This window comes from Maritalea sp. S77 (genome assembly GCF_049801075.1).
GTDB lineage: Bacteria > Pseudomonadota > Alphaproteobacteria > Rhizobiales > Devosiaceae > Maritalea.
This window is the reverse complement of the sequence record NZ_JBNAGG010000001.1, coordinates 857,605-972,142: the sequence shown is the minus strand read 5'-3', so window position 1 is coordinate 972,142 and position 114,538 is coordinate 857,605. Positions and strand designations below refer to the sequence as shown.

Below are 114,538 nucleotides of genomic sequence, written 5' to 3'. Positions count from 1 at the left end.
TCCAATGGCAATCGGTTCTGTGCTGTCCTGGCAGTTGGCGCGCTCGGGCAATCTACGCTGGGCGCTTGTTCTGCAACTCTTGGCGCTGACGGGCATGGGCGTATGCGTCACCCTGATAAATGTACAATCCGGTGTGATTGGCCTAACCATCGGCGCGATCTCAGCGCTCTACGGCTATTTGCTCGGCGACACGAAATCCAGCAAAACTGTTTTCGCGATTGCAGCTGGTGGCGCAATTGTTCAGGCCACAATGATGTTGGCGCAATCTAATTTCGTACCCACAGCGGCAGCGATGATTGATCTTTCAATCTTCTATGTGTTGATCCCGCTTAGTTTTGTTGCTGTGTCTCTGGCTCAGTTGCGTCAGGCCTATTACACCCATTCGAAAGCGCAAATGCGCGCATTCAAGCACCTTATTGAAAGTGTGCAGGATGCGGTGGCACGTTATTCCGTAAATGGCGACTTGGCCTATCTTTCCCACACAGCGGAGAGCTTTTTTGGCTGCAAGCGTTATGAATTGGCGGGCAATGGATTTGTTGAACGTATCCATATTCTTGATCGTCCAATCTATCTGAAGGCGCTGGATGAAGCGCGTATGCGGGGTGTGCCGCGTTCCGTTGAAATGCGGATGCAATGCGTGCGCAACGACCAATATAGCTTTATCTGGGTTGAAGCGTCCTTGTCTCCCGTACAGGAAACCGACCCAGAATCCGGTGGACACGAAGTGATTGCGATCCTTCGCGACATCACGCAGCGTAAAGATCAAGAAGTGATCACCCAAAAAGCGCACCAAGCGGCGGAGCAAGCAAACCAATCTAAATCACGCTTCTTAGCCACGATTGGACATGAATTGCGCACGCCATTGAACGCTGTGGTTGGATTCTCCGACATGATGCTGAACGATATTGGCGGCGAGCTGACAAAGGACCATCAGGAATATGTGTCTTTGATCCGCCAGAGCGGTACGCACTTGCTGGATACGGTGAACATGCTGCTGGACATGTCTAAGCTAGAGGCGGGCAAGTTTGAACTGCAAGCCAGCTCACTGGAACCCGCATCATTGATCGAGCCATGCTTTGCTATTGTCGCGGGCGCGGCACAGGCGAAGAACATTACACTGGCCGCCGAAAAGGGTGCAATGCTGCCGACGATGGTTGCAGATGAGCGGGCATGCCGCCAGATTTTGATCAATCTGTTGACGAACGCGATCAAGTTCAGCCCAGAAGGGGCAACAGTGACGCTACGTATGCGTCCAAAAGGAACACGCATTGAGTTTAGCGTTGTGGATCAAGGCATTGGGATTGCCCAAGCCGATATCGAACGGATTGGTGAACCATTCTTCCAAGCCAACAATGGATTGGCGCGGGAATATGAGGGGACGGGCTTAGGCCTATCAATCGTGCAGGGCTTAACCGCTTTGCATGGTGGAGAATTTAAGATCAAATCAACCCTTAACAAGGGCACGACCATGATCGTTTTGCTGCCGTTGGATGGCGACAAGTCAGTCGATATCGTGGGCAGCAATGTGGAAGAACTCAGCGACTTGCAGTTCAAAATTGAGGCAGAACGGGCTGCCAAAGATGATGAACAGAAAAAAGCCGCAAAAGTAAGCTAAGGGGACCGGGGATATGAGTGCATATAGCGTTGGACATTCAGGAGACGAACGAGATATTCAAGGGATCACCATGCAGATTTTGAATGGCGCTTGGACCTTTGTGCGCGCGCATCCAACAAATACAATTTGCACAATTTTGCTTACGGTTGGCATTGGTGTTGCCGGCTGGAATGCCCTTTATGGCCAGCAAAACATTCATCCTGCGCCGTTTTGGGGACAGACCGAAACGCAATCGCAATCCCGCACTGCTGACACTGCGACACCACCGGCAACCGTGCCACCTGCGCCTGTTCAGCGCTCAGTGCAGACACAACCAGTTCCTGCAACCGACAATGCACCAACAAGTTCGATTTCCACATCAAGTGCGCCGCAAACAGCGATTCCTGCTGAAGTGACTGGCAACCCAACGACATTCCACATTCAAAAGAACTTGGCAACGCTTGGGATATTCAAAGAGAAAGTGGACGGCTATTACGGTCCGAAAACGGCGACAGCCATTCGCGCGTTCGAAGCTCAATATGGTTTGGAATCAACCGGTGCGGTGAGCGAAGAATTGCTAACGAAGCTGGAAAACACCGTAAGGAGTGGCCAGACGGCAGCGCCAGCGCAAACTAGCAATGCAGATCCTTTGGCACAGATCGCCATGAGCGCAGCTGACGATTCTACAGCGAGCGCACCGCAATCGTTCTCGCGCGATTATGTGATCAAAATTCAAAAAGGGCTATATTCCCTTGGTTTCTTGCAAGGCGCTATCGACGGGGTGCCAGGCGCACAGACTGAACGCGCCATTCGCCAATTTGAAGTGTTCAACAATTACCGCGAGACCGGCGAAATCACACCCGAGCTATACGACATGTTGCTCGCGGCGAATGCCAGCTTCGAATAGATGAAACGCTTACGCGCCGATCTTTGGGTGGCCGCCTTTGTGCGCCTGCACACCCAACGCGGCAATATGTGTGTGATCCGCCAACGTGGCGACGAGATTGCAGGACAAATCTGGATTGAGATTGATCATCTCGACGGGAGCAGCAGCCTCTACGTGCCTGCCATGCAGCTAGATTCTGACGGGCAGGAGCGGGCGTTTGAGGCGCGTTTCGACCATTCTAACCACCAAGATGTGAATGCCCGCATTCAGCAGGAACAAGAATTCGATCCGGATTTCTGGGTGGTCAGTCTCGAAACGCGCGATACAGATATTGGACTGAATATCGTCGGGGCTTGACGCTACTGTGCTTTGCGCAGCTTGCTGACTGCATTTGCAGCACGATCCAACACATCAGAACTTTGCGCCCGCTGCTTAGCCGCAGAAGCAGCAACCAAAGTACGAATGCTTTGGCGACCTGCAGGCATATGTTCTGTTTGTTTGTCCAAAGTGCTTAGCTCAACATCGCCCCGCCATAGCGACAAGATAAACACCATTGCTTCTGGCTTGAGGTGCTGGAACAAATGCGCATATTGCTTAAGGTCTTTGGAGTTATCGCGATCGCGCGAGCTCGCATGGATAAGCACCTTAAGTCCATCCTGTGCGCTGCACCCGAAAGCGCGCAACACCACGAACAATGCGGCACCGCTCACATCGTGGGCAATCTCACCACATTTCAATTCATCTAGCCCGGTCACCTGCGTCAACAAGCGTGTGACTTTTGGACGGAGGTTCTTGGACAGCAATTTCATCATGGCTTGCGTAAATTCGCTAGTGGCCACGGAGATATGTTCAAAGGTGCGGTGCATTTGTGTTTTAGGGATTTGACGCCCTTCAAATGCAGCCAACACTTTAATGCGGTCAGCCTCTTTCAAATCAAAGAAGGCGTGCAGCAAATAGGCTTTGTCGAACTCTGGCCGAGCGGCGAGGGACCATGCCACTTTTTGATCCATACCCGCGGCCTTTGCAATGGCGCGGAGGTATGGGCCCTTAAACTCAATAGAGGGGTTTGCAGCCAAGGCGCGATAGACCTTGCGGCTGTTGATCGGAAATAGAGTTGCCACCAATTTGTTGCTGAGGTTCGGCCGCGCCGCAATCTTTGCAATCTGATCCGCATCATTGCGATCAATGATCGACAGCAAAATGTCGTCAGATACATATTCGGCCTCGGCAAGGAACTGATCTACGTCTTCGCCAATATTCTCCATGATCAAATGTTTAAGCTTTGGCGAGAGGTGCGGCGCGTTTGTCAGCTTCAACGCAGCCCGGGTGCGGGCTTCCGATTCGGCGGATGGAAATAGTCGTTCGGCTAAAGCTTCGAATTGCTGCAGCTCTGCATAATCGGGTTTGGGGCGTTGCGCAAAAGCGTCGCAAGCGGCCACCAGCAGGGTGTTCGCGCGTTCGATGCCGCCATTCTCGATTAACAATTTAAACGTTTCGTAGGGTTGAAAGCCGATCATTTCTTGCCTGATTTTACCAAAGTGGGTCAAAACAAATCACTTCCCCACTTTTTTCATTAATTCGTTAGCAGACTATTAACCTTGACGATTTCTTAATCATTTTTGCACAAAGATTAACACGTTCGCATTTCCGATTGTGAGTATCGAGAGCTTTATGACGACATAGACACAGATTTTTTGATGAGGCCCCCCATGGGGAAAGTATTATTTTTTCAACCACAGCGCCGCATTTCGCGGAACCATAAGATGAATATGGACGCTGAAAATATCGTGATTTTTCCGGGTGTACGTTATGAACGAGCCAACAGCGCAAGTGAAAAGAAACGCCGGAAAACCAAAGTGCGCAAGCCGCACTAGAATCACAGCGCTGCTGACTTTGTTGGTGCCGCTTGTTGCACTGAGCGCGTGCGCGCGACCAGTAGGCGACTTCGGACGCGCTGACGATAGTGTTATTCATGATGAGATTTTACCGCGGGTGGGTGCCATGGCAGCCAGCGAACGCGGCGAGGCTGTTTCTCGGTTTATACTGACCGACGAAGAAGAATTAATGCGCAACCGCGTATGGCGATTCCTCATTGCGCCACATGCCAGCGACTGGATGTTTGATGCTGCAGTGGAACGCCAACGTACACGCATAACAGAACCAACCGATCTGAGCTTCACGACCGATCGTTACTACAATCATTTGCGGTTGGACGAATATCGCTCAACCAACACGCGCTATGTGACCATCGCAGAGGATGCACGTACGGATTTGAAAACTATTCCAGGCACCTTCCTTTCGATTTGCGAAGTGATGGAAATTGAACGTCGCCGCAATGTTGCGCTGGAAGGGCTGTACCCCAACAATGATGCTGTGCGCAAACATGTGAAGGCGCGAGAGATTGAAAATGCCAATGTAATCGGATGGTTCACCCGCGCACTGGATTATCGTTATAAAAGCTATGACGTGGCGCTGAACCGCCTTTTGGTGGAAACGCCTCATCAGGAGGCTGGCCTATCGAACGTGGCACTTAATCGTCTTGCGGTGTTTGTTGATCGCGCCAAACGGGGTGAGTTCTGTGATCCGTTTACGGATCAAACCTATCGGGCGCACCAAGAATTGTCTGTGCTGAAATCTCGTTACGAGAATATGGACTATGACGTGCCTGAGGAAGCGGTAATTCTTAAATAGTTGTGTCGCGAGTGCAGCTGATCTGCTCCAACGCATCATTAAATCGTTCACGCAATGCATCATGCTCGGGCCAAAGCCGAACAATGGCCGTGAGTTGGTTGCTTGGTGCATTCACGATCAAGAAGCCCTGACCAATATCCAACCCTTCTTCTGCAAGCAATCGAGATTGGGCGGGATTAAAGACGCCGATCTTAATCTCGTCGCCGCTGCCAGCGCGGCTGGTGGTGGAGTAAATCACGCGGCCGTCCCGCGCAGCAACGGCAATCGACCAGAAGCTATGAGGCAGCTTGCCATCAATGAAAACAGGGCCACGGGCAAGATCAAATTGGCAAATGCCATAATTAAGCGCCGGGTCCAATTGCAAAGCGCGCGTTAACTCGCTGTCCTGATGGTCTAGCGCAACAAAAGCTTGGTCGGGCGCTATGCCTTGCAACCGGGACCAAGCATCGCGTTCCGCGAAGGTGGGTACCAATAGAATAACGCTGAGATGGATGATCCCACCCAAGATTAAACCTGCCAGAATCCAAAGAGCTATCCGCGCCATTAGCAAGCCTCCAATCTCAATTGGGGCAGGGCGATTTCTTCCGACCCCAAAGTTGTGAAGGCATTTGTGTCATAAAGCGTGAGCAACAGCTCGAGCCGATCTAGCCCGTCAGTATTCACCCAATTGCCGGGTTGTGCGTTTGGCGTGATCGACAATTGAAGGCTGCCATCGGCTTCAAATTGCATTTGGCTGCTTTCAACATGCCCAAACACTTGATGAGTTGAAAGATCGCGCACCTGCACGGTCCAAAGTGTATGGTTGGGCATGTCGCCGGATAACACATAGCTGCATTCGCCAGTGAGCCTAGCGCCTGTGGCATCCTTTCTGGCCGAGAAGCGCACGCCTTCACCCTTGCCTAAGGGCAACATCCCTTCACGCGCCAAATGCGCGCGGGCATAAGGATCAATTTGCGCTGTGCCCAATTCTGGCCAACCAGACCAGACGCCATAATGAGTGGCAGTCAGTTCACGCCCTTCTTCAAGGCTATAATAGCTGAGGCCGAATCCCACGCCTAAGGCGGTGATCACCAAAAGAAACGGATAAAAGATTTGCTTCACAGGTCGGTAGCTCCCCTGTCAACGTCAATTGCTGCATGGCGCTGACTATCCGGGTCATTATCGGCCTCGATTGAGGTGTGGAGCTGATTAAACAGACGTTGAAGATCGCGAAGTTTTTCACCAGCACGTGGCGTGAGCGATGGTGGGCGCTGAAGCACGGGTTCTCCATCTTCACCCACACCGCCATTCGCCAAAGCTGGATCTTCAATGCGGGTAAAGTCTGCGCCGGGCAGTTCTTTAATATCAACGTTCGAATGGGCATAGGCCATAAATTTTTGCCATGTTTGGGCAGGGAGACGGCCGCCTGTCAAATTGTTGGTGCGGCTATAATTGTCATTGCCATACCAAACAGCTGCAACATAGTTGCCGGTATAGCCGCAGAACCAAGCATCCCGATAAGATTGCGTCGTGCCCGTTTTACCAGATGCTGGTGTGCCGGGCACTTCTGCGCGACGGCCTGTACCTGCGGTCACAACAGACCGCAACATCTCATTCATGCCGATGACTGTCTTTTCGCTGAGCACGCGCTCTGGCGCTGGCAATTCACGCGCATCATACACCGTTTCGCCGCGTAATGTGGTGATACGGCTAATACCGTAAGCTTTGGCGCGATAGCCACCATTGGCAAACACTGCATAAGATGATGCCATATCAATCACACTGGTGGAGATAACGCCAAGAGGAAGCGAACGCGTGACGGGAAAGTCATTTTCGATACCCATCTTATGCGCCAGCTCAGCGATCGGACCGCGCCCCGTGGATTGCGACAAGCGCACAGGCACGGTGTTAATGGAACGGCGCAGCGCGTTTTTCAACGTGACGCGTCCGGAATAGGACCGCCCATAATTTCGTGGGCACCAATCGCCAATGCAAATTGGCGCGTCAGCGATAACCGTATCGGGCGAAAAGCGACCAGATTCCAAGGCCGTTGCATAAACGAATGGTTTGAAAGATGAGCCAGGTTGACGCTCAGGGTTGGTGGCACGGTTAAACTGGCTTTTGCCGTAATCTGTGCCGCCAACCATGGCCCGCACCGCGCCGTTTGGTTCAAGCACCACCATGGCGCCTTCACTTACGCGATAGGCTTGACCTTCTTCGCGTAGGATTGAATTTACACTGTCTTCCGCATGGCTTTGCAAAACCGGATCAACTGTGGTGCGCACGATAAAACTGACTGAATTCCGCTCGTTCGCAACAAGCTTTTTCACATCCTCAAACGCCCAATCCAAGAAATAGTTGGGGGAGTTGATCTCATTTGTGCGTTCGACTGGTGTAGCTGGGGCGCGGCGGGCAGCGGTGACTTGTCCCTCGGTCAAAAAACCAGCCTGCACCATATTGGTCAGCACTTCATTGGCGCGCCCGCGTGCGGCGGCCAAATCGACGTGTGGCGCATATTTGGTGGGTGCCTTAAACAGACCTGCCAGCATGGACGCCTCGGCAAGTGAAATATCTTGCACCTTTTTGCCAAAATAATATTCGGACGCCGCGGCGACGCCAAAATTGCCGCCGCCCATATAGGCGCGGTCAAAATAGAGCTTAAGGATTTGATCTTTGGTGTAGTGGGTTTCCAGCCACAGCGCCAAAAACGCCTCTTTGATCTTACGTTCAAACGTACGCTCAGAGCTCAAAAACAGGTTTTTGGCCAATTGCTGCGTGATCGAAGAACCACCCTCAACAACTGAATTTGCACGCACATTGGTGATCATGGCCCGGGTGATGCCCATCAGATCGATGCCGAAATGATCGTAGAAGCGGCGATCTTCTGTGGCGAGCGCAGCTTGGATCAAATAAGAGGGCAAGGTTTCCAATGGCACGGAGTCGTCAGTTCTAATGCCCCGCCGCCCAATTTCATTGCCGTAGCGATCTAAAAAGGTAACCGAATAGTCTTCCGCCTGATTGAATTCACCGCTGGCTGTGGCGTAAAAGGACGGTAGGGCCAATGCCGTCATCAAGACGAGGCCCATGGCGAAAAAGGAGAGTCCATCCGAGACCAGCTCAACCACCAAGCGTCGAAACCCGGTGACTTTAAACTTGGCCATAATGTCGCTAAAGGTCTGGTAGCCACGACCGAGCGATTGGAAAAAATCATACAAAGATGAATCCAGCCAAGCGTCAAACCGAATGAACTGCGACGCTTTTTTGCGCTTGGTCTTTGTATAGAACGGATCTTGCACCGATTCACCACTTAGTAAAATTGCTGCTTTAGGCACATAAAAGTGCTAAGCACCCATATAACATATGTTGTTCTATTTATGAGCAAAAACACAGGCGAAGTACAATGAATTTTTGGGAAGAAAAGACCCTGGACGAGATGAATAACCAGGAGTGGGAAGCCCTGTGTGACGGCTGTGCGCGCTGCTGTTTGATCAAATTGGAAGATGAGGACACCGGGCAAATCGTGACCTCTGATGTGCATTGCAAATTGATGAACACAAATGATTGCAGCTGCACCCAATATATGGAGCGCCAGAAATTGGTGCCCGATTGCATCAAGCTGACACCGCAAAATGTGCGTGAGATCAAATGGATGCCAGTGACATGCGCCTATCGCCGTTTGCTGGAAGGCAAGGGGCTTGCTTGGTGGCATCCGCTAATCTCTGGCACCCGCGAAACCGTGCACCAAGCAGGGATTTCAGTGAAAGATCGAGCGGTGAATGAAGAGCATGTGTCCGAAGATGAATGGGAAGACCACATTGTTGGTTGGCCAGAATTTGACCCAACTGAGGAACCAGATAGCGGTCTATAACGTATATACTTAAAGCCATATGGGGAGCTGACGACCATGCTAAGATCATTTGGAGATGAAATTTGGACCGTCGATGGCCCCCAGATAAAGGCCGCGGCTGGATTTCACTACCCCACGCGCATGATCATCATTCGCTTGACGGATCAAAGCCTTTTCGTTTGGTCGCCCATTAAGTTGACACCTGAGTTGCGCGAAGCGGTGAACGGCATTGGGGAGGTGCGCTATCTAGTTGCGCCGAACAGCCTGCATCACACATATTTGCAGGATTGGCACCATGCTTATCCACTCGCAAAGATTTATGCCGCGCCCGATCTGTTGGCAAAGCGAAAAGATATCCGATTTGATGGCGTGTTGGCTGATACACCAAACCCTGAATGGGCAGAGCAGATCGATCAAGTGGTGATGGAAGGAAATGCGATTACCAAGGAAGTGGTGTTTTACCATGCCAAAAGCCGCACGGTGATTTTCACGGATCTGCTACAACAAATGCCACCTGATTTTTATCGCGGTTGGCGCAGAATTGTGGCGAAGCTTGATTTGATGACCGACGATCAACCCCAAGTGCCCCGCAAATTTCGGCTGGCATTCACCAAGAAAGAACCTGCACGACAGGCCCTCATGAAAATACAATCTTGGCCCGCGGAACGGGTGTTGATGGCCCATGGCACACCAGTGGAACAGGACGGAAAGGCCTTTATTGCGAAAGCTTTTGCGTGGTTAAAATGAGAAAAAATGCAGCAAATAGGAAAATAGTCCTTGACTATGTGACGCTCATTTGGTAGTGTCTAGATATGGTCGAAGAAGTGCGGCCAAGAAGGCTGATACGGCCGACTATAATTGATGAGACTTTACACCCGCCCCGCAAAGGCGGGTTTTTTATTGGGAAATTGCATTGAAATTGAGCGAAGCGGAATGGGGGGAGGTCAAAGAGGCCTATGAAACAAGCGATATGCGGGTTGTTGAGATTTGTGCCTCTTATGATGTGTCCCCCGCAACCCTTTATGCCTATGCGCGTCGCCATAATTGGCTAAAGCGCAATCAAAAGAAGTCCCGACCTAAAGGTCAGGATTTTCGGGCCCGCCTCGCCACACTGCTGGACATGAAGCTGAATGCGTTGGAAGCAGATTTGCCCCATGTAAAGGCGACCGACCTCACCGCCATCGCCAACTTGCTCAAACTGTTCGACAAAGCGAATGAGAAACCAGGTGCAAATGAGGCTGAACCTCACATTCGTGCTGACCAGGTTGCCGCCATGCGCAGACGCATTATGACCCGGATCGACGCCCTGCGCGACAATGCAAAATAAGGATATTGTTGCCGCACTCAGCGATGCGGAAGTGCAGGCGCTTTATCATGATTGGCGATTTTGGGCGCGGCCCGACCAGTTGGCGCCGAAAGGGAACTGGCTGACCTGGCTGATGCTGGGCGGGCGCGGCGCGGGCAAAACCCGGGCCGGCGCCGAATGGGTGCGCGAAAAAGCACTGGGCCTCAACCAAAAAGCGGCGAGCCCGATTGCGCTTGTGGGCGAAGATATGGCCGATGCACGTGCCGTGATGATTGAAGGCGTTTCTGGCTTGCTGGCCATTCATCCCGCCAATCAGCGGCCCGCTTTTCATAAGTCGCGCGGCGAGCTGGAATGGCAGAACGGGGCGGTGGCGAAACTGTTTTCGGCACACGATCCGGACGCCTTGCGCGGGCCACAATTTGCGGCAGCCTGGTCCGATGAATTTTGCAAATGGCCTGACCCGCAAACCTGTTGGGACATGCTTCAATTCGCGCTACGTTTGGGAGATGCGCCACAACAAATGGTGACCACGACACCGCGGCCCCTCCCGGCGCTGAAAAAGCTGATGCAGGACAAGAATTGCGTCGTAACCCGCACCAGCACCAGCGACAATGCGGCCAATTTGGCCCCGAATTTCTTTTCGACCGTCACGGCCCACTATGCGGGGACGCGGCTCGGTCGGCAGGAACTAGATGGCGAAGTGCTGGAAGCGGCGGAAGGCGCTTTATGGCAACACGCACAATTTGACGAACTGCGGGCAGAGAGCCCATCGCAATTTGATCGCGTGGTCATCGCCATCGACCCGCCGGTAACAAGCCATAAGCACTCTGATCAGTGCGGCATTGTGGTGGCCGGGCAGTTGGGCGAGATAACCTATGTACTGGCCGATTTATCATTTCAGCCCGCACCGGCGCTGCAATGGGCCCGAAAGGTGATCCACGCCTTTGACCAGTTCGATGCTGATCTGGTGGTGGCGGAAACCAATCAGGGTGGCGATTTGGTGGGGCTGAACCTCAAACAATTGGTGCCCAACCTGCCGATCAAGCAAGTACGGGCGCACCGGGGCAAATATGCCCGCGCGGAACCTGTCGCCATGCTTTATGAGCGCGGCCTGGTGCGCCATGTTGGCGATCTGCGGCATTTAGAAGATGAAATGTGCGCCTTTGCGCCTGACCAAGCGGGGCAGGGTTCGCCCGACCGGATGGATGCTTTGGTTTGGGCCATCACAGAGCTGGCTTTGGGCACAGACGCCCGCCCGCGCATTCGCAATTTTTAGAATCTAACGGAGACACTCAATGGCTTTATGGTTCGACCGCTTGCGCGGCCGAGGGCACAGTGCTGCGCCGGAACAAAAGGCACAGGGCACTGGCTTTATTACGCTGATGCGGCAGCAATCGGCCAAATGGTCAGGCAGAAATTTTGCCGCTCATGCCAAGCTCGGCATGATGGCCAACCCGATTGCCCATCGCGCCGTGCGCCTGATTGCAGAAAGCGTGTCGCGAGTCCCACTTGAAGTGGTCCAACGCGGCAAGAAGCTGGCCGATCATCCTGCATTGGCATTGCTAAAGCGTCCGAATGACGAGACAAGCTGGCCAGACTTTGTGGAAGAATTGACCACCTATCTGCTGTTGGCAGGCAGCGCCTATGTGGAGATGGTGCGGGTGGACGATCACGCACAAATCTTCGTGTTGCGGCCCGATAGGGTGACCCCACTAATCGGTAAAGATGGCTGGGTGGATGGTTATCTCTATGAAGTTGACGGCCATAAGCGCAAGATTAAGTTGGAGGGCTCGCAAGGGCGCACCGTGCTGCATGTGAAGCAGCTGCATCCGCTAAGTGATCATGGCGGCTTACCGCCAGCCGCGGCGGCAATGCAGGCGATTGAAACCCACAACACGGCTTGCGATTGGCATAAGGCGTTGCTGGACAATGCGGCGCGGCCGTCTGGGGCGCTGGTTTACAACGCGCAGAACGGTAATTTGAGCGATGAGCAATTTGCGCGGCTCAAAAGTGAGTTGGCAGATGGCTTTCAGGGCGCAGCGAATGCAGGGCGCCCGATGGTGCTGGAAGGCGGGCTGGACTGGAAGTCCATCGGCTATTCGCCCCGCGATATGGATTTTCTGGCCGCGAAAGACAGCGCCGCGCGTGACATCGCGACGGCATTCGGCGTGCCAGCCATGATGCTGTGCCTGCCTGGTGACAATACCCACGCCAATTACCGCGAGGCCAACCGGGCCTTCTGGCGGCAAACCATTATCCCCTTGCTGACGCGGCTGAGCGCGGCGTTGGGGCCTTGGCTGAGCGAACACTTCCAAGAACCATTTGAGATCATGCCGGACTTCGACTCGGTCGAGGCCATTGCCAATGAGCGTATGGCCCGCTGGACACAGATTGACGGACTGAACGCGCTGACCGACCGGGAAAAGCGCGAACTGATGGGCTTTCGCCCACAAAAACATGAAGGGGAGGACAATGAGTGAACTCACAACAACCATCATTGAACGTGGTGATCTGGCGCATTTAGCGCTTTTTTTATGGGCAAGCGGTGCCTCGACATTGCTGGTGTGGAACATGCGGCAACTGGCTGATGCCCACCGGCGGTTCAACATGTTTGTGCAGGAAATCGCAGCCCTGAATCGACTTTTCAGAAACGGGAGCTAAACATGCATCTTTTAAAGACATTTTTTAATTCATTGCGTAGCCAGCGCATCCATGGCGAAGAGGCGCAACAGATTTTCCGCCAGTTTGCCCAAACGTTGATGGTGATCAAATCGCGTCGCCAATCGCCCCGCTTGCGCAAGGTGGCGAGCCATTGAGCGCCAGCATTTTGATTGATGGCAATGGCCGATTTGAAGGCTATGCCAGCCTGTTTGGCAAAATCGATCAGGGCGGCGATGTGGTGATGCCGGGTGCATTTGCAAATAGCTTGAAAAAGCGACCCGCCAGCCAAATTCGCATGTTGTTTCAGCACGACTCTAAAGAGCCCATTGGGCGCTGGCTGGAAGTGCGCGAAACCGAAATCGGCCTAAAAGTACGTGGCGAACTTACCGCCACGGTACCGCGCTCTGATGCGCTGGCCGCACTGATTGAGCATGGCAGTCTGGACGGTCTCTCCATCGGATTTCGCACAATCAAAGCGGCACGATCCCAAGCGGCAAAGCCACGTCGATTGCTGGAAGTTGACCTTTGGGAGATTTCAATCGTGACCTTTCCCATGTTGGCCAGTGCCCGCATCCAGCCTCCAAAACTTGCGCGGCAATTGCGCCGGGCTAGTCAACTTTTTGCCTCCAATATCTAAAGGATGATCAATGAAGAACAATTCCATCCCGGAACTTGAAATCAAAGCCCATACGGGCGGCGCAGATGATGGATCTGTGGGCGCCATGTTCGATGAATTTATGGGCGCATTTGAAGAGTTCAAATCAACGAATGACCAGCGGTTGAACGCGCTGGAAAAGCAACGCGAAGATGTGTTGCTTGACCAAAAGCTCGACCGTTTGAATGCGGCAATGGATGGCCAGAAGCAGGCCATGGATCGCATGGTTGCGAAAAATTTGCGTCCAGCATTGGGGCAAAAGCATATGCCGCTGGAACTTGATGGCGAATATAAAGATGCCTTTGCCGCCTATGTACGCAAGGGCGAAGAAAAATCGCTTTCCATTGGGTCTAACCCAGATGGCGGTTATTTGGTGCCGGACGAGACCGATAGCGAAATCACACGCCGCCTAACGGCTATTTCGCCAATCCGTGCCATTGCAAGCGTGCGGCAAGTCTCTTCAGCGGTTTACAAGAAGCCGGTTTCTATTACCGGGCCAGCAGTTGGCTGGGTGGGCGAGAGCGATGCGCGGCCAGAAACCAACAGCCAGACTTTGGCTGAAATCGAGTTTCCGACCACTGAACTTTATGCGATGCCTGCTGCAACGGTGAGCTTTCTGGACGACGCAGCAGTGGATGTGGAGCGCTGGATCGCGGACGAGGTGGAAACGGCTTTCGCTGAGCAAGAAACGACCGCCTTTATCATTGGTGACGGCGTGAAAAAGCCCACGGGCTTTTTGTCGGCTCCACAAGTTGCTGAAAGTGGCTGGAGCTGGGGAAACCTCGGCTACAATGTGACGGGCGTTTCGGGCGATTTGCCTGCGGCCAACGAAAGCGATGTGTTGATTGATCTGGTCTACACATTGAAGGCTGGCTATCGCCAAAATGCGAGCTGGTTGATGAACCGCACCACCCAAGCTGCCCTGCGCAAGTTGAAAGATGCGGATGGCAATTATATGTGGCAACCCGCCACACAGCCTGGTGGCAACGCCAACTTTATGGGCTTCAATCTGGTGGAAGCCGAAGACATGCCGGACATTGCGGCAGATTCCACACCGATTGCTTTTGGTGATTTCCGACGCGGCTATCTGATTGTCGACCGACAAGGCGTAAACGTGATCCGCGATCCATATTCCGCCAAGCCTTACGTGCTGTTCTACACCACAAAACGTGTCGGCGGCGGCGTGCATGATTTTGATGCCATCAAGCTGCTGAAGTTCGGCACAGTGTAATCGACGCCTGATCTCTCCCTCCTAAACTGGCCGATCTTCGGATCGGCCTTTTTTATTCTCAACAGAAAGGGCGACATGACCTCCATTTTAGTTGCAGGCCCTGTGGTAGAGCCGCTTAGCTTGGCTGAAACAAAAGCCTATTTGCGGCTAGACCATGCCGATGATGATGCGCTGATTGCAACGCTAATTGCGGCGGCGCGGAGCCACATTGAAAGCGTGACCCGCAAGGCAATGATCACCCAGCAATGGAAGTGGGTGAGTGATGTTTGGCCCGATAAAGGTATCTGCCTACCGATAGGTCCGTTTCAAGCATTGGTAAGCATCAATTTGTTTGATGCCGAAGGTGCTGAGACGAGCTGGCCCTTAGCTGAAGTGACCCAAGATAAGCATAGCGGAAAGTGCACGATATTTCTGGCGCCAACCAGCACTTCAGTGCCGCGCTTGCGCGACTATGATGCGGTCGAAATCACCTATCGAACGGGCTTTGGCGATGTGGCCAGCGACGTGCCAGAAGATCTGCGCCTCGCCATGTTGCGGCTGATCGGCCATTGGTATGAGCATCGAGAAGCAGTTGTGACAGCAGGCAGTGGTGCGGTGATCCCCACCCAATTCGACCAGTTGATCGGCAAATATTGCGAGGTGCGCCTATGAGTGCTTTGCGCAAACAGCCGAGCCTAGCCAGCTTGCGCAACCTAGTGAACCTGTGGCGCATCATTGAAACAGATGATGGGGCAGGCGGCAATGATTTTACCTTGAACAGCCTCGGGCAAAGCTGGGCGCGGGTTGAGGTGAAATCAAACATATTTGGCAGCGGTGCGGGCCATTCTCAAACAGAACGTTTCGAATTTACCCTGCGTTATGACCCGCAACTCGCCAAAGGCGATTTAATTGAGTGGCAAGGGGCGCATTATCAGATTGAACTGATGGAAAATCTCAATATGCGCAATGCCTATCTGCTGTGCACGGCAAAGCATATTGAGATGGAGGGCGCGCAATATGGCTGATTTCGCCCTTGAATTGCAAACCGAGTTGGTGACGTTGCTGGCCAATGATCCAACACTGATCAGCTTGATCGGCACTGGAAAAATTATTGATGCCCCGCGACGAGGGCAGCGACCGCCTTTCATCACCATCAAAAATCACGAGTTTGCGCCGCGAGATGCAATTGCGACTTCGCTATTTGATCATGAAGTGGAGTTGGAGTTCTGGCACGCCAGAAGCGCTCGACAGCTTGGCTTTCAGGTGGCTGAGCAGGTGGTGGACCTGTTTTCAAATCATAATTTTGGCACCAGCTTTCGCACGGTGCGTCAAAACCATCGTCACACCAAAACGAGCATCGAACCGCGCACCGGTTGGGCGAAAACCCTGATCGGCCTGCGCATCACTTTAGAGCCAATAAGCTAGACATAAGAGGATCCAAATGGGCGCACAAAGCGGCAAGGACATGTTGCTGAAACTGGATGAAATCGGCAGTGGCAGCTTTATTACGGTGGCGGGCATACGCTCGCGACAATTGGCATTTAATGCCCAATCCATCGACACGACAGACAGCCAATCTGCAGGCCAATGGCGGGAATTGTTGCAAGGCGGCGGGGTGAAAACCGCAAGCCTTTCAGGCAGTGGCATTTTCAAAGATGCGCAAAGTGACGCGCGAATCCGCGAACTGTTTTTCGCAGGGCAGGTGCGTGACTGGCAGGTTGTGATCCCAGACTTCGGCACCATCGAGGGCAAGTTTCAAATCACGGCGTTGGAGTTTGCCGCCAACCACAATGGCGAAGTGACTTTCGACGTGGCGCTGGAAAGTGCCGGCGAAATTTCATTTACGGTGCTCTAATGGCCAATCCACGACGCGGCGAAATTGAGCTGGTCATTGATGGGAAGCCACACACATTATGCCTGACACTCGGGGCATTGGCTGAGCTAGAAGCGAAATTGCAGCTCGATGATTTGAACGGGCTAGGGAAGCGTTTCGAAGCCGGGCACATCAGTGCAAGAGATATCATTGTCATCCTCGGTGCGGGGCTGCGTGGTGCGGGCCATGCCATTAGCGATCAGGATTTGGAATCCGCGCAGATTGCAGGAGGTGCGCTTGGTGCGGCCAAAGCGGTGGCGCAATTGTTGCACTTAACTTTTGCGGCGCCGCTGGACCAATAATTGATGGTCAAATCGCCTTTTCCTTGGGCCGAGTTGGCGCAGATTGGGTTTGGAGAATTGCGGCTTTCCCCCAAAGCCTTTTGGGCCTCCAGCCCCCGCGAACTGACGCTGGCGATGCAGGCAAAACAAAAGATGTTTGGCCATGCAGCGCCGCTGGAGCGGCAAAGAATGGCCGAACTGATGGCTGATTTTCCAGATGGAGACAAATATGAACCTTGAAGAGCTTCAACAGCTACCTGAGACTGGTGCGCTGGCGGAGATTGAGGCGGAACTGGGCCGCATTGATGATCTGGCCAAAAGCGTCGGCACCACTATCACCAATGCGTTCACCAATGCCTTGGTCAACGGCAAATCGCTCAAAAATATGTTGGGCGATATCGCCAAAGCCTTCGCCCAGATTGCAGTGAAAGCCGCGCTGCAACCGCTGGGCAATATGATCAGTGGATTTGTTGGCGATCTGTTTCAAGGCACCAACAGTGCAATCCCTACCATCCAACCCTTTGCAAAAGGTGGAGTGCTGAACGCGCCGACCTATTTCCCCATGCAAAGCGGCTTGGGGTTGGCGGGCGAAGCAGGGCCAGAAGCCATTTTGCCCTTGAAGCGAAATAGCCGCGGGCAATTGGGCGTGGCCAGCGGCGCGGGGCAAGCACCTATTATGATTTCCATGACGGTAAACGCCAATGATGCGAACAGCTTTGCGCAAGCGGAAGCCGAGATTTCTGCTGGGTTGCTGAGCGCCATCAAACGAGGGCAAAGGGCAAGCTAATGGCATTTCACCACATACGTTTTCCGATCAATATTGCCATGGGCGCGCGGGGTGGGCCGCAATGGTCGACCGACATTGTGTCGCTTGTGTCTGGTGCTGAAGAACGCAACACGCGATGGGCGCAGTCGCGGCGCAAATATAATGCCGGATATGGCGTGAAAAGCTCGGCAGATATGCGCCAGATCCTCAGCTTTTTCGAGGAGCGGCGCGGCCGCTTTCACGGTTTTTTGTTTCGTGATCCGTTGGATCATAGCTCCAACCAAGAGAGCATCACGCCCTATGATCAGGATTTGGGATTTGGTGATGGCAACCAGACTGACATTCAACTGATCAAACATTATGGCAGTGCGTTTGACCCCTATGCACGGCAGATCAAAAAGCCCATTGCCGACAGTGTGCGCGTGGCGGTGAATGGCAGCGAACTGACGGCAGGTGCAGATTTCACGGTGGACGAAACTACCGGCATCCTTAGCTTTGCTAGCGCCCCAACATCTGGCGCCAACCTAACGGCAGGTTTTGAATTTGATGTGCCCGTGCGGTTCGACACGGACCATCTGGATGTTGAGCTGTCTAGCTTCGATGCCGGGTTGATCCCTTCCATTCCTTTGATTGAGATTTTGACGTGAGACAATTTTCACCTGCTTTTGACGCCCATCTGAAAAGTGGAGCTACGAGCCTCTGCAATTGCTGGTTGCTGACCTTGCGCAACGAGCAGCAATTGGGCTTTACCGACCATGACCAGCAGATCGCGTTCGATGGTCAAGTATTTGAGCCCAAAGCGGGGTTTCAACCTAGTGCCATGACCGACAAGCGCAACGAAGCGGTGGATACTGCGGAAGTGCTGGGTTTTGTTGACGAGGAACGTCTGACCGAGAAAATACTGCGGGCAGGGCTGCTGGCCAATGCCCAGGTCGATTGGTGGTGGGTGAACTGGCGCAAGCCAGACGAACGCCATTTGATGCGGCGCGACTATATTGGTGAAATCAAGCAGGTGGACAATCGGTTTGAGGCTGAACTTCGCTCGCATCATGCCAAGCTGAACCAAAAGCGCGGGCGCATCTATCAACGCCATTGCGATGCGCAATTTGGTGATGGGCGTTGTGGCATGGATGCCGATGGTGCGAGCTTTTCCAGCACGGTGACTGTGGCTGCCATCGCCGGAGACGGCACGATGACAGTGACAGGTCTGGAAGCGCGCGTGGCGGGATGGGCCGGCAAAGGCACCTTGCACTGGCAAAGTGGGGCCTACAAAAATGATCACTTGAACATTGCGCAGCATCAGCGCACGGCGGGTGTTGATCTTCTCACGCTGTCCAATTTCAAAACTGAGTTGATTGAAGTGGGCGATACAGCGCGGGTAATTGTTGGCTGCGACAAGCAATTTGCGACCTGCCGTGACAAGTTCAACAACAGTGTTAATTTTCAAGGCTTTCCGCATATTCCCGGCGATGATTTTGTGCTGCGCTATCCGCGCGCGGGCGACGATTTAAGTGGCGGAGTGCTGTTCAAATGATTGAAGCTGGACAAGTGGTTGCTGCCGCAAAAGAGTGGTTGGGTACGCCCTATTTGCATCAAGCTGCAAAGAAGAAACTGGGCTGCGATTGCCTTGGTTTGATTTTGGGGGTGGGCCACGAACTGAGTGTCGATTTGCCCGACAAGGTGCCGCCCTATTCAGCCAGTTGGCGCGATCCTAATGCGGGCACCTTATTGCAGTATCAAGCCGATCACTACTTGCGGCGACAAAACAACAGATCGCCACTTCCGGGTGATATTTTATTGTTTCGTATGCGACGCGATCTGCCCGCCAAACATTGCGCCATCCTGATCGCAAACGACCAGATGATCCATGCGCAAGAAGGCGTGGGCACGATCCAGTTGGCCTTTGATGCGCCGTGGCAGCGGCGCTTGGCGGCACACTACACATTCCCGAATTGAGGAAATTTCTTTGGCAACTCTATTACTTTCAGTTGGCGGGCAGGCCCTTGGTGCCACGCTAGGCGGACCTGTGGGCGCGACCATCGGCCGGGCGCTTGGCGCCATGGCGGGTAGCGCCATTGATAACCAGCTTTTCGGCGGAGAGGCGCCCACGCCAAAAGGGGCGGTACGCCTGCTTGGATCGCAAGAAGGAACAGCTATCTCAAGGCTTTATGGTTGGTCACGCCTGTCTGGAAACATCATCTGGGCCACAGAATTGGAGCGCCGCACCACGGCAAGCAGTGGGGCAAAATCGACCTCGAGCCAAGATGATGACAGCACAATTGTGGTCAGTCTGGCGGTGGCATTTTGTAAAGGTGAGGTGGCCCACTTGGGGCGCATTTGGGCCGATGGTCAATTGCTCGACACGCGTAACCTGACTTATCGGTTTCACCAAGGCAGTTCAGACCAAACGCCAGACAGCCTTATTGCCGCAATGCAGGGGAGTGGCAATTGCCCAGCCTATCGCGGGCTTTGCTATATTGTTTTTGAAAATCTGGATATTGGCCAGTTTGGTAATCGCATACCGCAGATTTCGGTTGAACTGTGCCGCCCCGTTGGGGATTTAGAGCAAAACCTGCGCGCGGTTTGCGTCATCCCCGGATCAACCGAATTTGGCTATGACCCTTCACCGCGCGTACGCTTGCTCGGTTATGGCGAAACCAAAACAGAAAATGCGCACCATGTGGTGGGTCGATCTGATTGGGACGTATCCATCGATGAACTCACTGCGTTATGCCCAAACTTGAAACATGTCGCGCTGGTGGTGAGTTGGTTTGGTGATGATTTGCACTGTGGCCAGTGCGAGATTGCCCCGCGCGTCATCGATCATGAACGACAACTGAAAAATGTTGAATGGCAGGTTGCGGGGCTTGATCGCAATGCTGCGCAGATCACCAGCGCAAACAATGGCGCACCGGCCTATGGTGGCACCCCGTCTGATCAATCCATCGTCGATGCCATACAAGACCTTCACGCCAGAGGGATAAAGGTGACGCTTTATCCACTTATGATGATGGATGTTCCGACGAACAATAGTCTGCCAAACCCTTATGGCGGCAATAGCCAACCAGCCTATCCATGGCGCGGTCGGGTGACGGTGCATCCGGCTATTGGACAACCATCGAGCGCGGACAAGACTGCAGCCGCCGCTAGCCAAGTGACGCAATTTATGGGCGCTTGCCAACCGAATGATTTCGGTGTGAGCAGCGGCCAAGCCAAATATAGCGGCCCGAATGAATGGCGCTATCGCCGTTATATTATGCATTACGCAAATCTGGCCCGTGCAGCGGGCGGCGTGGACGCCATGATCATCGGGTCTGAAATGCCGGGCATGAGTTTTGTGCGCGATGGTGCGCAAAATTTCCCCTATGTGCAGGCCTTGAAGCAATTGGCGGCGGATGTGCGTCAGATTGTGGGTGCAACTTGCAAACTGACCTATGCGGCGGATTGGAGCGAATATCATGGCTACCAGCCTGCTGATGAGCCGGGTGGCAAATATTTTCACCTTGATCCGCTTTGGGCAGACCCGGAAATTGATGCAGTGGGCATCGATAATTACATGCCGCTCAGTGATTGGCGTGCGGACGGTGACCATGCTGATCAAGTTTTAGCGCGGCATGAAAAAGATACAAACTATCTGGCCAAAAATATTTATGCAGGTGAGGGGTATGACTGGTATTACGCCTCAGCGGAAGATCGCGACGCTCAAATCCGCACGCCAATTGGAGACGGCGCAGCGGGCGAAGCTTGGGTTTGGCGATTTAAAGACCTGAAGGCTTGGTGGGGCAACGCACACCATGATCGTCCCAACGGTGTGAGAAGCGCCACCCCTACGGCCTGGGTGCCAGAATCAAAACCCCTTTGGCTGACAGAAATTGGCTGTGGCGCGGTACATTTGGGCGGCAATCAGCCCAATGCCTTTTCTGATCCTAAAAGCGTTGAACACAAAGAACCTTACTTTTCCGATGGGTCGCCCGACTCTGCGATGCAACGTCAGTTTTTACGGGCGCATCATAAGACCTGGCGTGAAGATGCCGCGGCCAATCCTGTGTCCAGCCAATATGGCGCGCCTATGCTGGATGCCGATCGCATTTATATCTGGGCATGGGATGCGCGGCCATTTCCAGCCTTTCCACTGCTGACCGATGAATGGTCTGATGGATCAGCCTATTTCACCGGCCATTGGCTGAATGGACGTTTGGGCGGGGCCACGATCGACGAACTTGCGCAGGCAATCGCCACAGAGGCTGGCATTGCGCTGAACGTGGCAGAAAGTTCAAAGCTGTTTATTGAAGGACAATTGACGGGTGGCAGCGCAAGCGTGCGGGACGAGCTGGCAGGACTGTTGGCCTGCGAGGACCTCTATATTGATGATGTCGCAGGGCAATTGACGCTCACAGCGCCAAGCATACATAAGCCGTTACAAATCGAAGCCGACAATCTGGCCTTCAATCAAAACGAAGCGCTCAACATCAAATATCCTGATGCGGAAGATGGTGTGCGGCGATTGGATCTCAAATTTTTGGAAAGGTTGGCAGATTACGGCACGGCGACCGCATTTTATGATCACCAAAAACAGAGCGGCGAACGGGCGTTTTTGAACTGGCCCTCAACGCTGGACCCGACTACAGCAACACAAATTGCGTCCGCGCAATGGCGCAATGGCCAGACAGCTAAAGCGCAATATCAGTTTGAGCTGCCGCCATCTTTGGCGACGTTCACCATTGGGGATGCCCTTGAAATCTTGGGGAAAACGGAGCCCGCAATTGTTGAAATGAGCCAATTGGCGCATAGCCAGAAGATGTCCTTGCGATTGCCACAGGAACCGAATGGCAGCGGTGGCGCCGAGACGTCAACGCGAACCGGAAAAACGTTAGAGCCAGCGCAGAGCGCACCGCTGATTGTGCTGGCGCAATTGCCGAACGAGGCCGCGGATGAACTAAACACCCAAGTGTTCGCCGCTGCTTTTGCCAAGCCTTGGCCCGGAAATATCCGCCTGACAGATAATCAAGGGCAGGGCATCGTGGAAATCGACAAGCCCAATCCGCTTGGTATCGTGCAAGAGGATTTTGCACCTGCGGATCGAGTTGATGTGTGGGATCACACGCAAAACCTGTTGGTTCGTATGTTGGAAGGCCATCTCAGTTCAGCTACGCTATTGGCCGTGATGCAGGGCATGAATCGCCTTTGGCTCGAAAAAACGGATGGCAGTTGGGAACAGGTTGGATTCGTATCCGCTGAATTGATTGCCCCGAAAACCTACCGATTATCACAATTGCTGCGGGGCTTAGGTAAAACACAGTTTGCCGGGGAGCAGGCTTGCGTTGCTGGGGCACGAGCGCTATTGCCTGGTGAGGGCAGTGCTCTTGCGATCTCGAGCGAGAAAGTAGGGGCGGACCTCGGTCTTTATGCCTATGCCGGGGCAGCGAGCGCTGAAGCGATCAGTCTGAACGTAACTCCAAGCACGACTCCATTGTTGCCGCTCGCGCCAGTCCACCTTAAAGCCACGCGCAAAGCAATTTCCGGCGACATCCAAATTGAATGGGTGCGGTGTACGCGCGTGGGAGGCGATATGTGGCGGGGGCAAGATGTGCCCTTGGACACTGACAATCTCAAGTTTGAGCTCCACATCGGCGCAGGTGAAACCACACTGCATTCAATCGAAATTTCCCAGACCAGCTTTGTTTACACGACCAGTGCCCAAAACAGTGACTTTGGCGCTTTGGCAGACAATGTCTGGTTTGAAGTTAAACAAATCAGCGCCATCTGGGGCGCTGGCCATCCAAAAAGGATCGATTTTAGTGACTAATACTGCACAGCTGGGCCTGCCACTAATCCAGCCGGATCAGGCCCTGAAACACATCACCCACAACGAAGCACTGCTGGGGCTAGATGTCCTTTGCCAAATTCAGCTCGAGAGCATTGGCAGCAATGCCCCACCAGACCCGGCAGTGAGCGGCAAAGCCTACGCGGTGGGTGGTACGCCGAGCGACGAGTGGAGTGGGCAAGCAGATAGACTTGCCGTTTATACCGATGGGGGATGGCGCTTTTACACGCCGCAAGAAGGATGGTTAGCGTGGAATATGGCCGAGAGCCTCCTTTATATCTTCATTGCAGGCGCCTGGGACGCTTTTTTTGATCAAGTAACGCAGCTACAAAATCTGCAGCAATTGGGGCTCGGCGCAGCAGCGGATGGCTACAATAAAATTCTCGCCAAAACGCCTTCCAGCCTCTTTTCAGCTGAATATCCTGCAGATGGTGGCTCTGGCGATACGCGGCTTTCGCTGAACAAAGCGACAAGCGGCCACGCCGCCATTTTGGGGTGGCAGGATAACTGGTCGGCCCGCGCTGAGATGGGGTTGCTAAACGATGATGATATTGCGTTGCGCGTGTCGGAAGACGGCAGCACTTGGCGAGAAGTTTTGGTCGGTGACCGAACGAGTGGAAAGCTAGCTTTGCCCAATGGTGTGTCAGGTGAAGTGCCCGGGGTGGCGCAGAAAGTCTCTATTCTGCCCGACAGCGGACGTTTCGCGGCGGAAAAGACCGGAACTGTCACCAGCTTTGTCGCACCAAGCTATTTGAAGAATGAGAATGGCTCCACCTTCGCCAGCCATGGAAAATTTCACTATGATAGCAGCACCTATGGTGGGGCTGGGACAGTGCTGGATAGTGACGTTCAAGCATTGGCTGATTTGCTGCGCGAAAGTTGGGCTGCGCGCTACCACCCTGAATTTTGGGTGGCCAAATGCATTGCCGCATCGAGTGGCTATTATGAAAATACGCAAAGCGGCAGCGCCAAATATCGGCAATTTGCCTATGATGGTCTTTTCGGCACGCGCCAATCGGCTTCGCTCTATGTGAAGGCGACAAGTGGCACTTGGCTTGTTTCAGCAAGCGAATGTGATGTGCAAATTGATGGGGTAGCCGTGGCTGATTATCAAACGCTTACGGCAGCTGACGGGTGGGTGCATATCGGCACACAATTCGCTGCTGCATCACGCACAGCTAAGCATCAATTTGTCGATTTGCTTCCGTTCTATGCAAACACAGGCAACGAGTTGCTGTTTGCGTTGCCGGCCATTTTCAACGACCGCATACAGGTTAATCCACTAGAAGGATTTATCCCTTCCATCTTTTCCATTTCATAGGGCCATTCATGAACAGTTTTCAAGCTGCGCTCGTGCACATCTTTGCGCAGGAGGGTGGATATGTCGACCATCCCCACGATCCGGGCGGCGCAACAAAATATGGAATTACGCGCGCCACCCTGGCGCGATTTCGCAACATAAAACCCGCAGCAAGGCTGCCGAAATCCGCCGTGCGTCGATTGCGCAAGTCAGAGGCGGCGCAAATTTATCATCAATATTATTGGTCCCCAATTTGGGCCACGAAATTGCCCGCCGGCATCGCGTTTTGTCTTTTCGATTTCGCGGTCAATTCCGGACCTAGCCGTGCATTGAAAACGCTGCAAAGCATTGTGCAAGCGCCTCAAGATGGGCGAATGGGTCCAGTCACGATGGCTGCGACGACCACCTTTATAAATACTCGCACCGAGGTCGACCTCATAAAACAATTAAGTGCGGCCCGGTTGCGGTTTTTGAAACGTCTTAGGCACTATCCAATCTTTGCCCGAGGTTGGCGGCGGCGCGTTGCTGAGACAGAAATACGGGCGCGCAAAATCGCGCGATCAAACTTACACTCTTCAAAGCAGATAAGGAACAAGATGATTAGCTTACAAGGATATAAGACCTATATTACCGCAGCCCTCATGTTGCTGATTGGATTGGCGCAACTGTCGGGCATAGAAGTGCCTGCATTTGATGGTACCAACACTGGTCAACTTATTATGGAAGCCTTTGCTATCATCTTCTTGCGTAAGGGGCTGAAGGAAACGGCCTTTGGATAGACGCGTACAAGGCGTTCATTTTGTGTTCAGCTTATGGCTGCTAGAAATGGTGCCATGACAAAAAAACGCATCTTCAATCGCTGCGCAACGGTCATTTTTATGGCCGTCGCACTGATATCCATCCCGACTGCCCATGCGCAAAATGCTGGCTGTACGGTTGACCGCATGGTCATCAACCTAGCTGTGCAAAAGGGTGAGATTCAATCATTTGTGCAAATCAAAAATCAGATTAAACTGAAACCCGGAGATCGGGTTTTGCGTGCCGAACTATGTGTGCGGCCAGCAGGACCTTTATATGCACTGACAATAGTGAATGATAATGGTGTTGAACGTCGCCTGAATGTGGACGCGGTCAACGGTAAAGTCATTCGATAATTTGAGGTCAAGATTATGCGCGTTTTGGTGGTTGAGGATGATCCGGATCTAAATCAACAATTATGTGAAGCTTTGGAAGAAGCTGGATATGTAGTTGATAAGGCTTTCGATGGCGAAGAGGGTCACTTTCTGGGCGATACCGAGCCTTATGACGCTGTTGTTTTGGATATTGGCCTTCCCATCAAAGATGGCATTTCCATATTAGAGGACTGGCGGCGCGAAGGCCGCGCGATGCCCGTTTTATTGCTCACCGCCCGAGACCGCTGGAGCGATAAAGTGCAAGGCATTGATGCTGGTGCCGACGATTATGTGGCCAAGCCGTTCCATATGGAAGAAGTGCTAGCAAGATTGCGCGCGCTGGTTCGGCGTGCTGCAGGACATGCGTCCAACGCGATTGAAATTGGCCCATTGCGCCTAGATATCGGCGCCAGCAAAGTCACGCTTGACGGTTCCTCCATAAAGCTCACCTCCCACGAATATCGATTGCTCTCCTATATGATGCATCACAATGGCAAGGTGATCTCACGAACCGAGTTGACCGAGCATTTGTACGATCAAGATTTCGATCGGGACTCCAACACGATTGAGGTTTTTGTCGGCAGGTTGCGCAAAAAGCTGCCTGACGGTTTGATCGAAACCGTCCGCGGTTTGGGATATAAACTGTCGGCGGAATGACCAAAAAACTCTCCATCTTTACGCGTATTTTTGTGGCAACAGCGATTTGCCTTGTGATTGGCCTTGGGGCGACCGCATGGGCGCTCTCAATGGTCTATTCGCGTGCGCTGGAGAGAAATATCGACAATGTGATCGAAAGCCAGTCGGACCAATTGATCGGGTCAATTCTCGATGAGGATGAACCTGAGGATTGGTCGTTCCAGAATATTGATCCACGTTATCAAGAGCTTGGCAGTGGATGGTATTGGCAAATTACCGATGCAGAAGGAGCACCGCTAACAACCTCGCCATCAACCTTCGGCGTCAACCTGCCGACATTGGCAATTCCCTTTGATGACCAAAACAGGCGACGAGCAGATGTGCGCGATGCTGATGGGATTCTACAACGCGTTTCTGAGCGTAAGCTTTTCACCCAAAACGGAAATTATCGCGTGCTGGTCACCGCAAATTGGGATGAGCTGAATGCGGATGTCTCCTTATTTCGAAATCAAACAATCCTCGCATTGAGCGCTGTCGGCATTGTGCTGGCGCTTTTGGCTGCCTTTGTGGCGCGGTTCTCTCTTGGACCGTTGAAAGAACTGCGGGATGAGATTGGCCGCGTGAAGAATGCAAAGTCTGAAAAGATTGAGGGTGATTATCCGTCTGAAATGTCTCCGGTAAAAGATGAAATCAACGCCCTTTTATCGACCAACAAAGAGATTGTGAGGCAAGCCCAAAACCATGTGGGGAATTTGGCGCACGGATTGAAAACGCCTCTTGCGGTGCTACGCAATGAAGCGCGTGCGAAAGAGCAGATTGAAAGTGGAATGTTGCGCACACAACTGCAGCGAATGGAAGATATCGTTCAGCGTTACCTGCAACGAGCTCAAATGGCCGCAAGATCCCAAATTCAAACAAATTATACGTCACTTGAGCCAGCTTTGAAGAGGCTCTTGGGGGCTATGCGCAAAATCCATCATCCGGTGGAATATCATTGGGAAGGGACTCCCAATGGTAAAGACATCAGCGTTCGGATGGATCCCGGTGATCTCGATGAAGTATTGGGCAATGTTTTGGACAATGCCGGGAAGTGGGCAAGTGGAAATGTGACCATTTTGACCAGCATCACAGGCGACCAACTCGAAATTGTGGTGCAGGATGATGGCGATGGTGTGCCGCAACAAAAATTACAAAAGATCGCACAACGTGGCCATCGCCTCGACGAAAATATGCACGGAAGCGGGCTTGGTCTTGATATTGTAAAAGAACTTGTTCAATTAAGTGCAGGACAGGTGAATTTTGAATGCCCCAAGGATTCGGGGCTGGCAGTTTGTATAAAACTGCCTTGTCGTGTTGAATAAAGAGCCAAATTTGGCCGCAATTGGAAGGCAAAGGTGAGGGCTATGGAAAATCAAGCAAAGAATATCGCGAAGCTCGCAATCATTTTAGGTGCAACCGCTATGGTTGCAGGTTGTGCACGCTTGGATATTGGCACAAGTCGCACCACCTATTCGAACACGGCTTCGGCTAGCGCCAGCGCACCAGTCACCACGCCAACCGTTAGCGCAACGCCAAGTGACGAGTTTCAGTCTGGTCAAATCTTGGCTTTCATCAAGCCTGAGGCTGCTTCACTGCTGAGCGCCAAGGAAACCAGTGAAGCGGCGAGCGCCCAATATTACGCGTTGCAGTTTGGCCGTGTAGGCGCATTCCGCACCTGGCAGGGCGATAGCGAGGCAAAAGGTGAAGTGACCGTTGGTCCCTACATCAAAGTAAATGGGCGAGATTGTCGCGAATTTACTCACACAGTCATTCTTAGTGGCAAGCGATATGTTTCGACGGGAACGGCCTGTCGGGCGGCCAATGGCGAATGGAAAGTCGAAACGGTCTAACACGCTGGTAGAAATCGTTTATTTACTAAAATCATCTAAGATCATGATGTTTTGATAGTAAAGTTGCGTTTAAATGCCAATTGCCACATCTCATCGATTTTCCTCAGGTGGCCTTGACCATGCTGGTTCGGGGTTTGCCCCTTTGAATCCGCTTGATGGCGATGTAACAAGCGACAGTGTTGCTAAGTACGGCGTATTAGGTGCCGTCTATGACTTGCTCGCGCCAGTAATGATGCGGTCATCGCCGCTCATATACGGCACTGCAATCGAAAAGAAGCACTTGGAACGATTCTGGGTGTGGCTTGAGCGCGATGGCGCCCCAAAACTCGTTGAGGGGTTGAAAGCCTCGGTAAATGAAAAGCCCAAAAAGATCGAACAACTTGTCGCGGCCGCCTTCGCGCAATTGGCCGAACCGTTGGAAAGCCAGTTCAATGCCGCACAAAACAGTGCAGAAATTCAGCGCCGGATGACCATCCAGTTGGGTGGATTTGACGTTTATGAAGCATTTCCCCTGATCCTGATCGCAATCAAGCATTACAATAAGCTGCAGGCGGCCAAAGAGTTGGCTGCCCACGTAAAGAAATATGAGTCAGAAGAAGAGTTTTCTGAGCTTGTAGAAGCAATTGATTTGCCCACTGGTCCAATGCAGAAGCTTTGGTGCACGGCACTTGTCTACAACATGGATTGGCCTGGAAAGTTCATGATGGGCGTGCTCGACCATTGCTATGGTGAGACCGAGCAAACGGTGCGCAAATCAGGCTATGGCCCATATGGCGACGCGATGGTGGTCAACTTGCAGCAGCTTGTTGATATCATTGAAGAACAAGCGGGCGTCTTCAGCGATATAGATCTGATGTGCCGCGCGATTGATCGTTTTCACCGCATTGCGCGGGTAATGCATTATTATCTGGATCTCGGCAAATCCAGCCAATGGAACCATTGCATTGAGGTCGTTACCGGCCGCGTTTCCAGGGTGCTGGAAAAGCGAATTTCAGAAGTGGTGCCGAACGTGACCAAAGTTTTGCGCACGCCTCATCAACAGGCCCAAACGCTGTTCACCACAGATCAGGTTCTTCAAGCCTACAACAGTGTGTATTTGCTGGATGCAGCCCGCAACGCCAAAGAGTCACTTGCAGTCAACACCGCAGTTGAACGCACATGGAGCGAGTTAGGTAAGTCTTTAGAAATTCTACTAGAGCGCGCGCTAGAGGATCAAAAATCCGCACCATTTGCGGACAGTTTGGCGATTGCCAAGGTAGAAATTGCCATCAAGCTTTGCTCAATACGATTTGGCGCCGATTACGCGCAGATCATGTCAAAGAATAAAGAAAATATTGAGCGCCGGAAGCTGGGAGCAACAATTGAGCCAAAAGGCGAAGAACACTAAGCTAAATCGCCAATGCGTGCTGGTGAGAATAGTCCATTCCGTCGCTCAACCGAAATGTTAAGCCCCGTGCTTGTTTGATCGCGGTCGCAAAAGGCGATGATCTTGTCATCTAGAATTTGTGTGATGACCCCGAGTGGCTTTTCCGCACCTTCTTGCCCAGCAACAAATAGCATTTGCCCGACACGCAGCCGTTCATCGTTGTGCGAGACGATTTCAATTTCATGTCCATTCTCAATGACATTTTTAAAGTGTTTCGGCGCGTCAAAGCTCAACAAGTCTAACTCTTTTGCATCCTCAAAATACCCGTTGGCAAAATATTGCCGCAACGTTTGATCTGTTACGGGCAGCGCGCGCAAGAAATAATTGGTCGCTTCAGGATAGTTGTAAAACGCTGCGTTGCGCCTTTGCAGCGGCGTGGGCAATTGGTGCCGATACGCAGCGGAGCTTTCATAGACTTGAGAGTTATGCACCTGCGATGCGCCATCGATCAGCCCACGCTTGCCCAAAATAGACATCGCTTCGTCGACACTTGTGAGGCAGTCCGTTTGTGAACTATAGCCAGCCGCCGTGCCAACAATTGCAACATGGGCAGGCCCAACGTTCGGCAATATGCGGCCCGTTCGCGAATCCAATTGCGATTGTCCACCCGCTTTGACCCATAGATAATTATCCGGCTGCGGCGGGTAGCCAACGAGTAAAGCCTCGCTTTCAATTTGAAACTGCTGGTGCTGCGCCTCAAAATGAGTAGGAGCAAAATGGCATTGAATCTTGGTTGGCAGGGCAGCTAGCGATTGCAAATGCACGGCGGAACCCATCTTCACGCCCACCGCCTTTGCAAACTCGATGTGACGAGAGTTTGGCCCCGTGCGTCCATCATAGGCCGCAAGAAGTTCAAGCCCAGCTTCCTTCAAGTGCATGGCGAGCCGATAAGCGCCATTTTCCACTGTGTAAAGCAAATTTTGATTATAGCGGACCAAGCCATATGCCCAAAGGTCATGAAATGCATCTTTGCTATCTAACACCCGGTGGGGGAGATGGTTGTCCAATGTAAAACCATGGTGATCACCGCCAGTTGCGATCACTAAATGATCAAATTTTAACCAGCTCAATTCTGTGCGTTGCTCATCATCCTGAAATAGGCTGTGCTGCATCAGAAGACGATTGTTGCGAATGTCCAAAGCTTTGGTGCCGGTGAACACGCTGATATTCTCAAGGGATTCTAGGCGCTCAACCAGTTTGTCGATCAATTCAACAGGCTCTGTTTCACCCGTTGATTTGCCATAATAAGCGCACATGCCACCAAGCAATTGGTCCTTTTCTAACACATAAACTTGATGTCCGACGTTCGCTGCCTCGATTGCAGCCTGCATGCCGCTGATGCCTGCGCCAATAACAACAGTTCTTTGCACAAGGCTGTTTGAGTGCGGCAAATCAAAATGCGTGTTTTGCTGCCAGTTCATCGCCAATGGTGGATTGTTTTGCCTGCGTATGAAACGGTTGAAGCGTGTCCACGCGCCCAAAGGGGCGAAATCCAGCTCCAACTCATCGCCGTCATGCAAAACCAAATCTGAAACAAGCACGCGATGAAACGGTGACTTTGAATTTCGGTGACGAGCAAACAAAGGCAATGTTGCGCTCAGCGACAACATTTCGCTGTTCGGACCCACCACTTCGGTGATGCCGTTGGCCACTAGAGCGGAATAAAGTGTGTCACCAAAACAAGCAGTTAGGGTGCGATCATTGAGGCGAACTGAAATAGGCCGCTCGAGGTCTACCAAGTGCGCAAACCGATGATTTCCTATTTGGGCGATCCGCTTACTCATTTGAACCTGCCGATCCCACACGCAACAATGTGCCTTCGCCGCCGCGCTTTCTGCCAATTTTCGCATTTTGCCAGAAAGAATCTTTGTTGGTCTGTGCGCCGGAAAGAAGATTAGAAATATGATTGGCGAGTTCTGGCATCAATGCCAAATCAAAATGCTGGGCGCCTGCAAAGCATATCGTGTTGCGCATGCCCAAAGCGTCGCAAACTAGATAGCCATCAACTGAACTGAGTTCAGTGCAATGATCCAATTGCCGAACGCGGCGGTCAGCAACATCATTGTGATGTTTAAAAAGGTGCGTGGTCAGTTGGTCCATCGGCGCAGGCGCACTGAAGATAAAGTCGGTCGCGCTAGTTTCAAATTGCCATAACCCAGTGCTGATGTCTTGCTGCGCTGCAAAGGGCAGTTGCTTTAGCTTACTAAATCGAATGATGTTATGCACTTGAGCCAAAAGAAGCGAATTACTTGGACTTTCACTCATTTGCTCAGCGATCAAGTCTGGATCAAGCAATAAAACCTTACCCGCTTTCAAAGACCTATCTTCGGTACGTCCGGTAAATCGACCATCTTTTGTGATGTGTGATTTAGTCAGATCAGCCCGTGACAATATCGTATATTCGCCCGCTTCCGAATTGTGCGCATCGCATGCTTGAATGATGTTCGAGACTTCAAAGCTCAACGAGTCGGGAAAAACCAGTTGCTCGGTTTGCGTCTCGGGATGAATTCGCCGTTCGCACACCACACCAGCATGAATGGCCGCACCTTCTGTGAATTCCAACATTGGCATATGTTGCGGAAATTGGGTAAAAATCGCCGTAGGTTTGGTGTGTACAAGTAGTTCGGCATCCAGCGTTGCGAGCAATTGCTGTGCGGTGGCTGCGCTTTCGGCAGTACGCTCAAAAAAGGCGGCAGATGTACAGAAACCAGCAGAAGTCTGGGGCGTGGCAAATAGTCGATGCGGCTGCTCAGGATCAATGATAAGCAAAATTCGCGCTTTGTGGATGCGCGTTAGGCTGAGTGCCAAGAGGCGGGCTGATGCCGTGCTCCCCAAAATGACCAAATCGTATTTGTCTGCCATATCAACTAATTGTGTTCCACTCTAAGCCCTTGAGTTGCACCACGTCAGACGCGATGCGTCAATCCGCCTAATCATATTTGCTTAAGATTTTTCCGATTTTGCGCTAAGTAGACCATCACACTTAAAATAATGCACAAAGGTTGGCCAAATTGAACTCGTTCTGGTTGTCTGCAGTCCTGCTTTCGCTGGTCGTTGCACTTGTCTTGCTGATTTCGTCTCGTGGACGCGCCCAAAAGCAAGCTGATGCCGCAGAAGATGTAAATGAAACGCCCAACACGGATGAGGTGTTTTATAAGAGCCAACTAAAGGCATTAGAGAATGACCGGGAAAACGGATTGCTTGATGATGAGCAGTTTCGCGTGGCACAAGCTGAGCTTGCGCGTGAGGCATTGGCTTCGAAGAAAGCATCGAGCCAAGCCGGCATTCCTGGACAATGGCCGTTGGCATATAATGTGTTCGCCTTGGTTGCCTTCGTCGCAATCGGTCTTGGCACTTATTACGTATTGGGATCACCTGCGCTAAAAAATCAGCCCCTTGCCACGCGATTGGCGGCGATTGAGAATTTGGACGTAGATGATGCGGTTGCAAAGATTGAGGCGCAATTGCAAGCTACTCCTGATGATATTCGGGGATGGCGGGTGTTGGTGCCTGTTTATGTGCGCCAAGGTGCTGTGGACAAGGCCATCATTGCATTTGAAAACATTGTACGCATTGAAGGTGAGAACGCCGAAAATGTGACTGATTTGGCGGAAGCGCTTTTGATGAGAGAAAACGGTGCGCCACAACCAGAAATCATAGAGTTGTTGGAAAAAGCAGGTGAGCTTGATCCACGTCACATCCGTTCGCGTTTTTATTTGGCAAACATTGCTCTGAACGAAGAAGAGTTTGACCTAGCTGAGCAACATTGGCAGGAGATTCTGGACTTGGCGCAAGGCGATGAACCATGGGTGGAAGCCGCTCAAAATGGTTTGGCTGCTGCACAAGCAGGTGCCCAGGGTGGGCCGACGCAAGAAGATGTTGAAGCACTTGCCGAGCTGGATGAAACTGACCGTAGTCAAGTTATTGCGCAAATGGTGCAGGGACTTGCCACAAGATTGTACCAAGATGGCGGCACAGTTGAAGAATGGGCGCGCTTGATCCGCTCGCGTGTCGTGCAAGAACAGTGGGACGAAGCCCAAACGGATGTTGAGGCTGCGCGCACAGCGTTTGCAGGTGACGATATGAGTTTGAATGCACTAGAAGCGGCTATAGCTGCAGATGTTGAACGACTTAAAAAGGAGCAAAACCAGTGACACGCAAACAAAAGCGTTTGGCTATTATTGGCGGATTATCTGCAGTTGTATTGACCGCTGTTGTGTTTATCGCCATCGCGATGCGCGGCACGGCGTCGTTCTTCGTGGTGCCCAGTGAGATCAAATCGCAAAATATCGCGGTAGATCAAGCCGTTCGACTAGGCGGTATCGTAAAGTCTGACAGCTGGAAGCAAGACGGGACTTCGCATAATTTCCTGGTGACGGACTGCAAGGTGGACATTCCAGTGCATTATAGCGGAATTGTGCCAGATCTTTTCCGTGAGGGCCAAGAGGTAATCGTGGAGGGCGCAATGGCCAGCGGTGAGCTGTTTGAAGCCACCAATGTTTTGGCAAAGCACGACGAAAACTATGTGCCAAAAGATATGGCTGATAAATTTGAAGAGCAGGGGCTTTGTCCCGGCCACACAGATCAGGCTTCAGGATAGTCCAATATGTTGAGCATCGAACTTGGTCATTTAGCACTGGTGCTGGCATTTGCGCTGGCTGTCGTTCAAATTGGTGTTGCGGCCTATGCGTGGCAGCGGCCAAATGAGGGCAGTTTCAGCTTTGTACGTCAGGCAAGCACACTGCAATTTCTCCTTGTGTTGTTGTCGTTTGCAGCGCTGAGCGTTGCGTTTGTCACGTCCGACTTTTCGCTAAAGCTCGCCTATGAACACTCCCATTCGTTGCAGCCAACTCTCTATAAATTCACATCAGTTTGGGGCAACCATGAAGGCTCCATGTTGCTTTGGGTGTTAATTTTGACGTTTTTCGGCGCAGCTGTCGCCATTGGCGGAGCGAACTTGCCAAAATCGTCGCTTAATCTGGTGCTGGGCACTCAAGGCTTCTTGGCATTTGCGTTTATTGGCTTCACCATTTTTACATCAAACCCCTTCGAGCGCCTGCCAGACATGCCGCTAGAAGGGCGTGACCTCAACCCGATCTTGCAAGATGTTGGTTTGGCCATCCACCCGCCATTGCTTTACATTGGCTATGTTGGCTTTTCAGTGTGTTTCTCATTTGCGATTGCCGCACTGATATCCGGCAAGATCGATGCGGCGTGGGCGCGCTGGGTGCGTCCATGGACGATGTTGAGCTGGATTTTTCTTACACTTGGCATCGCGATGGGCTCCTACTGGGCCTATTATGAACTTGGCTGGGGCGGCTGGTGGTTCTGGGACCCCGTAGAAAATGCATCGTTCATGCCATGGCTTACGGGCACAGCATTGCTCCACTCGGCACTTGTGATGGAAAAGCGCGGTGCGTTGAAGATTTGGACGGTTCTTCTGGCCATCATCACTTTTTCGCTTAGTTTGCTTGGCACATTCTTGGTGCGCTCCGGCATATTGACCTCCGTGCACTCTTTCGCCACCGATCCATCACGCGGCCTTGTCATTTTGGGTATGCTGACATTCTTTATCTGTGGTGCATTTATCTTGTTCGCTTGGCGTGCGCCAACGCTAAAGGCCGGTGGGCTGTTTTCACCGATCTCTCGGGAAGCTGCATTGGTGTTCAACAATCTATTTTTGGCTACTGCGACAATCGCCGTTTTGGTCGGCACACTATACCCGCTGGCGCTGGATGCATTTACAGGTATAAAAATTTCTGTTGGGGCGCCATTCTTCGATTTAACATTCGGTGCATTGATGGTGCCACTGTTGCTGGTCGTGCCTTTCGGTCCCTTCCTGCCGTGGAAAAGGGCGAGCATTGCCCAAGCCAGTAAACGATTGTTCGGCGCCATTGTGCTTAGCTTTGTGCTTGGCATTATTGCTGCAGCCTATTTGTGGGATGGCTTTAGCCTTACACCACTTGGCCTGTTGCTAGGCTTCTGGGTGATCATCGGGTCTTTGGCAGATTTGGTCGAGCGCAGCAAATTGTTCAAAGCGGCCCCGTCCGTTTCGCTGCGTCGTTTGGTCGGTTTGCCAAAAAATGTATGGTCGACCAGCTTGGCACATATGGGGTTGGGCCTCACGGTGCTTGGCGTTGTTTTTGTGACCGCTTACGAAACAGAAACCATCACCACCATGCAGCCAGGTGAGCAGATTGAAGCGCATGGCTACAGCATTCGCTTTGTCGATGAGGTGGATATTAACGGGCCAAACTTTACGTCTGAAACGGTCAACTTCGCCGTGGCGCCCGTCGGTAAGCGCGAGAGCGTCGTAGCATCAGAAAAACGGACATATCCGGCTCGGCAAATGCCGACCACAGAGGCTGGCATTAAAACATTTGGCCTGTCGCAGGTTTATATTTCTATCGGCGATCGTGTTGGGGAAGACGGCCGCGTGGTGCGCATTTGGACTAAGCCATGGATCTTGTTGATTTGGTTTGGTGCAGTGGTGATGGCTATTGCAGGCACTTATTCGCTAACGGATCGGAAATACCGAATCGCTGCGCCAAATCTTGTGCGAAAACAAACAGTTGGAGCAGCAGAATGAATCGATTTCTGATGATCTTGATTCTGATCGTGAGCATTGTGCCGCAGGCCATGGCGGTGCAGCCAGATGAAGTGCTGGACGATCCTGTATTGGAAGAACGGGCGCGAGATATTTCTGCTGGCCTGCGGTGTTTGGTCTGCCAAAATCAATCCATCGACGATAGCGATGCAGATTTGGCGCGTGACCTGCGCATCGTCGTGCGCGAGCGCCTGTTAGAAGGCGACAGTAACACCGAAGTTGTGGACTATGTTGTCGCCAGATATGGCGAGTTCGTGTTGCTCAAGCCAACCTTCTCTGGTCATAATTTGGTGCTTTGGATTGCTGCACCTCTTGTTTTTGTGATTGGCCTTGTGATCTTGATAGCTGTTTCAATGCGACGCAGAAAAGTGTCGAATAGTGCCAGTATGACGCCGGAAGTAGCGCAACTGCTGGCTGAGTTAGCAGAAAGTGAGACTGACAATGCCAACCCGGATCAGACCCGCCGCAAGCCAAAAGATTGAATTTGAAAATAGCCGCGGCGTTAAAATCGCTGCGGCATTGGATTTGCCTAAATCCTCCATTCGGGCATTTGCAGTATTCGCCCATTGCTTCTCCTGCTCCAAAGATTTTGCCGCCAGTCGGCATGTAGCCAATGCGCTGCAAAATGAAGGCATCGCTGTTCTTCGCGTGGACTTTACGGGGCTCGGCCATTCCGATGGTGAATTTTCCAATTCAAATTTCTCGACCAATTTGGAAGATTTGCAAGCGGCTTGTGCTTGGTTGTCTCAGCATCATCGCCCGCCTGAAATCTTGATTGGCCATTCGTTGGGTGGGGCCGCAGTTCTTATGGCGGCGCTAGACATGCCCAACATCAAAGCTGTGGCGACCATCGGGGCGCCTTCGGCACCAGCCCATGTGTTGCACCTGCTGGGCGACAAGCGCGACGATATAGAACGCTCAGGCGAAGCGGAGGTGCTGCTTGGTGGGCGACCATTCAAAATTCGACGGCAATTTTTGGATGATGTGAGTGCCTTTGATCTCACCAAGCGTCTGCGTGAACTAAAGGCCGATTTGCTGGTTTGCCATAGCCCGATCGATGCGATCGTGGGCATCGAAAACGCTCAAGATATCTTCCTCGCGGCCCGCCATCCCAAAAGCTTTATCTCTCTTGATCAAGCAGATCATTTGCTCTCCAAGCCTGAAGACGCGTCCTATCTTGCTGGCGTCATCTCTGCATGGGCCGCGCGCCATTTCCCAAGTGCCGATAAATTTTACGAAGATGCTGGCCACATCATAGCAGCGGAGAGCGGCGAGGGGCCATTGCACCTCAATGTCAACGCCGCTGGTCATGCCTTGCAAATTGATGAGCCCGAATCTGTTGGGGGGACAAATCGCGGTCCCACGCCTTATGACTTGCTGGGCGCGGCGCTTGGTGGGTGCACCACGCTAACGCTGCGCCTATACGCCAATCGTAAGAAGTTGGCAGTTGAGCATATCGAAACATATGTCGACCACGAAAAGCGGCACGTTAATGATTGTGAGCAATGCGAAGAGGGCAAGAAACGCGTCGACCATTTTGATCGCCGTATCAAAATTGTCGGTGACATCACAGATGCACAGCGCCAACGAATGCTCGAAATCGCCGATATGTGCCCCGTGCACAAAACGCTAGAGCAATCCTCTCATATCAGCACAAATTGGGCCGACGGCTAGGCCGCTTGCCAAATATTTAGCGAGTAGATAAAAAGCGTCATGGATTTCTTCATGGCGCTTCTGCCTGCTGATCTAGCCCCATCATTCTCGCTACTGCTGATCGTGGCGAGCTTCTTTACTTCAGCGACAACCGCGGCCTTTGGTCTTGGCGGTGGGGCAATGCTGATCGCGCTCATGACAAGCGTTATGAATCCCCTGATTGCGATTCCAGTTCATGGTGCGGTTCAGCTTGGCAGTAATGGCGGCCGGGCTATGGTGCGTTTCAAGCATATTGTTTGGCCATTCTTCATTTGGTTTGGCATTGGCAGCGCTTTTGGTGTGGCCGTTGGCGGCCAAATTGCCCATCTCCTTCCTGAAAATCTCTTTAAAGCGCTGATTGGTCTTTTCCTTATCTACACGGCGTGGGGACCAAAGCTAAAATCGGTCATCAAATCTCTCTTTGTCACGGCCATTACTGGTTTTATCGCCGCCGCTATTTCAATGGTGGTCGGCGTTTCCGGTCCGTTGGTCATGGGATTTTTGCAAGGACTAAAAGATCGTCGCGAGATGGTCGCGACTCATGCCGCTTTGATGACCGCGCAAAATCTTTTGAAACTCGCAACATTCACCTTGTTAGGCTTTAAGTTCGCCTCATATCTCCCGTTGATTTTGATGATGGTAGCCACTGGTTTCTTGGGCACATTGTCCGGCTCGAAATTATTGGACTGGTTGTCGGAACATTTGTTCCGTCAAATCTTTAAACTCACACTGACGCTTCTTGCGTTGTGGCTATTGGTGCAAACATTTCTCGTTTGATTGGCATCGCCACTGCCAAGAATGTGACGTGAATTTGCCAATGGTTGCCATAGTTTGGCCCTCAACATTACAAAAATTTAATCTACATGTAATCATGTTGAAAGGGACGTTTCTCCATATTGGCAGCCATAGAATTTCTGTTCCAATAAGGAGGACTTGATGCGACCTGTATCAAAGATTACCCGAAACCGATTTAAAGCGATTGCTGCTGCTGCGTTGATTTCAACCAGTGCGATTGCAACTGGCGTGTTGTCGACCGCCCCGGCCAACGCGCAAATTTCCATCGAGAATGTTGCGCCATTCAGCTTTGCTGATTTGGTAGAAGCGGTCAGCCCAGCCGTGGTTTCAATCCGGGTCAAAACACGCATCGAGGAAGCGCGCGGTCCTTTTGGCAATCGTGATGGTTTCCGTATGCCGGATTTGCCGGAAGGTCATCCATTTGAAGACTTTTTCAAACAGTTTGAAGACCGCCGCGGAGACCGTGATCGCCCGCGTGAGCGATTCGGCCAAGCGGTAGGTTCTGGCTTTATTATTTCGTCAGATGGTTTTGTTGTCACCAACAACCATGTGATTGAAGATGCAGATGAAGTCATGGTCGTTATGGAAAATGGCGATGAAATGACAGCAAAGATTATCGGCACAGATCCACGCACTGATTTGGCATTGCTGAAAATCGAAGCCGCAAGCGATCTGCAATATGTGGAATTCTCAGACAATGAAGCCCGCGTGGGTGACTGGGTTGTTGCTATTGGTAATCCGTTCGGCCTTGGCGGCACCGTAACTGCCGGTATTGTTTCGGCCCGTGGTCGCGATATTAACGCCAATGCCTATGATGATTTCATCCAAATCGATGCTGCGGTGAACCGCGGCAATTCCGGTGGCCCCGCATTCGACACCACTGGTAAAGTTGTCGGCGTGAACACGGCGATCTTCTCGCCCAGTGGCGGTAATGTGGGCATCGCATTTGCCATTCCGGCCTCAACAGTTAAGCAAGTTGTGTTCGATTTGATGGACGACGGTAACGTGACCCGCGGCTATCTGGGCGTTTCCATCCAAAATGTATCGAAAGACATTGCTGATAGCGTCGGCTTGGATAAAGCGCGTGGCGCTTTGGTCACCGAACCGGCACCGGACAGCCCAGCCCAAAAAGCAGGGGTTAAATCAGGCGACATTATCACCTCGGTCAACGGCACCGATATTGACGATGCTCGAGACTTGTCGCGCACAATTGCTGAGTTTTCACCCGGCACAACCGTTGAAATTGGCATTTGGCGCAATGGGGAAACCGTGGAGCTTCGCGTTGAACTGGCACGCTTGGAAGAAGAGCAAGCCATCAATGAAGAAGATGAAACACCTCAGAATGAGCCAGCCGAGCCGCATGACACAGCGACGGGCCTGACCTTGGTGCCAAACGATACGGGCGATGGTCTTTTGATTGTGGATATCGATCCTGAAAGCCGTGCCGTTGAAAAAGGCTTTGCGCCGGGCGACGTGGTGCTTGAAGCCAACGGCGAGCCAGTGAACACCATTGCTGAATTCGAAGAGCAATTGGAACGTGTGAAAGAAGCTGGCCGATCAAATATCTTGGTGAAGGCTGCGCGTGATGGTGTTACTCGATTTGTCGGCCTTGCGATTGAGTAAAGTTTAAGTCAACATCTGTCGCGCCCCATTGGGCGCGGCAGCAATTTCTGAGTTCGGGTGCGACGCAAATGAAAGTTCTATTGATTGAAGATGATCGCGATGCCGCGAACTATTTGATCCAAGCACTCGACGAGGTGGGCCATGTCGCGCACCACGCCGCCGACGGGGAAACCGGATATGCCATGGCGTCATCGATGGACTATGATGTCATGATCATTGACCGTATGTTGCCCCGTCGTGACGGCCTCTCCATCATCGAATCCCTTCGCGCTGAAAACAATTCGACACCTGCGTTGATCCTATCTGCCCTTGGTGCAGTGGATGATCGGGTACAGGGTTTGCGCTCGGGCGGAGATGATTACCTTACCAAACCCTATGCCTTTTCTGAATTGCTTGCGCGCATTGAAGTGCTGGCGCGCCGCGCATCCCCGGCAGAAGGCGCAACAACCTACCAAGTTGGCGATCTCACACTCGATCGATTGTCGCGCCAAGTGGCTCGCGAAGGTGAAAGCATTTCCCTGCAGCCGCGTGAGTTTCGGTTGTTGGAATATTTGATGAAACACGCCGGACAGGTGGTGACGCGCACTATGTTGCTCGAAAATGTGTGGGACTATCACTTCGATCCGCAAACCAATGTGATTGATGTGCATATGTCGCGCCTGCGCACGAAGATCGACAAAGGTAAATCCAAACAACTTCTGCAAACAATTCGCGGTGCGGGATATATGATCCGTGAATAGAATTTGGCGCATTTGGAAAACAACGACTTTTCGACAGAGCGGCTTTTTTGTGCTGCTCTTTGTGCTGTTTTCAACAACCATTCTTGGCTACATCGCCTACCAATCAAGCATCTTAATTCAGCGCCAACAAGTTTCTGCCATCAACCGCGAAATCGGGCAGCTTAACCGCACCTACCAGCGCGCGGGCACGCCCGGTTTGGTGCAGGGTGTACAACGATTTGCTGATCGTCCGGGTCCGGGTATCTATTATGTTGCGGACCCCACCGGGCAAATGTTGGCTGGCAATGTGACAGAAATACCGACCTTCGTACTGCAAAATCCCGGCGTTCATAGCTTTCGCTATGAGGTGGAAGAAAATTGGCATGATGATGAAGAATATGAGCGTCCAGATCGCGGGCTGGCACTGGTAAAGAGCTTTCAACTCCCCTCCGGATTTTATCTGGTTGTCGGACGCGATATTGTGGAACGTCGCGGTTTCAGCGCAATCATTTTTGAGGCATTCGGCTGGGGCGTATTCTGGATCATTATCTTGTCGGTGCTGCTCGGCACCATTCTGGCCCGCAACATTATGCGACGGCTGGATTTGATTTCTGCCGCCTCAAAAAAGATCATGACGGGAGACTTGTCCGAACGTTTGCCGATCACAAAACGCAACGACGAATATGACCGTGTGTCCGAAAATCTCAATGAGATGTTGGACCGTATCGAGAATTTGATGGCGGGCCTAAAAGAGGTTACAGACAATGTGGCCCACGACTTGAAGACGCCGCTCACCCGTTTGCGCAACAAAGTGGAGCGGGCGCTCAATCATGAAGATGACCCAGAGCAGATGCGCAATGCACTGCAAGCCACCATTGAAGAAAGCGACCAGCTGATCCGCACTTTCAACGCGCTTCTGCTGATCGCGCGGGTGGAAGCTGGTGCCCCCGATGGCAGCTTCGAACTCGTTGCTGTCGATGAGATCATCGAAGATATTGTCGATCTTTATCAACCAGTTGCGGAAGATTCTGGAATCGAATTATCCACCAAGCTCAACACGGTGCCCAAAGTGAAGGGAAGCCGTGAGTTGATTGGCCAAGCGATAGTCAATTTGGTGGAAAACGCGATCAAATATGCCAAGGCCGCGCAAGGCGTGCCCTGCATTCAAATTAGCCTTGAGGAGCACCGCAGCGACATTCGTATTTGTGTGGCGGACAATGGCAGCGGCATCCCCGAAAAAGACCGTGAGCGTGTGTTGGAGCGGTTTGTGCGGTTGGAAGAAAGTCGCTCAGAGGCAGGTTCAGGATTGGGCCTTGCTCTGGTTTCTGCCGTTGCCAGATTGCATAAAGGCAGGCTAGAAATACTAGACAATGAACCCGGCACCAAAGTGCTGATCACCTTGCCAAAGGATAGCTAATTTATGACTGCTTCGCTTGCCGCTGAATTGAAATCTCTCAAATTCAACATCGGCACGGCAGAGGCATTTCAAAATTGGCAGCGCGACTTTGCGCCAAGCGCCCCTGCAGCGCTTGAGCCGATGCTGGCGCCTGTTTTTAGCGCGTCGCCCTTTCTGCTGGATTGCGCCTGCAAAGAAGCGGATTGGCTGCTTGAGGCGTTTGACGCGCCCTTTGATGCAACTATTGAAACGCTGTTGACGTCAACCGATCAGCTTGGCCAACAACAAGATGAAGCTGAACTGTCGCGACAGTTGCGGCAGAACAAGCGCCGCTTAGCACTGATCGCTGCGCTGGCCGAAGTAGGGCAGGCAACCAAAACGGCCACGACCACCAGCGCGTTGGCTCTTTTCGCAGATCGATCGCTTGATGCCATCTTGGATTTTTTGGCACGTGATCTGGCCAATCAAGGCAAATTTGAATTGAGAGAAGATCAGCGCCCAGCCGCCCAGCTTGGCATTTGCGTCTTCGCGCTCGGTAAGCATGGTGGCTTAGAGCTCAACTATTCTTCAGATATCGACATTGTGGTCTTTTTCGATCCGGATCGCTCGCCATTGGTCGATGATCCGCGCCACGCCCGGATATACGAAAAGCTTGTGCGTCACTTGGTGGCGCTGATGCAAGATCGGGATGAACATGGCTATGTTTTTCGCACCGATCTGCGATTGCGCCCCGATCCAGGGTCGACGCCTGCCATAATCTCAACGCGAGCCGCCATGACATATTATGAAAGCCGTGGCCAAAATTGGGAGCGGGCCGCTTGGATCAAGGCGCGTCCATGCGCTGGAGATCTGGATGCGGGCCATGCATTTTTGAAGGAGCTTACGCCATTCATTTGGCGCAAACATTTGGACTATGCCACCATCGACGACATTCGCGCCATCAAACGGCAAATCAATGTGGCGAAAAACATTGTTGGCCGTGAAGTCTATGGTCATAACGTCAAACTTGGCTTTGGCGGCATACGCGAAATTGAGTTTTTCGCTCAAACACAGCAACTCATCGCAGGTGGTCGGGAACCTGGCCTGCGCACACGTTCTACGGCCGATACGTTAGATGCGCTTGCCGATTGCAACTGGATTTCCAGCAAAATTGCAGATGAGTTGGAGGAAAATTATTGGTTTTTGCGTGCGGTGGAAAACCGGGTTCAGATGCTCAATGACGAGCAAACCCACCAATTGGGGGACAATGACAAAGCCATTGCGCCCATCGCGTCATTGATGAATTTTGACGACATAGAAAGCTTCAAATCCGCATATCAACATTGCTTGGTGCGGGTGGTTGGTCATTATGGCGAGTTATTTTCTGACGATGGTGATGAGCAACTGGCACACAAACTGGTGTTTACCGGCAGTGATGATGATCCCGACACATGGCAAGCTCTATCAGATATGGGTTTTCGCGATCCCACCAACGCCATCACCACCATCAAAAAATGGCACTATGCCAGCTATCCCGCCACCCGCGCAGATAAGGCCCGGCAAAATCTCACAGCGTTGGTGCCGCATTTGTTGCACTCGCTGTCCAACGCGCGAAATGCAGACGAGGCGCTAAACCGTTTCGACATCTTCTTGTCAAAGCTACCCGCCGGGGTGCAGCTATTTGCGCTGCTGCGCAATAATGAGCGCTTGCGCCACCTGCTGGTGGACTTTATGGCCTCCGCACCGCGCATGACCGATGCCATTTTGCGCCGTGTCCATATTGTCGACGGTCTGATCGATCCGGCCTTTTACGATGAAATCCCGACCGTCGCTGCACTCACAGAGAAGGCGAACGACTTCCTAGGCGAAGCCCGCAACTATGAGGATTTGATCGATCGCTCACGCATTTTTGGGCAGGAGCAAATCTTCCTCACCAGCGCCGGGTTGATCGCGGGCACGGTGAAGCCAGAGCAGGCAACCGAGCAATTCTCGGCTTTGGCACAAAATCTGATGGAATGGCTATTTGAAGGCGTGCGCCGGGAGTTTGAGCAAAAACACGGTAAAGTGCCCGGTGCGCAAGTGGCGTTGTTGGCTTTTGGCAAATTGGCCAGCGCCGAAATGTCCGCCACATCAGACCTGGATTTTATTCTGCTTTATGACGCGCCAAAAGGCAGTGATGGGTCGGATGGCAAACGTCCGCTCGAAACGCCGCATTATTTCACGCGGCTAACCCAACGGCTGGTCGCAGCATTGTCCGCACCCACGGCTGAAGGTGTGCTTTACGAAACAGATATGCGGCTGCGCCCTTCTGGTAATGCAGGGCCGTTGGCGACAAGCTTTAAGGGCTTTAACCGCTATCAGCACAAGGAGGCGTGGACCTGGGAACACATGGCTTTGTCACGTGCCCGTGTGGTTTTTTCTGACGGTGATTTGGGCGACCGCATACATGGCGTCATTTCCGATGCGCTGAACGCGTCGCGAGATAAGCAAAAGCTTGTCGATGATGTGTGGGATATGCGCGGGCGGATTGAAAAAGACCGTCAGGCCAAATCTGTTTGGGATCTTAAGCTGGCAGTAGGCGGTGTCATTGATTTGGAGTTTATCGTTCAATTCGCCCAGCTTGCCTATGGCGATCAGCTTGCCGTGCCGCAAGCGCCGCCTCAAACTGTATTCACGCGCTTGGCCGAAACGGGTCTACTGCCAGAAGCGTTAGAACTGAAAGAAATCCATGCAGAATTCACCGCGGTGTTGCAATTGATGAGCGCCTGCTTGAACGAGCCGCTTAAGGTGGAGAGTTGGAGCGAGGGCTTTAAGGAGCTTTTGATCCGTGTCACGCACTTTCCATCGCTTGATGCGTTGGAGACGGACCTAAAGGATAAGAAACAGCGCGTACGTGCTTTAATGGAGCAGTTTATAGTGGTCTAGGCAACGTGACCTAACGCCAAATCCTGTTCCACCTCATATTTCGGCAGCGTAATCAACACCGTGGTGCCAATGCCGGCAGCGCTATCAATGTGGATGCGTCCGCCATTCAGTTCAGCAATAGCCCGCGCTGTGGCGATGCCAAGACCCAGCGTATTTTGCTCTTTGGCAAACGCGGCTTCGCCTAAAACGAAAGGCTGATTCAGCAGCGCCATACGTTCCTGTGGAATGCCAATACCAGTGTCGGTGATCTCAATGATAATACCGTCCGCTGCGTCCCAGCTGTTCACAGCGATCTTGCCGCCTTTTTGGGTGAACTTCACAGCATTGTCCAAAATATTATCCAACATGCGCTGCATCAGGTTTTTATCAGCAAATACGTGCCCTTCAGCGCTTGAGAAATCGACAAATTCTACCCCAATGCGCGCGGCGCGGGCTTTATATTTATCAATTTGCGAGGTCAGCAAATCGTCAATAGACAGTTGCTCTTCGGTTTGTGCCGTGTTGCCAGCTTCAAGTTCTGAAAGCTCAAGGATGGACGCGAAGGATTTCAACAGCGCTTCGCCAGATTTTTTGATGTCGCCGAGATAGCCGATATAGCGCTTGTCGCCCAACGGGCCGAAAGGTTCGTGCTGCACCAGATCCGCAAAACCAATAATGTGGTTGAGTGGTGTGCGCATATCGTGGCTTAGATGCGCTAAGAACGAGGTTTTCGAACGGCTCGCAGCTTCAGCAGCCAATTTGTCAGCAGTGCATTGGCGCAACAGTGTTTGGCGCTCCCGTTCCAAAGCATCATTGTCGCGCTTTGCGTGCATTTCTGCAGTGATGTCTGTGATGATGGTCACGAAATTGCGCTTGGACTTTGCAATATCTTCAATCCGGATGTGGCGACCATCTAGGCAGGTCGCGGTGGCAACGCGATGATCATCTACATCGCAAATGGTTTCGAAGCGATGGGGATTGGCTGCCAAGGCCATAATGTTGGTGAACGGACGCCCGCGCAGTTTGGTGCCTTTAGAAAGGCCCATCATGTCGCGATAGGAGTGGTTGTGCCAAAGCATATTGCCCGCGCGGTCCCAATAGGCGATGCCATGTGGCAATTCTGTTAGGGCGCGTAGCAATTCCTTGTCTTCGTGGGCTTCGTTCAGCCGCACCATATATTCCAATTGTTGTTGCTCATCTTGGGCGCTCATGCGCATCAGGGCAATTCCGCCAAATGTGCTCAAAACGCCCACGCTGATAAGCTGCGCAACAACGCCCAAATCAGCGGTGAAAAGAACCGCGCCAAGCACAGCAATTAGCCATGCCAGCGCGAGTTTTCTCGTTGTTGGGACGAGGGTTTTAGGGGGCTTGATTGCAGTGTGAGGGGAAGGTGCAATCACTTTCTTTCTATTTGCCGTGGCAAGCAAGGAGTGGAGTTTTTTCGGCTGTTGTCTAAACAGACGCAGAGACTGTTTTCTCAATATTCTCAATCGCTTGGAAAGATTTTTAAAGAATCCTGTCCCGACTGCGTCGGATGTTTCCATCGACAACATTTGAACTCTCCAAATTGATTAAAAAGTGCCCCCAAAGGACTGTTTGACGCCCTTTGATATGTTCAATTTGAATCAAAAAAAGGGGCCTTGTCGACCCCTTTTAGATAGGCAAAATTTGCCCTTATGAAAACCGTGAGTCTTTTGAATCACTTACCGATCAAAAAAAGTTAACCCTCTAAGGTTTTGTTCACCATTTCCGATAGGTTCGGAGAGATATTCTCTGCCTGTTTTATGCGTTCAAGCGCCGTGTGAGCGGCTTCTCGGCGTTTTGATTCGTAATTTTTCCAAACCCTAAACGCCACCGCAAATCGTCCTGCCACTTGGGGATTGAACTTATCAATCTGCATGATGATGTCAGCGATCAAGTCGAAACCTGCACCATCCTCGCGGGCAAACTGTGTCGGGTTGCCCTGTGTAAAGCTGCCGAATAAGGCGTAAACTCGGTTTGGTGTTTCCAAAGAGAAGCGCTCGTCCGCCATAAGCGATTGAATGCGATCCAGCGTGCGATCATCATCGATCGAGGCGCTGAGTGACAACCATTTGTCGAACACCGTCATCGGATCAGCATAGTTTTCCTTGAAGTGGTCGAGCAGGGCTTCCGCCTGCGCTGGTGCATTGGCGCACATGATACTAAGCGCCGCTTGGCGATCGGTCATGTTTTGCGCATCACGATAATGCGCGTCGACCATCTCAAAAATCTGCTTGTCATACAACGTTGCCAACATGGCAAGCGATTGATTGCGCAAAGACCGCAATCCAGATTGCGTTGCATCAGGCTCATAGGTGTCCGGCAAATGCAGCGACGAATAGAGCGTCACCAATTGCCCGCGCAGTTTGTCCGCCACCAAACGATCCACTTCGTGCTTGATACGTTTGATGCGGTCTGGGTCGATATTTACCCCAACCCGTTGCGCATAGTCCTGATAGCCGGGCAGGCGCAAGCTTAGTGCTTTGAAGGACGGGGACATATCTTGGCTATCAAGTGTTTGACTTAGCGCCACCGCGACTTGCTCAAGATTATCAACATCCAGTTCCGGCCCATCCAAGGCCATTGAAGGCGATACAATGTTCAAAACAGCTGATTGAAGGCTTTCCCAACGGTTGAATGGGTCGCCATCTAGCCGCGCACGGTGCAAATCTTCTTCAAGCGTTGCTTGTGTTTGCACAGTAACCGGCGCGGAAAACTCGCGAAACAGCGATACGACAGGTGCACTCGACACCCCATGGAACACTATTGTCGCTTCTTCCTTATCCAGAACAATCAAATCATCGTTCACCTCAGCGCCTTCAACGCTGTCCCATCCCAAATCGTCGCCATTGTTGGACACAAGGCCGAACTTGATGGGCAGCACCATTGGTGATTTTTCGCTGTCACCAGGTGTTGCGGGCACCTCTTGCGAAAGCTTCAGCGTGAACTGCTTGCTCTCAGCATCATAAGCGGTGCTGTAGCTGACCTGCGGCCGCCCAGCTTGCGTATACCATTTCTGGAACTGGCTTAGGTCACGCTTGCTCACATCTTCAAAACATTTCACAAATTGCTCAATGGTCGCCGCTTCGCCATCATGACGATCAAGATAAAGGTCCACCCCTTTGTGGAATGTCTCTTTGCCCAAAAGCGTCATCAACATGCGCACCACTTCCGCGCCTTTTTCATAAACGGTCGTGGTGTAGAAATTGTCGATCTGTTCATATTGGCTCGGGCGAGGCGGATGGGCGAGGGGGCCGCTATCTTCAATAAATTGAGATTGCCGCAAGCCCTTCACATCATCGATCCGCTCCACATCGCGGAAGCGCTCATCAGATGAGAATTCCTGATCGCGGAAAACAGTGAGCCCTTCTTTCAAGCACAATTGGAACCAGTCGCGGCAAGTGACTCTGTTGCCAGTGTAATTGTGGAAATATTCGTGCGCGATAATCCGCTCAATCAACGCATAATCCTGGTCAGTTGCTGTTGCAGGATCGGCCAGCACATATTTGTCGTTGAAAATGTTGAGGCCCTTATTCTCCATCGCACCAGCGTTGAAATCGCTCACTGCAACAATGTTGAACACATCCAGATCATATTCGCAGCCAAAGCGTTCCTCATCCCACTTCATAGAGCGGATAAGCGCATCCATGGCATAGCGACAAAGCTCTGCTTTGCCTGGCTCGGCATAAATATTGAGGTCTACTTTTTTACCGGATTTCGTGGTGAAATTTTCTGAAATTTTATCAAGTTTTCCAGCCACCATCGCAAAAAGATAAGATGGCTTTGGATGCGGATCATGCCATTCAGCGAAATGTCGGTTATTGCTCATTTCACCGCTGTCGACCGGGTTGCCGTTTGAAAGCAGCACTGGCGCCAAATCTTTGTCTGCCACCATCTTCACCGTAAACACAGACATCACGTCTGGGCGATCCAAGAAATAGGTGATGCGGCGGAAGCCTTCGGCCTCGCATTGGGTGCACCAATTGCCAGACGAACGGTAAAGCCCTTCAAGGCTTTTATTCTTTTCCGGCTCCACGTCTACCACGGTGCTCAGCACAAAGCTTTTTGGCGGATCAAGCAGCTTTAGCCCGCTCTCGCTCAGCTCATATTGGCCAGCGCCAAGCACCTCGTCGCCAATGGCAATGGACACCAACTCCAACTGTTCGCCATCCAGCTCAAGCGGCGCGCCTTCTTCTGCGCCATCCTGCCGTTCAACGTACAAATCGGTTGTTATGCGCGTGCGATCAGGTGTGAAGTCCACCCACATTTCCGTTTTCGGAATCAGATAGTCGCTTGGCTTATAGTCTTGTAAATAAATGATTTTCTGCTCTTCGCTGCGCATGATTTTTGTCCGATATATGTTGGAGCTGTGTCCAGAAATGGCACATTTTGTCGCACTGTTGCCCTGCTGCAACAGCCACGAATCGTCTTTGACGATATTCTGAACGGCTTGGTCGCGATTGCCTAGCGCCTAATCTTAAAGGTTCACAATGTTAAATTCTGTTTTTACGTGGTTCGAGCGGATCTATCCGCCCACCGAGCTTGCAAAAAATCCGCATCCTCCGCAAGGGGTCAAGGATTTCTATGTTTATTTCTTAAAGCAATTCCGCTGGGGTTTGCTCGCAAAAATGACATTGGTTGCCATCGGCGCCACCATTGATGCGATGATCCCAGTGTTCTTGGGGCAAATTGTTGATTTGGTTTCAAACGAAAGTCCTGGCAACATTTTCACCAGCCATGGTGCCATGTTGCTCTGTTTTGCGCTTGTGATCATTTTGCGTCCAGCTGCATTCACCTTGAGCTCGCTGGTGCATTTTCACACCATTTTTCCGCCTATGATGGGGCGGACGCGTTGGCAAAGTCACTGGCATGTGGTGCGCCAAAGCTGGGCCTATTTCCAGCGTGATTTTGCAGGCCGTATCGCCAGCAAGATCATGGAAACAGGCAACTCGCTTGAATCGAGCACCATGCAAGCCATCGACTCGGTTTGGTACATGGTTATCTTTTTGATCGTGGCGATCACCGTGTTGATCAATGTCGAGCCGATTTTCGTGCTGCCGCTTTTGGTGTGGCTGATTGTTTATCTGGGCATTATGACCAGATTCCTGCCGCAGATCGCAAAGCGCTCAAAGGATAATTCCGAAGCGCGTTCTGTGGTCACGGGCCGGATCGTGGATTGCTACACGAATATTCAAACCCTCAAAACATTCGCGTCAAGCAAGTTTGAAGATGAATATGTGGCGGGTTCAGTGAAGAACCACACCAATGTGCTGCACCGTTTGATGCGCGAATTCACCAAAATGTGGACATTGCTGTTCCTCATCAATGCTGTGCTGATGGTGAGCGTGGGCTATATGGCGCTCTATTTCTGGAACGAGGGAATGATCACAGCTGGTAAGCTGGCGACCATCATTCCGTTCGTCTGGCAAACGGTGAACATTTCCGGCTGGATTTTGGAAGTGGCCACCAACATTTTCCGTGATTACGGCACGGTGCAAGACGGCGTGGACACCATCGCCCGTCCGATCACCATGTTGGATGCGGACGATGCGGAAGAACTCGACGCTGATAAAGCAGGGATTGAGTTTAAAAATGTGCACTTTGCTTATGATGCGGACAAGACTAGCGATAAGCCGCGCGTGATTGAAAATCTAAACCTGAACATCAAACCGGGCGAAAAGATCGGTTTGATCGGACGGTCAGGGGCAGGCAAATCGACATTGATCAATTTGCTGCTGCGCCTGTTTGATGCGCAATCGGGTGAAATCCGCATTGACGGGCAACGTATTGATGAAGTGACGCAGGATAGCCTGCGCCGCGCCATTGGTTTTGTGTCGCAAGACACATCATTGCTGCACCGATCAGTAGGCGAAAACATCAAATATGGCCGTCCCAACGCGTCAGATGAAGACATGATTGCTGCGGCCAAACAGGCTAAAATTCACGATGTGATTTTGGATCTGGAAGATGAGAACGGCAACAAAGGCTATGACGCCCGGGTGGGCGAACGTGGCGTGAAACTTTCTGGCGGTCAACGCCAGCGGATCGCCATTGCCCGCGTGTTGCTCAAAGATGCGCCTATTTTGATTTTGGACGAGGCAACCTCCGCGCTCGACAGTGAGGTGGAAGCCGCCATCCAAGAGCAATTGCAACATTTGATGACCAACAAAACCGTCATCGCCATTGCACACCGCTTAAGTACCATCGCCGCCATGGATCGGCTTTTGGTGATGGATCAAGGGCGGATTGTTGAACAGGGCACACATGAAGAACTGCTCAAGGCTAAGGGGCACTATGCGTCTTTGTGGCATCGCCAGTCCGGCGGTTTCGCAAATATGGAGGGGGCAGACCCGGCCATTCCGAGCGGTTGATTAAAAGACGAAAAACGAATATAGAAAGAAAAATCTTTCTTAAAAGGCGAATATAATGATAACAAAAATATTTGACTGGTTCGAAAGCCGGGTGGAACCATTCCCGGAAAAGGACCCGCAATTACCGCCGAAAACCTTGGTGGCATTTTGCCGACATTATTCCAAAGGTTTGGAGCTTTGGCTCGTGCTTTTGGCGCTCGGCGCTGCTATTTTGGCCATTCTCGAAGTGGTGCTATTTGGCTTCTTGGGCAATGTGATTGATTGGCTATCGACGTCCGATCCTGAAACATTCCTGCAAGATGAATGGCCAACATTGCTGATGATGGCGGCGATCATTTTGGTGATTAAGCCTGCAACAGCGGCCTTTTCATCCTTTGTGATGCACCAAACATTGCTGGGCAACTTTCCCATGCGGATTCGCTGGGATGTGCATGGCTATTTGATCCGCCAATCCATGACCTATTTTCAGGATGAATTTGCCGGTCGTATTGCCACCAAATTGATGCAGACCTCTTTGGCGGTGCGCGAAACCGTCATGAAGATTTTGGACATTCTGGTCTATATCTCGGTCTACTTCATCGGCATCCTGTTTGTGATGGCCAGTGCTGATTGGCGCTTGATGGCACCGTTCGCCATCTGGTTGGTCGCCTATGTGTCCATCATGCGCTATTTCGTGCCACGCATGCGTGACGTGTCGCAAAAACAGGCCGACGCGCGTTCTGTCATGACAGGCCGTATCGTTGATAGCTACACCAACATCGCGACAGTGAAATTGTTCTCGCACTCAGGTCGTGAAGCTGGTTATGCCCGCGAAGGCATGAACGGCTTCTTGCAAACCGTTTACAATCAGATGCGTTTGGGGGCGAGCCTCGACATCATCATCGACACATTGAACTCGCTCTTGCTGTTCTCTGTGGGGGCGGTTGGCATCATTTTGTGGCTGAACGGGGTGATGACACCGGGGCCAGTGGCCATCGGCATCGGCATTGTGTTGCGAATCTGGGGCATGTCGCACTGGATCATGTGGGAAATGTCCGCACTGTTTGAAAATATCGGCACAGTGCAGGATGGCATCAACTCCATCTCATTGCCGCGATTGGTTGCCGACAAAAAGGACGCCAAGCCGATTGGTGAAGTGAAGGGCGACATTAAATTCAACAATGTCACCTTTAACTATGGCGCCGATAAAGGCGTGATCACTGATATGAATTTGCACATTCCTCAAGGACAGAAAGTTGGCCTGGTTGGCCGCTCCGGCGCGGGCAAATCCACTTTGGTGAACATCTTGCTGCGCTTTTATGATGTGGAGCAGGGCACCATCACCATTGATGGCAAAAACATTTCCGATGTGCAGCAGGATACATTGCGCGAGCAGCTGGCCATGGTGACGCAAGATACATCCTTGTTGCACCGTTCAGTTCGGGAAAACCTGCTTTATGGTCGTCCTGATGCGACGGAGGAAATGATGATTGCGGCAGCCAAGAAGGCCAAGGCGCATGAATTCATTCTCGACCTTGTCGACCCACAAGGGCGCAAAGGCTATGACGCCCATGTGGGCGAACGCGGGGTAAAGCTCTCCGGCGGTCAACGCCAGCGTGTGGCCATCGCGCGGGTGTTGCTCAAAGATGCACCAATCCTGATCATGGACGAAGCCACCTCAGCTTTGGACAGTGAAGTGGAGGCAGCCATTCAGGAGCAACTGCATCAATTGATGGAAAACAAAACCGTGATCGCCATTGCGCACCGCCTGTCTACCATTGCGGAGATGGACCGGTTGATCGTGATGGATCAGGGCAAAATCATCGAAGATGGCACCCACGCGGAATTGCTCGAACGCAATGGGCATTATGCCTCCTTGTGGAAGCGCCAATCCGGTGGCTTCATCGATTATGGCGATGAAGAAGAAAAATCTGCATAACAAAAAGGGCGGTTTTGACCGCCCTTTATTTTATCTCGACATTATCGATCAGCCGCACATCTTCTAAAAACACCGCGGCAAAAAGCCGGGCAGGGCGATCTAGCTGCTCTAGCAATTCAAGGTTCTCGATGTCACGAAACTCGAAATAGTCGATTTTGCCAAACCCAATTTCCGCCAATCTTTGTTTGGCATTGCTTACCGCTTCCCCAACCGACTTACCTGTTTTTACATCGATAATGCACTTTTGCATAATATGGTTGAGTGATGGGGCGATGGCCCGCGCTTCGGGGCTCAGCCGCATATTGCGCGAAGACATCGCCAAGCCATCCGTTTCGCGTTGGGTGGGGCAACCGATAACGCGAATGTCGATATTGAGATCAGCAACCACGCGGCGGATCACCTGCAATTGCTGAAAGTCCTTTTCACCAAAAAAGGCTTTGTCGGCACCCGTTTGCAAAAACAACTTAGTGACGACAGTGGCCACACCATCGAAATGGCCAGGGCGTGACGCACCACAAAGGCAATTGGTTAGTCCGTCAACGCTGATGTTTGTCGCAAACTGGTCGCTATACATTTGGCCAGCATCGGGAATATAGACCAGATCCACATCTAGCGGCTGCAACAGGGCTAAATCTGCTTTCTCCGTGCGCGGATAGGCCTTGAGGTCGTTTGGGTCGTTAAATTGTGTTGGATTAACAAAAATCGAGACAATAACTTTGTCGCTCTTCGATTTTGCAGCCTTCACGAGGCTTAAATGCCCATCATGCAGCGCACCCATCGTTGGCACAAATCCGATTTTGTGGCCCTCGCTGTGCCATTTCTTTTGCACCGCGCGCAGCTTTGCGATGGTCCGCACTACTAGCATAATTTAGCTCTTTTTGATTTTGGCCGCATAAACATGTGCATCAGTGGGGAAGGACCGCTGTCGCACTTCTTTTGCATATTGCTCGATCGCCGCGTCGGCATTGTCCGCCAATTCGGCATATCGCTTTACAAACTTAGGCTTAAAGCTCGAAAATAGACCCAACAGATCATCGACGACCAAAATCTGCCCGTCGCACTGAACAGATGCGCCAATACCAATGGTGGGAATGCTCAGCATTGAGGTGATTTCGTCGGCCAATGGTTCCGTCACCATTTCAAGTACAATAGCAAATGCGCCAGCGTCTTCGACGGCGCGTGCATCTTCCACAATGCGCTGATGGTCATCGCCGCGCCCTTGCACTGAATAGCCGCCCATCGCCTTCACAGATTGCGGGGTAAGCCCGATATGGCCCATAACAGGGATACCGCGCTGGGTCAGATAGGCAATGGTCTCCGCCATATGGGTGCCGCCTTCAAGCTTCACCGCTTCACAACCCGTTTCGCGCATCAGCCGTGCGGCGTTTTCAAACGCCTGTTCTTTATTATGCTCATAGCTTCCAAATGGCATATCAACGACGAGCAGAGCTTGGTCCACGCCCCGGCGCACGGCCTGCCCATGCATGATCATCATGTCCATGGTCACGCTCAGCGTGCTTTCAAAGCCGTGCAGCACCATGCCCACGCTGTCGCCCACCAGCACAACATCACAATGCTTGTCCACCAAGCAGGCCATCGGCGTTGTATAGGCGGTGAGGCACACAATTGGCGTTTGGCCTTTTTGCGCTTTCAGCGCGTGGCCGCTGGGTGTTTTAAATTTGGAATTGGCGCTCATGGGCAAATCCTTTTGCCTGCATCGCCGCGCGCGGCATAACAGTCGAAATGTTGGCGCACTGTGGCCATTTGTTCAGGATAAATCAATTAGGCCTTTGGCTAGGCTTGCTGATCTGTTTTACAATAGATGCCGTAAAGCGTGTGTAGCACAGCTTCAACTTCGCCGGAGGCCAGTGAGTAAAAGATCACATTGCCGTCGCGGCGGGTTTTTACCAATTTGAGATTGCGCAATTTGGCCAAATGCTGCGACAGGGCGGGTTGAGACAGTTCAACTTGCCCAGCCAAGTCCAGCACCGACATCTCGTCCTCCACCAATTTGCACAATATTAAGAGGCGTTTTGGGCTCGACATAGCAGATAGCAGTTCCGAAGCCTCTCCGGCCCGCTCCTGCAAAAGTTCGAAATCGCTCGGTGCGCTCACAATCTGATCCTTTAAGTTGTTGTAGTGTTTTAGCAAATTTTACCAGATCCGCAAATTCAATTTTTTTGGCACTCAGGACTTGCAATATATTAGAGTTTACTTATATACCCATTAGTGAGATGAAACAAACAATAACTCGATAGGGTATTATATATGACTGAATTCACGCCAGTTGAAGCCATCATTGGGGGAGGGTTGATTGGCATCGCGTCCGTCCTGCTCATGGGGCTACACGGACGTATCGCAGGCATGACTGGCATTTTGGCCGGTATCTTGCCGCCATTTTCAGCCGACAAAGGCTGGCGCATTGCCTTCTTGCTTGGTGCCATCACGGGCCCATTGGCCATTTTCTTGATCACAGGTGCGCCAGTAGATTTTGTGAACCCCGTGCCGCTTTGGGCGATGGTTCTCGGCGGTGTCATTGTAGGCATCGGCGTAAATTACGGTTCCGGCTGCACGTCCGGTCATGGTGTTTGCGGCATGGCTCGCTTCTCTGTGCGGTCAATCGCGGCAACAGCCACCTTCATGCTCTCCACCTTCATCACCGTTTATGTGGTGCGGCACATTTTGGGGATATTCTAAGATGCGATTGATTTCATTTTATGCAATTGGCCTGGTTTTCGGCATTGGCATTGCCCTGTCTGGCATGGCCAACCCCGCAAAAGTGCTAAACTTTTTTGATGTGGCGGGCAATTGGGACCCTAGCCTTGTGCTGGTGATGATCTCTGCTTGGTTGGTTACCGTTGTGGGTTACTTTGTTGTGTTGAAACGGCCAAAGCCAGTGTGGGCGGAAGTCTTCAACTTGCCACAAGCCAAACAAATCGATGCGCCTTTGATTGGTGGCGCCGCAACGTTCGGCATCGGTTGGGGGCTAACAGGCTACTGTCCCGGCGGTTCAATCCCAGCATTGGGCCTTGGATTGCCAGAACCATTTATCTTTGTTGCAGCCATGATTGGCGGCATCATCCTCGCGAAATTCATGCGGTCACGCGCCACTTTTGCGCAAACCGCTCAATCCACGAGATAACAAAAGGAGTTCAAAATGATTGAGCCTCTACCATTTAAACCAGACTTGGCACAAAAGCCGATCGTCACCCCATTTTTTGACGAGCCAACCAACACCATTTCCTATGTGGTGGCGGACCCGGACAGCAAAAAATGCGCCATTGTCGATAGCGTCATGGACATTGATTATGCCGCAGGTCATATCACTTATGATGGCGCAGACCGCATCATCAAATATGTGCAGGACGAAGGTCTTGAAGTGGAGTGGTTGATTGAAACCCATGTCCATGCGGACCATTTGTCAGCTGCGCCATACATCCAAGAAAAAGTGGGTGGCAAACTCGGCATTGGCGAAAATATCACCATCGTGCAGGACACATTTGGCAAAGTCTTCAATGAAGGCACCGAGTTTCAGCGCGATGGCAGCCAGTTCGACCAGCTGTTTAAGGATGGCGATAGCTACAAGATCGGCAACCTCACTGCCTATGTGATGCATACGCCGGGGCATACCCCCGCCTGTATGACGCACACGATCGGTGATGCTGCCTTTGTTGGTGACACCTTGTTTATGCCTGATGGTGGCTCTGCCCGTGCAGACTTCCCCGGTGGGGATGCACGTACGCTCTATCGTTCGGTGAAGCGCGTGTTGCAACTGCCTGATGAGACTCGCCTTTTCATGTGCCACGATTATGGCCCAAACGGTCGGGACATTGAGTGGGAAACCTCCGTGAAAGAAGAGCGTGAGCATAATATTCACGTCAAAGATGGGGTCACAGAAGACGAGTTCGTGCAAATGCGCGAAGAGCGTGACGCATCTTTGGCGATGCCAAAGCTCATCATTCCATCACTTCAGGTCAATATGCGGGCTGGCAAAATGCCGCCAAAAGATGATGACGGCAATGTCTATCTCAAAGTGCCCGTCAACAAATTGAAATAGGAGCATAAGATGCAAATTAAGCAGATCAATGACAAATATTTCATCTCCGGGCAGGTCGGTTTTTCCGACCTGCAAATCCTCGCCGACCACGGCATCAAATCTTTGATTTGTGCCCGTCCGGACGATGAAGAAGGCAACCAGCCACAGTTTTCGCAACTGCAACAAGAAGCGGAAAAGGTGGGCATCAAAGCTGCACACGTGCCGATCAAACCCGGCCAAGCCTGCGGTGATGATGTGGATAAATTTGCCAAAGCTTACGACGAATTGCCAAAACCGATTTTGGGCTTCTGCCGCTCCGGTATGCGTGCCCATGCGCTTTGGGAATTGAACGACGAAGCCAAAGCTAACAGCTAATAGTTGAGTTGAAAGAAACGCCCTATGTTAGATCGCATCAAAAAGCTGCCAATATTCGATTGGGGTAAAACATATAATGGTGAGGTTTTCACCGCGGACATGGTTGCCGCGATCATCGTCACCATCATGTTGATCCCGCAATCTTTGGCTTATGCCTTGCTGGCCGGCTTGCCGCCGCAAATGGGGCTATATGCGTCTATTTTGCCCTTGGTGGCATATGCGCTTTTTGGTTCATCTCGCACATTGGCCGTTGGCCCCGTTGCTGTGATCTCTTTGATGACGGCTGCGGCGGTGGGAAAGTTGGCCTTGCAGGGCACCGCTGAATATGCGGCAGCTGCGATCTTATTGGCGTTTATTTCTGGGGTGATGCTGCTGGCGTTGGGATTATTCCGGATGGGTTTTCTTGCGAACTTCCTTTCCCATCCGGTCATCGCCGGCTTCATCACCGCCTCAGGCTTGATCATTGCGACCAGCCAGCTCAAACACATCTTTGGCGTGGATGCCCACGGGCATAATTTGTTGGACTTGATACTCTCCTTGGTCGCCCATGTCGGCGAGATCAATTGGATCACCGCCGCCATAGGCATCCCCGCCGCTCTATTCCTGTTTTGGGTGCGCAAAGGCCTGAAGCCCTTGCTGCTCAAAATGGGAGTAGGGGCCCGCTTAGCCGATATTCTTGCCAAAACCGGCCCCGTCTTCGCCGTTGCAGTCAGCATTGGCATTGCGGCACTCTTTCAACTGAATTCACAAGGCGTCGCGTTGGTGGGCAGCGTGCCGCAAGGTTTGCCCGCGTTGGCCTTACCCACGTTCGACTTGGAGTTGATTTTTGCCCTTGCAGGATCAGCAGCCTTGATTTCGGTCATCGGTTTTGTCGAGTCGGTCAGCGTGGCGCAAACTTTGGCGGCCAAACGTCGCCAACGTATTGACCCGGATCAGGAGTTGGTGGGGCTTGGCGCATCCAACATTGCCTCTTCCTTTGGTGGTGGCTATCCAGTCACCGGCGGATTCGCACGTTCGGTGGTCAATTTCGATGCTGGGGCGCAAACGCCAGCAGCGGGTGCATTCACTGCAATAGGCATAGCCTTGGCCACGTTCTTCCTCACACCGTTCTTGTTCTTTCTGCCTAAGGCTGTGTTGGCGGCCACCATTATTGTGGCTGTGATGAGCTTGGTGGATTTCTCTATCCTCCAACGCACATGGCGCTATTCAAAAGCTGATTTCGCCGCGGTTGCCACCACAATGGCCATCACATTGATCTGGGGTGTTGAATATGGCGTGACTGCAGGTGTGCTCACATCGATTGCCATTCACCTGTACAAAACCTCTAAGCCCCACACCGCTATCGTTGGCTTGGTGGAAGGGACCGAACATTTCCGCAATATTGATCGGCACAATGTCAAAACAACTGACGAAGTTTTGTCCTTGCGGGTGGATCAATCGCTCTATTTCGCCAACGCACGCTTTTTGGAAGACAGGGTCTACGATCTGGTGGCCAAAAACAAAAAACTGAAACATGTGGTGCTGATGTGCCCGGCGGTGAATGAAATTGATATGTCGGCGCTGGAAAGCCTTGAAGCCATCAATGAACGTTTGGCCAGCTTGGATGTGAAATTGCACTTCAGCGAAGTGAAGGGGCCAGTGATGGACAAGCTGGAAAAAACTGACTTCTTCGAACATCTATCTGGGCAGGTCTTCTTGTCGCAATATCAGGCGATTTGCGCATTGGCTCCGCGTACCTGCGCGCAGACTGCGGCTGTCGCGGCCAAATAGGCGGCGAATTTGGTTTGAATCGAAACATCCGCAATTTGCGCTAATCAATTGATTCAATTAGTTCAAATGCGGCCTTTTGCAGAATAAGTTCGTCAAGGTCTGTGCAATAGGGTGAAAATGCCCTTGCTAAACTCTAGATCGGCGAGCGGCAGGATTTTGATAGACGATACCCAATGTCCTGCTGATCTCGCCGACGATGAGTGTGCAGCATACTCTTGAGCGCGATGCGCCGTCCTTTCATAGAGGGCGGCGCTTTTCTTTGTTCGTCCATAACGTTTTGGTCTGTTATTGGTGCGTCAACTTTCGGCCACACCCCTCATTTAGCAGTTGCTTGTTGCATCTAAATTGTGAATGGTGCGCCCCATCGGGCGAAGGGCCCGCATGTCCCTCAAATTGTTTCAGTTGGAACTGAAACCGGAAAGGATGAACTGAGATGAACACCCCCAAAATAGCCGCTTTGCTTGGCCTTGCCACAGGTTTGCTTGCGAGTTCCGCGTCGTTTGCGGCAGAATATAATTTTAAATTGCACCACTTTTTGGGGCCTCAAACCCCTTCGCATTTGGAAACAGTTGCGCCTTGGGCGGAAGCAATTGAAAAGGCCTCTGATGGCCGCGTAGAAATCGAAATTTTCCCCTCAATGTCGCTCGGCGGTACACCACCTGAATTGGTGGGCCAGGCCCGTGATGGCGTTGCCGATATTGTGTGGACCGTAAACGGCTACACCGCTGGCCTGTTCCCGCGCACTGAAGTGTTTGAATTGCCATTCGTGCATCGCAACAATCCTGCAGCAACCAATTTGGCCATGCATGATCTGTTTGATGATGAATTGCGCGAAGAATATAAAGGCCTTGAAGTCATGTTCCTGCATGTGCACCAAGGCAATGGCTTGCACACTGTTGATAAAGAAGTGCGCATGCCAACCGACGTTGAAGGCCTGAAAATCCGCACACCATCGCGCACAGGCGCTTGGACAATCGAAGCATTGGGTGCTGCACCTGTGGCGATGCCTGTGCCAAGCTTGCCACAAGCACTGTCCAAGAAAACAGTTGATGCGGCGTTCGTGCCATTTGAAATTGTGCCCTCATTGAAGTTGGAACAGCAAACCAACTATCAAATCGAAGGTACAGACCAAATGCGCTTTGGCACATTGGTGTTCCAAATGTCTATGAACAAGGCGAAATGGGACAGCTTGCCTGAGGATATCCAGAAAATCTTCAAAGATCATTCTGGACCAGAATGGCTTGAGCAATTGGGCCAAGTTTGGGTTGAGAATGACGATGAAGGCATTGCGCAAGCTGTGGAAGCTGGCAATGAGCATATCGTGCTGGATCAGGCGCAAACTGACGCTTTCGAAGAGGCGCTTAAGCCTGTCATCGAGCGCTGGGTTGATGAAGCCGATAAATCCGGCATCAATGGCGAAGCACTGCTGCAAAAAGCACGCGATGCAATCGCCGCACACAGCGAATAATCTAAAACGCTGGTTCGTTGAAAGTTTTAGCCGCCCCGATCATTCGGGGCGGTTTTATTTTGCGCTATTTCAGCAAGTTGCCGTCTGCCAAATAAGCAAGTTCACCATTGCTCAGGGTGGCCACAACTTGTGGCAATCCGTCTTGCTCGCGAACCAAAATAATGTCCGCCCGATTACCAGTTTCCAGCGTGCCGCGATCTGTCAGATGCATCGCCGCAGCAGGGTTTTTGCTGATCAATGCCCAGCTCTGCGCCAGCGACATGTTTTTGCGTTTCGTCAACGCAAAGGCCGCATTGATCAGCGAGGGATAATGATAGTCAGACGCCAAAATGGTGCAGAGCTCTTGCTTCGCCATATCTGCAGCATTCAGTGAACCGTTATGGCTACCACCGCGCACAACATTTGGCGCGCCAAAAACAGCATGTTCGCCATGGCTATTGGCGTCATGCAACGCCTCAAGCGTCATCGGAAATTCACTGATATCTGCGCCCAATTCGCGGTAATAGGCCCGGTTCTCTTTTGTCACATCATCATGGGAAAGAATAACAGCACCTGATTGTTTGGCCTGTGCAGCAAGCTCTGCAACCGCCGCAGGCACTTCTGCGCGCCGTTCGGCCATGCGATAAACCATAGCCACATATTCATCCGGCGTAAGGCCACAGCGTGAGGCCCACCCGGCAAGTTTTGTGAGGTTGCCGCTCTCAACGCGCTCGATTGTCGACGTCGTATGGTCATTAAAGGCGAGGGCAGGGGTTGGCTTCTGTGCCAACCAAGCCGCAACATCACCCACAGCATCAAATGCAAAGGTCTCCCAGCGCAACTGCACCCGGTGGTCAACCCGAAACTTGCCACGTTCCGCTGCCAGCGCCGCCATAAACTTCTTGGCATTGTCCAAAGAGCGCAAGCCCGGCTCCCAAGAGATGGTTAGCCCATGATAAGCAGTTGTGATGCCATTTGCCGCCAACTGTTGATCTGTGTCTTGAAAGGCCAAGTCGAGATCAAAGCTCACACTAGCCCGCGGCATGATGCTGCGTTCAAACGCATCCCCGTGCACATCAATAATCCCAGGCAAAACCAAAAGCCCTTCGGCGTTCAAGCGTAACGCATCACCATCAACCTTAGCCGCAGCGATATGCCCATTATCCGTCCACAAATCAGCGCGTACAAGCTCGTCATTTTGCAAAACGGTGCCGTTGGCAATGTAAATAGGGCGGGCAACTTTGGCGGCAGTAGAATTCATTTTTATATGTCCTGATCGGTGGCGTTGAGGCGCTGCCTTAGTGTGCCCACATGTCATCTATGTGACGAAAATATTCATTTCGACTTGTCATATCGCTGACATGTGGCTGTTATTTTTCGGAGATATCGCATTGCTATTCCCTCGCCATCGAAAATGAACATTCAGGGGAATATAATGTTTCGTTCAATGGTTGCGGGTGCATTGCTCGCGGTAACATCTAATGTTGCAATGGCAGCGGACATCACCTTCGCAGTGACCGATGTTGAAGGCTTGGAACAGCTCGAGCAAGAGTTTGGCGCAGTTGAAGCCGCATTGGAAAAATCAACTGGCTTGGAAATGGATCTTATTCCAGTAAGCTCACGCACAGCCGCCGTTGAGGCCATGAATGCTGGCCAGGTGAACTTTGTTCTCACCGGTCCCGCTGAATATGTGGTGATGAAGGAATTGACCGACGCGCAAATCGTTGTGGCGTGGCAGCGTCCAGACTATTTCGGCCAAATTGTTGTGCTTGCTGATGGTGACATCTCTTCCGCGCAAGACTTGAAAGGCAAAGTCGTGTCTTTCGGCTCTGTTGGTTCAACGTCACAGCAGCTTGGGCCAGCGCAGGCATTGGCTGACCTCGGTCTTAAATATGGCACAGACTATGACGCGCAAATCATCAAGCGCAACGTTGCAATTGAGGCGCTGATCCGTGGTGACATTTCTGCCATCGGCATGAACTTCGGTCATTTGCAAAAAGCTCGCGAAGCCTACCCAGAAGTTGCCTTCAAAGTGGTTGCTCGCGGCCCAGATTTGCCAAACGACATTTTGGTTGCGTCGGCTGATGTAGATGCAGACGTGCTTGCCAAAGTCAAAAAAGCATTCGTTGAAGATGGTGCGGCTATCATGGAAGCTGTGCTTAAAGGCGAAGACAACGACAAATATGCCGGTGGCTTCTTCCTCGGTTCAGTTGATGATGCCGATTATGATTATGTGCGCTCAATGTACAGCACCATCGGCGTTGACGGCTTCTCAGGCTTCGTTGGCGACTAATATGAAACTCCCAACTTTGGGGGACAGCGCATGTCGATAACAGATATGCATCAAGATTTGACAGGGAGCGAACGTATCGCTCCCCGTTCAGATTCTCCCCACCCAAAAACCGTCAAAACGTCACCGCTGATTTCCGCGCAAATGCTCACCAAGCAATATGGCGCGGCGCAGGCAGTCTTTTCCAATTTGGATATCAACATCTCCGAAGGCGAAACGGTTGCACTGATTGGATCCAATGGGGCAGGGAAGTCGACCTTGCTGAAATGCCTGATTGGCCTTTTGCCCCATAGCGGCGGCCAGGTCAGCGTTTTGGATGAAACCTTCTCTGGCCGACCACAGGCAGCGCAAGCCCGCAGAATCCGCAGCGATATTGGTTTTGTGTTTCAAAAACATTGTCTGGTGTCCCGCGCCACTGCGCTCACCAATGTGGTGCATGGCATGTTGGGGCGCGCAGGCAGCTGGCGCGGCTGGCATCAAGCAATCGCGTCGCCCGCATGGCGCCAAAGCGCGATGGAAGCACTGGATTCTGTGAATTTGGTGCATAAGGCGAATGAGCGTGTGGATCAGCTTTCCGGTGGGCAGGCGCAGCGCGTGGCAATTGCCCGCGCCCTTGTGCGCAAGCCAAAGCTTTTCATCGCAGATGAACCCGCTGCCAGCCTTGATCCAAAATCCGGGCACGATGTGATGCAGCGCTTTGTCAATCTGTCAAAGAAGAACAACATCACGCTGATGTTCACCTCCCACGATATGCAACATGCCCTGCAATATGCAGACCGGGTCATCGCGCTCAAAAACGGGAGCATCTTCTTGGACCAAAAGAGCGACGATCTCACCGCTCAAGATTTAAAAGGTGTGTTCAGTGGTTGATAAAACAATGAATCGCCGTGTCGAGCTGCCACAACTAGATCGAATTGGCAAAGTGTCGGCCATTCAATTCACCCTTTGGATTGTGGTTGGCGCGATCATCATCAGTTCGATCTACAATGTCAGCCCATCGCCACAACGGGTGGCAGAAGGCGTGCCACGCCTCGGCAGTTTGATGAACCGCATGTTTCCGCCAGAAACCGACCCAGAATTTCTCGGTCGTGTGTTCTGGCGCTTGGTTGAAACCATGCAAATCGCCATCGCGGGCACAGTGCTTGGTGTGTTGATCAGCTTGCCCATTGGCTGGCTAAGCGCACGCGGCATCGCGCCGCTCAAAGCGACAACCTTCTTGTTCAAAGCGTTGATTTCCTTCTTCCGCACCGTGCCAGATCTTATCTGGGCCCTGATCTTCGTCATCACGGTCGGGTTGGGCGCCGTAGCAGGCACGATGACGATTATGGTGGACACAATCGGCTTCTGTGGTGGCTTCTTCGGTGAAGCCATGGAAGATGCAGATAAAGAGCCGCAAGAGGCGCTGGAAGCTATCGGAGCATCAAAGTTCTCTATTCTGTGCGGCGCGGTAATACCAGACGCGATGCCGTCTTTGATCAACACGACCCTGTTCGCCTTAGAAAAGGCGGTGCGCTCGTCAGTTGTTCTGGGCCTAGTGGGCGCTGGCGGCATCGGGCAAGAACTCAAGTCGTCCTTCGATCTATTTCAATATAAAAAAGCCGCCGCGATCATGCTGGCAATCTTTCTTATTGTGTTGATCATGGAATGGGTAACCGACAGATTGCGCCGTTCGATTACTTAAACAAAAGCGCGGCGTCCAAAGTCTGGATGCCGCGCTCAACATGTTTGCGATTGGCGAGAGGCTTACATGCCCATCTTGTCCGTCACAGCAGTCGTCCAAGCATTTTGCGGCACTTCTGAAATCACGGGATCAGAACCACCTGCCAACAATGTTTCAACAGTACGGTTATAGTCCTCTTCAGACAAACGACCATCTGAGCCAGCAGTCAGTTTCGCCACTTCACGCATCATGCGACGTTGGTGCTCTTCTGTTTGCGCGCCAGTATCGTCATTTTCCAACACAATGTCGGCGGCCTCATCTGGGTTTTCTTCAGCATAGTGCCAACCCTTCATAGACGCTTCGACAAAGCGTGCCAGCTTGTCGACCATTTCTGGATCGGCAAGATCTTCTTCCAGCACATATAGACCGTCTTCCAATGTGGCCACGCCCGCATTCTCATATTTGAAGGTCACCAAATCATCTTCTGAAATGCCTGCGTCAATGATCTGCCAATATTCATTGTAAGTCATTGTTGAAACGCAATCGGCTTGCTTTTGCAGCAATGGATCAACGTTAAAGCCCTGCTTCAGAACGGTCACACCGCCATCGCTGCCATCTGTTGGAATGCCTAATTGGCTCATCCACGATAAGAAGGGATATTCATTGCCGAAGAACCAAACGCCAAGCGTTCTGCCGGGGAAATCATCAGGCGATTTAATGCCGGTTTCTTCCAAGCAGGTCAGCATCATGCCAGAGCGTTTGAAGGGCTGGGCGATATTGACCAAAGGCACGCCTTTTTCACGGCTTGCCAAGGCAGATGGCATCCAGTCCACAATCACATCAGCGCCGCCACCAGCGATCACTTGTGGTGGGGCAATGTCTGGGCCGCCGGGCTTGATCTCAACATCAAGGTCAACTTCGTCATAAAAGCCTTTATCCTTGGCCACATAATATCCAGCAAACTGGGCTTGCGTGACCCATTTGAGCTGAAGGGTAAGCTTATCTGCGGCGAGGGCGGGCCCTGCTGCCACTAGGCTTGCTGCCAAACTTAAGGCCAACGTTATTTTCGTCTTCATAGTCGTCTCCTCTTGAAATTGGCAGCCTTGGTTATTGTTATGATCTGTATGAAGGATGCCAGAAAGTTACCGCCCTCTCTAATAGGGCGATCAGCCCATAAGAGAGGGAGCCAGCAAGGGCTGCGACAAAAATCTCAGCCCAAACCATGTCGACATTCATCCGCCCCACTTCCGTGGAAATGCGGAACCCCATGCCAACAATGGGGGTGCCGAAAAACTCGGCCACAATTGCGCCAATCAATGCCAGTGTGGAATTAATTTTTAGCGCATTGAAAATGAACGGCATCGCAGCTGGCAAGCGTACCTTGATCAGCGTTTGCCAATAGCTCGATGCATAAGTGTGCATCAAATCGCGTTCGATATGCCCGGTGGCCGCGAGGCCAGAAACCGTGTTCACCAACATGGGGAAGAAGGTCATGATCACCACGACAGCAGCTTTTGACGGCCAGTCAAAACCAAACCACATCACCATGATTGGCGCCATGCCCACAATCGGCAGCGCCGCCACAAGGTTGCCCACAGGCAATAGCCCTTTGCGCAAGAATGGCACCCGATCAACAATGATGGCCGCAATAAAGCCCGCGCCGCAGCCCATGGCATAACCGGCCAAAACCGCTTTCAAATAGGTCTGCTGGAAGTCCGCCCACAAAATATCAACCGATGCCGTGATCCGCGCCCAAATCATAGAGGGCGGCGGCAGCAACACAGTTGGAATGGAAAAGCCACGGCAAATCCCTTCCCACAACATCAGCAAGGCCGCACCAAACAGTATGGGAATGAAAATGTCGACGCCCGTTTGAACGGTCCTATCTTCAAAACGTTTGTTCGCCAGCATCTGATTGGTGGCCCAAGTCGCCATCCAAAACACCAATGCTGCAATGATCCATGTCCAATTCATGCCGCCATCCCCATGCGTCGGGTCACCGAGCGACCAATAAGATCAATCACCATCACCAAGGCCGCTGCGAGCAGTGATGCTGCAATCAGCGCCGACCAAATTTGAATGGTTTGCCCATAATAGGAGCCGGACAGCAGCCGTGCGCCCAATCCGGCGGAGGCACCCGTCGGCAATTCGCCCACAATTGCACCCACAAGGCTAATCGCGACCGCCACCTTCATCGACGTAAAGAGGAACGGCACGGAAGCAGGCCACCGCAATTTCCAAAACACCTGGCTGCGGCTAGCATTATAAGTGTGCATCAAATCCAAATGCATCACTTCGGGCGAGCGTAGGCCCTTCACCATGCCCACCGCCACTGGGAAAAAGGAGAGATACATGGAGATCACAGCTTTCGGCAAAAGCCCCGAAATGCCAATGGCGTTCAACACCACAATCACCATCGGCGCGATGGCCAAGATGGGAATGGTTTGAGACGTAATGATCCAAGGCATCAGGCTTTTGTCCAAAACCCGAGAATGCACAATCCCCACCGCCAGCAAAATGCCCAATCCTGTGCCCATGGCAAAGCCAAGCAATGTCGAGGAAAGTGTCACCCACGTGTGGTAGATCAACGATCTTTTCGACGTGATCTTCTTCTCGACGGTGGTTTCCCAAATCTCCACCGCAACCTGATGTGGCGCAGGCAAAATAGGGCGCTTTTGCATCATTGTGTTGGTAATCAGCTGCGTGGTGGAAATCTCAGTGTCCGCCCGCGCAGCCTGATCGCGCTCAAACGGCGCGTTTAGCACCACCGTGAACACGTACCACAGCATGAGAATGCCAAGCAGCACCGTGCCGATCGGGATCAGCCGATCATGTAAAAAAGCGGCAAATCCCTCGCGGCTACTCGTCATCGGCATGCCCCAGTTTTAGGCCCTCACGCACTTGGTGCGCAATTTCGATGAAACGCGGTGTCTCGCGAATATCTAGCGTGCGATTGTCCCCCAAATCACAATCAATGATTTCATGAATCCGGCCGGGGCGAGGGCTCATCACCACAATCTTGGTGGAAAGAAACACCGCCTCGGGAATGGAGTGGGTCACAAACACAACGGTCTTTTTGGTCTTTGCCCAGAGGTCAAGCAATTGCTCGTTGAGATAGTCCCGCACAATTTCGTCTAGCGCCCCAAATGGCTCGTCCATCAGCAACATATCTGGATCAAAGCTCAGCGCCCGTGCGATGGAGGCACGCTGCTGCATGCCGCCGGAAAGTTGCCACGGAAACTTGTTGGCAAATCCATCCAGATTGACCAGTTCAAGGTTCTTTCTCACCAGCTCTTCGCGTTTGGCCTTTTCAATGCCCATCACCTCAAGCGGCAAGGCAATGTTCGCCCCAATTGTGCGCCAAGGATAAAGCGCGGCTGCTTGGAAAACATAGCCATAAGCCCGTTTCTTGCGCGCTTCTTCAGGCGTCATGCCATTCACTTCAATGGTGCCGCCGGTCGGCTTTTCCAAATCCGCAATCACCCGCAAAAGCGTGGTCTTTCCGCAGCCAGAAGGCCCGATAAACGACACAAACTCGCCGCGCTCAATGCTGAGATCAATGCCTTTTAGCGCATGCACCGGGCCATCATTGGTTTCAAATGTGAGGTCCAAATTCTGTGTTTGGATTACAGTTTGCTGCTCCATCAGTTGGTCTATACCCCACTCGCCGGGATGCCAGTGCGCTCAACTTTGCGCGGCGCGGTCAGCTCTTTCCATTTTGAAAGTGCTTTGTTGGTGGAGCTAAACGCCTCGCGTTCCACAAACTTGCCGTGGCCTTCCTCAGTTTTCACTGCGCCATCATCAATCACCACTTTGCCGCGGCTCAGGGTGAAGCGGGGCAGGCCTTTCACATGCTTGCCTTCAAACACATTGTAATCAATTGCAGATTGCTGCGTGCTGGCCTCAATGGTCTTTTCTTTGTTTGGATCCCATACCACCAAATCTGCATCAGCACCCACCAAAACAGCACCTTTTTTCGGGTACATATTGAGGATTTTCGCACTATTGGTAGAGGTGACGGCCACAAACTCATTCATGGTCAAACGACCGGTGTTTACCCCATAAGTCCACAACATTGGCATCCGGTCTTCCAACCCGCCAGTGCCATTTGGAATTTTGGTGAAGTCGCCAACGCCATAACGTTTTTGCTCGGTGGTGAAGGCACAATGGTCCGTTGCCACAACTTGCAAGCTGCCTGATTGCAGCCCAGCCCATAGGCTGTCTTGATGCTTCTTGTTGCGGAAAGGTGGAGACATCACACGCCGCGCCGCATGGTCCCAATCCTTGTTGGCATATTCGCTGTCATCAAGGGTGAGGTGCTGGATCAATGGTTCGCCAAATACGCGAATGCCATTTTGCCGGGCACGACGAATGGCTTCATGCGCCTGCTCACTAGACGTATGCACAATATAAACTGGCACGCCGGCCATGTCTGCAATCATGATTGCCCGGTTGGTGGCTTCGCCTTCCACTTCCGGTGGACGCGAATAAGCATGCGCCTCCGGCCCATTATTGCCCTCAGCAAGCAATTGTTCCTGCAACTGCGCAACCACATCACCATTTTCCGCATGAACGAGGGGCAGGGCACCAATCTCGGCGCACCGCTTGAAGGAGGCATACATCTCATCATCTTCAACCATCAACGCGCCCTTATAGGCCATAAAATGCTTGAAGCTGTTGATGCCCTGTTTGGTGATCTCAGGCATCTCGTTAAACACCTGTTCGCTCCACCAAGTCACCGCCATATGGAAGGAATAATCACAGTTCGCCCGCGTGGATTTATTATCCCACATCTGCCGCGCTTCCAGCAGCGATTGGCCGGGGCTGGGCAAGCAGAAATCCACCACCATCGTGGTGCCGCCGGCCAGCGCCGCGCGCGTGCCGCTTTCAAAATCATCACTGGAATAGGTGCCCATAAATGGCATTTCCATATGGGTGTGCGGATCAATCCCGCCTGGCATCACATAACAACCTGCGGCGTCCAACACTTCGTCACCAGAAAGGTTCGGCCCAATCTCCGTGATCACGCCACCCTCAATCTTGACGTCCGCCTCATAAGTCAAATCCGCGGTAACAACCGTCCCGCCTTTGATCACTTTCGATGCCATTTGTTCCTCCTATGGGTCGCTCTTTTGAGCCGTTATTCGTTCCTCTTAAATCTTAGAGTTGATCTCTAATTTATGCGCCGGATTTTTCCGGTCGTTTTATCTTGCCCGATCTGATGTCGGGTTGTTCGTTTCTTGCCTGTCGCTATCTCAGCGCCAGCCTGTTGTCTCCTTTTGATCCCGGCTCAGGGCCGGGAATGCCCCGTGGGGAGGGCACGATATTCCCCTTGTTGCCGCCCCGGACTTGATCCGGGGCCAATCCAACCCTCAATATGGAATGTCAGCGGTTACATCGCGCCATTCCGGGTTCACTTTTTCAATCAATGCCTCTTTCCAATCGCGCTTCCACTTTTTGAGCCGATACTCCATCGCAATAGCTTCATTTGGGTCTTCAAAGTGTTCAAAATAAACAAGCGTTTTGATGTTGTACTTCTTCGTATGGCCATCAATTGCCCCACTTCGATGTTGCTCAACACGATGCCTCAAATTGCGTGCCGAACCTACATAAATCGCACCCTTCGGTTTATGGGCGAGTATGTAGACAAAGTAGCTCAGTTTCATTTTCCTTTCTTACCGATCCCGGCTCAAGGCCGGGAATGCCCAGTGGGGTAGCATTGTATTTCCCCGTGTGGCCCCCCAGACCTGATCCGGGGCCGCTCTCAATCTTGTTCTCGCGGGGCCAATCACCTCACTCCACAATCTCCGCCGTCTCCACCACCGCATGGAACAACACATCTGCCCCAGCAGCAGCCCACTCCGGTGAAATCTCTTCATCCTCATTGTGGCTCAAACCATCAACGCATGGGCACATTACCATGGCAGTGGGGGCCGTGCGGTTGATCCAGCAAGCATCGTGGCCTGCGCCAGAAATGATGTCACGATGGGAATAGCCCAAACGTTCCGCCGCATCACGCACGGCCTTCACGCAATCCTTGTCAAATTCCACAGGGTCAAAACCGCCGACTTTTTCAAGTTCGACCTCAAGTCCCATCTCGTCGCAAATCTTCTTTGCGCCGTCGGCCAGCCGTTTTTCCATATCTTGGATCACGCCCAAGTCTGGCGACCGGAAATCCACTGTGAATACGGCTTTGCCGGGGATCACATTGCGCGAGTTCGGATAAACATCAATATGGCCTGCGGCGCCAACAGCGTCCGGCTTGTGCGACCAAGCGATCTGATCGACCAATTCCAAAATCCGCGCCATGCCGAGCCCAGCATTTTTGCGCATCGGCATCGGGGTGGAGCCGGTGTGGCTCTCTTTGCCCGTCACGGTAACTTGCGTCCATGAAAGCCCTTGGCCGTGGGTCACCACGCCAATATCTTTGCCTTCGGCCTCAAGGATTGGCCCTTGCTCAATATGCAGCTCGAAGAAAGCATGCATCTTGCGGTCGCCCACTTCCTCTTCGCCCTTCCAGCCGATCCGCTCCAGCTCGGCACCAAACTTTTTGCCCTCTGCATCTTCGCGATCATAGGCCCAGTCTTGGGTGTGCATGCCAGCAAAAACCCCGGACGAGAGCATCGCCGGGGCAAATCGAGTACCTTCTTCATTTGTCCAGTTGGTCACCACAATCGGACGCTTTGTTTTGATTTTCATGTCCCGCAGCGAACGGACAATTTCTAGGCCAGCCAAAACACCCAACACCCCGTCATATTTGCCGCCAGTGGGTTGGGTGTCGAGGTGAGAACCAACATAAACGGGCAGGGCATCCGGGTCCGTACCTTCATGGCGCATAAACATATTGCCCATCTGGTCAACGCCCATGCTCATGCCCGCGTCTTCACACCATTTGCGGAACAGGTGACGGCCTTCGCCATCCTCGTCGGTCACCGTCTGGCGGTTATTGCCGCCACGCACGCCGGGGCCGATCTTGGCCATTTCCATCAGGCTGTCCCAAAGCCGTTCGCCATTGATACGCTGGTTCGTGCCTGGTGCTGCCATCATTCTCTCCTATTTCAATTCTACTTCAACAAAGGTCATTGGTGCGTCGCCATCATTGATGACATTATGCTCCACACCTTCTTCCCGTCGATATGTCGTTCCAGCAGCCATGCTCACCTTGCGTTCAACGCCCCCGGGCTCTTTCAAAAGCATATTGCACGGTGTGATCGTAGTGATCACATAGTCATAACCATGTCGGTGCCAGCCGGTTTCGGCGCCGGGTTCAAAGTCGAAACGTGTTACCCGCACACGGTCATCATCAATTACAAGTTCAGCTTTTGCTGCAACTGCTACCATTATCGCTCCGCTCGATTAGCTTGGAAAAGTGAAAACTGCACCTTCCTTAATGCCGCCCGGCCATCTTGTGGTGACCGTTTTCAGCCGTGTGTAAAAATGCACGCCTTCTGGGCCATACATGCCGTGCGCACCAAATGAGGAACGCTTCCAACCGCCAAAGCTGTGATACGCCACAGGCACAGGGATAGGCACATTCACGCCCACCATGCCGACCTCAATTTTGTCGGCAAATTCACGGGCTGCGTCGCCGTCGCGGGTGAAAATGGCGGTGCCGTTGCCATATTCGTGGGCATTGATCATATCCACGGCTTCGCCATAATCTTTGGCGCGCACCACAGAGAGGACGGGACCGAAAATCTCTTCCTTATAGATCGACATATCGGTGGTGACCCGATCAAACAGGGTGCCGCCGACATAATAGCCCTCTTCATAGCCTTGCGGCGCGTAACCTCGACCATCAACAACAAGCTCGGCACCGGCCTTTTCGCCTTCATCAATATAGCCTAGCACTTTGTCTTGGTGCGCTTTGGTGATGAGCGGACCCATTTCGGCATCATTATCGGTAGCAGGACCAACCTTAAGCGCTTCAACGCGCGGCTTCAGCTTGGCCACCAATGCATCGGCGGTCTTTTCACCCACGGGCACCGCAACGGAAATCGCCATGCACCGTTCGCCAGCCGAACCATAACCCGCACCCATCAGCGCGTCAGCGGCTTTGTCCATATCCGCGTCGGGCATCACGATCATATGGTTCTTCGCGCCGCCCAGTGCCTGCACCCGCTTGCCGGCGTCAGTGCCGCGTTTGTAGACATATTCAGCGATAGGCGTGGAGCCCACAAAGCTGATGGCCTTCACATCTGGATGGTCCAGCAATGTGTCCACCGCCAACTTGTCGCCATGCACCACATTCAGCACGCCATCCGGGAAGCCAGCTTCTTGAAACAGATCCCACACCAGCATGGGGGCAGATGGATCACGTTCTGACGGTTTCAACACAAAGGTATTGCCGCAGGCGACGGCCACGGGATACATCCACATGGGCACCATCGCTGGAAAGTTGAACGGCGTAATGCCTGCCACAACGCCCAGTGGCTTGCGGTCTGCCACTGTGTCGACGGACGGACCCACATTGCGGCTGAAATCGCCTTTCAATAATGAGGGAATGCCACAGGCAAATTCCACGACTTCAATGCCGCGGGCCACTTCGCCCAGCGCATCATCATGTGTTTTGCCGTGCTCTTTCGAAATCTCCCGCGCAATATCGTCCGCATGTTGGTTCAAAAGCTCATTGAACCGAAACATAAAACGCGCACGTTTCAGCGGCGGGGTATCACCCCAAGCTGGTGCTGCGGCTTTTGCGGCGGCAACAGCTGCGTTCACTTCATCCACTGTCGAAAGCGGCAGATCTGCGCTTTGCTCGCCCGTCGCCGGGTTAAACACCGGGACACGGTTGGATGAGCTGGACGTTACTCTTTGGCCATTGATGGCATTTTGGATAATGTTCATTTATGCGGCCTCATTCAAAACAGTGCGTAAAGTGTCCACCAATTGATCAATATGTGATTTTTCAATGATGAGTGGCGGAGACAGGGCGATGGTGTCGCCCGTCGTGCGGATCAATAGGCCGCGTTCATAAGCGTCGAGGAAGCAGGAGAACGCCCGCTTGGTCGGTTCTCCGGCAATCGGCTCAAGCTCAATCGCGCCGATTAGACCGATATTGCGAATGTCGATCACATGCTTCGCGTCTTTGAGAGAGTGCAACGCATCGGCCCAATAAGAATCCAACTCAGCTGCGCGGGTCAGAAGTCCTTCCTCAGCATACGTTTCCAGCGTTGCTAAACCTGCGGCGCTGGCAATCGGGTTGCCGGAATAGGTGTAGCCATGGAAAAACTCGATCAGATGTTCCGGGCCATTCATAAAGGCATCGTGAATTTCATTGCTCACAAACACCGCACCCATCGGGATCACGCCATTGGTCAAGCCTTTTGCTGTGGTGATCATGTCGGGCATCACATCAAAATGCTGTGCTGCAAAAGGTGAGCCCAAGCGGCCAAATCCTGTGATCACTTCATCAAAAATCAGCAAAATGCCGTGATTGGTGCAAATGTCACGCAAGCGCTTCAAATAGCCTTTGGGCGGGATCAAAACGCCTGTTGAACCAGCGACGGGCTCAACAATCACAGCTGCCACAGTGGACGCGTCATGCAGTGCGACAATGCGCTCCAATTCGTCGGCCAAATCGCCACCATGTTCTGGCTCGCCGCGCGTAAATGCATTTTTATCCGGCAAATGGGTGTGCGGCAGATGGTCAACGCCGGTCAGCAAGGTGCCAAACATTTTGCGGTTGGCCACAATGCCGCCCACCGAAATGCCGCCAAAATTCACCCCATGATATCCGCGTTCACGGCCCACAAGGCGCGTGCGCGATCCTTCGCCTTTCACCTTATGATAGGCGAGGGCGATCTTGAGTGCTGTTTCAACGGATTCAGAACCTGAATTGGTAAAGAACACATGATCCATGCCTTTGGGCGCAATGTCGACCAGCCGATTGGCCAATTGAAACGCCTTTGGGTGCCCCATTTGGAACGCCGGCGCATAATCCAGTTCGCCAGCCTGTTGCTGGATCGCTTCCGTGATTTTGGGACGGCAATGGCCCGCATTGCAACACCACAGACCCGCCGTGCCATCAAGCACCTCGCGACCGTCGCTGGTGGTGTAGTGCATATCCTTTGCACCCACAAACATGCGCGGTTGTTTTTTGAATTGGCGATTGGACGTAAACGGCATCCAAAACGCGTTTAGATCGTTAGGCACATTTGTGGCATCTGACATTAATGCGCACCTCCCCTTACGCAAAAATAGATGCAGTTCAATCAGGTGCATAAAAGTTGAAAAAAACTTTGCAAAAAATTGACTGCTTGATCAAAGTTTAACAAGTCTATTTAAATGGTCAAGCGCAAACTGTTGAGCAATTGCGCGATAGAGTCGAGATATTTTTGAGGTGCGAGAACAAATAAATCCAAATGTTGCAACAGGTAAAAATGAAGTTGATCATTGGACCGATTTGCCCGGAAGCGTTCGCCTAAGTGTCGGTTCAAGTTGGCAATAGAGTTCACAGCATTTTTGCTGCGTTGAATAAATAGGAATCGCTTTGTTTTACTTGGTGGATTTAGGCAGATCGAGCATCGAGTTCTTTATAAACGAAGGTCTTGGTTATATGCGCTGGACGTTTGGATATGATAAGTTTATGTAATGCGGGAAAGTCGGTACGCATAAAACGCGATTGCCGATGAACACTTGTCCACAAGCGTGTCGACAAGTTTAAAGAATGAAGGAATTGTTGATGGTTGGGGCCGGAACTCAGACGCCAAAACGGCGCACGCGCATTCAACGTGCAAATGAAAAAAAGATTCTCGAAGCTGCGCTGGAAGTGTTTTCCCAAAACGGATTTCGAGGCTCCACCATCGACCAGATTGCTGAAGAAGCGGGAATGTCTAAGCCCAACCTGCTTTATTACTTCAAATCAAAGCAAGATATTCACGAAACGCTGCTGTCGCGTTTGTTGGATTCTTGGCTCGCACCCTTGCGCGAATTGTCCGAAGATGGCGATCCATTGGAAGAGATTTTGAACTATGTGCGTCGCAAGATTGAAATGGCGCGTGATTTTCCGCGCGAAAGTCGTTTGTTCGCCAACGAGATCGTACAGGGCGCGCCACGCATTAAGCCAATTCTGGAAGGCGAAATCAACCAATTGGTGTTGGACAAATCTGCCATCATGCGGAAGTGGATGCAGGAAGGGCGGATCAAGCAAGTTGATCCCCGGCATTTGATTTTCTCGATCTGGGCAACCACCCAGCATTATGCTGATTTTGAAGTGCAGGTGAAAGTGGTGATGGGGCAGGGCATCGATGATCCTGCGCAGTTTGAAACCACCAAAGCCTATTTGGAACAGCTTTTCACTTCCCTGTTGAAAGCGGACTAGCGCCTACCCCTCCTTGGCAAAGGCCAAGACGGCAAGTGCCAACACAGTCACCAATGCGCCAAAGGCAACGCTTGGGTTCACCCAACCACGCCCGCTCACGCCCTCAATCAAAATGATGAAGCTCGGCGTCAAATAGCCATAGGACATCACTTTCGATGCAGGTAGACGCAAGCTGGCATATTGCAGGAGGAAAAAGGTGAGCGCCGTGGTGAAAATCGTCAAATAAAGCCCCGCCCAATAAACCACTGCTGGCAGGTTAAGCCAGTCAGTTTCCATAATGCCATAGATGGCATAAATGCTCAGGCATAAGGCACAGGCGGCCAATGTCCAGAATGAGAACTGCACGACGGGCTCGCCTTGATTGAGCCGCCGCACCAGTGGTGCGTAAGCGCCATGGGCCACCACGCCGACGAAGAAAATGGCCTCGCCTTTGCCGATATTGAACGACAGAAGCGCGTCCAAGTCACCGCGAAAGATCACCCAGATTGCCCCGATGGCCGCAATGGTCAGGCTGATCATCATGCGTGGCGATACCCGTTGGGCCAAAAACACCACGCCAAATCCGGCCGAGATAATCGGCATCAATGTGAACACCGCCCCTGTCGATACCGGGGACGCGATTTGCAAGGCTTCGAACATGGTCACAAAGTAAACGCCCATCAGCGATCCGAGGATCAAAAACCGATAGGGTTTGGCGGGCAATAATCTTTTGCCTTGTGTCAGCGGCACACGGGTGAAATAGGCAATAAAGGCCATCACGATGGAGGCCAAAACAAAGCGCGAAGCGCTTAAGGCGCCCGCGTCAATAAGCGGCGCTGCCAGGGCGCCGAACGAAAACGAGGCGGCGATCAGCATCGAGAAGAGTATCATAGCCAAATGGCCGCGAAGTTTTTCGCGGCCATCTATTGTGCGCTTAAAATAAGGGCGCTCAGCTGTTAGGGCGGGATCTTGCGTTATTCTGCCGCCTCCGTATTGGCGCTGGGATTGTTTGGATGGGTCGTCCAGTTGGCATATTCCGGATCAACTGGTTTGCCTGTGCGTGGGTCTGTTCCGGCAATGGGTTCCATTGTGATGCAATCATCAACCGGGCAGACATTCACGCATAGATTACATCCCACGCATTCCTCGTCAATCACTTCAAAGTGACGCTTGCCATCCACCATGTTGGTGATCGCCTGGTGCGATGTGTCTTCGCAGGCAATGTGGCAACGGCCACATTCAATGCACAAATCCTGATTGATTTTGGCTTTGGTGACGTAATTGAGGTTGAGATATTTCCAATCCGTCACATTTGGCACCGCACGGCCCATAAACTCATCGATGGAGTTGATGCCCTTTTCATCCATCCAATCGCTCAGCCCGGTGATCATTTCCTGCACAACTTTAAAGCCATAGGTCATGGCAGCGGTACACACTTGCAAATTGCCACAACCAAGGGAGATAAATTCGGCCGCATCACGCCATGTGGTGATGCCACCAATCCCTGAAATCGGGAGTCCCGCAGTTTCGGGGTCGCGAGCAATTTCTGACACCATATTCATGGCGATTGGTTTCACCGCTGGGCCGCAATAGCCGCCATGTGAGCCCTTGCCGTCAATGGTGGGCACAGGGGCAAAATTATCCAGATCAACTTCAACAATGGAGTTGATGGTATTGATCAAGCTCACCGCATCCGCGCCGCCTGCTTTGGCCGCACGGGCTGGATAGCGCACGTCAGTGATATTCGGGGTCAGCTTCACGATCACGGGTTTTGAATAGTACTTTTTGCACCATTCAGTGACCATTTGGATATATTCCGGCACCTGGCCAACAGCAGCGCCCATGCCGCGTTCGCTCATGCCGTGTGGGCAACCAAAGTTCAGCTCAATCCCGTCAGCGCCTGTTTCTTCCACCAGCGGCAGGATTGCTTTCCAGCTTTCCTCGTCGCAAGGCACCATCAGCGATACGATGATCGCACGATCAGGCCAGCGTTTCTTGACCTCCGTGATTTCTTTCAAATTCACATAAAGATCGCGGTCGGTTATCAGCTCAATATTGTTCAAGCCAATCAAATGGCGGTCATGGCCATAAATCGCGCCATAGCGCGGGCCATTCACATTCACTACTGGCGGGCCTTCTGAGCCGAGCGTCTTCCACACGACACCGCCCCAGCCCGCTTCAAAAGCGCGCTCTACATTGTAGGCTTTGTCCGTTGGCGGTGCAGAGGCCAGCCAGAACGGGTTGGGAGACGAAATGCCTAGAAAATTTGAGGTTAAATCAGCCATGATGTTTCTCCTCCTAACCCTGTAAAACTGAATTGATATGTTGCGCAGCGATCTTGCCGTCTTCCACGGCCACCACGGTTAAATCCTCGCCGCCGACAATGCAGTCGCCGCCCGCCCAAATCTTTTGGTGCGAGGTTTGCCGCGTATCGCCCACCTTGATCCGGCCTTGCTCAAGTTCCACTTGATGGTCGCTCAAAAGGCTTGAATCAAACTTTTGGCCAATCGCTTTAAAGATTTGATCCGCTTGGATGATTTGCATTTCGCCAGTGCCGGAAAGCTTGCTGCTTGCGTCGGAAGTTGTTTCAACTTCAAGTCCGCAAACTTCGCCTTGCTCATTCAGCTTAATGCTGTTTGGCTGCCGCCAATGCATGATTTTAACGCCGTGGGTTTGCGCCAATTCCTGCTCGTAAAGGCTGGCATTCATTGCGTCTTGGCCACGACGATAGCAAATGGTCACATTCTCTGCGCCAAGCAATTTGGTTTGAATGGCAATATCGATGGCCGTCATGCCACCACCAATCACCACAACATTGCGCCCCACGGAGAGGCTGGATTTATCCTCTGCCTGCCGCAACGCCGCAATATAGTCGATAGCATCTTCACACCCGGGCGCATCTTCGCCTTCAAGGTTGAGGCGATTGGTGTTTTTAAGACCAAGGCCCAAAAACACAGCGTCATAATCGTTGGTCAATTGGTCGAGCGCGATCTCTTCGCCCAGTCGCTGGCCGGTTTTGATTTCAATGCCGCCAATCTCCAGCAAAAACTCAATTTCGCGTTGCGCAAAATTTTCAGTCGATTTGTAGCTGGCAATGCCAAATTCATTCAGGCCGCCCGGCTTGTTGCGTGCTTCGAACACCGTCACGTCATGGCCTTCACGGGCCAAATGGTGCGCGCAGCTCATGCCTGCAGGCCCAGCGCCAACGATGGCGACCTTCTTGCCTGTCTCTGCTTTGCGGGTGAAGGGGTGAGGGCGCTTGCTTTCCATAAAGTGATCTGTTGCATAGCGTTGCAACTGACCGATCTTGACAGGCTTGCCTTCCGCCACTTCGCGTACGCAAACTTCCTCGCACAAAGTTTCAGTTGGGCAAACACGGGCGCACATGCCGCCCATAATGTTCTGATTTAAAATCGTCTTCGCAGCCCCAGTGGGGTTATCGGCGGCGATTTGTCGAATGAAAAGAGGAATGTCGATAGAGGTTGGGCAAGCGGTCATGCACGGTGCGTCATAACAAAAATAGCAGCGCTCTGCTTCCACCTTGGCTTCGTGCCAATCTAGTGGCGCGTGTAAATCCGAAAAGTTCTCATCATATTCTGCTGCACTTAATCGTGCACTTTGCACATCGCGCGACAATGGCTGTCGATCAGACATCGTTCTCCCCTCCCTAATTTGCCGCGAATTATGAAGTGGCTATATCGCTTCAAAGTCTCCTCAAACTTTTCAACGTGCCCGCCCGAATTTGACATGGCATTTGCCGCCCAAAACCGCGATCCGATTTCAAAAGATTGAATTATTTTTATCAAAAGGTCAAATTTTTAATTGCCAAGATGTGGATTGTGTTGGAACCGGCAGAAAATTCAATCGTTTGCCTCGCAGGAAAACGCGGCATTTTGGTGCACAAGGGCAAACATGTCTTGTTAGTTTCATCAATATGCATTAACAGCACTCATGCGAATTGTTCGCATTCTATAGTTGCTTTCCAATCCTTCTTTTTGAGGTGCATGCCCGTAAAACGGCTGAGGGAAGCTATGTGTGTGAATAGTCAAAAGAATTTGTGAAAATCGAGGTGAATACGATGGCTCATGTTGGCATGAAACTCCCTAAAGTGACTTTCCAGACTCGCGTTCGTGATGAGTCAATTGAAGGCCCAAACCCATTCCGTTGGGAAGCAAAAACAACTGACGATTATTTCAAAGGTAAGCGCGTTGTGCTGTTCTCATTGCCAGGCGCGTTCACCCCAACTTGCTCAACTTACCAGTTGCCGAACTATGAAAAGCTGCACGGTGAGTTTCAGGAAGAAGGCATCGACGCGATCTATTGCTTGAGCGTGAACGACGCATTTGTGATGAACAAATGGGGCAAAGATCAAGGCGTTGAAAATGTTGGCTTGATCCCAGATGGTTCAGGCGAATTTACCCGCAAAATGGGCATGTTGGTCAAAAAAGACAATCTTGGCTTTGGTTACCGCTCATGGCGTTATGCAGCGATCATTGACGATGGCATCTTGGTGGGTTGGTTCCCAGAAGAAGGCTTTGAAGATGATTGCGCAACAGACCCATATGATGTGTCTAGCCCAGAGCATGTTTTGGCATGGTTGCGCGACAACAAGCCATTCGATCAAGAGCAAGTTGCATAATCAGGCTTAGGCTTGAGTGAATTAAAGAAGGCGCGTTATTTCAACGCGCCTTTTATTTTGCGCTATCGCGTTTTTCCAAAAATTGTATCAAAGAGGCGCTGGCACCCAAAATATGGTCGCGTGTCAATTGCGCAGCCTTGGCGGCATCGCGCTCCACGCACGCTTCCAGAATGCCCAAATGCTCCCGGCGTGCCCGTTCCATGCCATTGGTCAGCACCAATTGCGCCCGCAAATAGCTTTCAATGCGATCAAGTGCTTGATTCACAATTTTGAGGTGATAGGGGCGCTCCGCTTTTGCATAAAGCGCATAATGGAAGTCGCGGTTTAAATCGCCATATTTTGCCGAATCTGTTTCTGTCGCAAACGCATCACAAGCACGCCGCGCCACATCCAACGTCGCATCATCCATATTCTCCACTGCATAGCGGATCACTTCACCTTCCAACAGGGCCCGGAACTCAAAAATCTCGCGCACTTCGTCAACGGAAAGGGAAGTCACAGTGGTGCCACGATAGCGCTCGGTTTTCACGAGACCTTGCTGCTCAAGGCGGGAGAGGGCCTCGCGAACCGGGATGCGCGACGTGTTGAACATCTCCGCCAGTGCGTCCTGCCGCAAATGCTCGCCCGCTTCAATTTCGCCTGTAAAAATCGCTTCGCGCAGCGCTTCAAAAATCAAATCTGCGGCCGACGCAGATGCGCGCACATTGGTTGCATTAAATTTCATAAGTCCAATCTGTCCAACTCAGAAAACATAAAGTCAGAATTTGCGACAACATAGTCCAGTCCCTTCCATTTCGCCAAGCCTTGATTGTCGACTTCTCCGCAAGTGCCTGCTCCTCGGGCATTTTTCGCCGACTTATCCAAAGGTATAGCATATTTTATAAAGAATATTGTAGATTGTATCCAATTTTATGATATAGAGAAAAATGCAAGACGCAAGTTTGGTCCCTGCTCTGCTGTTAAGGCCGCACCGCTTATTGGGTGTTGGTCAATGCGCTACGGGGAGTGGTTGCGTCACGAAAACCGGGAGGAAACTATGAAATTTTTGAAAGTAGCTGCGTTGGCGGCAATGGTCGCTGGGTTGGCCGCTCCACAAGCATTCGCTGACAAGTTGGATGACGTGATTAACAATGGCGTGCTGCGCTGTGCTGTGGTGTTGGACTTTCCACCCATCGGCTACCGCGATGCGAACAATGAGCCTGCAGGCTTTGATGTGGAATATTGTAACGACATGGCAGCAGCCCTCGATGTGGATGCGGAAATCATCCCTGTGACTTGGGCAGAGCGTTTGCCAGCCATCGTCACCAACCGCGCAGACATCGTGTTCGGCGGCACATCTGACTCGCTAGAGCGCGCCAAAACAGTTGGCTTCTCCATTCCTTACGCGATCTACTTTGCGCAAGCAGTGGTCGGCAAAGATAGCGGCATCGAAAGCTTTGAGGACATGAAGGGCAAACGCGTTGCTGCTGCTGTGGGTACGGTGCCTGAGCAAGAGTGGCTCAAAATTGCTGAAGAGTGGGGCGAAGAGAACCTATACCAAGGCTATCAGAGCGAAAACGAAGTGTTCCTCGCTGTGGCACAAGGTAAAGCCGACGCAGGCATTACCACCAACACAGCGGTGAAGCCCGTGACTGATCAGTATGACAGCGTTGTGCCTGGCCCGCGTATGCCGTGGACCACAGACTACACCTCAGTTGCTGGCCCACGTAAGGACGTGTCTTGGCTCAACTATATCAACCTGTTCATCACCCATCAGGTGCGTTCAGGCCGTTATGAAGAGCTTTGGCAGAAATATGTTGGCGATGCAGCACCAGAACTGCGCATCCCTGGCGTGATGTACTAAGCGAAATTCAAGCCATCTGCTCGCGGCGACGCTCATGCGCTGCGGGCAGATCTTCCAACCACAAGCAAAGGAGGAGACGCAGTGAACTTTGATTACACGTTCCACTGGCGTCCGGTGATCCGCAAATTGCCAGAGCTGCTTGAAGCCAGCTTGGTCACGTTGCAGATTTCGGTACTCTCCATGATTATTGGTATTGGCATTGGCTTGGTGTTGGCTTTGTTGCGCATGGGTGGCCCAAAATATCTGTCTTGGATCGCCACTGCATGGGTTGAAACCGCCCGCAACACGCCTGCTCTGTTCCAGCTTTTTTTCTTCTCATTTGGGTTGGGTGCCTTTGGGTTGCACTTAACGCCATATCTGATCGTTTTGGCCGGATTGTCCTTTAACAATGCAGGCTATCTGGCGGAAAATTTCCGTGGCGGATTTCAGGCGGTGCCGGATACACAAATGCGCGCGGCGCGTTCGCTCGGCATGTCAGCGACACAGGCCTATACGCGGATCATCATCCCGCAAGTGTTCCGCATTGTTTATCACCCCATGACCAACCAGCTGGTGTGGGCTGTGTTGATGAGCTCTTTGGCGATGATTGTCGGCTTCCGTGAATTGGCGGGCGAAACACAGGCACAAGCCTTTAAGACCTTCCGTATCTTTGAGTATTTCGCGGTCACCGCGCTCATCTATTACGTGATGGTGAAAATGATTTTGGGTATCTCCAGGCTGCTGTCCTGGCGTTTGTTCCGGTACTAAGGGGAGGGATGAATAAATGAACGATTCAATCGCATTCTTCTCTGGCTTTGGCCCGAAAGACCTTTGGTTCCTAACCCAAGCTGCTTGGCAAACCTTGCTGATTTCCGTGCTTTCAATTTCTGGCGGCACAATCCTCGGCATCTTCTTTGGCTGGATCTTGTCAGAATCCAAAGTGGTCGGCGCCATTACTGTTGGGTTTATTCTGGACGCGTTCCGCTCCGTGCCGCTGATCATCCAACTGGTGTTGTTCTACAATCTGTTCAACGTCATCGGTTTGGCCGTGAGCCCATTCTGGGCAGGTGTCACCATTCTGGGTGTTTACACCTCCGCGCTTGTGGCCAACGTGGCCCGTGGCGGCATTGAGGCTGTCGGCGCCCCCATGCGCCGCGCAGGTCGGTCGCTTGGCATGAGCTATTTGCAGACCATGCGCTATGTGGTGTGGCCCATCGGCTTGCGCGCCGTGTTCCCCTCATGGGTTGGCGTAGCGCTTGGCGTGCTGAAGGACAGTGCGCTGGTGTCTGTGCTCGGCCATCCAGAACTCTTGAAAGTCGCGCGTGATTTGATCACGCGTACGCAACAACCCTTGCTTGTGCTCGCAGTGGCTGGCGCGTTCTATTTCGCGCTTTCGTTCCCCATCTCGCGCTACGCAGCACATCTTGAAAGGAAGTGGCAGTCATGATCGAAATTAAAGAACTGCACAAATATTTCGGCGCACTGCATGTGCTTAAGGGCATTGATCTCAATGTCAAAAAAGGCGAAGTGCTGTCCATCATCGGCGCGTCCGGCTCTGGCAAATCCACGCTGCTTTATTGCATCAACGGGTTGGAGCCAATCCAACAGGGCGAAGTGAAGGTCGATGGCGTGTCTGTGCATGCCAAAGATACCGACCTCAACAAACTGCGCACAAAAATGGGCATGGTGTTCCAGCAATGGAACTCGTTCCCGCATTTGAGCGCGCTGGAAAATGTCGCATTGGCCCCACGCATTGTGAAGGGCAAATCCAAAGCGGAAAGCCGCGAGATTGCCCGCGCCCAGCTCGAACATGTGGGGTTGAGCGACAAGATCGATGTATACCCCTCAGCCCTTTCCGGTGGTCAGCAACAGCGTTTGGCGATCGCCCGCGCTTTGGCCATGGAGCCGGAATATATGTTGTTTGACGAAGCCACATCTGCGCTGGACCCGGAATTGGTGGGCGAAGTGTTGGACACAATGCGGCTTTTGGCAGAAGAAGGCATGACCATGATTTGCGTCACCCACGAAATGGGCTTCGCCCGTGATGTGAGTGATCGCGTGGCCTATTTCCATCAAGGCGTGATGGAAGAAATCGGCCCACCCGAACAGATTTTCGGCAAACCGGAAAGCGCGCACACGGCGAAGTTTTTGGCCAACGTGCGATAGGTTTTCTATAAGAACAACAGAACGAATATGTGCAGGGCGGAATCGCCCTGCCAAGAGATAGCTATTGCGAAGGAAAAGGTGCAATGACTGCGAATATTTTTACGGGATGCATCCCAGCTTTGATGACCCCTTGTAAGGCGGACCGTACGCCAGACTTTGATGCGTTGGTGCGCAAGGGCAAAGAATTGATTGAGGCGGGCATGTCTGCCGTTGTCTATTGCGGCTCAATGGGTGATTGGCCGTTGCTCACTGATGAGGAACGTCAAACAGGCGTGGCCCGTTTGGTGGAAGCTGGCGTGCCAACCATCGTTGGCACAGGTGCGGTAAACTCAAAAATCGCTGCTGAACATGCCGCCCACGCGCAAAAAGTTGGCGCCCATGGCCTTATGGTGATCCCGCGCGTATTGTCTCGCGGTACATCTATCCCGGCGCAACGCGCACACTTTGCAGGCATCTTGAATGCCGCGCCTGATCTGCCAGCGGTGATTTACAACAGCCCATATTATGGCTTCGCCACCCGTGCCGACTTGTTCTTCGATCTGCGCAAAGACCATAAAAATCTGGTCGGCTTCAAAGAGTTCGGCGGCAAAGACGATTTGCGTTACGCCGCAGAATATATCACCAGCCAATCCGACGAAGTGACGTTGATGATCGGCGTGGACACAACCGTTGTGCATGGCTTTGTGAATTGCGGCGCAGGCGGTGCGATCACCGGCATCGGCAATGCCTTGCCAAAAGAAGTGCTGCACCTCGTCGCCTTGTCGCAAAAAGCGGCAACGGGCGACGCCGCCGCGCGGGTAAAAGCCAATGAGCTGGACGAAGCCTTGGGCGTTTTGTCCTCATTCGATGAGGGCGCGGATCTGGTGCTTTATTACAAGCATTTGATGGTGCTCAATGGCGACAGCGAATATGAGCTGCACTTCAACGAAACCGACAAATTGTCGGATGCCCAGCGTAATTACGTTGAACAACAATATGCTTTGTTCCACGCTTGGTATAAAGATTGGAGCCAGCAACCGGACGTGTTGGCCCTCAACGACTAATTCAAAAAATACGCCAAACCACGATCCAGTAGATTGGAGTAACTAATGGAATATAAAAGCTTTATTGGCGGTGCCTGGCATGAAACATCTGACAGCACCCCCAATGTGAACCCATCGGACACCTCAGATATTTTGGGGCATGCCGCCGTGGGTGGCGCTGATGATATGGCTCGCGCAATCGACGCGGCCTCTGGCGCCGCCGCACAATGGGCAAAATCCACGCCGCAGCAACGTTTTGACGTGCTGGACTTTATCGGCAGTGAGATTTTGGCGCGCAAGGCTGAATTGGGTGAATTGCTGTCCCGTGAAGAGGGCAAAACCTTGCCTGAAGGTATTGGCGAAGCCGCACGCGCAGGCCAAATCTTCAAATTCTTCGCGGGCGAAACCTTGCGCCAAACAGGCGACATTCTCGCCTCTGTGCGTCCCGGTATCGGTGTAGACGTTACCCGTTCGCCAATTGGCGTTGTCGGCCTGATTACACCGTGGAACTTCCCCATCGCGATTCCCGCATGGAAAATTGCGCCCGCTTTGGCCTTCGGCAATGCCGTTGTGTTGAAGCCTGCGGAATTGGTGCCCGGCTGCGCCCATGCGTTGGCAGACATTATCTCCCGCTCTGGCTTACCAGAAGGCGTGTTCAACCTTGTGTTTGGTCGCGGCTCCGTTGTCGGGCCAGAATTGATCGGCTCGAAAAAAGTCAACGCCATCAGCTTTACAGGTTCTGTCGGCACAGGCCGTGCCATCGCGGCCGATTGCGGCAAGATGCTGAAAAAAGTGCAGCTTGAAATGGGCGGTAAAAACCCAATGGTTGTGCTGGACGATGCAGACCTCGACATCGCTGTTGATGCTTGCGTAAATGGTGCTTACTTCTCAACTGGCCAACGCTGCACCGCCTCATCACGTTTGATCGTGACCGAAGGCATCCACGACAAATTTGTGGCGGCTGTTGAAGAACGGTTGAACAACCTCAATGTGGGCCATGCTTTGCGCAAAGAAACCCACATCGGCCCGGTTGTGGACGAAAAGCAGCTTCAGCAAGATCTGGATTATGTGGACATCGCAGCGAAAGATGGCGGCAAAGTCATCGGCGGTCAGCGCTTGAACCGCGACACAGAAGGCTTCTTCTTGGCGCCTGCCTTGGTGACTGAAACCACCAACGACATGCGCATCAACCGCGAAGAAGTGTTTGGCCCCGTTGCCAGCGTCGTGCGCGTAAAGGATTATGATGAGGCGCTTGCCGTGGCCAATGACACCGCGTTCGGCCTGTCATCCGGCATCTGCACCACATCGCTGAAACACGCGTCACACTTCAAAGCCAATGCCGAAGCCGGCATGGTGATGGTGAACTTGCCTACTGCGGGCGTGGATTATCACGTGCCATTTGGCGGCACCAAAGGCTCCAGCTTTGGCTCACGCGAGCAGGGCACTTACGCGGCGGAGTTCTACACCACCGTTAAAACAGCTTACACCCTCCCATAAGGTGTGCGCCCGGCGGCGGTGCACGTCGCCGGGCATTTCTTCAATTTTTTAGAGGCGCTTATGGCCACGCAACCCAAACATGATGTGATTATTATCGGCGCCGGCATCATTGGCTTGGCCATCGCCCATTATGTGCAGCAGACCGGGCGCAAGGTTACTTTGGTGGATCGCAAGGGCGTGGCGCAAGAAGCCAGCTTTGGCAATGCCGGGGCCTTTGCCTTGGCCGATATTTTCCCACTGGCCTCGCCGGGGATCATACGCAAAGCGCCGAAATGGCTGCTTGATCCGTTAGGGCCGCTATCGGTACGCCCGCAATATGCCCTCAATATTGTGCCTTATCTGCTCAAATTCTTCCGCGCCTCGTGGCCGGATCAATATCGTAAATCTATCGTTGCGCAATCCGCTTTGCTCGATTTGGCTGCCAGCGAAGTCGATCGCATGGCGCAGATCCCGCAGATCGGCAATCAAATCCGCACTGATGGCGCGCTACACCTTTATGAAAGCGAACGCGAATTTGCCGCCAGCCAATCCAGCTGGCAAGCGCGGCAGGAGTTTGGCATTGAATTTGAACATCTGGACGCCACCCGCTTGGCTGACTTGCAGCCGGGCCTCTCCAACCACATCAAACGCGCCACTTTCATTCCGAAATGGCAAACGGTCAATGACCCGTTCGAATTTGCCCAAACACTTTGGCGCATGGTGCAACAGGATGGCAGCAACTTAGTCGAACAAGAGGTCAAAGCTATCTCAAAAGCGGGCGAGGTGATGCTCACCAATGGCGATATGCTCTCCGGCAATCATGTGGTGGTGGCCGCTGGCGCGTGGTCAAATCAATTGGCCAAGCAAGTGGGCGACCATATCCCGCTCGAAAGCGAGCGCGGCTACAACACCACCTTACCCGTCAACGCGTTCGACCTGAAGCGTCAATTGATCTTTGGCGAGCATGGCTTTGTTATGACTCCGCTTTCCACCGGCATCCGTGTCGGCGGTGCCGTCGAATTTGCTGGGCTGGACGCCGCGCCAAATTTCAAACGCTCTGAAATCATGCTGCAAAAAGCCAAGCGCTTTTTGCCAGACTTGAAAACCGAGCAGGGCACCCAATGGATGGGCTTTAGACCCTCCTTGCCAGACACATTGCCCGCCATCGGCAAAAGCGCCCGCACGCCCAATGTCAGCTACGCATTCGGCCACGGCCATTTGGGGCTCACCCAATGCTTTGCCACGGGCAAGCTGATGGCCGAATTGATCGAGGGGCAAACCCCGTTACTTGATTTAACTCCCTTTAATCCATCTCGTTTTTAGGAACCTCCCATGGCGAAACACAGCTTTTTCTGCATTGATGGACATACTTGCGGCAACCCCGTGCGCCTTGTGGCGGGCGGTGGGCCAGACCTGAAAGGCGCGAACATGATCGAAAAGCGCGCCCACTTTCTGGCCGAATATGATTGGGTGCGCCTCAGCCTGATGTTTGAACCGCGCGGCCATGACGTGATGTCTGGCGCGATCCTTTATCCGCCCACCCGCGACGATTGCGACATCGCCATCCTCTTTATCGAAACCTCCGGCTGCCTGCCCATGTGCGGTCACGGCACCATCGGCACCGTCACAATGGCGCTGGAAGAAGGGCTAGTTACGCCAAAAGAACCAGGCGTGCTCTATCTCGACGCCCCAGCCGGACGCATCAAGGCCGAATACACGATGAAAGACGGCTATGTGGAAGAAGTGCGCATCACCAATGTGCCGAGCTTCCTTTATGCCAAGGGCCTAACCGCCACGGTGCCGGATTTGGGCGAAATCACCGTCGACGTGTCCTATGGCGGCAATTTCTACGCCATCGTCGAAGCGCAGGAGAACTTCAAAGATATTGAAGGTCTCTCATCGCTCGATTTGATCCGTTGGTCGCCGCAATTGCGCGCCGCGCTCAATGAGAAATATGAGTTTGTGCATCCCGAACATCCCGAGATTAACGGCCTAAGCCACATCCTCTGGACAGGCGCCGCCCGCGATCCCGAAGCCACTGCCCGAAATGCGGTGTTCTACGGTGATAAAGCCATCGACCGCTCACCTTGTGGCACAGGCACATCCGCCCGCATGGCCCATTGGGTTGCCATGGGCGATTTGGCCGTGGGCGAAGATTTTGTGCATGAGAGCATTATCGGCTCGCTTTTCCGCGGCCGGGTAGAGGCGGCCACCAAGGTGGGCGACCGCGATGCCATCATACCATCAATCGGCGGCTGGGCCCGCAAAACCGGATACAACACGATCTTTGTTGATGATCGTGACCCATTCAAACACGGCTTCATTTTGCCATAGGCAAAGGGGCGAGGGAGGACATTATGAAAATAACAGCACTGCGCGTATACCAGATTGATTTGCCCTTGAGGGAAGGCCGTTACAATTGGTCCAACGGCAACTTTGTTGAAGTGTTTGATTCAACCGTTCTGGCGGTGGAAACAGATGCAGGCATCACTGGCTATGCTGAATGCTGCCCGCTCGGCTCGGCCTATTTGCCCAGCTATGCCAAAGGCGTACGCGAAGGGCTGAAAGAGCTGGCTCCTCACGTGATCGGCCTTGATCCACGCGATCTGAACATCATCAACAACGCCATGGATGCGGGCTTGCGCGGGCACCTCTATGCCAAAGCCCCCATCGATATTGCTTGTTGGGACATTTTGGGCAAAGCCACAGACCTGCCGGTTTACACTCTGTTGGGCGGCAAACAGCAGGAAAAGGTCGCGCTCTACCGCGCCATCTCGCAAGAAGACCCGGAAGTGATGGCCAAGAAAATCGATGGCTATCGCAACGAAGGCTACAGCAAGTTCCAGCTCAAAGTCGGCGGCGACGCCAATGATGACATTGCCCGCATCCACGCCACCCGCGAGGTGCTAAACCGCGGCGAAGTGCTGGTGGCTGACGCAAATACCGGTTGGAACCGTCACGAAGCCGCGCGTGTCGCTGCCGCGGTGGCCCATTTGGATGTCTATATCGAACAGCCCTGCATGACCTATGAGGAATGCCTGTCCATTCGCCGCCGCACCGCGCGGCCTTTCATCATGGACGAAAACATCTTCGATGAAGCCATGCTGCGCAAAGGCTTGGCTGACGATGCCATGGATGCGATTAATCTGAAAATCTCGAAAGTCGGCGGCCTCACCAAGGCGCGCCTGATGCGCGATATTTGCGTTAATGCAGGTCTGGCCATGACTATTGAGGACACATGGGGCGGCGACATCGTCACCGCCACCATCGCCCATCTGGCCGCGTCCACACCGGAAGCATTTTCTTTCTCAGCAACAGACTTCAACTCATACGGCACAGTCGATTTCGCCGCAGGCGCCCCCAAGCGCGTGGATGGCTTTATGTCGCCAGCGGACGCGCCGGGCTTGGGCGTCGAGCCAGATTTTGACGTGTTGGGTGAACCAGAATTTGAATTGAGAGGCTAATATGCGGTCGAGCAAAACCATTCATGTGGTGTCCTGCCACGCCGAAGGCGAAGTGGGCGATGTGATTGTCGGCGGCGTGGCGCCGCCGCCGGGCGAAACCCTTTGGGAACAGCGCAAATTCATCGAGCAGGACGAAACCCTGCGCAATTTCGTGCTGAACGAGCCGCGTGGCGGCGTGTTCCGCCATGTGAACCTGTTAGTGCCGCCAAAGCATCCTGAAGCGCAAATGGGCTTTATCATCATGGAGCCAGCCGACACGCCCCCCATGTCCGGCTCCAACTCCATCTGCGTTTCCACCGTGCTGCTCGACAGCGGCATCCTGCCCATGACAGAGCCGGAAACGCACCTGACCTTGGAAGCGCCGGGCGGGCTGATCAAAGTGGTGGCGCAGTGCAAAAATGGCAAAGCCGAAAGCATCACCGTCACCAATGTGAAGAGCTTTGTCGACCAATTGAAGGTGCCGCTTCAGGTTGAAGGCTTGGGCGAAATCATCGTCGACACCGCCTATGGTGGCGACAGCTTTGTGATGGTAGACGCTGACGCATTGGGCGTTGAGATCAAACCGGAAAATGCCAAAAAACTGGCAGACCTCGGCACCAAAATCACCGCCGCTGCCAACGCCGAACTCGGCTTCACCCACCCGGAAAACCCGGATTGGGATCATATTTCCTTCTGCCAATTTATGGGCAAAACCACCCGCGAGGGAAACATTCTTTCCGGCGCCAACGCCGTGGCCATCCGCCCAGGAAAAATCGACCGCTCCCCAACAGGCACAGGCTGTTCCGCCCGCATGGCGCTCATGCTGGCCAAAGGCGAGATGGAAGCGGGCGACAAATACATCGCCACTTCGATCACAGGCTCAAAGTTCAATTGCGATATTGCCGAACAGGTGAAATGCGGCGACCGCAACGCCATCCTGCCGCGCATCAATGGCCGCGCCTGGATCACAGGCACCCATCAACATATGCTAGATCCGTCGGACCCATGGCCAGAAGGCTACCGCCTCAGCGACACATGGCCGATGGATCAGGACTAAAGCTCATCCCAAGGGGTAAGGTTATGGCGCTTGCGGTCCCAGCGATAGTAAGCCGCCATAATCGCTGAATAGACCAATCCACCCAGCAGGCCAGTGCCGATCATAAAAGGCAGTGTCATGCCCGGCCAATCGAACGGGTTGAAAAGCCACAGCACAACCCACATCATCAGGAAAAACACACCATGGGCAAGAAACACTTGCCCAAATGGAGCATAATGCGGCGGGCGGACCTTTAAGCCCATCATCCGATAAATCTTATTGAGGGGTTGGTCGTGATTTGCACCCCAAATCTTTGAGGCACGGAGTTCTTCGGTCGCTTTGAAATATTTTTCGTCAAAGCCCATTTGTGCTCGCCTTAAAGGTCGTCCCAGCGGGAGAGCGTGCAAGCGTCGCGCTCATTTTCAACTTGAGCACAAAAGAACACGGCATAGACTAACCCATAGCCGACAAACATGAGCGGCATAAAGGGCAGCGGCAGTGAAAAGCCGAATAAATGCTTGAGCAGCAAGCAACTGCTGAGGCTGACCATAAGCCCGAACAAAACGGTTTGTTGCACAAATAGTTGAATTGTTTCCCGATAGTGCAGGGGACGAATACGCAATCCAAACCTACTCAAAAAGCCATCGAGCCATTTAAGTTGCACAATTGAATCCAATTGGCAGTTTTCGATTTCAGCCTGCGCCTTCGCAAGCTTTCGGGAAAATGTCATAAAATAAATCCGCAACCAACCACGCGGGCACTATCTATCAGTTTGTAGCTAATTACAAACGATTATGCTTCAGCCCGTTTCGGGGCGCTGCGCACGGCGCTGTCCAATTCCAAAAGCACCCGAATATTGCGGCGATTATCTGTCAAATCTGCAATTGTATATTCATCAAGCACGTCGAAAAACGCAGTCAAGGCGCGGTGCAGCGCATGGTTGAACCCGCAAGACCCGATCAACGGACATGTGTTTGATTCCAAATCAAAACATTCTGCCATGTCGAAATTGTCTTCAGTCGCCCGGATAACTTCGCCTAGGCCAATCTCAGCCGAGTCACGCTTGAGCTTAATACCGCCATGTCGGCCACGCACCGTTTCCACAAATCCAGCATTGTTTAAAATCTGCAAAATCTTGAACAAAAAAGTCTCGGAGATATCGTAAAATTCGGCGATATCCGCAATTTTGCTCAGGCTGTCATTGCTCGCGCAATACATCAAAATACGCACAGCATAATTGGACTGTTTTGTTAAACGCATCGCATGATCCTAACTTGAGAATTTGGCTCATCATAAAGCCAATAGGTGAAAATGTCACATTGAATCTTAGGGCGTCCCCATTGCAATTGCGCGGCGCCCTATGTTTTACAAACAGCATTGTTTAGCAGCGGAAGTTCTGACTGATGACCGAGTTTTTGATCGCTCTTTTTGTGTTCTTGTTTGCCCATATTTTGCCGCAGATTGGCGACCTTCGTGGCAAAATAATTTCGCTAACCAACAGAAAAACATACATAATTGGCTATTCTATTTTGTCAACTGTTTTGCTGGTCTGGTTGGTGTCAGCCGCGTTGCGCGCCCCCAAAACAGTCTATTACGCTGCTGATCCATTCACCGTGCGTATAGCCATGGCACTGATGCTTGTGGCCATCATTTTGTTTGTGATGGGCGCGATGCGGCCCAATTCATTGTCGGTGTCATTTCGTCGCAATTTGTCGCGGGAGGTCGAAAAGCCGGGCATTTTGGCACTGGCGCGTCATCCCATCATTGTTGCGTTTGGCCTATGGGCATTTGCCCACATCTTGGTCAATGGCGAGCTGGCGAACATTCTGCTCTTCGGCATCATGTTGGCATTTTCGCTGCTAGGCATGATGCGGCTAAACAAGACCAAGCGGAAAAAGCTGGACGCAGACACTTACCAAAAGGCGATGCAAAAGGAATCAGGTGGTCTGGTCGAGCGGGCGAAACGCGTCATCGATGGCCAATTCTGGATTGAACTGGCCATCGGCATTGTCGTTTATTTCGCTATTTTGCACGCCCATGGCCCTGTTATCGGTGTGGACCCATTGGCCTATTTCTAGCTATTTGCGTTGCGTGTCAGATAGTTTTTCAGCGCAGGTGCCAGGGATACATTGAGGCCAGTTAGTCGCCATGTGGTGAACCAGATCGCGCCAGCGCCGATGATAAATGATATCGCCGCCGCACTCGCGGCACCGACCAGGCCAAATGGTGGCACCAACAAATAATTGGCCAAAAGCAACACAATCAATCCCAACAAAATGGCTGGCAAGCTCGCATAAGGCTTCTTGCGCGACGAAAGGATCACCGCACCAGGGCCGAAAGCGGCGCGGGCAATCAATGCGCTACAGAGAATTGTAAGCGGGATCACACCCTGATTGAATTCAGGTCCGAAGAAGTAGAAAACCAGCGGGCTGAAAATCATCACACCGATGGTCAGCACAACAGCCAATCCGGTGCCCACCATGTTCGCATCGCCAATTTTGGCTTCTAGAGCTGCGAAATCCTGTTTCTCCTCGGCGTCCAGAAGGTCAGGCGATACAACAGCACCAATGGCAATAATGCCAAAGGAAGCCAGCACAAACATGCGGGCACATACACCAAATATCGCGATTTGCTCCTTGTCGAGCAGGCTAGAAAGCAGTAGCAAATCAATATCAAAAAAGAAGTCTGAGCTCAGCGCAACGATAATCCATGGCAAGGCATAAACCCACCAGCGCTTGAACTCACGCGCAGGCATCTCTGTATCATGCGGCAATACGCGGATGGCGCGCACTGTCACAAAGAAGTGCAAAATTGCCAGTGCCAAATAGAAGATGGATACCCACCAAATCAAAGCCCCGACGCGGTCGTCTTCTACGCCAATAAACAACACAATCACAATGCCAAGCACAATGAATAGCGGCCTGAAAATCGTATCAGCAAACAAGCCAAAAAACGGCTTTTTAAGCCCCACCAAAATCGCACCGTTCAAATTGACGATGGCCGTGCCAAACGCCATCATGGCGATGGTTGGCCAAATGCTTTGCAATAAAGTGCCTGCAGGGCCAATCAAATGGATGGCTTGTCCCACACCATAAAGCAGCAACAGTCCGGGGAAAATTGCCATACCATAGGCAAGAATAGCAAAACGCGACAAGGTTGCCCCATCTTCCTTTGCCTTATATTCGGCTGCAAAAAAGGCACCCACGGTTTGAAAGCCAAGGGGGAGGGCGATTGCCATCAAATTTGCTGCCGCAATGGCCAACAAATATTCACCAAGCTGGGCCGCGCCCCAAAGGCGAGCGATCATCGCTTGCGCCAAAAAGATCACGCCCGCGCCACCAATGCGCACGGCAAAAATCAAGGCTGACTTAGACGCCAATTGGCGACGCTCACCCATAAACAACTCCACATGATGTGGGGCAGAGCCCCAAGGACCAAATCAAGAGCCTTAGCTGTGTTTTACCCGCTAAGCCGCTATTTCCGGTTAAAAATCGTGTTGATAATCTTTTTGCGCTGTTCTGCGGGCATGGCCTGCATCACCGCCTTCAGTTTCGGTCGTACTTGTTTCAGCCACACATTGGCATAAAGATAACCTTTGCCATTCAATGGTTTGATCAGGTCACTGGCGTCCACTTCACCCGTGGCATAGACCATTTTATATTGAACAGAAGGGATCAAGAAGTCGACGCGCTTTAGGCCAAGTTCGTAGCAGGATTTGATCACCTCGCCCAAATGGAGCTTGCCCGGCCCTGCCGTTGCCTTTTCCTCGTCCCAGGTCGACATAAAGGCATAATAGCAATCATCATAGATAAAGCCCCATTGGTCAGCCACAGGCTCACCATTCAGCATGAAGCAGAAAGCGGCAACTTTGAGGTTTTCATCTTCTGAATCTTTGAAGCGATCCAGAAATTCTCTGAATGCTTCATCTTGAAAGGCGCGGGAAGTGAGCCCTAAGCGACGCTGCCAATCCACACGACCTTCATAGGAACGGTCGATCACATTTACCAAAAGCTCCCGCTGGCTGCCGTGCGTATGATCTAGCGTGCCCATGCGGTCAAATCGGTTATAGCCATTGCGGATGCGTTTGCGTGTGGCGCGTTTCAAATGGTTATAGTAGGCGTCATAGTCTTCCCATTGGGACAAATCGACAAAGGGCGCGGCTTTCTCTTCGTCGGAATGGTCAAAGTAACCTTGGCATCCCGCGAATAGCGGCCCATCGTGACGCACTTGTCCCAAATGCACATAATCCGCACCGCTATCTTTGAAACAGCTCTGCATTTGATCAAAAATCTGTTTGGGATCGCAATCTGGATCACACAGCATCTCTGTATATTGTTGATAAGGTTCCGAAAATCCGGTCAGGATTTTGCGACCCTTCTTGTGCCACACCACCAATGGCAAAAGGCCGACGAGCTTGCCGGCCTCTAGTACACAAATCACATAATAGGCGTTTTCATGTTCCCGCCCAGTGAGGTTTAGCACATGTTTGCTCAGGTCGAAGCTTTGGAAAACATGGATCCCCTGTGACCGTTTTTCCAAAGCAACCCATTCGTCTTTCATCGCACAGATTTCATCGGCTGTGCGCAACACCTTTATGTCAAAGGTCATAGTAGCTTTGCCCCGAAGCTATTTTTTAAACTGATATGCCGTGATGTTTTTAACGCCATCTGGCGCGTTTGGATCAACGGCGAAGTCCACATTGTATGGCTTCACATCTTTGCGCTGGATGCCGGAAAACTTCACTGCGCCGGCAAGCACAAGCTTTGTATAGAATTGCAACCCCCGCGTGCCGCGATCAAGATTTTTCAACCCCATCTTGCGCAACATGCCATTGGCAAAATTCACTGCATATTTATTGCGCAGCGCGTCCGTCCAATGTTCTGTGGTCACAGAAACATTCATGCAGTCATAATTATCAACGCGGTGCGGACAGTTTAGTGGCCAATGCAGCATTTCGCCGGGCTCAAGGTCATAAACGGTCGCATAATCGTCAAACCAATCTTTAAACTGAATATCGGTTTCGTGCGCTTCGTTGATCACCACTTTTTCAATGCCATTTGCGCTCAAAAACGGCGGCTCAGCCGGATAAACAAAAACCTTCTTGCGACCACGCACCTGCCATAGTGATTGGCCCGGCACATCTACGTGATATTTCACCCGCACATTGGGGGAGGAAATCAAGATGGTCATGTTCTGCTTGTAGGTTTTCAGCCCTGGCACATGCTTTTCAAAATCATCATAGATGCTGCGCAACATGTCGTCGAAGGCTGGATTTTGATGGCCCGGCGCCCGCAAATTGATCCAGATATTGCCCGCTTTCACCGCTTGCAAAATTTCCTTGCCCGAGGCATTTCCAAATTCGCCTTCGCGCCGAACACCTGTTTCAGGGTCCATGTAATTCACATGATAATCTTGACGGTCGACATTTTCTAAAATGCTTTCCAGTGCGTCATCTGTGAACAGGCCGGTATCTGCCAATTTGTGCTGCAGGCGCAGCGGGTGCTGACCAAACAGGCTGGCATAATGTTCTTTCCAGTCTGTCAGAACCCCATCAATCCGTCGATCGAGCATCACTCTCGTCCCTTAAATTTACCTTTAGTAAGAGGAGCCTAGCGCCACATCGTATCAATAGGGTTTAACTCGACAGTTCACTGATAAATAATTCAACATACGGTTAATTTTTAACTTAAGGTTGTGCTGATGTCGTTCGCCTTGGAGTTTTGATTGTCAAATCAAGTGCTTTACGTCAAACTGAACGCATATTTGATCGAGACTCACTTACAAAGAAGTTTGAAATGTCAGATCACACTACACACCAAAGTCCCGAAAATATGGTCACACCTTTAAATTGTGCCAAAGCACTCAGATTTGCTGACATGCACAAACATGGGCCATTTATATTGGCCAATGTGTGGGACGCAGGCACTGCCAGATTGATGGCCGCATTGGGCGCTAAAGCGCTGGCGACATCATCGGCAGCCCACGCCTTCACCTTGGGGAGGCCTGATGGCGGTAGATTGCGCCGTGAAGAGGCGATCGCCCATGCTGTCGAAATAAACGGGGCAACCGCTTTGCCCGTTAATGCGGATTTGGAAAATGGCTTCGGCGACAGTCTGGAAGATGTTGCCCTCACGGTGCAGAACTCGATAGAGCAAGGGCTTGCTGGCTGCGGCATTGAAGATATTCAGTTTCCCACCCAAAATCCCTATGCGTTCGAAGACGCTGTTGAGCGGATTGAAGCTGCCGTTGCGGCCAAGCGTTCCGCAACAAAGGCAAATGATGTGCAGTTCACGCTGACGGCGAGGGCTGATGGGGTGATGATTGGCTCGTACGATTTGGATGAAGCAGTGCGGCGGATCAAAGCCTTTGCCCGCGCAGGTGCGGATGTTATTTATGTTCCCATGCCAGCGTCGTTTGAAGATTTGGCCGTCATTGTAAAAAGTGTCGATGTTCCGGTAAACGCCTTATGTGCGGGGCCGTTCACCCAATATAGCGTCGCAGATTATGCGAAAATCGGCGTGGCGCGGATCAGTTTAGGCAGTGCTTTGGCGCGTGCCGTGCACAAAACCATCTTCGATGCAGCACAACAAATGTTTGACGGTGCAGAATTTAGCGCGCTTTCAAACGGCATTCCGGGCGGCACCATTGATGAGCTGTTGGCGAAAGGAGGGACGGGGCTAAAGAAATAGAGTTTGCCTGATGCGGTAAATAAATCACACTTAAGTTATTTTGGCAGATTATGACTTAACTGCCCTTAAAAAGTCCCAATGGCGTCGCCATCTCCATTGGTGCAATGAAACCAAAGTTTGCACTCGTACGTTACAAATATATGTGCGGCAAACTGGATTAGGTTAAAGATGAAAGCGATACGCAAATCTACATTGTTGGCCGGTGCATTTTTGGCCGCCACACTTGCTGTAAATTCAGCACAGGCAGATGCAGTATATGCGTCCGCCGAAACTTGCTTGGACCATGTCCATGAGTTGGAAAATCAAAGTCTTGCGGCAGAGCTTAACGCAGAACAATTTGATCTTTTGATTGAATTGCTGGTTTCCGCCACAGATTTGTGCCGCGCCAACGCGTTGGCGGATGCACAACAACAACTCACCAATGCGGCCGACATCATTAAAACAAACTCATAAAATCAACCGCATAATTTGCGTTTGATGCCATTTAAATCGAGTTGCCAATCGGGGGTGTTCCTCCTAAATTCTCTTTATGAAACAGATCCCTTGTGTCCTTTTTTCGGCTTGGCAACGCGCATTGCTGATTTTGGTGTTGCTTTTATCGCTCTCAAGCGTGGCCCTTGCGCAATTTGTAGAGATTGAGCAAAAGCTTGAAGAGCTAGACAATATTGAAAGCAATATCGATTTTATCGCGCGCACCATCGAATCTGCAGACAATGACAGTGCACTGATTGGGGCGCGGTCTAAGCTTCTTGATCTGGAAACAAGAATTGATGACGTCGTCAAACCAGTTGAAGAAAAGCTCACCACGCTAACCGCGCAACTGGAAGCATTGGGTGCAGCACCCGCAGAAGGGGAAACTGAAAAGCCGCAAATTGCCGAAGATCGTGCAGAAGCCAAAGAGGAGCAGCAACAGCTGCGCATCGTCACAACGCGTGCGCAAGAGCTTGATCAAAAAATCAACGCTGCCTATGAGGAGGTCGCTCAACTGCGGCGCCAGATTTTCACCAACAGGCTGTCACAGCGCTCGCCGATTACCATCGAGTTGTTGACCAATATTTCAGGCGATAGCGTCACCACATTTTCGCGTTTGCAGGCCAAGCTGCGCACATGGTGGAATGTAAAAGTTGCCCCAAATCCACTGCCGTTTGGTCTGGTTCTCGCTTTCTTTGCCATTCTTTTGGCCGGAGGTGTGGTCCTTACGCGGCGGGCTACCAGCTATCTTTCTTTGAATGCCACGCGGCTGAACGCGCTGATCTATCCTTTTGTCACCACCATTGTGCCCGCTGGCCTGTTGGCCTTGGCGCTGGCCTTGGGTTATTGGGCGATGGATTTCGCAGGCCTGTTTACGGTCGATTTGCGCGCGTTTGTTCGCACACTATTTATCGTCGTCTTTGGCCTCTCATTCGCATTGCGATTGAGCTATGCCATGTTCGCGCCAGACAATGCTGATTTGCGCTTGGTGCCGTTCTCCAGCTTTGCAGCCGCCCGCGTTCATACGCTAGTGAGTTCCTTGGCTGTGGTTCATGCGCTGGATTATCTCGCCCGCCATATGGGCCAATTGGTCAACGCGCCGTTGGCATTCACCATCGGCAACAGCTTTCTCGCCTCTATCCTGATTGCACTCATCTTGCTGGCCTTAGCCCGCGTGCGCGATAAGCGCGAGGATGATGTGTCGCGCAGTTTGCCCGTTTGGGTGCGCATCCCGCTGCTTTTGGCATCCATCGCGATCATTGTCGCAGCCGTCGCGGGCTATATCGGTCTAGCGCGCTTTATGGCCCAGCAATTGGTTGTAACAGGCACAATTCTGGTCACCACATTCCTAGGCTATTTACTTTCACATGAGGTGGGTAAACCAGGTGTCTTGGCGCCAACTCGCTTGGGGCAGTGGGTACAACAACGCTTCAAAATTGAAGAAAGCGATTTGGACCAATATGCGCTGTTCGCAAGCATTGCATTTTTCGGCCTGATCCTGCTCGCCGCAATTCCTGCAATTCTGTTGCAATGGGGCTCTCGCGTAGAAGATTTGATCGCTTGGGTGCGCCAAGCAATTGTTGGGTTCCAGATCGGTAGCTTCGAGTTTTCACTGGCCAGTGTTTTCTATGGCGCGGTGATTTTCGCCATCGGTGTTGCTCTCACACGCCTGTTCCAAAGCTGGTTGGGCAACACAGTGTTGGAGCGGACACGTGCGGATAATGGCGTCAAAGATTCCATTCGCACAGGTGTCGGTTATGTCGGTATCGCGCTGTCCATCTTTTTGGGCATCACGGGTGCAGGCGTCGATTTGGGCAGCTTAGCGATTGTCGCCGGTGCTTTGTCATTGGGCATTGGTTTTGGCCTGCAAAATGTGGTGTCAAACTTTGTGTCAGGCTTGATCATGCTGGTAGAACGTCCCATCAAGGTTGGCGACTTTGTTCAAGCCAGCGGCTTTTCCGGCACCGTGTCAAAAATCAGCGTGCGGGCGACCGAAATCAACACCATTCATAACCAAACCATCATCATTCCAAACTCAGACTTTATCAACGCGCCTGTGGGCAACTGGACCCACAAAATTCGCTCCGGTCGCGTGGATATCCCTATAGGCGTTGCGTATGGCAGCGATTTGGAATTGGTGCGTGAATTGTTGCTGGAGGCAGCGCACGATCATGAAAATGTGTTGAAACGCCCAGAGCCGTTCGTTTTCTTCGAAGGCTTCGGCGACAGCTCAATCAACTTCCAACTGCGCGTCCATGTGAATGATTATACGATCTATCCGCGGGTGCAGACCGACTTGTTGTTCACAATCGACAAGGTCTTCCGCGAGCAGAGCATTGAAATTCCGTTTCCGCAACGCGACCTGCATTTGCGGTCGGCTGATTCAAAATTGATGGAGAAACTGTCAGGGCAAAGCGCGCCGCAGGCAAAGTCCGCTCCACGCACAAAGTCGACCTCACGTGCGAAGCCGAAATCAGCCGACTAGATGATCTCGTCTTCGTCGAAAAGGGTGGAGCCTTCAACATCTGCTGTGTATTGGTCGAGCGCGGTTTCAGCGTTTCGATTGCGGGCCGGTTGCGCCACATGAAAAGTCGCGTCGCCTTCATTCACAATCGGCAGTTCACTGCGCCCGATAATCACGCCATCGCCCGTGGCCGCGATCGGTGTTTCAACTTCGCCAAACGGGTCGGCCACAACGCCCAAAATATCGCCTTCAGATACGGTGTCGCCACACTTTTTAAACGTCCGCAACAACCCACCAGCAGGCGAGCGCAACCAATGGCTGCCGCTACAATATAAGGGCTTTGTTTTGGAAGGGGCGACAGGTTTGCCGCCAATCATGCCAAGGCCATGCAAGGTGCGCAGCACCCCGGTGGTCCCCACGCGCACGGCAAATTCGTCAAACCGCAACCCGCCGCCAGCTTCATAAAGCAGCACATCGCAATCCAACGCCGTCGATGCTTCACGCAAGGAGCCTTCGCGCACTTTCGATTTCAGCATGATCGGCGCGCCAAACATATTGGCCATTTCAGTCAATTTCGGGCGACCGGGGGTCACGCGGATTTGCGGATAATTATCACGATGGCTGGCTGCCGAATGCAAGTCGATCCCATAGTCAGACCGCTCAACAATTTCAGTGATGAACAGATGCGCCAAGCGCCCGGCCAATGAACCCGTTTCAGAGCCTGGAAAACAGCGGTTCAGGTCGCGCCGATCCGGCAGATAACGGGAATGGTTTAAAAAGCCAAAGGCATTGACGATTGGAATGCAGATTAAAGTGCCTCGTAGCCCTCGCAATTTTGGCGATTGCAGCACACGGCGCACAATTTCCACGCCAATCACTTCATCGCCGTGAATAGCTGCGCTTACAAATATGGTGGGGCCTGCGCGTTTGCCATGAATAACATGGGTCGACATGGTCACTGGCGTGTGGTCAGACAAAACGCTGACGGGTAAATCCACAGTTCGCCGCTCGCCGGGCGCAATGCGCTCGCCGCCAATCTCAAACGCGTTTGGTCTCATTTGGCCTTAACCCTTGCCCTTGGTCTTTGTGGCCCAAGGCTTATGGTGCTTTTCCATAAACTCGATAACCTTGCCAGCAATGTCGAGCCCTGTCGCGGATTCAACGCCTTCCAGACCGGGGGAGGAGTTCACTTCCATCACCACCGCACCATGGTTAGAGCGTAGCATATCAACGCCGCACACATTAAGTCCCATGGCCTTGGCGGCGCGGATAGCAGTTGACCGTTCTTCTGGTGTGATCTTAACACGACGTGAGGAACCACCACGGTGCAGGTTAGAGCGGAATTCGCCCTCAGCCCCGCGTCGTTCCATCGCCGCCACAACTTTGCCGCCAATCACGATTGCGCGGATATCGGTCCCGCCAGCTTCCTTGATGAATTCTTGCACCAGAATGTTCACGCCAGCGCCACGGAAAGCCTCAATCACAGATTTGGCTGAACGATCACTATCTGCCAAAACCACACCAATCCCTTGGGTGCCTTCAAGCAATTTGATCACCAAAGGCGCGCCACCAGCGAGCCGCAAAACTTCTTCGGTTTGCCGTGGGTCATGCGCAAACGTGGTCACGGGCAAGCCAATGCCATCGCGAGACATCAGCTGCATTGAGCGCAACTTGTCGCGTGAGCGGCCGATTGCCACCGATTCATTCAACGGGTAAACGCCCATCATTTCAAATTGACGCAAAACGGCCAAACCATAATAGGTGATGGATGAGCCGATACGCGGGATTACCGCATCATATCCGGTCAGCTTTTCACCATTATAATAGACTTCGGGACGTCGTGAGGCGATGTTCATGTAACATCGCAAAGTGTTGATCATATCAAGCTCGTGTCCACGCGCCTCTGCGGCCTCTTTCAGGCGCTTATGCGAGTAGAGTGAGGAATTTCGGGCGAGCATTGCAATTCTCATATGAACCTCAAGTAAGACGTTTCCCAATTTTGTTCGGCTTAAAATGTGTTGACGGGGTTGTCACCCAAAAACACAATTTAGCGTGGCGCAGCTTGTACAGCGCTTAAGCGCAGCATTGCACAGATCGCCCCGCGCTAAAAGGGGCATCTATGCCAAGCTCTTTTGTGTAAAGCACAAAAAGCACTTGCGTCAGGAAAGGGTTATCGCACCAATTGCTGAATGTCGGGCACCAATGCACCCCGATGTTGGATGACTTGGCCCGCCACTTTGTGGGCAAATCGTGCTGCGTCTGCCATGCTTTGCCCGTCTAAACGTGCCGCAATGTAGCCGCCATTAAAGCTGTCGCCTGCGCCAGTTGTATCCACAGGTTTCAGCGCTTCCGCAGGGCCAATCCATTCTTTGTCTGTGCCATTGGTTACCAATGCATCAGCGGGCCCGGCTTTCACTACCACTTCGCGACATCCCGCGCGCAAATAGCGTTCAGCAACTTGCTCTGATGATTTCTCGTCAAACAGCACATATTCGTCAGGCACGGTGGGCAATGCCATGGTGCTCACTTCAGATGCTTTCGCAGCCCAATCCGCCATCTCTTGCCGATTTTTCCAAAGTGCGGGTCGCAGATTGCTGTCGAAAATCACTTGCTGCCCTGCTGCCTTGGCTTTGGCCAGAATGTCTAAAAACTGCGCGCGCGTATCTGGTTCGAGGATCGCTAAGCTGATGCCAGAAAAGAACAGTGACTTATCGCCCAAAAAGGATCGCTCCAAATGCGTCAAATCCCGTGCCATTTCTTTCGCGGCGGAAGTTGAGCGCCAATAGCTGAAGGTGCGTTCACCATCTTCCAGCGAAATCAGATAAAGGCCGGGTGCTTTGCCGGGTAATTTGCAGATTAGGTCGGCGCCAATGCCATGCGCCTCTATGCTTTTGGCCAGCGCCTCGCTCTCGCCATCGTCGCCAAGCGCGGTGAAATAATCCACATCGACATTTTGGGGCAAAAAGGCGCGGGCGTAATATGCCATATTGAGGCTGTCGCCCGCATATCCCTTTTTATAGAGCCCGTTTTCCAGTGCGCTCATTTCAATCATGCATTCGCCAATGGAAACTAGGTTGCTCATCAGGGACCTCCAACACATTATGCCGCAATGCGGCAGGGACAATGCGTTCTTAGCCTTATGTTTTGGCGTCTGGCAAGGTCCACCACGCGCAATGCCGTACGCTGCGTGAGCCGCGAGGCGGTTTATTCAGTTGGGGGTGTTTCGCTGCTGTCTACGCTTGGCACATCGCCAGCGCTAGGGTTCTCACTGTCATTGGCTTCAGCGAAAATATAGATGGCAATAAATGCCAAGATGATCAACGGTAGGGAGATCAACAATACGCGCGTGCTAAACCCGCGCTGGCCTTGCCGCGCCTCTGTCTTTTTCAATGTCTCATTCTGTTCAGTTTGTTCGTCTTGCATAATTACCTCCGGAAAGGGGTAACGCATGGGCGGGGCACCTGTTCCAGCTAGATTTGTTAGACACGCGACAAAGGCAAATTTTTGTGCTAATGGACGCCACTTAATCCCAATAGGTGTGATCAAAAAAGCATGAGCATCCAGCAAGCGCGTAAATTTTCTGTGGCTCCGATGATGGACTGGACAGATCGGCATTGCCGGTTTTTCCACCGCCATTTGTCGCGTCATGCGCTGCTGTTTACTGAAATGGTCACCAGTGCTGCGCTGATCCGCGGCGGGGCGGACTGGCTGCTGAACTACAATGATGATGTGGAGCATCCCATCGCGGTGCAGTTGGGCGGCTCCGATCCGAAGGAGTTAGCTGAAGCCACCAAGCTTTGCGATCAGTTTGGTTATGACGAGGTCAACCTTAATGTCGGGTGTCCGTCAGATCGTGTCCAATCCGGTCGCTTCGGTGCTTGCTTGATGGCTGAGCCAGAACTTGTCGCTGATTGTGTGCGGGCCATGCGCGATGTCACCGACACACCAATCACCGTCAAATGCCGTATCGGCATTGATGATCAGGACAGTGAAGAGGATTTGCGTCGTTTCGTGGATCACATGTTGGATGCCAAAGTGGATGCGCTTTATGTCCATGCGCGAAAGGCATGGTTGCAGGGCCTGTCACCCAAGCAAAACCGTGAAGTACCACCACTTGATTATGATCGTGTCTATCGCTTGAAAAATCATGTTGGCGGTTTGCCATTAATGATCAATGGCGGCATTGAAGATCTGGCGCAATGCCAAACCCATTTGCAACATGTGGATGGGGTGATGTTGGGTCGCGCTGCCTATCACAATCCAACACTGTTGTGGGATGTGGATCGCGAAATTTTTGGCGATGACACACCGCCAATTTCGCTTGAATCGCTTTGTGAAGTGATGACAAATTATGCTGAAATTCAAATGACTAAGGGCGCAAAACTGAATCAAATTGTGCGCCACATGTTGGGTCTTGGTTTTGGCAAGCCGGGTGCACGCCGCTACCGCCAATTGCTTACCGTTGAAGCGGTGAAAGCGGATCGTGGGGTGGAGCTGGTTGAAGAGGCTTTTGATCTGTTGATTGCTGCACGGCAAGCTGCCGCTTAATCCGTAAGCGTGAGCTGATCGCCTTGTACGCTAAAGCCGCGCAAGGTTTGTAGGTAATTCATTCCCAGCAAATTCTCATTCAGCGCTTCGCGCCGCGCCACCAAGGCTTCGATATTTTCACGCACGATGCCGCCCACCTCTATCCGCTCTAGCTTGATCCGAGCAGCCTCGGTTCGACCATTTGCCGTTTGTACAGGGATTGAATAGATCAAACGCGATGGGTCAAACCCAGCCGCCCGCGCGCTGTCTGCAGTCAGCACAATGGTCGATGCGCCTGTGTCGAATAGAAAGCGTTCCGTATTCCCATTAATTTTGGCATTGATCACAAAATGATCGTTTATGTCGCGGCTAAACATAACGGTGCCGCCTTCTGCGTCTGAATAGCCAGATCCGGGGGAAAGCTGTCCCCATAAGCGCGATCCAAACCGTTCGAAATCTGCTCGGAAACTATAGCCGATAATAATCGCGGCAAATATGGCACTCCACATCACAATGCCCGAGAGCATTTCGCCCAATCGAATGCGGCGACCAAAGGCACCGCCTGCCACCAGCACAAGCACGGCAAGCAACACAATCAATTGGCCAAAATCCTGTTCGGCCAAACCGATCATTTCACCGGCATTAGACGAGATCAGCAAAGTGAGGGCGAGCACAATGAGCAGCGCGATGCCAATAAAAACCAAGGGAAACCCTTTCGAACAGCAATTCGGTCTAAATAAGAATAAAGGCACTCAATGCGGCAATTTCAAGAAGCAGCTGCAATGCGCCGATTGTGTCGCCTGTTTGACCGCCCAGCAATTTTGTCAAAAGTTTCAACCAGAAAAAGCAAAGCCCCGCGCCAAATGCCAGTGCAAGAATAAGCCCAATTGGGCCTGCAAGCAGCAGCGCAAAAAAGCTGAACAACGCAAGTGCAGGAGCAAAGCCAAAGAAAAAATCTTTCTTTGCCAGAATGCCTGCGCCAGCGGATGCGCCATCGCTGCGTGCAGGGGGCAACATCACCGCCACAATCGGCGCAGTCTGGCGCGCCAGCATTGAGGCGACAAGCCACAAGATTGCCCCCGCAACAGGGCTTAGAGAGATCAAGGTGCCAAGAGTAATCACGCGTAGCATAAAGGGTGCAATCAGCCCCAAAACGCCATAGGTGCCATGGCGGGAATCCTTCATGATTTCCAAGCGCCTGGCAACATCATGTCCGCCAAACAAACCATCCATCGCGTCGCCAAATGCATCTTCTGCCATTGCCCCAGTGATCACCGCGCTCATGGCGAAAGCAACTGTGGCCACAAACAAGCTTTGCACGCCCAGCGCGCCGAGCAACAAAATAGTTAGCGCGGGGAACACACCCATAATTAGACTCGCCATGGGCAAAAAATGAATCATCTTGCCAAAATTAAGCGGCAAATGCGGGCTGTCTCCTGTGGGCAAGCGTGAATAAAAGCGCAGCCCCATCACAATGGCATCCAACGGCGAAAGCTGCTCTGGTGGGGGCGGAGGCGATCCCGCATCATTGTCATTGATCGGGTTCACTGTTGGTGGGGGCACGCTGGTCAATTGCTTTTCCTTAAATGTTGGATAAAAGAGGACGTTCACTTAACCCAAATGCGAGTCGATACCATGACCGAACAAGACCAGAAAAGCCCTTTTGATGATTTCCAGGAACTGCTGATGCTGTTGCCGAATGGCAGTGAAGCCGCAGTTGATGCCGTGCGCGAGCGAGATGCACAGCTTACGAAACCTGCTGGATCATTGGGTGAGCTGGAGAAAATGGTTGAATGGTTGGCGCGTTGGCAGGAAAAGCCAACCCCCACATTGGACAATCCAATGGTCGCAATTTTTGCCGGAAACCATGGCGTTGTTGATCAGGGTGTATCGGCATTTCCATCAGAAGTGACCCAGCAAATGGTCGCCAACTTCACAAATGGCGGGGCCGCAATTTCCCAAATCTGCGCTTTGCACGAACTTAATTTGCGGGTTTTTGAACTGGCTTTGGAATTGCCTACCGGCGATTTTACCCAAATCGCAGCAATGGACGATCGCACCTGCGCGGCCACGATCGCCTATGGCATGGAAGCGATTGCAGGTAAGCCTGATCTGTTGTGCATTGGCGAAATGGGCATTGGCAACACCACACCTGCCGCCGCCATCTATGCCGCCTTGTTCGGCGGCACAGGTGAAGACTGGGTTGGCCGTGGGTCGGGCGTTGATGATGCGGGGCTGAAGCGTAAAGCCGATGCTGTTAACCGCGGCCTTGAGCTTCACAAAGACGATCTGGATACCCCATTGAAAATTTTGGCACGTTTGGGTGGTCGTGAAATCGCCGCCATGGCCGGCGCGATCATCGCTGCGCGCCACAACAAGCTGCCTGTCATCGTGGATGGATTTGTTGCAACATCAGCCGCTGCAGTTCTACATGCGGCAAATCCAATGTCGCTTGATCACTGCATTTTTGCGCACCAATCAGCTGAGGCTGCTCACACTGAAGTGTTGGCAAAAATGGGTAAGAAGCCGCTCTTTGATTTGGGTATGCGTCTCGGCGAAGGCTCCGGCGCTGCGCTCGTGGCATCCATGGTCAAGACCGCGTTGCACCTGCACAAAAATATGGCGACCTTTGAAGAGGCTGCCGTTGCAGGTCAGCAGACCACGCATTAAAGCTCTTAGGTGTCAGAGCCTGTTTTGTAGATTTCAAGCTTGCGGCGTCCGTTACGTACGGGCGCCATCGCTTCCATAACGCGAGAGCGTGGGAATGTTGCGATCACTTCGGTGCCAAAGCGCAGTTTGGAGAAAAGATCAAAACGGCCACCATGCAATTCCATAATTTTCTGCACAATCGGTAGGCCCAAACCAGCGCCTTGCTCTGCTGTTTTTTGCGCAAGCGAGCCCTGACCAAATGATGACAGCACAGTGGCAATCTCATTTTCAGGGATGCCCGGGCCGTTGTCGCGCACTGAAATCATCTGGCAATTGTTTTCGCCTGCCGCAACCTTAAAGATGATGCGGCCCGACTGTGGCGTGAACTTGATGGCGTTTGAAAGTAGGTTCAAACACACTTGGCGGATGGCGCGCTCGTCGCCCCACAATTTGGGCAGCTTTTCATCAAAATCAGCAACCAGCTCAATGCCTTTAGATCGGGCGCGAATTTCCAACATGCGGCGACAATCCTCCGCAATATTGACCAATGAAATGCCTTCCTCGTTCAATTCATATTTGCCGGCCTCAATCCGAGATAGATCGAGCAACTCATTGATCAGATTAAGCAAATGCTGGCCAGAAGCGTGAATATCAGCTGAATATTCTTTATAACTCGGGTTCTGGATCGGTCCCAAAACTTCAGAAGACATCACTTCAGAAAAGCCAATAATGGCGTTGAGCGGCGTGCGCAACTCATGGCTCATCGTCGCCAAAAAGCGGGATTTCGCAATGTTTGCCTGTTCTGCCTCACGCCGTGCTTCATCAGACATGGTTTTGGCTTCTTCAAGCTCGAAGATCAGCATGTCTTTTTCTGCACGGTGTTCCAGCGTTTTGATCGCTGATTTGTGCAAGGTCCGGGCAAGAAAGTTGAAAAAGATTCCTGCGCCAACGGCCAAGAAAGCCAGCGCATAATTCAACATGCCGCCGTTAAACACCAACATGCCGCCAACAGTGATGATGCCGGGCACAGAGTTTGCCAAAGTGGCAGAGGGGACCGCTCGAGAGGAAACGGCGTTTGCCGCCACGCCAACCAGCAAAATCGCCCATTGGATCACAGCAACCTCTTGCGCCGCATTGGTGATCGGCAATAAGGCGATGGTCGACCAGCCAATACCAAAAATGGTTTCCACCACTACAATCGATGTGGTCTGGCGGCGGGCGTTAAACTTGGCTTGTGAAGCGTTTAAAAACTGCTTGCAGTTCATCATCACCGCGGTGTGGCCCACAAGCACAATCGCGGCCCAAGTCAACATATAGAGCGGGGGAACCCAAACAGAAGTGAGCAGGGCGATTACGATAACCAAAATAGGAATCGCAAACTTGCCGGAAAGGCGTGTGCCAGCATAGTCGCGGATCAGCTCATAGTCATAGGACGCCATCGTGCCTGAACTTGATGTCAGACGCTGGCGCGCATCGCTAACCGCACGCTGATGCGATTTCCCGCGATCAGAGCGCACAGCTCTATTTGCCTCTGGTGAAGAGTCTATGGACATTAGAACGCAATACTCACAACTTGTCCGAAAACTACGGTTAAGAATACTCTAACGGGTGATGGTTAACCTCTCGTTACGAAATTTCGCAGGATTGAGTATGAAGCGCAGATTTTTTTCTCCTCGACGGGCCATCACTTTCGTTGCGATTGCGGGACTTCTGGTCGCAATGGTTTTGGGTACACAAAACCAGCAAAACCAGTCACTTGCGGGGGTGCCGAATGTCGGCGATGGCGATAGCGTGCGTCTCAGTGGCCAGCGCGTGCGGTTGATCGGTATTGACGCGCCAGAACTGCAGCAAACGTGCCTGCGAAATCAGAAAGATTGGGCCTGTGGCGAAGCCTCAAGAGCCGCGTTGGCACAAAAGATTGATGGCAAATCCATCACATGTGTTGGAGAACGTTTAGATCAATATCGACGCCTTTTAGCGGTTTGCTATTTAGGGCGAGAGGATTTGAACGCATGGTTGGTGCGCGAGGGATGGGCTGTCTCATATAATGACTATGCCATTGATGAAGTGTTGGCTCGCCGAGATCGGCGTGGCATTTGGGCCAGCGAATTTGAGGTTCCATATAAATGGCGCAAAGTTCATGGCCGCGCCGAAAGTTCAATTTTGGGTTGGCTATGGTCATTTTGGCCGTTTTAGAATTTCATGTTCCAAAACTGAATAAATCTTGCTCTGTTTTTCAATTTGGCGTATCCATGTCTCGCTGAATAGAACGATTTTTCAAATGGTGCGCTATGCTTGATAAGATTGACCGTAAAATTCTCGCGCTTTTGCAAAAGGACGCCACGATGCCAGTGGCCGAAATCGGCCGCAAAGTTGGGCTGTCCACTACACCTTGTTGGCGGCGTATTCAGAAAATGGAAGAAGATGGCGTCATCAAGCGCCGTGTCGCCGTGCTTGATCCGGCCAAGGTCAATGCGGGTGTCACTGTCTTTGTGTCTGTGCGCACAAACCAACACAATGAAGCATGGCTTAAAAAGTTTGCCAGTGTGGTGGAAGCGCATGACGAAGTGGTTGAGTTCTATCGAATGAGCGGTGATGTCGACTACGTATTGCGCGTCGTTGTCCCAGACATTGCGCAATATGATCGCTTCTACCAAAAGCTGATTTCTGAAATGTCCATGAGCGACGTTAGCTCCGCCTTCGCCATGGAGCAGATCAAATATACAACTGCTTTGCCGCTCGAATTCTCTGAAATCGAAAAAGAGAAATAGGTTTTAGCCACCCGTCACAGACATGTGGCGACCCACATGCTTTTGCGGCTTTTGCCGATCAATTTCAAAATCATGCCCCTTGGGCTTAATCGCCATGGCGTGGTCGAGCAAATCGGCCACCGCCTGCGGTCCATCTTGGCGCAGGGCATCGCGCAAATTCACTTTATCATTTTGGCCGAGGCAAAGATAAAGCTCGCCGGTCGCCGTTAGCCGCACACGGTTGCAGCTCTCGCAAAAATTATGGGTGAGGGGGCGAATAAATCCAACGCGGCCGCCCGTTTCTTTCACGTGCTTATATCGAGCTGGGCCGCCCGTATCCAAGGGCAAGTCGTCTAGCGCATAGTGCGCGCCGATCGTCTCGATAACTTCAGTCAGTGGCAAATATTGGTCTTGGCGATCAACATCTACAGCACCCATGGGCATGGTTTCGATCAGCGTGAGGTCCATGCCTTTGCCGTGTGCCCATTCCATCATCGGCACAATTTCATGATCATTGCCGCCACGCAGCGCAACCATATTGATCTTGATTTTTAACCCAGCATCCAAAGCGCAATCAATGCCGTCCAGCACCTGTTGCAAACGCCCCCAGCGGGTAATCTTCGCAAATTTATCCGCATCCAATGTGTCCAACGACACATTGATCCGTTCCACACCGCTTTCAACCAATTGTTGCGAGAAGCGCTTTAGCTGGCTTCCATTTGTGGTGAGCGTGAGCTCGTTCAATGGGCCATTTTTCTTTTGCTGCCCTAACCGCTCGATCAGCGTCATAATATCACGACGAACCAGAGGCTCCCCGCCAGTCAGCCTCAGCTTTGTTACGCCGCGCGCCACAAAGATTGATGCAATTTGTTCGATTTCTTCCAAGCTCAACACTTCAGACTTTGGCAAAAAACTCATATTTTCTGCCATGCAATAGGTGCAGCGGAAGTCACAGCGGTCCGTCACCGAAATCCGTAAATAGGTAACAGCTCGTCCGAATTGATCGATAAGGGGGCGCTTGGGCGCAAAACTTTCCATGGCGCAAAAACTAACTGCAAACAGTGTTTTGTTCAATCAAATGCGCACGAAAAAACCGGGCTTTTTGCAAAACCCGGTTCAATTCAATTTGATCTCTATGTGAGTAGATCGCTTAGTGGCGAACAATCACCCGTGCACCAACTTTTGTCCGGTTGTAAAGATCGATAATATCGTCATTGGTCAGGCGGATGCAGCCTGAAGAAACAGCTTGGCCGATTGTCCAAGGTTCAGCAGTGCCGTGCAAACGGTAAATGGTGCTGCCAATGTATAGCGCACGTGCGCCCAATGGATTTTTTGGACCGCCCGGCATATAGGCAGGCAAACCAGGAACACGCTTGCGCATCGCAGGCGGAGGTGTCCAGCCTGGCCATTCCGCTTTGCGGGTGATGCGGTGCGAGCCAGACCAACGGAAGCCGTCGCGACCAACGCCAACGCCATAACGCATAGCTTTACCATTGCCCAACACATAATAAAGACGACGTTCAGACGTCTCAACAATGATGGTGCCTGCTGCAAGCTTGGTTTCATAATCGACTTTTGTGCGCTTAATGCGTGAGCCGCCGCGCCCAGAGGATTGCATTTCACTGGCATCAACCCAGCGGTTATTTCGTGCATCGTAAACGCGGTCTGCAGACGCCTCAAGAACGCTCCCACCAACCAGCACCACGCTCAGCAACAACATAATTGTGCGTTTAAGCAATTTCATGGCCCCATCATCTCCAAATGAATTCAATATGTGCAACACTGCGCGTACCCCACGCGTCAGCGGCACCCCTCCTAAAAAGCAAGTTTTAGGTTAAAACAATATGAAACTGAATTGTTCTTGTCCAAATTTAATTAGCAAGTCGATAAATTTATTGTGAAATTGGGGTTTTCTTTGTTAAGTCCATAGGGAAATCATTGGCTTTTACAATAATTGTGAGATCATTTTGTCTGACGAACTGAAAAAACAGGCAGCGCTTGCCGCCATGTCTGAAGTTAAATCTGGTATGCGAATCGGGCTTGGAACCGGCTCGACGGCAAAACATTTTGTCGATTATTTGGGTGCCGAAGTGGCAAAAGGCTTTGAGTGTCTTTGTGTGCCGACATCAATTGCGACAATGCAACAGGCGGAAGCACTTGGTATTCCGCTCACCACTCTGGATGAAATTGACCGATTGGATGTGACCGTTGATGGTGCCGACGAGATTGATGCAGAAATGCAATTGATCAAAGGCGGTGGCGGTGCATTGTTGCGCGAAAAGATTGTTGCCGCAGCGTCTGACAAAATGGTGGTCATCGCAGATACGTCGAAACTGGTTGATCGTTTGGGCCAATTCGCATTGCCGATTGAAGTGAATAAATTTGGTTTGGGCGCAACACGCAATGCGGTCTTGGAGATTATGAGTGCCTTCAATGCAGACGGGGAGCTGGTTTTGCGCCAAGCGGCCGATGCGCCATTTGAA

At 52.2% G+C, this 114,538-nt stretch carries 114 protein-coding genes (2 of these 114 running past the window's edge); 72 read left to right on the top strand and 42 right to left on the bottom strand.

Translation table 11 applies throughout. The annotated features are described in order from the left end of the window. The 3 genes in view from ACP15Y_RS04600 to ACP15Y_RS04590 are tightly spaced (at most 13 nt apart) and all read left to right on the top strand, a layout consistent with a single transcriptional unit that may run on beyond the window. Positions 1–1,615, top strand: partial view of a PAS domain-containing sensor histidine kinase gene (locus ACP15Y_RS04600; RefSeq protein ID WP_424981816.1) — the 3' portion only. It extends 197 nt beyond the left edge of the window; 1,615 of the gene's 1,812 nt are visible here — the last part of the coding sequence; its start codon lies beyond the left edge, outside the window; the stop codon is at positions 1,613–1,615. Between the two features lie 13 nt (positions 1,616–1,628). Further along, the gene (locus ACP15Y_RS04595; protein ID WP_424981815.1) at positions 1,629–2,501 is read left to right on the top strand and encodes a peptidoglycan-binding domain-containing protein; all 873 of its coding nucleotides are present in this window, start codon (positions 1,629–1,631) and stop codon (positions 2,499–2,501) included. Continuing rightward, a complete protein-coding gene (locus ACP15Y_RS04590; RefSeq protein WP_424981814.1) occupies positions 2,502–2,837 on the top strand; it encodes a DUF1491 family protein in 336 nt (111 codons plus the stop codon). Positions 2,838–2,839: 2 nt separating this feature from the next. Here ACP15Y_RS04590 and ACP15Y_RS04585 read toward each other — a convergent pair whose 3' ends face one another. Further along, complete coding sequence (locus ACP15Y_RS04585) at positions 2,840–3,997, bottom strand: DUF2336 domain-containing protein (protein WP_424981813.1); 1,158 nt, start codon at positions 3,995–3,997, stop codon at positions 2,840–2,842. A 292-nt stretch (positions 3,998–4,289) separates the two neighbouring features. Here ACP15Y_RS04585 and ACP15Y_RS04580 point away from each other — a divergent pair, with 292 nt between their 5' ends. Continuing rightward, on the top strand, positions 4,290–5,171 hold the full coding sequence (locus ACP15Y_RS04580) for a hypothetical protein (protein ID WP_424981812.1): 882 nt from the start codon (positions 4,290–4,292) through the stop codon (positions 5,169–5,171). Here the strand turns inward: ACP15Y_RS04580 and ACP15Y_RS04575 are convergent. Genes ACP15Y_RS04575 through ACP15Y_RS04565 form a run of 3 tightly spaced genes read right to left on the bottom strand, consistent with a single transcriptional unit; the run spans position 5,164 to position 8,482 of the window. Beyond that, a complete protein-coding gene (locus ACP15Y_RS04575) occupies positions 5,164–5,715 on the bottom strand; it encodes a DUF1254 domain-containing protein (protein WP_424981810.1) in 552 nt (183 codons plus the stop codon). The genes ACP15Y_RS04580 and ACP15Y_RS04575 overlap by 8 nt on opposite strands. Then, positions 5,715–6,272, bottom strand: a complete 558-nt coding sequence (locus ACP15Y_RS04570) for a DUF1214 domain-containing protein (RefSeq protein WP_424981809.1) — start codon at positions 6,270–6,272, stop codon at positions 5,715–5,717. Before ACP15Y_RS04570 ends, ACP15Y_RS04575 begins: the two co-directional genes overlap by 1 nt. Beyond that, positions 6,269–8,482 (bottom strand): transglycosylase domain-containing protein, encoded by a 2,214-nt coding sequence (locus ACP15Y_RS04565; protein ID WP_424981808.1) that lies wholly within the window; start codon positions 8,480–8,482, stop codon positions 6,269–6,271. Before ACP15Y_RS04565 ends, ACP15Y_RS04570 begins: the two co-directional genes overlap by 4 nt. A gap of 68 nt (positions 8,483–8,550) precedes the next feature. On the opposite strand from ACP15Y_RS04565, the gene ACP15Y_RS04560 reads away from it, so the two are divergent. The 6 genes from ACP15Y_RS04560 (at position 8,551) to ACP15Y_RS04535 (ending at position 12,964) form a co-directional block, all read left to right on the top strand. Continuing rightward, complete coding sequence (locus ACP15Y_RS04560; RefSeq protein ID WP_424981807.1) at positions 8,551–9,018, top strand: YcgN family cysteine cluster protein; 468 nt, start codon at positions 8,551–8,553, stop codon at positions 9,016–9,018. Positions 9,019–9,054: 36 nt separating this feature from the next. Beyond that, positions 9,055–9,744: a DUF4336 domain-containing protein gene (locus ACP15Y_RS04555; RefSeq protein ID WP_424981806.1), complete on the top strand. Its 690-nt coding sequence runs from the start codon at positions 9,055–9,057 to the stop codon at positions 9,742–9,744. Positions 9,745–9,910: 166 nt separating this feature from the next. Beyond that, on the top strand, positions 9,911–10,324 hold the full coding sequence (locus tag ACP15Y_RS04550) for a hypothetical protein (protein ID WP_424981805.1): 414 nt from the start codon (positions 9,911–9,913) through the stop codon (positions 10,322–10,324). Continuing rightward, complete coding sequence (locus tag ACP15Y_RS04545) at positions 10,314–11,579, top strand: DNA-packaging protein (RefSeq protein ID WP_424981804.1); 1,266 nt, start codon at positions 10,314–10,316, stop codon at positions 11,577–11,579. The genes ACP15Y_RS04550 and ACP15Y_RS04545 overlap by 11 nt, the downstream gene beginning before the upstream one ends. A 19-nt stretch (positions 11,580–11,598) precedes the next feature. Next, a complete protein-coding gene (locus ACP15Y_RS04540; protein ID WP_424981803.1) occupies positions 11,599–12,783 on the top strand; it encodes a phage portal protein in 1,185 nt (394 codons plus the stop codon). Next, positions 12,776–12,964, top strand: a complete 189-nt coding sequence (locus ACP15Y_RS04535; protein ID WP_424981802.1) for a hypothetical protein — start codon at positions 12,776–12,778, stop codon at positions 12,962–12,964. Before ACP15Y_RS04540 ends, ACP15Y_RS04535 begins: the two co-directional genes overlap by 8 nt. A gap of 29 nt (positions 12,965–12,993) precedes the next feature. Here the strand turns inward: ACP15Y_RS04535 and ACP15Y_RS04530 are convergent, their stop codons facing one another. Further along, positions 12,994–13,116 carry a hypothetical protein gene (locus tag ACP15Y_RS04530; protein WP_424981801.1) on the bottom strand — a complete coding sequence of 41 codons (123 nt, stop codon included), beginning with the start codon at positions 13,114–13,116 and terminating at the stop codon, positions 12,994–12,996. On the opposite strand from ACP15Y_RS04530, the gene ACP15Y_RS04525 reads away from it, so the two are divergent. The 20 genes from ACP15Y_RS04525 (at position 13,116) to ACP15Y_RS04430 (ending at position 29,957) form a co-directional block, all read left to right on the top strand. Continuing rightward, complete coding sequence (locus tag ACP15Y_RS04525) at positions 13,116–13,601, top strand: HK97 family phage prohead protease (protein ID WP_246028673.1); 486 nt, start codon at positions 13,116–13,118, stop codon at positions 13,599–13,601. The genes ACP15Y_RS04530 and ACP15Y_RS04525 overlap by 1 nt on opposite strands. Before the next feature lie 10 nt (positions 13,602–13,611). Beyond that, positions 13,612–14,850: a phage major capsid protein gene (locus ACP15Y_RS04520; RefSeq protein ID WP_424981800.1), complete on the top strand. Its 1,239-nt coding sequence runs from the start codon at positions 13,612–13,614 to the stop codon at positions 14,848–14,850. 75 nt (positions 14,851–14,925) lie between these two features. Next, a complete protein-coding gene (locus tag ACP15Y_RS04515; protein ID WP_424981799.1) occupies positions 14,926–15,501 on the top strand; it encodes a head-tail connector protein in 576 nt (191 codons plus the stop codon). Then, the gene (locus ACP15Y_RS04510) at positions 15,498–15,854 is read left to right on the top strand and encodes a head-tail adaptor protein (RefSeq protein ID WP_424981798.1); all 357 of its coding nucleotides are present in this window, start codon (positions 15,498–15,500) and stop codon (positions 15,852–15,854) included. The genes ACP15Y_RS04515 and ACP15Y_RS04510 overlap by 4 nt, the downstream gene beginning before the upstream one ends. Beyond that, entirely contained in the window at positions 15,847–16,254 is a 408-nt protein-coding gene (gp17, locus tag ACP15Y_RS04505; RefSeq protein ID WP_424981797.1) for a tail completion protein gp17, read from the top strand. The genes ACP15Y_RS04510 and gp17 overlap by 8 nt, the downstream gene beginning before the upstream one ends. 16 nt (positions 16,255–16,270) lie before the next feature. Then, positions 16,271–16,684, top strand: coding sequence for a phage major tail protein, TP901-1 family (locus tag ACP15Y_RS04500; protein ID WP_424981796.1), 414 nt, complete (start codon positions 16,271–16,273; stop codon positions 16,682–16,684). Next, positions 16,684–17,004: a gene transfer agent family protein gene (locus ACP15Y_RS04495; RefSeq protein ID WP_424981795.1), complete on the top strand. Its 321-nt coding sequence runs from the start codon at positions 16,684–16,686 to the stop codon at positions 17,002–17,004. Before ACP15Y_RS04500 ends, ACP15Y_RS04495 begins: the two co-directional genes overlap by 1 nt. Positions 17,005–17,007: 3 nt before the next feature. Next, the gene (locus tag ACP15Y_RS04490) at positions 17,008–17,223 is read left to right on the top strand and encodes a rcc01693 family protein (RefSeq protein ID WP_424981794.1); all 216 of its coding nucleotides are present in this window, start codon (positions 17,008–17,010) and stop codon (positions 17,221–17,223) included. Beyond that, positions 17,213–17,770 (top strand): phage tail tape measure protein, encoded by a 558-nt coding sequence (locus ACP15Y_RS04485; RefSeq protein ID WP_424981793.1) that lies wholly within the window; start codon positions 17,213–17,215, stop codon positions 17,768–17,770. Before ACP15Y_RS04490 ends, ACP15Y_RS04485 begins: the two co-directional genes overlap by 11 nt. Then, positions 17,770–18,396 (top strand): phage distal tail protein, Rcc01695 family, encoded by a 627-nt coding sequence (locus ACP15Y_RS04480; RefSeq protein ID WP_424981792.1) that lies wholly within the window; start codon positions 17,770–17,772, stop codon positions 18,394–18,396. Before ACP15Y_RS04485 ends, ACP15Y_RS04480 begins: the two co-directional genes overlap by 1 nt. Further along, positions 18,393–19,283: a DUF2163 domain-containing protein gene (locus tag ACP15Y_RS04475; RefSeq protein ID WP_424981791.1), complete on the top strand. Its 891-nt coding sequence runs from the start codon at positions 18,393–18,395 to the stop codon at positions 19,281–19,283. The genes ACP15Y_RS04480 and ACP15Y_RS04475 overlap by 4 nt, the downstream gene beginning before the upstream one ends. Continuing rightward, positions 19,280–19,705 (top strand): NlpC/P60 family protein, encoded by a 426-nt coding sequence (locus tag ACP15Y_RS04470; protein ID WP_424981790.1) that lies wholly within the window; start codon positions 19,280–19,282, stop codon positions 19,703–19,705. Before ACP15Y_RS04475 ends, ACP15Y_RS04470 begins: the two co-directional genes overlap by 4 nt. Before the next feature lie 10 nt (positions 19,706–19,715). Then, positions 19,716–23,555 (top strand): baseplate multidomain protein megatron, encoded by a 3,840-nt coding sequence (locus ACP15Y_RS04465; RefSeq protein WP_424981789.1) that lies wholly within the window; start codon positions 19,716–19,718, stop codon positions 23,553–23,555. Further along, positions 23,548–24,894, top strand: a complete 1,347-nt coding sequence (locus ACP15Y_RS04460; RefSeq protein WP_424981787.1) for a DUF2793 domain-containing protein — start codon at positions 23,548–23,550, stop codon at positions 24,892–24,894. Before ACP15Y_RS04465 ends, ACP15Y_RS04460 begins: the two co-directional genes overlap by 8 nt. An 8-nt stretch (positions 24,895–24,902) precedes the next feature. Further along, positions 24,903–25,652 carry a glycoside hydrolase family 108 protein gene (locus ACP15Y_RS04455; RefSeq protein WP_424981786.1) on the top strand — a complete coding sequence of 250 codons (750 nt, stop codon included), beginning with the start codon at positions 24,903–24,905 and terminating at the stop codon, positions 25,650–25,652. 54 nt (positions 25,653–25,706) lie between these two features. Then, complete coding sequence (locus ACP15Y_RS04450) at positions 25,707–26,027, top strand: PepSY domain-containing protein (RefSeq protein WP_424981785.1); 321 nt, start codon at positions 25,707–25,709, stop codon at positions 26,025–26,027. A 15-nt stretch (positions 26,028–26,042) separates the two neighbouring features. Then, positions 26,043–26,702, top strand: coding sequence for a response regulator transcription factor (locus ACP15Y_RS04445; protein ID WP_424981784.1), 660 nt, complete (start codon positions 26,043–26,045; stop codon positions 26,700–26,702). Continuing rightward, a complete protein-coding gene (locus ACP15Y_RS04440; protein WP_424981783.1) occupies positions 26,699–28,042 on the top strand; it encodes a sensor histidine kinase in 1,344 nt (447 codons plus the stop codon). The genes ACP15Y_RS04445 and ACP15Y_RS04440 overlap by 4 nt, the downstream gene beginning before the upstream one ends. Positions 28,043–28,084: 42 nt before the next feature. Further along, the gene (locus ACP15Y_RS04435; protein ID WP_424981782.1) at positions 28,085–28,570 is read left to right on the top strand and encodes a hypothetical protein; all 486 of its coding nucleotides are present in this window, start codon (positions 28,085–28,087) and stop codon (positions 28,568–28,570) included. Positions 28,571–28,643: 73 nt separating this feature from the next. Continuing rightward, entirely contained in the window at positions 28,644–29,957 is a 1,314-nt protein-coding gene (locus ACP15Y_RS04430; protein ID WP_424981781.1) for a hypothetical protein, read from the top strand. Here ACP15Y_RS04430 and ACP15Y_RS04425 read toward each other — a convergent pair. Together ACP15Y_RS04425 and ACP15Y_RS04420 are read right to left on the bottom strand one after the other, a co-directional pair. Continuing rightward, the gene (locus tag ACP15Y_RS04425) at positions 29,954–31,780 is read right to left on the bottom strand and encodes an FAD-dependent oxidoreductase (protein WP_424981780.1); all 1,827 of its coding nucleotides are present in this window, start codon (positions 31,778–31,780) and stop codon (positions 29,954–29,956) included. The genes ACP15Y_RS04430 and ACP15Y_RS04425 overlap by 4 nt on opposite strands. Beyond that, complete coding sequence (locus ACP15Y_RS04420; RefSeq protein ID WP_424981779.1) at positions 31,773–32,858, bottom strand: hypothetical protein; 1,086 nt, start codon at positions 32,856–32,858, stop codon at positions 31,773–31,775. Before ACP15Y_RS04420 ends, ACP15Y_RS04425 begins: the two co-directional genes overlap by 8 nt. Before the next feature lie 149 nt (positions 32,859–33,007). Between ACP15Y_RS04420 and ccmI the strand changes: the two genes are divergently transcribed. The 10 genes from ccmI to ACP15Y_RS04370 all read left to right on the top strand — a co-directional run bounded on the left by ccmI (position 33,008) and on the right by ACP15Y_RS04370 (position 45,732). Next, on the top strand, positions 33,008–34,150 hold the full coding sequence (ccmI, locus tag ACP15Y_RS04415; RefSeq protein WP_424981778.1) for a c-type cytochrome biogenesis protein CcmI: 1,143 nt from the start codon (positions 33,008–33,010) through the stop codon (positions 34,148–34,150). Further along, positions 34,147–34,596, top strand: coding sequence for a cytochrome c maturation protein CcmE (gene ccmE / locus ACP15Y_RS04410; RefSeq protein WP_424981777.1), 450 nt, complete (start codon positions 34,147–34,149; stop codon positions 34,594–34,596). The genes ccmI and ccmE overlap by 4 nt, the downstream gene beginning before the upstream one ends. A gap of 9 nt (positions 34,597–34,605) precedes the next feature. Beyond that, positions 34,606–36,585 carry a heme lyase CcmF/NrfE family subunit gene (locus ACP15Y_RS04405; protein ID WP_424982463.1) on the top strand — a complete coding sequence of 660 codons (1,980 nt, stop codon included), beginning with the start codon at positions 34,606–34,608 and terminating at the stop codon, positions 36,583–36,585. Then, the gene (locus ACP15Y_RS04400; RefSeq protein ID WP_424981776.1) at positions 36,582–37,085 is read left to right on the top strand and encodes a cytochrome c-type biogenesis protein; all 504 of its coding nucleotides are present in this window, start codon (positions 36,582–36,584) and stop codon (positions 37,083–37,085) included. The genes ACP15Y_RS04405 and ACP15Y_RS04400 overlap by 4 nt, the downstream gene beginning before the upstream one ends. Further along, on the top strand, positions 37,045–38,277 hold the full coding sequence (locus ACP15Y_RS04395) for an alpha/beta fold hydrolase (RefSeq protein WP_424981775.1): 1,233 nt from the start codon (positions 37,045–37,047) through the stop codon (positions 38,275–38,277). The genes ACP15Y_RS04400 and ACP15Y_RS04395 overlap by 41 nt, the downstream gene beginning before the upstream one ends. Before the next feature lie 51 nt (positions 38,278–38,328). Further along, positions 38,329–39,072, top strand: a complete 744-nt coding sequence (locus ACP15Y_RS04390; protein WP_424981774.1) for a sulfite exporter TauE/SafE family protein — start codon at positions 38,329–38,331, stop codon at positions 39,070–39,072. A 159-nt stretch (positions 39,073–39,231) separates the two neighbouring features. Further along, on the top strand, positions 39,232–40,713 hold the full coding sequence (locus ACP15Y_RS04385; protein WP_424981773.1) for a Do family serine endopeptidase: 1,482 nt from the start codon (positions 39,232–39,234) through the stop codon (positions 40,711–40,713). A gap of 68 nt (positions 40,714–40,781) precedes the next feature. Next, positions 40,782–41,453 carry a winged helix-turn-helix domain-containing protein gene (locus tag ACP15Y_RS04380; protein WP_424981772.1) on the top strand — a complete coding sequence of 224 codons (672 nt, stop codon included), beginning with the start codon at positions 40,782–40,784 and terminating at the stop codon, positions 41,451–41,453. Continuing rightward, positions 41,446–42,849, top strand: coding sequence for a sensor histidine kinase (locus ACP15Y_RS04375; RefSeq protein WP_424981771.1), 1,404 nt, complete (start codon positions 41,446–41,448; stop codon positions 42,847–42,849). The genes ACP15Y_RS04380 and ACP15Y_RS04375 overlap by 8 nt, the downstream gene beginning before the upstream one ends. Positions 42,850–42,852: 3 nt before the next feature. Next, positions 42,853–45,732 carry a bifunctional [glutamine synthetase] adenylyltransferase/[glutamine synthetase]-adenylyl-L-tyrosine phosphorylase gene (locus ACP15Y_RS04370; protein ID WP_424981770.1) on the top strand — a complete coding sequence of 960 codons (2,880 nt, stop codon included), beginning with the start codon at positions 42,853–42,855 and terminating at the stop codon, positions 45,730–45,732. Here ACP15Y_RS04370 and ACP15Y_RS04365 read toward each other — a convergent pair. Both ACP15Y_RS04365 and pepN read right to left on the bottom strand, forming a co-directional pair. After that, positions 45,729–47,021: an ATP-binding protein gene (locus ACP15Y_RS04365; protein WP_424981769.1), complete on the bottom strand. Its 1,293-nt coding sequence runs from the start codon at positions 47,019–47,021 to the stop codon at positions 45,729–45,731. The genes ACP15Y_RS04370 and ACP15Y_RS04365 overlap by 4 nt on opposite strands. A 410-nt stretch (positions 47,022–47,431) precedes the next feature. Then, entirely contained in the window at positions 47,432–50,074 is a 2,643-nt protein-coding gene (gene pepN, locus ACP15Y_RS04360; protein WP_424981768.1) for an aminopeptidase N, read from the bottom strand. Positions 50,075–50,222: 148 nt separating this feature from the next. Between pepN and ACP15Y_RS04355 the strand changes: the two genes are divergently transcribed. After that, positions 50,223–52,103, top strand: a complete 1,881-nt coding sequence (locus ACP15Y_RS04355; RefSeq protein WP_424981767.1) for an ABC transporter ATP-binding protein — start codon at positions 50,223–50,225, stop codon at positions 52,101–52,103. Positions 52,104–52,158: 55 nt separating this feature from the next. Beyond that, positions 52,159–54,021, top strand: coding sequence for an ABC transporter ATP-binding protein (locus ACP15Y_RS04350; RefSeq protein ID WP_424981766.1), 1,863 nt, complete (start codon positions 52,159–52,161; stop codon positions 54,019–54,021). Between the two features lie 25 nt (positions 54,022–54,046). Here the strand turns inward: ACP15Y_RS04350 and panC are convergent, their stop codons facing one another. The 3 genes from panC to ACP15Y_RS04335 form a co-directional block, all read right to left on the bottom strand. After that, positions 54,047–54,886, bottom strand: a complete 840-nt coding sequence (gene panC / locus ACP15Y_RS04345; protein WP_424981765.1) for a pantoate--beta-alanine ligase — start codon at positions 54,884–54,886, stop codon at positions 54,047–54,049. A 3-nt stretch (positions 54,887–54,889) separates the two neighbouring features. Further along, positions 54,890–55,717, bottom strand: coding sequence for a 3-methyl-2-oxobutanoate hydroxymethyltransferase (gene panB / locus ACP15Y_RS04340; RefSeq protein WP_424981764.1), 828 nt, complete (start codon positions 55,715–55,717; stop codon positions 54,890–54,892). Positions 55,718–55,815: 98 nt separating this feature from the next. Next, positions 55,816–56,136 carry an ArsR/SmtB family transcription factor gene (locus ACP15Y_RS04335; RefSeq protein ID WP_424981763.1) on the bottom strand — a complete coding sequence of 107 codons (321 nt, stop codon included), beginning with the start codon at positions 56,134–56,136 and terminating at the stop codon, positions 55,816–55,818. A gap of 153 nt (positions 56,137–56,289) precedes the next feature. Between ACP15Y_RS04335 and ACP15Y_RS04330 the strand changes: the two genes are divergently transcribed. The 6 genes from ACP15Y_RS04330 (at position 56,290) to ACP15Y_RS04305 (ending at position 61,670) form a co-directional block, all read left to right on the top strand. Next, a complete protein-coding gene (locus ACP15Y_RS04330) occupies positions 56,290–56,718 on the top strand; it encodes a YeeE/YedE family protein (RefSeq protein WP_424981762.1) in 429 nt (142 codons plus the stop codon). Between the two features lies 1 nt (position 56,719). Further along, a complete protein-coding gene (locus ACP15Y_RS04325; RefSeq protein ID WP_424981761.1) occupies positions 56,720–57,163 on the top strand; it encodes a DUF6691 family protein in 444 nt (147 codons plus the stop codon). Positions 57,164–57,178: 15 nt separating this feature from the next. After that, positions 57,179–58,078, top strand: coding sequence for an MBL fold metallo-hydrolase (locus ACP15Y_RS04320; protein ID WP_424981760.1), 900 nt, complete (start codon positions 57,179–57,181; stop codon positions 58,076–58,078). A 9-nt stretch (positions 58,079–58,087) separates the two neighbouring features. Beyond that, positions 58,088–58,432, top strand: coding sequence for a TIGR01244 family sulfur transferase (locus ACP15Y_RS04315; protein WP_424981759.1), 345 nt, complete (start codon positions 58,088–58,090; stop codon positions 58,430–58,432). A gap of 24 nt (positions 58,433–58,456) precedes the next feature. Continuing rightward, the gene (locus ACP15Y_RS04310; RefSeq protein WP_424981758.1) at positions 58,457–60,202 is read left to right on the top strand and encodes a SulP family inorganic anion transporter; all 1,746 of its coding nucleotides are present in this window, start codon (positions 58,457–58,459) and stop codon (positions 60,200–60,202) included. Between the two features lie 433 nt (positions 60,203–60,635). Then, positions 60,636–61,670 carry a TRAP transporter substrate-binding protein gene (locus ACP15Y_RS04305; protein ID WP_424981757.1) on the top strand — a complete coding sequence of 345 codons (1,035 nt, stop codon included), beginning with the start codon at positions 60,636–60,638 and terminating at the stop codon, positions 61,668–61,670. Between the two features lie 64 nt (positions 61,671–61,734). Here ACP15Y_RS04305 and ACP15Y_RS04300 read toward each other — a convergent pair whose 3' ends face one another. Next, on the bottom strand, positions 61,735–62,910 hold the full coding sequence (locus ACP15Y_RS04300; RefSeq protein ID WP_424981756.1) for an alpha-D-ribose 1-methylphosphonate 5-triphosphate diphosphatase: 1,176 nt from the start codon (positions 62,908–62,910) through the stop codon (positions 61,735–61,737). A 174-nt stretch (positions 62,911–63,084) separates the two neighbouring features. Here ACP15Y_RS04300 and ACP15Y_RS04295 point away from each other — a divergent pair, with 174 nt between their 5' ends. The 3 genes from ACP15Y_RS04295 to phnE are packed head-to-tail and all read left to right on the top strand — an operon-like array spanning position 63,085 to position 65,620. After that, positions 63,085–63,942: a PhnD/SsuA/transferrin family substrate-binding protein gene (locus ACP15Y_RS04295; RefSeq protein ID WP_424981755.1), complete on the top strand. Its 858-nt coding sequence runs from the start codon at positions 63,085–63,087 to the stop codon at positions 63,940–63,942. Positions 63,943–63,972: 30 nt separating this feature from the next. Then, entirely contained in the window at positions 63,973–64,809 is an 837-nt protein-coding gene (locus ACP15Y_RS04290) for a phosphonate ABC transporter ATP-binding protein (protein WP_424981754.1), read from the top strand. Further along, entirely contained in the window at positions 64,802–65,620 is an 819-nt protein-coding gene (gene phnE, locus ACP15Y_RS04285; RefSeq protein ID WP_424981753.1) for a phosphonate ABC transporter, permease protein PhnE, read from the top strand. The genes ACP15Y_RS04290 and phnE overlap by 8 nt, the downstream gene beginning before the upstream one ends. Before the next feature lie 62 nt (positions 65,621–65,682). Here phnE and ACP15Y_RS04280 read toward each other — a convergent pair whose 3' ends face one another. From ACP15Y_RS04280 to ACP15Y_RS04235, 10 genes are all read right to left on the bottom strand, one after another. Beyond that, entirely contained in the window at positions 65,683–66,675 is a 993-nt protein-coding gene (locus ACP15Y_RS04280) for an ABC transporter substrate-binding protein (protein WP_133572436.1), read from the bottom strand. Between the two features lie 37 nt (positions 66,676–66,712). Next, a complete protein-coding gene (locus ACP15Y_RS04275; RefSeq protein WP_133572435.1) occupies positions 66,713–67,573 on the bottom strand; it encodes an ABC transporter permease in 861 nt (286 codons plus the stop codon). Then, positions 67,570–68,469 carry an ABC transporter permease gene (locus ACP15Y_RS04270; protein WP_424981751.1) on the bottom strand — a complete coding sequence of 300 codons (900 nt, stop codon included), beginning with the start codon at positions 68,467–68,469 and terminating at the stop codon, positions 67,570–67,572. Before ACP15Y_RS04270 ends, ACP15Y_RS04275 begins: the two co-directional genes overlap by 4 nt. Beyond that, entirely contained in the window at positions 68,459–69,244 is a 786-nt protein-coding gene (locus tag ACP15Y_RS04265) for an ABC transporter ATP-binding protein (RefSeq protein ID WP_424981750.1), read from the bottom strand. The genes ACP15Y_RS04270 and ACP15Y_RS04265 overlap by 11 nt, the downstream gene beginning before the upstream one ends. An 8-nt stretch (positions 69,245–69,252) precedes the next feature. Next, a complete protein-coding gene (hydA, locus tag ACP15Y_RS04260; protein WP_133572432.1) occupies positions 69,253–70,707 on the bottom strand; it encodes a dihydropyrimidinase in 1,455 nt (484 codons plus the stop codon). A 264-nt stretch (positions 70,708–70,971) separates the two neighbouring features. Further along, positions 70,972–71,265, bottom strand: coding sequence for a GIY-YIG nuclease family protein (locus ACP15Y_RS04255; RefSeq protein ID WP_424981749.1), 294 nt, complete (start codon positions 71,263–71,265; stop codon positions 70,972–70,974). A 127-nt stretch (positions 71,266–71,392) separates the two neighbouring features. Next, a complete protein-coding gene (locus ACP15Y_RS04250; protein WP_424982462.1) occupies positions 71,393–72,643 on the bottom strand; it encodes a Zn-dependent hydrolase in 1,251 nt (416 codons plus the stop codon). 9 nt (positions 72,644–72,652) lie between these two features. Continuing rightward, entirely contained in the window at positions 72,653–72,940 is a 288-nt protein-coding gene (locus ACP15Y_RS04245) for a cupin domain-containing protein (protein ID WP_424981748.1), read from the bottom strand. 15 nt (positions 72,941–72,955) lie between these two features. Further along, positions 72,956–74,446, bottom strand: coding sequence for a CoA-acylating methylmalonate-semialdehyde dehydrogenase (locus ACP15Y_RS04240; protein ID WP_424981747.1), 1,491 nt, complete (start codon positions 74,444–74,446; stop codon positions 72,956–72,958). Beyond that, positions 74,447–75,772, bottom strand: a complete 1,326-nt coding sequence (locus ACP15Y_RS04235; protein WP_424981746.1) for an aspartate aminotransferase family protein — start codon at positions 75,770–75,772, stop codon at positions 74,447–74,449. Between the two features lie 511 nt (positions 75,773–76,283). Between ACP15Y_RS04235 and ACP15Y_RS04230 the strand changes: the two genes are divergently transcribed. Further along, positions 76,284–76,922 (top strand): TetR family transcriptional regulator C-terminal domain-containing protein, encoded by a 639-nt coding sequence (locus tag ACP15Y_RS04230; RefSeq protein ID WP_424981745.1) that lies wholly within the window; start codon positions 76,284–76,286, stop codon positions 76,920–76,922. Positions 76,923–76,925: 3 nt separating this feature from the next. Here ACP15Y_RS04230 and ACP15Y_RS04225 read toward each other — a convergent pair whose 3' ends face one another. From ACP15Y_RS04225 to ACP15Y_RS04215, 3 genes are read right to left on the bottom strand one after another with little or no spacing between them, the layout of a single operon-like run. Then, positions 76,926–77,828 carry a DMT family transporter gene (locus ACP15Y_RS04225; protein ID WP_424982461.1) on the bottom strand — a complete coding sequence of 301 codons (903 nt, stop codon included), beginning with the start codon at positions 77,826–77,828 and terminating at the stop codon, positions 76,926–76,928. Positions 77,829–77,875: 47 nt separating this feature from the next. Next, complete coding sequence (gene preA / locus ACP15Y_RS04220) at positions 77,876–79,186, bottom strand: NAD-dependent dihydropyrimidine dehydrogenase subunit PreA (protein WP_424981744.1); 1,311 nt, start codon at positions 79,184–79,186, stop codon at positions 77,876–77,878. Positions 79,187–79,199: 13 nt separating this feature from the next. Beyond that, a complete protein-coding gene (locus ACP15Y_RS04215; RefSeq protein ID WP_424981743.1) occupies positions 79,200–80,555 on the bottom strand; it encodes an NAD(P)-dependent oxidoreductase in 1,356 nt (451 codons plus the stop codon). 424 nt (positions 80,556–80,979) lie between these two features. Here ACP15Y_RS04215 and ACP15Y_RS04210 point away from each other — a divergent pair, with 424 nt between their 5' ends. Beyond that, entirely contained in the window at positions 80,980–81,540 is a 561-nt protein-coding gene (locus ACP15Y_RS04210) for a peroxiredoxin (protein ID WP_208111172.1), read from the top strand. Positions 81,541–81,592: 52 nt separating this feature from the next. Here the strand turns inward: ACP15Y_RS04210 and ACP15Y_RS04205 are convergent, their stop codons facing one another. Continuing rightward, entirely contained in the window at positions 81,593–82,264 is a 672-nt protein-coding gene (locus ACP15Y_RS04205) for a GntR family transcriptional regulator (RefSeq protein ID WP_133572424.1), read from the bottom strand. Between the two features lie 312 nt (positions 82,265–82,576). On the opposite strand from ACP15Y_RS04205, the gene ACP15Y_RS04200 reads away from it, so the two are divergent. The 10 genes from ACP15Y_RS04200 to ACP15Y_RS04155 all read left to right on the top strand — a co-directional run bounded on the left by ACP15Y_RS04200 (position 82,577) and on the right by ACP15Y_RS04155 (position 92,526). Further along, positions 82,577–83,383 (top strand): transporter substrate-binding domain-containing protein, encoded by an 807-nt coding sequence (locus ACP15Y_RS04200; RefSeq protein WP_424981742.1) that lies wholly within the window; start codon positions 82,577–82,579, stop codon positions 83,381–83,383. 81 nt (positions 83,384–83,464) lie between these two features. Continuing rightward, complete coding sequence (locus tag ACP15Y_RS04195; protein ID WP_424981741.1) at positions 83,465–84,130, top strand: amino acid ABC transporter permease; 666 nt, start codon at positions 83,465–83,467, stop codon at positions 84,128–84,130. A 16-nt stretch (positions 84,131–84,146) separates the two neighbouring features. Then, on the top strand, positions 84,147–84,809 hold the full coding sequence (locus ACP15Y_RS04190) for an amino acid ABC transporter permease (protein ID WP_133572423.1): 663 nt from the start codon (positions 84,147–84,149) through the stop codon (positions 84,807–84,809). Continuing rightward, positions 84,806–85,528, top strand: coding sequence for an amino acid ABC transporter ATP-binding protein (locus ACP15Y_RS04185; RefSeq protein ID WP_133572422.1), 723 nt, complete (start codon positions 84,806–84,808; stop codon positions 85,526–85,528). The genes ACP15Y_RS04190 and ACP15Y_RS04185 overlap by 4 nt, the downstream gene beginning before the upstream one ends. An 83-nt stretch (positions 85,529–85,611) precedes the next feature. Further along, on the top strand, positions 85,612–86,571 hold the full coding sequence (locus ACP15Y_RS04180; RefSeq protein ID WP_424981740.1) for a dihydrodipicolinate synthase family protein: 960 nt from the start codon (positions 85,612–85,614) through the stop codon (positions 86,569–86,571). Positions 86,572–86,616: 45 nt separating this feature from the next. After that, on the top strand, positions 86,617–88,047 hold the full coding sequence (locus ACP15Y_RS04175) for an aldehyde dehydrogenase family protein (protein WP_424981739.1): 1,431 nt from the start codon (positions 86,617–86,619) through the stop codon (positions 88,045–88,047). Positions 88,048–88,107: 60 nt separating this feature from the next. Then, positions 88,108–89,349, top strand: a complete 1,242-nt coding sequence (locus ACP15Y_RS04170) for an NAD(P)/FAD-dependent oxidoreductase (RefSeq protein WP_424981738.1) — start codon at positions 88,108–88,110, stop codon at positions 89,347–89,349. Between the two features lie 9 nt (positions 89,350–89,358). Next, positions 89,359–90,360, top strand: a complete 1,002-nt coding sequence (locus ACP15Y_RS04165; RefSeq protein WP_424981737.1) for a 4-hydroxyproline epimerase — start codon at positions 89,359–89,361, stop codon at positions 90,358–90,360. Between the two features lie 23 nt (positions 90,361–90,383). Next, on the top strand, positions 90,384–91,490 hold the full coding sequence (locus ACP15Y_RS04160; protein ID WP_424981736.1) for a cis-3-hydroxy-L-proline dehydratase: 1,107 nt from the start codon (positions 90,384–90,386) through the stop codon (positions 91,488–91,490). Between the two features lies 1 nt (position 91,491). Continuing rightward, the gene (locus ACP15Y_RS04155) at positions 91,492–92,526 is read left to right on the top strand and encodes a trans-3-hydroxy-L-proline dehydratase (RefSeq protein WP_424981735.1); all 1,035 of its coding nucleotides are present in this window, start codon (positions 91,492–91,494) and stop codon (positions 92,524–92,526) included. Here the strand turns inward: ACP15Y_RS04155 and ACP15Y_RS04150 are convergent. The 3 genes from ACP15Y_RS04150 to rirA form a co-directional block, all read right to left on the bottom strand. Then, complete coding sequence (locus ACP15Y_RS04150) at positions 92,523–92,870, bottom strand: DUF6404 family protein (RefSeq protein ID WP_424981733.1); 348 nt, start codon at positions 92,868–92,870, stop codon at positions 92,523–92,525. The genes ACP15Y_RS04155 and ACP15Y_RS04150 overlap by 4 nt on opposite strands. A gap of 11 nt (positions 92,871–92,881) precedes the next feature. Then, entirely contained in the window at positions 92,882–93,235 is a 354-nt protein-coding gene (locus tag ACP15Y_RS04145) for a DUF6404 family protein (RefSeq protein ID WP_424981732.1), read from the bottom strand. Positions 93,236–93,297: 62 nt separating this feature from the next. After that, the gene (rirA, locus tag ACP15Y_RS04140) at positions 93,298–93,765 is read right to left on the bottom strand and encodes an iron-responsive transcriptional regulator RirA (protein ID WP_424981731.1); all 468 of its coding nucleotides are present in this window, start codon (positions 93,763–93,765) and stop codon (positions 93,298–93,300) included. Between the two features lie 143 nt (positions 93,766–93,908). On the opposite strand from rirA, the gene ACP15Y_RS04135 reads away from it, so the two are divergent. Further along, positions 93,909–94,583, top strand: coding sequence for an NnrU family protein (locus ACP15Y_RS04135; RefSeq protein ID WP_424981730.1), 675 nt, complete (start codon positions 93,909–93,911; stop codon positions 94,581–94,583). Here the strand turns inward: ACP15Y_RS04135 and ACP15Y_RS04130 are convergent. From ACP15Y_RS04130 to ACP15Y_RS04120, 3 genes are all read right to left on the bottom strand, one after another. Beyond that, positions 94,580–95,902 (bottom strand): lipopolysaccharide biosynthesis protein, encoded by a 1,323-nt coding sequence (locus ACP15Y_RS04130; protein ID WP_424981729.1) that lies wholly within the window; start codon positions 95,900–95,902, stop codon positions 94,580–94,582. The genes ACP15Y_RS04135 and ACP15Y_RS04130 overlap by 4 nt on opposite strands. Positions 95,903–95,979: 77 nt before the next feature. Then, entirely contained in the window at positions 95,980–97,113 is a 1,134-nt protein-coding gene (locus ACP15Y_RS04125; RefSeq protein ID WP_424981728.1) for a GNAT family N-acetyltransferase, read from the bottom strand. 18 nt (positions 97,114–97,131) lie between these two features. Beyond that, entirely contained in the window at positions 97,132–98,076 is a 945-nt protein-coding gene (locus ACP15Y_RS04120; protein ID WP_424981727.1) for a cupin-like domain-containing protein, read from the bottom strand. 224 nt (positions 98,077–98,300) lie between these two features. On the opposite strand from ACP15Y_RS04120, the gene ACP15Y_RS04115 reads away from it, so the two are divergent. The 3 genes from ACP15Y_RS04115 (at position 98,301) to ACP15Y_RS04105 (ending at position 102,150) form a co-directional block, all read left to right on the top strand. After that, the gene (locus ACP15Y_RS04115; RefSeq protein ID WP_424981726.1) at positions 98,301–99,194 is read left to right on the top strand and encodes an isocitrate lyase/PEP mutase family protein; all 894 of its coding nucleotides are present in this window, start codon (positions 98,301–98,303) and stop codon (positions 99,192–99,194) included. A 168-nt stretch (positions 99,195–99,362) separates the two neighbouring features. Then, positions 99,363–99,647 carry a hypothetical protein gene (locus ACP15Y_RS04110; RefSeq protein WP_424981725.1) on the top strand — a complete coding sequence of 95 codons (285 nt, stop codon included), beginning with the start codon at positions 99,363–99,365 and terminating at the stop codon, positions 99,645–99,647. A 76-nt stretch (positions 99,648–99,723) separates the two neighbouring features. Next, positions 99,724–102,150, top strand: coding sequence for a mechanosensitive ion channel domain-containing protein (locus tag ACP15Y_RS04105; RefSeq protein ID WP_424981724.1), 2,427 nt, complete (start codon positions 99,724–99,726; stop codon positions 102,148–102,150). On the opposite strand, the gene ACP15Y_RS04100 is transcribed toward ACP15Y_RS04105, so the two are convergent. The 4 genes from ACP15Y_RS04100 to ACP15Y_RS04085 form a co-directional block, all read right to left on the bottom strand. Next, positions 102,147–103,187: a succinylglutamate desuccinylase/aspartoacylase family protein gene (locus tag ACP15Y_RS04100; protein WP_424981723.1), complete on the bottom strand. Its 1,041-nt coding sequence runs from the start codon at positions 103,185–103,187 to the stop codon at positions 102,147–102,149. The two genes, ACP15Y_RS04105 and ACP15Y_RS04100, sit on opposite strands and share 4 nt — an antisense overlap. Before the next feature lie 6 nt (positions 103,188–103,193). Beyond that, entirely contained in the window at positions 103,194–104,099 is a 906-nt protein-coding gene (rimK, locus tag ACP15Y_RS04095; RefSeq protein ID WP_424981722.1) for a 30S ribosomal protein S6--L-glutamate ligase, read from the bottom strand. Between the two features lie 200 nt (positions 104,100–104,299). Next, the gene (locus tag ACP15Y_RS04090) at positions 104,300–105,211 is read right to left on the bottom strand and encodes a sugar kinase (RefSeq protein WP_424981721.1); all 912 of its coding nucleotides are present in this window, start codon (positions 105,209–105,211) and stop codon (positions 104,300–104,302) included. A 122-nt stretch (positions 105,212–105,333) separates the two neighbouring features. Then, positions 105,334–105,552: a hypothetical protein gene (locus tag ACP15Y_RS04085; RefSeq protein WP_424981720.1), complete on the bottom strand. Its 219-nt coding sequence runs from the start codon at positions 105,550–105,552 to the stop codon at positions 105,334–105,336. 129 nt (positions 105,553–105,681) lie between these two features. Between ACP15Y_RS04085 and dusA the strand changes: the two genes are divergently transcribed. After that, positions 105,682–106,677, top strand: a complete 996-nt coding sequence (gene dusA / locus ACP15Y_RS04080) for a tRNA dihydrouridine(20/20a) synthase DusA (RefSeq protein WP_424981719.1) — start codon at positions 105,682–105,684, stop codon at positions 106,675–106,677. On the opposite strand, the gene ACP15Y_RS04075 is transcribed toward dusA, so the two are convergent. Continuing rightward, complete coding sequence (locus tag ACP15Y_RS04075; protein WP_424981718.1) at positions 106,674–107,360, bottom strand: retropepsin-like aspartic protease family protein; 687 nt, start codon at positions 107,358–107,360, stop codon at positions 106,674–106,676. The genes dusA and ACP15Y_RS04075 overlap by 4 nt on opposite strands. Positions 107,361–107,388: 28 nt before the next feature. Further along, positions 107,389–108,219: an adenosylcobinamide-GDP ribazoletransferase gene (locus ACP15Y_RS04070; protein WP_424982460.1), complete on the bottom strand. Its 831-nt coding sequence runs from the start codon at positions 108,217–108,219 to the stop codon at positions 107,389–107,391. A 72-nt stretch (positions 108,220–108,291) separates the two neighbouring features. Between ACP15Y_RS04070 and cobT the strand changes: the two genes are divergently transcribed. Next, entirely contained in the window at positions 108,292–109,326 is a 1,035-nt protein-coding gene (cobT, locus tag ACP15Y_RS04065; protein ID WP_424981717.1) for a nicotinate-nucleotide--dimethylbenzimidazole phosphoribosyltransferase, read from the top strand. Between the two features lie 5 nt (positions 109,327–109,331). On the opposite strand, the gene ACP15Y_RS04060 is transcribed toward cobT, so the two are convergent. After that, entirely contained in the window at positions 109,332–110,858 is a 1,527-nt protein-coding gene (locus ACP15Y_RS04060) for a sensor histidine kinase (protein WP_424981715.1), read from the bottom strand. A 97-nt stretch (positions 110,859–110,955) separates the two neighbouring features. Here ACP15Y_RS04060 and ACP15Y_RS04055 point away from each other — a divergent pair, with 97 nt between their 5' ends. Together ACP15Y_RS04055 and ACP15Y_RS04050 are read left to right on the top strand one after the other, a co-directional pair. Continuing rightward, positions 110,956–111,501: a thermonuclease family protein gene (locus tag ACP15Y_RS04055; protein WP_424981714.1), complete on the top strand. Its 546-nt coding sequence runs from the start codon at positions 110,956–110,958 to the stop codon at positions 111,499–111,501. 95 nt (positions 111,502–111,596) lie between these two features. Continuing rightward, positions 111,597–112,076 (top strand): Lrp/AsnC family transcriptional regulator, encoded by a 480-nt coding sequence (locus tag ACP15Y_RS04050; RefSeq protein ID WP_424981713.1) that lies wholly within the window; start codon positions 111,597–111,599, stop codon positions 112,074–112,076. 3 nt (positions 112,077–112,079) lie between these two features. Here the strand turns inward: ACP15Y_RS04050 and moaA are convergent, their stop codons facing one another. Together moaA and ACP15Y_RS04040 are read right to left on the bottom strand one after the other, a co-directional pair. After that, on the bottom strand, positions 112,080–113,093 hold the full coding sequence (gene moaA, locus ACP15Y_RS04045) for a GTP 3',8-cyclase MoaA (RefSeq protein WP_424982459.1): 1,014 nt from the start codon (positions 113,091–113,093) through the stop codon (positions 112,080–112,082). A gap of 112 nt (positions 113,094–113,205) precedes the next feature. Next, the gene (locus tag ACP15Y_RS04040; RefSeq protein WP_424981712.1) at positions 113,206–113,799 is read right to left on the bottom strand and encodes a L,D-transpeptidase; all 594 of its coding nucleotides are present in this window, start codon (positions 113,797–113,799) and stop codon (positions 113,206–113,208) included. 220 nt (positions 113,800–114,019) lie between these two features. On the opposite strand from ACP15Y_RS04040, the gene rpiA reads away from it, so the two are divergent. Continuing rightward, a protein-coding gene (rpiA, locus tag ACP15Y_RS04035; protein ID WP_424982458.1) for a ribose-5-phosphate isomerase RpiA crosses the window boundary here: on the top strand, positions 114,020–114,538 show its 5' portion. 171 nt of this gene lie beyond the right edge of the window; 519 of the gene's 690 nt are visible here — the first part of the coding sequence; it begins with the start codon at positions 114,020–114,022; its stop codon lies beyond the right edge, outside the window.

Excerpts from the sequence above, each read along its gene's own strand:
- ACP15Y_RS04265 (WP_424981750.1), bottom strand. The coding sequence starts at position 69,244 with ATGGAGCAGCAAACTGTAATCCAAACACAGAATTTGGACCTCACATTT.
- ACP15Y_RS04320 (WP_424981760.1), top strand. The coding sequence starts at position 57,179 with ATGATTGAGCCTCTACCATTTAAACCAGACTTGGCACAAAAGCCGATC.
- ACP15Y_RS04585 (WP_424981813.1), bottom strand. The coding sequence starts at position 3,997 with ATGATCGGCTTTCAACCCTACGAAACGTTTAAATTGTTAATCGAGAAT.
- ACP15Y_RS04210 (WP_208111172.1), top strand. The coding sequence starts at position 80,980 with ATGGCTCATGTTGGCATGAAACTCCCTAAAGTGACTTTCCAGACTCGC.
- ACP15Y_RS04555 (WP_424981806.1), top strand. The coding sequence starts at position 9,055 with ATGCTAAGATCATTTGGAGATGAAATTTGGACCGTCGATGGCCCCCAG.
- ACP15Y_RS04135 (WP_424981730.1), top strand. The coding sequence starts at position 93,909 with ATGACCGAGTTTTTGATCGCTCTTTTTGTGTTCTTGTTTGCCCATATT.
- ACP15Y_RS04050 (WP_424981713.1), top strand. The coding sequence starts at position 111,597 with ATGCTTGATAAGATTGACCGTAAAATTCTCGCGCTTTTGCAAAAGGAC.
- ACP15Y_RS04145 (WP_424981732.1), bottom strand. The coding sequence starts at position 93,235 with ATGACATTTTCCCGAAAGCTTGCGAAGGCGCAGGCTGAAATCGAAAAC.
- ACP15Y_RS04560 (WP_424981807.1), top strand. The coding sequence starts at position 8,551 with ATGAATTTTTGGGAAGAAAAGACCCTGGACGAGATGAATAACCAGGAG.
- ACP15Y_RS04100 (WP_424981723.1), bottom strand. The coding sequence starts at position 103,187 with ATGAGACCAAACGCGTTTGAGATTGGCGGCGAGCGCATTGCGCCCGGC.
- hydA (WP_133572432.1), bottom strand. The coding sequence starts at position 70,707 with ATGGCATCGAAAGTGATCAAAGGCGGGACGGTTGTTACCGCGGATTTG.
- ACP15Y_RS04155 (WP_424981735.1), top strand. The coding sequence starts at position 91,492 with ATGCGGTCGAGCAAAACCATTCATGTGGTGTCCTGCCACGCCGAAGGC.
- panB (WP_424981764.1), bottom strand. The coding sequence starts at position 55,717 with ATGAGCGCCAATTCCAAATTTAAAACACCCAGCGGCCACGCGCTGAAA.
- ACP15Y_RS04125 (WP_424981728.1), bottom strand. The coding sequence starts at position 97,113 with ATGACCTTTGACATAAAGGTGTTGCGCACAGCCGATGAAATCTGTGCG.
- ACP15Y_RS04420 (WP_424981779.1), bottom strand. The coding sequence starts at position 32,858 with ATGGCAGACAAATACGATTTGGTCATTTTGGGGAGCACGGCATCAGCC.
- ACP15Y_RS04385 (WP_424981773.1), top strand. The coding sequence starts at position 39,232 with ATGCGACCTGTATCAAAGATTACCCGAAACCGATTTAAAGCGATTGCT.
- preA (WP_424981744.1), bottom strand. The coding sequence starts at position 79,186 with ATGGCTGATTTAACCTCAAATTTTCTAGGCATTTCGTCTCCCAACCCG.
- ACP15Y_RS04310 (WP_424981758.1), top strand. The coding sequence starts at position 58,457 with ATGTTAGATCGCATCAAAAAGCTGCCAATATTCGATTGGGGTAAAACA.
- ACP15Y_RS04085 (WP_424981720.1), bottom strand. The coding sequence starts at position 105,552 with ATGCAAGACGAACAAACTGAACAGAATGAGACATTGAAAAAGACAGAG.
- ACP15Y_RS04205 (WP_133572424.1), bottom strand. The coding sequence starts at position 82,264 with ATGAAATTTAATGCAACCAATGTGCGCGCATCTGCGTCGGCCGCAGAT.
- ACP15Y_RS04390 (WP_424981774.1), top strand. The coding sequence starts at position 38,329 with ATGGCGCTTCTGCCTGCTGATCTAGCCCCATCATTCTCGCTACTGCTG.
- ACP15Y_RS04120 (WP_424981727.1), bottom strand. The coding sequence starts at position 98,076 with ATGCTCGATCGACGGATTGATGGGGTTCTGACAGACTGGAAAGAACAT.
- ACP15Y_RS04305 (WP_424981757.1), top strand. The coding sequence starts at position 60,636 with ATGAACACCCCCAAAATAGCCGCTTTGCTTGGCCTTGCCACAGGTTTG.
- ACP15Y_RS04150 (WP_424981733.1), bottom strand. The coding sequence starts at position 92,870 with ATGGGCTTTGACGAAAAATATTTCAAAGCGACCGAAGAACTCCGTGCC.
- ACP15Y_RS04190 (WP_133572423.1), top strand. The coding sequence starts at position 84,147 with ATGAACGATTCAATCGCATTCTTCTCTGGCTTTGGCCCGAAAGACCTT.
- ACP15Y_RS04545 (WP_424981804.1), top strand. The coding sequence starts at position 10,314 with ATGCAAAATAAGGATATTGTTGCCGCACTCAGCGATGCGGAAGTGCAG.
- ACP15Y_RS04055 (WP_424981714.1), top strand. The coding sequence starts at position 110,956 with ATGAAGCGCAGATTTTTTTCTCCTCGACGGGCCATCACTTTCGTTGCG.
- ACP15Y_RS04515 (WP_424981799.1), top strand. The coding sequence starts at position 14,926 with ATGACCTCCATTTTAGTTGCAGGCCCTGTGGTAGAGCCGCTTAGCTTG.
- ACP15Y_RS04105 (WP_424981724.1), top strand. The coding sequence starts at position 99,724 with ATGAAACAGATCCCTTGTGTCCTTTTTTCGGCTTGGCAACGCGCATTG.
- ACP15Y_RS04495 (WP_424981795.1), top strand. The coding sequence starts at position 16,684 with ATGGCCAATCCACGACGCGGCGAAATTGAGCTGGTCATTGATGGGAAG.
- ACP15Y_RS04395 (WP_424981775.1), top strand. The coding sequence starts at position 37,045 with ATGCCAACCCGGATCAGACCCGCCGCAAGCCAAAAGATTGAATTTGAA.
- ACP15Y_RS04270 (WP_424981751.1), bottom strand. The coding sequence starts at position 68,469 with ATGACGAGTAGCCGCGAGGGATTTGCCGCTTTTTTACATGATCGGCTG.
- ACP15Y_RS04455 (WP_424981786.1), top strand. The coding sequence starts at position 24,903 with ATGAACAGTTTTCAAGCTGCGCTCGTGCACATCTTTGCGCAGGAGGGT.
- ACP15Y_RS04520 (WP_424981800.1), top strand. The coding sequence starts at position 13,612 with ATGAAGAACAATTCCATCCCGGAACTTGAAATCAAAGCCCATACGGGC.
- ACP15Y_RS04230 (WP_424981745.1), top strand. The coding sequence starts at position 76,284 with ATGGTTGGGGCCGGAACTCAGACGCCAAAACGGCGCACGCGCATTCAA.
- ACP15Y_RS04060 (WP_424981715.1), bottom strand. The coding sequence starts at position 110,858 with ATGTCCATAGACTCTTCACCAGAGGCAAATAGAGCTGTGCGCTCTGAT.
- ACP15Y_RS04370 (WP_424981770.1), top strand. The coding sequence starts at position 42,853 with ATGACTGCTTCGCTTGCCGCTGAATTGAAATCTCTCAAATTCAACATC.
- ACP15Y_RS04355 (WP_424981767.1), top strand. The coding sequence starts at position 50,223 with ATGTTAAATTCTGTTTTTACGTGGTTCGAGCGGATCTATCCGCCCACC.
- ACP15Y_RS04295 (WP_424981755.1), top strand. The coding sequence starts at position 63,085 with ATGTTTCGTTCAATGGTTGCGGGTGCATTGCTCGCGGTAACATCTAAT.
- ACP15Y_RS04575 (WP_424981810.1), bottom strand. The coding sequence starts at position 5,715 with ATGGCGCGGATAGCTCTTTGGATTCTGGCAGGTTTAATCTTGGGTGGG.
- ACP15Y_RS04245 (WP_424981748.1), bottom strand. The coding sequence starts at position 72,940 with ATGGTAGCAGTTGCAGCAAAAGCTGAACTTGTAATTGATGATGACCGT.
- ACP15Y_RS04490 (WP_424981794.1), top strand. The coding sequence starts at position 17,008 with ATGGTCAAATCGCCTTTTCCTTGGGCCGAGTTGGCGCAGATTGGGTTT.
- ACP15Y_RS04535 (WP_424981802.1), top strand. The coding sequence starts at position 12,776 with ATGAGTGAACTCACAACAACCATCATTGAACGTGGTGATCTGGCGCAT.
- gp17 (WP_424981797.1), top strand. The coding sequence starts at position 15,847 with ATGGCTGATTTCGCCCTTGAATTGCAAACCGAGTTGGTGACGTTGCTG.
- ACP15Y_RS04325 (WP_424981761.1), top strand. The coding sequence starts at position 56,720 with ATGCGATTGATTTCATTTTATGCAATTGGCCTGGTTTTCGGCATTGGC.
- ACP15Y_RS04480 (WP_424981792.1), top strand. The coding sequence starts at position 17,770 with ATGGCATTTCACCACATACGTTTTCCGATCAATATTGCCATGGGCGCG.
- ACP15Y_RS04530 (WP_424981801.1), bottom strand. The coding sequence starts at position 13,116 with ATGGCTCGCCACCTTGCGCAAGCGGGGCGATTGGCGACGCGATTTGAT.
- ACP15Y_RS04165 (WP_424981737.1), top strand. The coding sequence starts at position 89,359 with ATGGCGAAACACAGCTTTTTCTGCATTGATGGACATACTTGCGGCAAC.
- ACP15Y_RS04235 (WP_424981746.1), bottom strand. The coding sequence starts at position 75,772 with ATGTCAGATGCCACAAATGTGCCTAACGATCTAAACGCGTTTTGGATG.
- ACP15Y_RS04110 (WP_424981725.1), top strand. The coding sequence starts at position 99,363 with ATGAAAGCGATACGCAAATCTACATTGTTGGCCGGTGCATTTTTGGCC.
- ACP15Y_RS04215 (WP_424981743.1), bottom strand. The coding sequence starts at position 80,555 with ATGTCTGATCGACAGCCATTGTCGCGCGATGTGCAAAGTGCACGATTA.
- ACP15Y_RS04300 (WP_424981756.1), bottom strand. The coding sequence starts at position 62,910 with ATGAATTCTACTGCCGCCAAAGTTGCCCGCCCTATTTACATTGCCAAC.
- ACP15Y_RS04170 (WP_424981738.1), top strand. The coding sequence starts at position 88,108 with ATGGCCACGCAACCCAAACATGATGTGATTATTATCGGCGCCGGCATC.
- rimK (WP_424981722.1), bottom strand. The coding sequence starts at position 104,099 with ATGAGAATTGCAATGCTCGCCCGAAATTCCTCACTCTACTCGCATAAG.
- cobT (WP_424981717.1), top strand. The coding sequence starts at position 108,292 with ATGACCGAACAAGACCAGAAAAGCCCTTTTGATGATTTCCAGGAACTG.
- dusA (WP_424981719.1), top strand. The coding sequence starts at position 105,682 with ATGAGCATCCAGCAAGCGCGTAAATTTTCTGTGGCTCCGATGATGGAC.
- ACP15Y_RS04440 (WP_424981783.1), top strand. The coding sequence starts at position 26,699 with ATGACCAAAAAACTCTCCATCTTTACGCGTATTTTTGTGGCAACAGCG.
- ACP15Y_RS04315 (WP_424981759.1), top strand. The coding sequence starts at position 58,088 with ATGCAAATTAAGCAGATCAATGACAAATATTTCATCTCCGGGCAGGTC.
- ACP15Y_RS04435 (WP_424981782.1), top strand. The coding sequence starts at position 28,085 with ATGGAAAATCAAGCAAAGAATATCGCGAAGCTCGCAATCATTTTAGGT.
- ACP15Y_RS04430 (WP_424981781.1), top strand. The coding sequence starts at position 28,644 with ATGCCAATTGCCACATCTCATCGATTTTCCTCAGGTGGCCTTGACCAT.
- ACP15Y_RS04130 (WP_424981729.1), bottom strand. The coding sequence starts at position 95,902 with ATGGGTGAGCGTCGCCAATTGGCGTCTAAGTCAGCCTTGATTTTTGCC.
- ACP15Y_RS04470 (WP_424981790.1), top strand. The coding sequence starts at position 19,280 with ATGATTGAAGCTGGACAAGTGGTTGCTGCCGCAAAAGAGTGGTTGGGT.
- ACP15Y_RS04450 (WP_424981785.1), top strand. The coding sequence starts at position 25,707 with ATGACAAAAAAACGCATCTTCAATCGCTGCGCAACGGTCATTTTTATG.
- ACP15Y_RS04090 (WP_424981721.1), bottom strand. The coding sequence starts at position 105,211 with ATGAGCAACCTAGTTTCCATTGGCGAATGCATGATTGAAATGAGCGCA.
- ACP15Y_RS04160 (WP_424981736.1), top strand. The coding sequence starts at position 90,384 with ATGAAAATAACAGCACTGCGCGTATACCAGATTGATTTGCCCTTGAGG.
- ACP15Y_RS04240 (WP_424981747.1), bottom strand. The coding sequence starts at position 74,446 with ATGAACATTATCCAAAATGCCATCAATGGCCAAAGAGTAACGTCCAGC.
- ACP15Y_RS04540 (WP_424981803.1), top strand. The coding sequence starts at position 11,599 with ATGGCTTTATGGTTCGACCGCTTGCGCGGCCGAGGGCACAGTGCTGCG.
- ACP15Y_RS04445 (WP_424981784.1), top strand. The coding sequence starts at position 26,043 with ATGCGCGTTTTGGTGGTTGAGGATGATCCGGATCTAAATCAACAATTA.
- ACP15Y_RS04180 (WP_424981740.1), top strand. The coding sequence starts at position 85,612 with ATGACTGCGAATATTTTTACGGGATGCATCCCAGCTTTGATGACCCCT.
- ACP15Y_RS04255 (WP_424981749.1), bottom strand. The coding sequence starts at position 71,265 with ATGAAACTGAGCTACTTTGTCTACATACTCGCCCATAAACCGAAGGGT.
- ACP15Y_RS04400 (WP_424981776.1), top strand. The coding sequence starts at position 36,582 with ATGAATCGATTTCTGATGATCTTGATTCTGATCGTGAGCATTGTGCCG.
- ACP15Y_RS04510 (WP_424981798.1), top strand. The coding sequence starts at position 15,498 with ATGAGTGCTTTGCGCAAACAGCCGAGCCTAGCCAGCTTGCGCAACCTA.
- ACP15Y_RS04200 (WP_424981742.1), top strand. The coding sequence starts at position 82,577 with ATGAAATTTTTGAAAGTAGCTGCGTTGGCGGCAATGGTCGCTGGGTTG.
- ACP15Y_RS04590 (WP_424981814.1), top strand. The coding sequence starts at position 2,502 with ATGAAACGCTTACGCGCCGATCTTTGGGTGGCCGCCTTTGTGCGCCTG.
- ACP15Y_RS04350 (WP_424981766.1), top strand. The coding sequence starts at position 52,159 with ATGATAACAAAAATATTTGACTGGTTCGAAAGCCGGGTGGAACCATTC.
- ACP15Y_RS04425 (WP_424981780.1), bottom strand. The coding sequence starts at position 31,780 with ATGAGTAAGCGGATCGCCCAAATAGGAAATCATCGGTTTGCGCACTTG.
- rirA (WP_424981731.1), bottom strand. The coding sequence starts at position 93,765 with ATGCGTTTAACAAAACAGTCCAATTATGCTGTGCGTATTTTGATGTAT.
- panC (WP_424981765.1), bottom strand. The coding sequence starts at position 54,886 with ATGCTAGTAGTGCGGACCATCGCAAAGCTGCGCGCGGTGCAAAAGAAA.
- ACP15Y_RS04500 (WP_424981796.1), top strand. The coding sequence starts at position 16,271 with ATGGGCGCACAAAGCGGCAAGGACATGTTGCTGAAACTGGATGAAATC.
- ACP15Y_RS04380 (WP_424981772.1), top strand. The coding sequence starts at position 40,782 with ATGAAAGTTCTATTGATTGAAGATGATCGCGATGCCGCGAACTATTTG.
- ACP15Y_RS04485 (WP_424981793.1), top strand. The coding sequence starts at position 17,213 with ATGAACCTTGAAGAGCTTCAACAGCTACCTGAGACTGGTGCGCTGGCG.
- ACP15Y_RS04330 (WP_424981762.1), top strand. The coding sequence starts at position 56,290 with ATGACTGAATTCACGCCAGTTGAAGCCATCATTGGGGGAGGGTTGATT.
- ACP15Y_RS04250 (WP_424982462.1), bottom strand. The coding sequence starts at position 72,643 with ATGGCAGCACCAGGCACGAACCAGCGTATCAATGGCGAACGGCTTTGG.
- ACP15Y_RS04115 (WP_424981726.1), top strand. The coding sequence starts at position 98,301 with ATGTCAGATCACACTACACACCAAAGTCCCGAAAATATGGTCACACCT.
- ACP15Y_RS04280 (WP_133572436.1), bottom strand. The coding sequence starts at position 66,675 with ATGAAGACGAAAATAACGTTGGCCTTAAGTTTGGCAGCAAGCCTAGTG.
- ACP15Y_RS04040 (WP_424981712.1), bottom strand. The coding sequence starts at position 113,799 with ATGAAATTGCTTAAACGCACAATTATGTTGTTGCTGAGCGTGGTGCTG.
- pepN (WP_424981768.1), bottom strand. The coding sequence starts at position 50,074 with ATGCGCAGCGAAGAGCAGAAAATCATTTATTTACAAGACTATAAGCCA.
- ACP15Y_RS04275 (WP_133572435.1), bottom strand. The coding sequence starts at position 67,573 with ATGAATTGGACATGGATCATTGCAGCATTGGTGTTTTGGATGGCGACT.
- ACP15Y_RS04185 (WP_133572422.1), top strand. The coding sequence starts at position 84,806 with ATGATCGAAATTAAAGAACTGCACAAATATTTCGGCGCACTGCATGTG.
- moaA (WP_424982459.1), bottom strand. The coding sequence starts at position 113,093 with ATGGAAAGTTTTGCGCCCAAGCGCCCCCTTATCGATCAATTCGGACGA.
- ACP15Y_RS04580 (WP_424981812.1), top strand. The coding sequence starts at position 4,290 with ATGAACGAGCCAACAGCGCAAGTGAAAAGAAACGCCGGAAAACCAAAG.
- ACP15Y_RS04290 (WP_424981754.1), top strand. The coding sequence starts at position 63,973 with ATGTCGATAACAGATATGCATCAAGATTTGACAGGGAGCGAACGTATC.
- ACP15Y_RS04175 (WP_424981739.1), top strand. The coding sequence starts at position 86,617 with ATGGAATATAAAAGCTTTATTGGCGGTGCCTGGCATGAAACATCTGAC.
- ACP15Y_RS04595 (WP_424981815.1), top strand. The coding sequence starts at position 1,629 with ATGAGTGCATATAGCGTTGGACATTCAGGAGACGAACGAGATATTCAA.